The sequence below is a fragment of the Actinacidiphila acidipaludis genome, assembly GCF_019890725.1.
GTDB lineage: Bacteria > Actinomycetota > Actinomycetes > Streptomycetales > Streptomycetaceae > Actinacidiphila > Actinacidiphila acidipaludis.
The window spans coordinates 1-115,343 of the sequence record NZ_JAINZZ010000021.1 but is presented as its reverse complement, the minus strand read 5'-3'; the positions used below and the strand labels follow the sequence as shown (position 1 = coordinate 115,343).

The 115,343-nt window shown below is 70.4% G+C and carries 94 protein-coding genes, 1 tRNA gene and 2 pseudogenes (1 of these 97 running past the window's edge); 38 read left to right on the top strand and 59 right to left on the bottom strand.

The window, feature by feature from the left end:
• Positions 1 to 416, top strand: partial view of a cob(I)yrinic acid a,c-diamide adenosyltransferase gene (locus K7862_RS18570; protein WP_222963811.1) — the 3' portion only. 157 nt of this gene lie to the left of the window's left edge; the window shows 416 of its 573 coding nt (coding positions 158-573); its start codon lies off the left edge, out of view; its stop codon occupies positions 414 to 416.
• 69 nt (positions 417 to 485) lie between these two features.
• Here K7862_RS18570 and K7862_RS18565 read toward each other — a convergent pair whose 3' ends face one another.
• The 26 genes from K7862_RS18565 to K7862_RS18440 all read right to left on the bottom strand — a co-directional run bounded on the left by K7862_RS18565 (position 486) and on the right by K7862_RS18440 (position 28,961).
• On the bottom strand, positions 486 to 932 hold the full coding sequence (locus K7862_RS18565) for a DUF2550 domain-containing protein (protein WP_222963843.1): 447 nt from the start codon (positions 930 to 932) through the stop codon (positions 486 to 488).
• Between the two features lie 142 nt (positions 933 to 1,074).
• Complete coding sequence (locus K7862_RS18560) at positions 1,075 to 1,449, bottom strand: F0F1 ATP synthase subunit epsilon (protein ID WP_222963809.1); 375 nt, start codon at positions 1,447 to 1,449, stop codon at positions 1,075 to 1,077.
• 125 nt (positions 1,450 to 1,574) lie between these two features.
• Positions 1,575 to 3,023: a F0F1 ATP synthase subunit beta gene (gene atpD, locus K7862_RS18555; protein ID WP_222963807.1), complete on the bottom strand. Its 1,449-nt coding sequence runs from the start codon at positions 3,021 to 3,023 to the stop codon at positions 1,575 to 1,577.
• A gap of 5 nt (positions 3,024 to 3,028) precedes the next feature.
• On the bottom strand, positions 3,029 to 3,961 hold the full coding sequence (locus K7862_RS18550; protein WP_222963805.1) for a F0F1 ATP synthase subunit gamma: 933 nt from the start codon (positions 3,959 to 3,961) through the stop codon (positions 3,029 to 3,031).
• A 4-nt stretch (positions 3,962 to 3,965) separates the two neighbouring features.
• Entirely contained in the window at positions 3,966 to 5,537 is a 1,572-nt protein-coding gene (gene atpA / locus K7862_RS18545) for a F0F1 ATP synthase subunit alpha (RefSeq protein ID WP_222963803.1), read from the bottom strand.
• A gap of 116 nt (positions 5,538 to 5,653) precedes the next feature.
• Positions 5,654 to 6,469, bottom strand: coding sequence for a F0F1 ATP synthase subunit delta (locus tag K7862_RS18540; protein ID WP_222963801.1), 816 nt, complete (start codon positions 6,467 to 6,469; stop codon positions 5,654 to 5,656).
• Positions 6,466 to 7,011, bottom strand: coding sequence for a F0F1 ATP synthase subunit B (locus K7862_RS18535; RefSeq protein WP_222963841.1), 546 nt, complete (start codon positions 7,009 to 7,011; stop codon positions 6,466 to 6,468). Before K7862_RS18535 ends, K7862_RS18540 begins: the two co-directional genes overlap by 4 nt.
• Positions 7,012 to 7,055: 44 nt before the next feature.
• Complete coding sequence (gene atpE / locus K7862_RS18530; RefSeq protein ID WP_222963799.1) at positions 7,056 to 7,301, bottom strand: ATP synthase F0 subunit C; 246 nt, start codon at positions 7,299 to 7,301, stop codon at positions 7,056 to 7,058.
• Positions 7,302 to 7,380: 79 nt separating this feature from the next.
• A complete protein-coding gene (atpB, locus tag K7862_RS18525; RefSeq protein WP_222963797.1) occupies positions 7,381 to 8,187 on the bottom strand; it encodes a F0F1 ATP synthase subunit A in 807 nt (268 codons plus the stop codon).
• 285 nt (positions 8,188 to 8,472) lie between these two features.
• Positions 8,473 to 8,928 (bottom strand): Cg1360 family ATP-synthase-associated protein, encoded by a 456-nt coding sequence (locus tag K7862_RS18520; RefSeq protein ID WP_222963795.1) that lies wholly within the window; start codon positions 8,926 to 8,928, stop codon positions 8,473 to 8,475.
• A 302-nt stretch (positions 8,929 to 9,230) separates the two neighbouring features.
• Positions 9,231 to 10,538 (bottom strand): MraY family glycosyltransferase, encoded by a 1,308-nt coding sequence (locus K7862_RS18515; RefSeq protein WP_222963793.1) that lies wholly within the window; start codon positions 10,536 to 10,538, stop codon positions 9,231 to 9,233.
• 231 nt (positions 10,539 to 10,769) lie between these two features.
• Positions 10,770 to 12,101, bottom strand: coding sequence for a serine hydroxymethyltransferase (glyA, locus tag K7862_RS18510; protein WP_222963791.1), 1,332 nt, complete (start codon positions 12,099 to 12,101; stop codon positions 10,770 to 10,772).
• Between the two features lie 76 nt (positions 12,102 to 12,177).
• Entirely contained in the window at positions 12,178 to 12,852 is a 675-nt protein-coding gene (locus K7862_RS18505; protein ID WP_372461586.1) for an arsenate reductase/protein-tyrosine-phosphatase family protein, read from the bottom strand.
• Entirely contained in the window at positions 12,849 to 13,496 is a 648-nt protein-coding gene (locus K7862_RS18500; RefSeq protein WP_222963789.1) for an L-threonylcarbamoyladenylate synthase, read from the bottom strand. The genes K7862_RS18505 and K7862_RS18500 overlap by 4 nt, the downstream gene beginning before the upstream one ends.
• A gap of 40 nt (positions 13,497 to 13,536) precedes the next feature.
• The gene (gene prmC, locus K7862_RS18495) at positions 13,537 to 14,382 is read right to left on the bottom strand and encodes a peptide chain release factor N(5)-glutamine methyltransferase (RefSeq protein ID WP_222963787.1); all 846 of its coding nucleotides are present in this window, start codon (positions 14,380 to 14,382) and stop codon (positions 13,537 to 13,539) included.
• A 15-nt stretch (positions 14,383 to 14,397) separates the two neighbouring features.
• Positions 14,398 to 15,477 (bottom strand): peptide chain release factor 1, encoded by a 1,080-nt coding sequence (gene prfA, locus K7862_RS18490; RefSeq protein WP_222963837.1) that lies wholly within the window; start codon positions 15,475 to 15,477, stop codon positions 14,398 to 14,400.
• Positions 15,478 to 15,572: 95 nt separating this feature from the next.
• The gene (gene rpmE / locus K7862_RS18485) at positions 15,573 to 15,797 is read right to left on the bottom strand and encodes a 50S ribosomal protein L31 (RefSeq protein ID WP_069465604.1); all 225 of its coding nucleotides are present in this window, start codon (positions 15,795 to 15,797) and stop codon (positions 15,573 to 15,575) included.
• Between the two features lie 191 nt (positions 15,798 to 15,988).
• Positions 15,989 to 17,110, bottom strand: coding sequence for an LCP family protein (locus tag K7862_RS18480; protein WP_222963786.1), 1,122 nt, complete (start codon positions 17,108 to 17,110; stop codon positions 15,989 to 15,991).
• Positions 17,111 to 17,304: 194 nt separating this feature from the next.
• The gene (locus K7862_RS18475) at positions 17,305 to 19,125 is read right to left on the bottom strand and encodes a trypsin-like serine protease (protein WP_222963784.1); all 1,821 of its coding nucleotides are present in this window, start codon (positions 19,123 to 19,125) and stop codon (positions 17,305 to 17,307) included.
• A 332-nt stretch (positions 19,126 to 19,457) separates the two neighbouring features.
• Positions 19,458 to 21,452 (bottom strand): transcription termination factor Rho, encoded by a 1,995-nt coding sequence (gene rho, locus K7862_RS18470; RefSeq protein ID WP_308012054.1) that lies wholly within the window; start codon positions 21,450 to 21,452, stop codon positions 19,458 to 19,460.
• Positions 21,453 to 21,846: 394 nt separating this feature from the next.
• Positions 21,847 to 22,770 carry a homoserine kinase gene (gene thrB / locus K7862_RS18465; protein WP_222963780.1) on the bottom strand — a complete coding sequence of 308 codons (924 nt, stop codon included), beginning with the start codon at positions 22,768 to 22,770 and terminating at the stop codon, positions 21,847 to 21,849.
• Positions 22,771 to 23,033: 263 nt separating this feature from the next.
• On the bottom strand, positions 23,034 to 24,134 hold the full coding sequence (gene thrC, locus K7862_RS18460) for a threonine synthase (RefSeq protein ID WP_262413380.1): 1,101 nt from the start codon (positions 24,132 to 24,134) through the stop codon (positions 23,034 to 23,036).
• 7 nt (positions 24,135 to 24,141) lie between these two features.
• Positions 24,142 to 25,434, bottom strand: a complete 1,293-nt coding sequence (locus K7862_RS18455) for a homoserine dehydrogenase (protein ID WP_222963778.1) — start codon at positions 25,432 to 25,434, stop codon at positions 24,142 to 24,144.
• 242 nt (positions 25,435 to 25,676) lie between these two features.
• A complete protein-coding gene (gene lysA / locus K7862_RS18450; protein WP_222963776.1) occupies positions 25,677 to 27,068 on the bottom strand; it encodes a diaminopimelate decarboxylase in 1,392 nt (463 codons plus the stop codon).
• Between the two features lie 103 nt (positions 27,069 to 27,171).
• Positions 27,172 to 28,395, bottom strand: a complete 1,224-nt coding sequence (nrtL, locus tag K7862_RS18445; RefSeq protein ID WP_308012053.1) for an ArgS-related anticodon-binding protein NrtL — start codon at positions 28,393 to 28,395, stop codon at positions 27,172 to 27,174.
• A gap of 89 nt (positions 28,396 to 28,484) precedes the next feature.
• Positions 28,485 to 28,961 carry a response regulator gene (locus K7862_RS18440; protein ID WP_222963774.1) on the bottom strand — a complete coding sequence of 159 codons (477 nt, stop codon included), beginning with the start codon at positions 28,959 to 28,961 and terminating at the stop codon, positions 28,485 to 28,487.
• A 480-nt stretch (positions 28,962 to 29,441) separates the two neighbouring features.
• On the opposite strand from K7862_RS18440, the gene K7862_RS18435 reads away from it, so the two are divergent.
• Positions 29,442 to 29,513 (top strand) — tRNA-Arg (locus K7862_RS18435).
• A gap of 308 nt (positions 29,514 to 29,821) precedes the next feature.
• Positions 29,822 to 30,448, top strand: a complete 627-nt coding sequence (locus tag K7862_RS18430; RefSeq protein ID WP_308012052.1) for a hypothetical protein — start codon at positions 29,822 to 29,824, stop codon at positions 30,446 to 30,448.
• Positions 30,449 to 30,512: 64 nt separating this feature from the next.
• Here K7862_RS18430 and K7862_RS18425 read toward each other — a convergent pair whose 3' ends face one another.
• From K7862_RS18425 to K7862_RS18415, 3 genes and pseudogenes are all read right to left on the bottom strand, one after another.
• Complete coding sequence (locus tag K7862_RS18425) at positions 30,513 to 31,886, bottom strand: tyrosine-type recombinase/integrase (protein ID WP_222963770.1); 1,374 nt, start codon at positions 31,884 to 31,886, stop codon at positions 30,513 to 30,515.
• Positions 31,883 to 32,053 carry a helix-turn-helix transcriptional regulator gene (locus K7862_RS18420; RefSeq protein ID WP_222963831.1) on the bottom strand — a complete coding sequence of 57 codons (171 nt, stop codon included), beginning with the start codon at positions 32,051 to 32,053 and terminating at the stop codon, positions 31,883 to 31,885. The genes K7862_RS18425 and K7862_RS18420 overlap by 4 nt, the downstream gene beginning before the upstream one ends.
• Positions 32,053 to 32,391: pseudogene (locus tag K7862_RS18415) on the bottom strand (replication initiator); the annotation flags it as partial. The gene K7862_RS18420 and the pseudogene K7862_RS18415, both read right to left, overlap by 1 nt.
• A 226-nt stretch (positions 32,392 to 32,617) precedes the next feature.
• On the opposite strand from K7862_RS18415, the gene K7862_RS18410 reads away from it, so the two are divergent.
• The 9 genes from K7862_RS18410 to dpdD all read left to right on the top strand — a co-directional run bounded on the left by K7862_RS18410 (position 32,618) and on the right by dpdD (position 50,798).
• Positions 32,618 to 32,851 carry a hypothetical protein gene (locus tag K7862_RS18410; RefSeq protein ID WP_222963768.1) on the top strand — a complete coding sequence of 78 codons (234 nt, stop codon included), beginning with the start codon at positions 32,618 to 32,620 and terminating at the stop codon, positions 32,849 to 32,851.
• Between the two features lie 405 nt (positions 32,852 to 33,256).
• Positions 33,257 to 36,553: a protein DpdE gene (dpdE, locus tag K7862_RS18405; protein WP_262413393.1), complete on the top strand. Its 3,297-nt coding sequence runs from the start codon at positions 33,257 to 33,259 to the stop codon at positions 36,551 to 36,553.
• A complete protein-coding gene (gene dpdF, locus K7862_RS18400) occupies positions 36,553 to 39,147 on the top strand; it encodes a protein DpdF (RefSeq protein ID WP_222963764.1) in 2,595 nt (864 codons plus the stop codon). Before dpdE ends, dpdF begins: the two co-directional genes overlap by 1 nt.
• Complete coding sequence (dpdG, locus tag K7862_RS18395; protein ID WP_222963762.1) at positions 39,147 to 40,013, top strand: protein DpdG; 867 nt, start codon at positions 39,147 to 39,149, stop codon at positions 40,011 to 40,013. Before dpdF ends, dpdG begins: the two co-directional genes overlap by 1 nt.
• Positions 40,006 to 43,080, top strand: a complete 3,075-nt coding sequence (gene dpdH, locus K7862_RS18390; RefSeq protein ID WP_222963760.1) for a protein DpdH — start codon at positions 40,006 to 40,008, stop codon at positions 43,078 to 43,080. Before dpdG ends, dpdH begins: the two co-directional genes overlap by 8 nt.
• On the top strand, positions 43,077 to 43,760 hold the full coding sequence (locus K7862_RS18385; protein WP_222963758.1) for a hypothetical protein: 684 nt from the start codon (positions 43,077 to 43,079) through the stop codon (positions 43,758 to 43,760). Before dpdH ends, K7862_RS18385 begins: the two co-directional genes overlap by 4 nt.
• A 72-nt stretch (positions 43,761 to 43,832) precedes the next feature.
• Positions 43,833 to 48,248, top strand: a complete 4,416-nt coding sequence (gene dpdJ / locus K7862_RS18380) for a protein DpdJ (protein ID WP_262413379.1) — start codon at positions 43,833 to 43,835, stop codon at positions 48,246 to 48,248.
• Positions 48,245 to 48,772: a phospholipase D-like domain-containing protein DpdK gene (gene dpdK / locus K7862_RS18375; RefSeq protein ID WP_222963756.1), complete on the top strand. Its 528-nt coding sequence runs from the start codon at positions 48,245 to 48,247 to the stop codon at positions 48,770 to 48,772. The genes dpdJ and dpdK overlap by 4 nt, the downstream gene beginning before the upstream one ends.
• A complete protein-coding gene (gene dpdD / locus K7862_RS18370) occupies positions 48,762 to 50,798 on the top strand; it encodes a protein DpdD (RefSeq protein ID WP_222963754.1) in 2,037 nt (678 codons plus the stop codon). Before dpdK ends, dpdD begins: the two co-directional genes overlap by 11 nt.
• A gap of 389 nt (positions 50,799 to 51,187) precedes the next feature.
• Here dpdD and dbpB (K7862_RS18365) read toward each other — a convergent pair whose 3' ends face one another.
• From dbpB (K7862_RS18365) to K7862_RS18350, 4 genes are read right to left on the bottom strand one after another with little or no spacing between them, the layout of a single operon-like run.
• Positions 51,188 to 52,291 (bottom strand): DGQHR domain-containing protein DpdB, encoded by a 1,104-nt coding sequence (gene dbpB, locus K7862_RS18365; protein WP_222963752.1) that lies wholly within the window; start codon positions 52,289 to 52,291, stop codon positions 51,188 to 51,190.
• Between the two features lie 47 nt (positions 52,292 to 52,338).
• A complete protein-coding gene (gene dpdA, locus K7862_RS18360) occupies positions 52,339 to 53,559 on the bottom strand; it encodes a tRNA-guanine transglycosylase DpdA (protein WP_222963750.1) in 1,221 nt (406 codons plus the stop codon).
• A complete protein-coding gene (gene dbpB / locus K7862_RS18355) occupies positions 53,556 to 54,689 on the bottom strand; it encodes a DGQHR domain-containing protein DpdB (RefSeq protein ID WP_222963748.1) in 1,134 nt (377 codons plus the stop codon). Before dbpB (K7862_RS18355) ends, dpdA begins: the two co-directional genes overlap by 4 nt.
• The gene (locus tag K7862_RS18350) at positions 54,686 to 55,582 is read right to left on the bottom strand and encodes a hypothetical protein (protein ID WP_222963746.1); all 897 of its coding nucleotides are present in this window, start codon (positions 55,580 to 55,582) and stop codon (positions 54,686 to 54,688) included. The genes dbpB (K7862_RS18355) and K7862_RS18350 overlap by 4 nt, the downstream gene beginning before the upstream one ends.
• Before the next feature lie 123 nt (positions 55,583 to 55,705).
• Between K7862_RS18350 and queC the strand changes: the two genes are divergently transcribed.
• From queC to K7862_RS18325, 5 genes are all read left to right on the top strand, one after another.
• Positions 55,706 to 56,401, top strand: coding sequence for a 7-cyano-7-deazaguanine synthase QueC (gene queC, locus K7862_RS18345; protein WP_222963744.1), 696 nt, complete (start codon positions 55,706 to 55,708; stop codon positions 56,399 to 56,401).
• 2 nt (positions 56,402 to 56,403) lie between these two features.
• Positions 56,404 to 57,039: a 7-carboxy-7-deazaguanine synthase gene (queE, locus tag K7862_RS18340; RefSeq protein ID WP_222963742.1), complete on the top strand. Its 636-nt coding sequence runs from the start codon at positions 56,404 to 56,406 to the stop codon at positions 57,037 to 57,039.
• Positions 57,039 to 57,395, top strand: coding sequence for a 6-carboxytetrahydropterin synthase QueD (queD, locus tag K7862_RS18335; RefSeq protein ID WP_222963740.1), 357 nt, complete (start codon positions 57,039 to 57,041; stop codon positions 57,393 to 57,395). Before queE ends, queD begins: the two co-directional genes overlap by 1 nt.
• 4 nt (positions 57,396 to 57,399) lie before the next feature.
• Complete coding sequence (locus tag K7862_RS18330) at positions 57,400 to 58,173, top strand: GTP cyclohydrolase I FolE2 (RefSeq protein WP_222963738.1); 774 nt, start codon at positions 57,400 to 57,402, stop codon at positions 58,171 to 58,173.
• Positions 58,174 to 58,572: 399 nt separating this feature from the next.
• Positions 58,573 to 59,088 (top strand): VUT family protein, encoded by a 516-nt coding sequence (locus K7862_RS18325; protein ID WP_222963736.1) that lies wholly within the window; start codon positions 58,573 to 58,575, stop codon positions 59,086 to 59,088.
• Between the two features lie 564 nt (positions 59,089 to 59,652).
• On the opposite strand, the gene K7862_RS18320 is transcribed toward K7862_RS18325, so the two are convergent.
• The 3 genes from K7862_RS18320 to K7862_RS18310 form a co-directional block, all read right to left on the bottom strand.
• Positions 59,653 to 60,156 carry a DUF6197 family protein gene (locus K7862_RS18320; RefSeq protein ID WP_222963734.1) on the bottom strand — a complete coding sequence of 168 codons (504 nt, stop codon included), beginning with the start codon at positions 60,154 to 60,156 and terminating at the stop codon, positions 59,653 to 59,655.
• A gap of 126 nt (positions 60,157 to 60,282) precedes the next feature.
• Positions 60,283 to 60,537 carry a hypothetical protein gene (locus K7862_RS18315; RefSeq protein WP_222963732.1) on the bottom strand — a complete coding sequence of 85 codons (255 nt, stop codon included), beginning with the start codon at positions 60,535 to 60,537 and terminating at the stop codon, positions 60,283 to 60,285.
• Between the two features lie 84 nt (positions 60,538 to 60,621).
• Positions 60,622 to 60,837: a hypothetical protein gene (locus K7862_RS18310; RefSeq protein ID WP_222963730.1), complete on the bottom strand. Its 216-nt coding sequence runs from the start codon at positions 60,835 to 60,837 to the stop codon at positions 60,622 to 60,624.
• A gap of 360 nt (positions 60,838 to 61,197) precedes the next feature.
• Here K7862_RS18310 and K7862_RS18305 point away from each other — a divergent pair, with 360 nt between their 5' ends.
• Complete coding sequence (locus tag K7862_RS18305) at positions 61,198 to 61,713, top strand: hypothetical protein (protein WP_222963728.1); 516 nt, start codon at positions 61,198 to 61,200, stop codon at positions 61,711 to 61,713.
• 155 nt (positions 61,714 to 61,868) lie between these two features.
• On the opposite strand, the gene K7862_RS18300 is transcribed toward K7862_RS18305, so the two are convergent.
• The 3 genes from K7862_RS18300 to K7862_RS18290 all read right to left on the bottom strand — a co-directional run bounded on the left by K7862_RS18300 (position 61,869) and on the right by K7862_RS18290 (position 64,646).
• Entirely contained in the window at positions 61,869 to 62,258 is a 390-nt protein-coding gene (locus tag K7862_RS18300; RefSeq protein WP_222963726.1) for a RidA family protein, read from the bottom strand.
• 196 nt (positions 62,259 to 62,454) lie between these two features.
• Positions 62,455 to 63,708 carry a ThuA domain-containing protein gene (locus K7862_RS18295; protein ID WP_262413376.1) on the bottom strand — a complete coding sequence of 418 codons (1,254 nt, stop codon included), beginning with the start codon at positions 63,706 to 63,708 and terminating at the stop codon, positions 62,455 to 62,457.
• Between the two features lie 221 nt (positions 63,709 to 63,929).
• Entirely contained in the window at positions 63,930 to 64,646 is a 717-nt protein-coding gene (locus tag K7862_RS18290) for an SDR family NAD(P)-dependent oxidoreductase (protein WP_222963724.1), read from the bottom strand.
• Positions 64,647 to 64,972: 326 nt separating this feature from the next.
• Between K7862_RS18290 and K7862_RS18285 the strand changes: the two genes are divergently transcribed.
• Complete coding sequence (locus K7862_RS18285; RefSeq protein WP_308012051.1) at positions 64,973 to 66,067, top strand: sigma-70 family RNA polymerase sigma factor; 1,095 nt, start codon at positions 64,973 to 64,975, stop codon at positions 66,065 to 66,067.
• 127 nt (positions 66,068 to 66,194) lie between these two features.
• Here the strand turns inward: K7862_RS18285 and katG are convergent, their stop codons facing one another.
• Positions 66,195 to 68,426, bottom strand: a complete 2,232-nt coding sequence (katG, locus tag K7862_RS18280; protein WP_222963720.1) for a catalase/peroxidase HPI — start codon at positions 68,424 to 68,426, stop codon at positions 66,195 to 66,197.
• A gap of 278 nt (positions 68,427 to 68,704) precedes the next feature.
• On the opposite strand from katG, the gene K7862_RS18275 reads away from it, so the two are divergent.
• The gene (locus tag K7862_RS18275; RefSeq protein ID WP_222963718.1) at positions 68,705 to 69,115 is read left to right on the top strand and encodes a Fur family transcriptional regulator; all 411 of its coding nucleotides are present in this window, start codon (positions 68,705 to 68,707) and stop codon (positions 69,113 to 69,115) included.
• A gap of 109 nt (positions 69,116 to 69,224) precedes the next feature.
• Here the strand turns inward: K7862_RS18275 and K7862_RS18270 are convergent, their stop codons facing one another.
• The 3 genes from K7862_RS18270 to K7862_RS18260 all read right to left on the bottom strand — a co-directional run bounded on the left by K7862_RS18270 (position 69,225) and on the right by K7862_RS18260 (position 74,535).
• The gene (locus tag K7862_RS18270; protein WP_222963716.1) at positions 69,225 to 71,114 is read right to left on the bottom strand and encodes an arabinofuranosidase catalytic domain-containing protein; all 1,890 of its coding nucleotides are present in this window, start codon (positions 71,112 to 71,114) and stop codon (positions 69,225 to 69,227) included.
• Positions 71,115 to 72,721: 1,607 nt separating this feature from the next.
• Positions 72,722 to 74,038: an amidohydrolase family protein gene (locus tag K7862_RS18265; protein ID WP_222963714.1), complete on the bottom strand. Its 1,317-nt coding sequence runs from the start codon at positions 74,036 to 74,038 to the stop codon at positions 72,722 to 72,724.
• Between the two features lie 164 nt (positions 74,039 to 74,202).
• The gene (locus tag K7862_RS18260; RefSeq protein ID WP_222963712.1) at positions 74,203 to 74,535 is read right to left on the bottom strand and encodes a hypothetical protein; all 333 of its coding nucleotides are present in this window, start codon (positions 74,533 to 74,535) and stop codon (positions 74,203 to 74,205) included.
• A 363-nt stretch (positions 74,536 to 74,898) separates the two neighbouring features.
• Here K7862_RS18260 and K7862_RS18255 point away from each other — a divergent pair, with 363 nt between their 5' ends.
• The 6 genes from K7862_RS18255 (at position 74,899) to K7862_RS18225 (ending at position 82,741) form a co-directional block, all read left to right on the top strand.
• The gene (locus K7862_RS18255; protein WP_222963710.1) at positions 74,899 to 76,134 is read left to right on the top strand and encodes a glycoside hydrolase 5 family protein; all 1,236 of its coding nucleotides are present in this window, start codon (positions 74,899 to 74,901) and stop codon (positions 76,132 to 76,134) included.
• A gap of 65 nt (positions 76,135 to 76,199) precedes the next feature.
• On the top strand, positions 76,200 to 79,361 hold the full coding sequence (locus tag K7862_RS18250; RefSeq protein ID WP_262413375.1) for an alpha-mannosidase: 3,162 nt from the start codon (positions 76,200 to 76,202) through the stop codon (positions 79,359 to 79,361).
• Between the two features lie 215 nt (positions 79,362 to 79,576).
• Positions 79,577 to 80,836 carry a DUF4032 domain-containing protein gene (locus K7862_RS18240; protein ID WP_222963708.1) on the top strand — a complete coding sequence of 420 codons (1,260 nt, stop codon included), beginning with the start codon at positions 79,577 to 79,579 and terminating at the stop codon, positions 80,834 to 80,836.
• Positions 80,833 to 81,099: a hypothetical protein gene (locus K7862_RS18235; RefSeq protein ID WP_222963706.1), complete on the top strand. Its 267-nt coding sequence runs from the start codon at positions 80,833 to 80,835 to the stop codon at positions 81,097 to 81,099. Before K7862_RS18240 ends, K7862_RS18235 begins: the two co-directional genes overlap by 4 nt.
• Positions 81,100 to 81,186: 87 nt before the next feature.
• Positions 81,187 to 81,783: an ArsR/SmtB family transcription factor gene (locus tag K7862_RS18230; RefSeq protein ID WP_222963704.1), complete on the top strand. Its 597-nt coding sequence runs from the start codon at positions 81,187 to 81,189 to the stop codon at positions 81,781 to 81,783.
• Positions 81,784 to 81,808: 25 nt separating this feature from the next.
• Complete coding sequence (locus tag K7862_RS18225) at positions 81,809 to 82,741, top strand: MBL fold metallo-hydrolase (RefSeq protein ID WP_308012050.1); 933 nt, start codon at positions 81,809 to 81,811, stop codon at positions 82,739 to 82,741.
• 671 nt (positions 82,742 to 83,412) lie between these two features.
• Here K7862_RS18225 and K7862_RS18220 read toward each other — a convergent pair.
• Entirely contained in the window at positions 83,413 to 84,042 is a 630-nt protein-coding gene (locus K7862_RS18220) for a TetR family transcriptional regulator (protein ID WP_222963823.1), read from the bottom strand.
• Positions 84,043 to 84,146: 104 nt separating this feature from the next.
• On the opposite strand from K7862_RS18220, the gene K7862_RS18215 reads away from it, so the two are divergent.
• Positions 84,147 to 85,085: an oxidoreductase gene (locus tag K7862_RS18215; RefSeq protein WP_222963702.1), complete on the top strand. Its 939-nt coding sequence runs from the start codon at positions 84,147 to 84,149 to the stop codon at positions 85,083 to 85,085.
• A gap of 32 nt (positions 85,086 to 85,117) precedes the next feature.
• Here the strand turns inward: K7862_RS18215 and K7862_RS18210 are convergent, their stop codons facing one another.
• The 3 genes from K7862_RS18210 to K7862_RS18200 all read right to left on the bottom strand — a co-directional run bounded on the left by K7862_RS18210 (position 85,118) and on the right by K7862_RS18200 (position 88,954).
• On the bottom strand, positions 85,118 to 85,867 hold the full coding sequence (locus tag K7862_RS18210; protein WP_222963701.1) for an SDR family oxidoreductase: 750 nt from the start codon (positions 85,865 to 85,867) through the stop codon (positions 85,118 to 85,120).
• A gap of 179 nt (positions 85,868 to 86,046) precedes the next feature.
• Positions 86,047 to 88,470 carry a tetratricopeptide repeat protein gene (locus tag K7862_RS18205; RefSeq protein ID WP_222963699.1) on the bottom strand — a complete coding sequence of 808 codons (2,424 nt, stop codon included), beginning with the start codon at positions 88,468 to 88,470 and terminating at the stop codon, positions 86,047 to 86,049.
• Between the two features lie 4 nt (positions 88,471 to 88,474).
• Positions 88,475 to 88,954: a hypothetical protein gene (locus tag K7862_RS18200; protein ID WP_222963697.1), complete on the bottom strand. Its 480-nt coding sequence runs from the start codon at positions 88,952 to 88,954 to the stop codon at positions 88,475 to 88,477.
• 125 nt (positions 88,955 to 89,079) lie between these two features.
• On the opposite strand from K7862_RS18200, the gene K7862_RS18195 reads away from it, so the two are divergent.
• Positions 89,080 to 89,463 carry a VOC family protein gene (locus tag K7862_RS18195; RefSeq protein ID WP_222963695.1) on the top strand — a complete coding sequence of 128 codons (384 nt, stop codon included), beginning with the start codon at positions 89,080 to 89,082 and terminating at the stop codon, positions 89,461 to 89,463.
• Positions 89,464 to 89,541: 78 nt separating this feature from the next.
• Here K7862_RS18195 and K7862_RS18190 read toward each other — a convergent pair whose 3' ends face one another.
• A complete protein-coding gene (locus K7862_RS18190) occupies positions 89,542 to 89,994 on the bottom strand; it encodes an ATP-binding protein (protein ID WP_222963693.1) in 453 nt (150 codons plus the stop codon).
• 163 nt (positions 89,995 to 90,157) lie between these two features.
• Here K7862_RS18190 and K7862_RS18185 point away from each other — a divergent pair, with 163 nt between their 5' ends.
• The gene (locus K7862_RS18185; protein ID WP_222963692.1) at positions 90,158 to 91,024 is read left to right on the top strand and encodes a helix-turn-helix domain-containing protein; all 867 of its coding nucleotides are present in this window, start codon (positions 90,158 to 90,160) and stop codon (positions 91,022 to 91,024) included.
• Complete coding sequence (locus tag K7862_RS18180) at positions 91,021 to 91,212, top strand: DUF397 domain-containing protein (RefSeq protein ID WP_222963690.1); 192 nt, start codon at positions 91,021 to 91,023, stop codon at positions 91,210 to 91,212. Before K7862_RS18185 ends, K7862_RS18180 begins: the two co-directional genes overlap by 4 nt.
• Positions 91,213 to 91,440: 228 nt before the next feature.
• Here K7862_RS18180 and K7862_RS18175 read toward each other — a convergent pair whose 3' ends face one another.
• The 5 genes and pseudogenes from K7862_RS18175 to K7862_RS18155 all read right to left on the bottom strand — a co-directional run.
• A complete protein-coding gene (locus tag K7862_RS18175) occupies positions 91,441 to 92,997 on the bottom strand; it encodes an aromatic amino acid ammonia-lyase (protein ID WP_222963688.1) in 1,557 nt (518 codons plus the stop codon).
• Positions 92,998 to 93,010: 13 nt separating this feature from the next.
• Complete coding sequence (locus K7862_RS18170) at positions 93,011 to 93,973, bottom strand: ABC transporter substrate-binding protein (protein WP_222963686.1); 963 nt, start codon at positions 93,971 to 93,973, stop codon at positions 93,011 to 93,013.
• 136 nt (positions 93,974 to 94,109) lie between these two features.
• Complete coding sequence (locus tag K7862_RS18165; RefSeq protein ID WP_222963685.1) at positions 94,110 to 94,781, bottom strand: ABC transporter permease; 672 nt, start codon at positions 94,779 to 94,781, stop codon at positions 94,110 to 94,112.
• Positions 94,778 to 95,530: an ABC transporter permease gene (locus K7862_RS18160; RefSeq protein ID WP_222963684.1), complete on the bottom strand. Its 753-nt coding sequence runs from the start codon at positions 95,528 to 95,530 to the stop codon at positions 94,778 to 94,780. The genes K7862_RS18165 and K7862_RS18160 overlap by 4 nt, the downstream gene beginning before the upstream one ends.
• Positions 95,531 to 95,778: 248 nt before the next feature.
• Positions 95,779 to 96,891: pseudogene (locus tag K7862_RS18155) on the bottom strand (ABC transporter ATP-binding protein); the annotation flags it as partial.
• A 305-nt stretch (positions 96,892 to 97,196) separates the two neighbouring features.
• On the opposite strand from K7862_RS18155, the gene K7862_RS18150 reads away from it, so the two are divergent.
• The 3 genes from K7862_RS18150 (at position 97,197) to K7862_RS18140 (ending at position 99,845) form a co-directional block, all read left to right on the top strand.
• The gene (locus tag K7862_RS18150; RefSeq protein ID WP_222963682.1) at positions 97,197 to 98,018 is read left to right on the top strand and encodes a type 1 glutamine amidotransferase; all 822 of its coding nucleotides are present in this window, start codon (positions 97,197 to 97,199) and stop codon (positions 98,016 to 98,018) included.
• A 113-nt stretch (positions 98,019 to 98,131) separates the two neighbouring features.
• Positions 98,132 to 98,776 carry an RNA polymerase sigma factor gene (locus tag K7862_RS18145; protein ID WP_372461585.1) on the top strand — a complete coding sequence of 215 codons (645 nt, stop codon included), beginning with the start codon at positions 98,132 to 98,134 and terminating at the stop codon, positions 98,774 to 98,776.
• Positions 98,769 to 99,845: a CU044_5270 family protein gene (locus K7862_RS18140; RefSeq protein ID WP_222963681.1), complete on the top strand. Its 1,077-nt coding sequence runs from the start codon at positions 98,769 to 98,771 to the stop codon at positions 99,843 to 99,845. The genes K7862_RS18145 and K7862_RS18140 overlap by 8 nt, the downstream gene beginning before the upstream one ends.
• Before the next feature lie 154 nt (positions 99,846 to 99,999).
• Here K7862_RS18140 and K7862_RS18135 read toward each other — a convergent pair whose 3' ends face one another.
• Positions 100,000 to 100,521: an SRPBCC family protein gene (locus tag K7862_RS18135; protein ID WP_222963680.1), complete on the bottom strand. Its 522-nt coding sequence runs from the start codon at positions 100,519 to 100,521 to the stop codon at positions 100,000 to 100,002.
• Between the two features lie 241 nt (positions 100,522 to 100,762).
• Between K7862_RS18135 and K7862_RS18130 the strand changes: the two genes are divergently transcribed.
• A complete protein-coding gene (locus K7862_RS18130) occupies positions 100,763 to 102,250 on the top strand; it encodes a glycoside hydrolase family 76 protein (protein ID WP_222963679.1) in 1,488 nt (495 codons plus the stop codon).
• A 143-nt stretch (positions 102,251 to 102,393) separates the two neighbouring features.
• Here K7862_RS18130 and K7862_RS18125 read toward each other — a convergent pair whose 3' ends face one another.
• Positions 102,394 to 105,837: a beta-glucosidase family protein gene (locus K7862_RS18125; RefSeq protein WP_222963678.1), complete on the bottom strand. Its 3,444-nt coding sequence runs from the start codon at positions 105,835 to 105,837 to the stop codon at positions 102,394 to 102,396.
• Positions 105,838 to 106,231: 394 nt separating this feature from the next.
• Here K7862_RS18125 and K7862_RS18120 point away from each other — a divergent pair, with 394 nt between their 5' ends.
• Both K7862_RS18120 and K7862_RS38140 read left to right on the top strand, forming a co-directional pair.
• The gene (locus K7862_RS18120) at positions 106,232 to 108,121 is read left to right on the top strand and encodes a M1 family aminopeptidase (protein WP_222963677.1); all 1,890 of its coding nucleotides are present in this window, start codon (positions 106,232 to 106,234) and stop codon (positions 108,119 to 108,121) included.
• Positions 108,122 to 108,510: 389 nt separating this feature from the next.
• Entirely contained in the window at positions 108,511 to 110,292 is a 1,782-nt protein-coding gene (locus K7862_RS38140) for a helix-turn-helix transcriptional regulator (protein WP_222963676.1), read from the top strand.
• 121 nt (positions 110,293 to 110,413) lie between these two features.
• Here the strand turns inward: K7862_RS38140 and K7862_RS18110 are convergent, their stop codons facing one another.
• Positions 110,414 to 111,532 (bottom strand): Gfo/Idh/MocA family protein, encoded by a 1,119-nt coding sequence (locus K7862_RS18110; RefSeq protein ID WP_222963675.1) that lies wholly within the window; start codon positions 111,530 to 111,532, stop codon positions 110,414 to 110,416.
• A gap of 253 nt (positions 111,533 to 111,785) precedes the next feature.
• Between K7862_RS18110 and K7862_RS38255 the strand changes: the two genes are divergently transcribed.
• Positions 111,786 to 112,793: a helix-turn-helix transcriptional regulator gene (locus tag K7862_RS38255; RefSeq protein WP_222963674.1), complete on the top strand. Its 1,008-nt coding sequence runs from the start codon at positions 111,786 to 111,788 to the stop codon at positions 112,791 to 112,793.
• Between the two features lie 177 nt (positions 112,794 to 112,970).
• Positions 112,971 to 113,228, top strand: a complete 258-nt coding sequence (locus K7862_RS18100) for a hypothetical protein (RefSeq protein ID WP_222963673.1) — start codon at positions 112,971 to 112,973, stop codon at positions 113,226 to 113,228.
• Between the two features lie 150 nt (positions 113,229 to 113,378).
• Here the strand turns inward: K7862_RS18100 and K7862_RS18095 are convergent, their stop codons facing one another.
• The 3 genes from K7862_RS18095 to K7862_RS18085 form a co-directional block, all read right to left on the bottom strand.
• Positions 113,379 to 113,840 carry a hypothetical protein gene (locus K7862_RS18095; RefSeq protein ID WP_222963672.1) on the bottom strand — a complete coding sequence of 154 codons (462 nt, stop codon included), beginning with the start codon at positions 113,838 to 113,840 and terminating at the stop codon, positions 113,379 to 113,381.
• A gap of 169 nt (positions 113,841 to 114,009) precedes the next feature.
• A complete protein-coding gene (locus K7862_RS18090; RefSeq protein WP_222963671.1) occupies positions 114,010 to 114,501 on the bottom strand; it encodes a glutathione peroxidase in 492 nt (163 codons plus the stop codon).
• Between the two features lie 45 nt (positions 114,502 to 114,546).
• A complete protein-coding gene (locus tag K7862_RS18085; RefSeq protein WP_222963819.1) occupies positions 114,547 to 115,200 on the bottom strand; it encodes a pentapeptide repeat-containing protein in 654 nt (217 codons plus the stop codon).
• Positions 115,201 to 115,343: the final 143 nt, after the last annotated feature.

Sequence of the window (115,343 nt, the reverse complement as noted above, 5' to 3'; positions counted from 1 at the left end):
CGCTGCCGGACGACGTCGCGACGGTCCTGGTCCGCGTGCAGAACGACCTGTTCGACGTCGGCGCGGACCTGGCCACCCCCGTGGTGCCGGACCCCGCGCACCCGCCGCTGCGGGTCGAGCAGTCCTACGTGGACCGGCTGGAGGGCGACTGCGACCGCTTCCTGGCGGAGCTGGAGAAGCTGCGGAGCTTCATCCTCCCCGGCGGCACCCCGGGCGCCGCGCTGCTGCACCAGGCCTGCACGGTCGTCCGCCGGGCCGAGCGCTCGACGTGGGCGGCGCTGGAGGAGCACGGCGAGACGATGAACCCGCTGACGGCCACCTACCTCAACCGGCTGTCCGACCTGCTCTTCATCCTCGCCCGCACCGCGAACAAGGAGCGCGGCGACGTCCTGTGGGTGCCGGGCGAGAACCGCTGACGGAACAGCGGCACGCGGCCCTTCGCTCAGGGGTTGCGTAGGGGCACTCAGGGGTTGTGCAGGGGCGCGTCAGGCGACGTTGACGCGCTGACCGGGCGGGGCGGCCTCCAGCCAGGCCAGGAACCCGGTCAGGGCGTCGTCGCTCATGGCCAGCTCCAGGCGGACGCCCTTGTGCACACAGCAGAGCACCACGGCGTCGGACAGCAGCGCCAGCTCCTCCGAGCCCTGCGGCTGCCGGCGCCCCAGCACCTCGATGGCGGGACGTTCCAGCACCCGGCGCGGGCGCGGGGCGTACGAGAAGACGCGGAACCACTCCACGCGGTCACCGCTGTAGCGGGCGACGCCGTACACCCAGCCCTTGCCGCCGGGTTCGGCGTCCTCCGGCGGGGCCGGCCGCAGGCTGCAGTCGAAGGTGCCGCCGGGGCGCTGGATGAGCCGCCTGCGCAGCCCGAAGACGAACAGGCCCACGACGGCCGCCACGATCAGGGCGATCAGCACTTCCACGGAGACGATCACGTTCACCGACCTCCTCGCGTAGAAATGGCTGCTGCCCCGTGCCGCCGCCTGTTACTGCCTGGTACTACCGGTAGTGCCGGAACCGCGGACCACCCCAGAGGGCAGTCCGCGGCACCGTGATCCTGCGGTTGGGGCGGCGCTGTCAGCGCGCCCCGGCCGCCGCGGCCAGCCGCACCTCGGCGCGACGCTCGGCGCCCGCGTCGGCTTCGGACTTCGACCGCTGCAGAGCCCGCTCGGCCCGGTCGACGTCGATCTCGTCGGCCAGCTCCGCGATCTCCGCGAGGATGGAGAGCTTGTTGTCCGCGAAGGAGATGAACCCACCGTGCACGGCGGCGACGACCGTGCCGCCGTCGCTCGTGCGGATGGTCACCGGCCCGGAATGCAGCACCCCGAGCAGCGGCTCGTGGTTGGCCATGATGCCGATGTCACCCGACATGGTGCGGGCGACGACCAGGGTGGCCTCGCCGGACCAGACGTTGCGGTCCGCGGCGACCAGCTCGACGTGAAGTTCGGCCAAGACGGCTCCTCGGGTTGGCACCCACCGGCTGCGACGGGTGCGTAAGACACAGAATAAGGGGTGCGAGAGGGGGGCGGCGCCAATGGGCCGGGCCGCCCCCCGTCTCGCGTGCGCTCAGGCCGGGGTCAGCTGACGCCGAGCTTGGCAGCGTTGGCCTTGAGGTCGTCCAGGCCACCGCACATGAAGAACGCCTGCTCCGGGAAGTGGTCGAACTCACCGTCGGCGATCGCGTTGAACGCCGAGATGGACTCGTCCAGCGACACGTCCGAGCCGTCGACACCGGTGAACTGCTTCGCCGCGTGGGTGTTCTGCGACAGGAAGCGCTCGATGCGGCGGGCGCGGGAGACGGTGAGCTTGTCCTCCTCGCCCAGCTCGTCGATGCCGAGGATGGAGATGATGTCCTGCAGGTCCTTGTACTTCTGCAGGATCCCCTTCACGCGCGACGCGCAGTCGTAGTGCTCCTGCGTGATGTAGCGCGGGTCGAGGATGCGGGACGTGGAGTCCAGCGGGTCCACCGCGGGGTAGATGCCCTTCTCCGAGATCGGCCGCGAGAGAACGGTCGTCGCGTCGAGGTGCGCGAAGGTGGTCGCCGGGGCGGGGTCGGTCAGGTCGTCCGCGGGGACGTAGATCGCCTGCATGGAGGTGATCGAGTGACCACGCGTCGAGGTGATGCGCTCCTGGAGCAGACCCATCTCGTCCGCCAGGTTCGGCTGGTAACCCACCGCGGAGGGCATCCGCCCGAGCAGCGTGGAGACCTCGGAACCGGCCTGGGTGAAGCGGAAGATGTTGTCGATGAAGAACAGCACGTCCTGCTTCTGCACATCGCGGAAGTACTCCGCCATGGTCAGACCGGCAAGCGCGACCCGCAGACGGGTGCCCGGCGGCTCGTCCATCTGACCGAAGACCAGCGCGGTCTGCGGGAGAACGCCGGACTCGGCCATCTCCTCGATCAGGTCGTTGCCCTCACGGGTGCGCTCGCCGACACCGGCGAAGACGGAAACGCCCTCGTGCAGCTTCGCCACACGCATGATCATTTCCTGGATGAGGACGGTCTTGCCGACGCCGGCGCCGCCGAACAGGCCGATCTTGCCGCCCTTGACGTACGGGGTCAGCAGGTCGACGACCTTCAGGCCGGTCTCGAACATCTCGGTCTTGGACTCGAGCTGGTCGAAGTCGGGGGCCTTGCGGTGGATCGGCCAGCGCTCGGTGACCTCGGACTCGGCCTCGGGGTCGTTGAGGATGGCACCCAGCGTGTTGAACACGCGGCCCTTGGTGACGTCGCCGACCGGCACGGTGATGCCGGTACCGGTGTCGGTCACCGCGGCCTGGCGGACCAGGCCGTCGGTGGGCTGCATGGAGATGGCGCGGACCACGCCGTCGCCCAGGTGCTGCGCGACCTCGAGGGTCAGCGTCTTCACGGCGCCGTCGGCGGCCGGGTCCGCGACCTCGACGGTCAGCGCGTTGTAGATCTCCGGCATCGCGTCGACGGGGAACTCCACGTCGACGACCGGGCCGATGACCCGCGCCACCCGGCCGGTGGCGGTGGTCTCAACGGTGTCAATAGGGGCAGTCATAGTGGTCAGTCACTCCCCGCGTTCGCGTCGGCCAGGGCACTCGCGCCACCGACGATCTCGCTGATTTCCTGGGTGATGTCGGCCTGTCGGGCCGCGTTGGCAAGCCGCGTGAGCGACTTGATGAGGTCTTCCGCGTTGTCGGTGGCCGACTTCATCGCCCGGCGGCGGGCCGCGTGCTCGGAGGCAGCGGCCTGCAGCATGGCGTTGTAGATGCGGCTCTCGACGTAGCGCGGCAGCAGCGCGTCCAGCACGCCCTCCGCCGACGGCTCGAACTCGAACAGCGGCAGCGCCTCGCCCTTCTTGCGCTCGACGGCCGCCTCCTCGGCGACGGCGCCGGCGTCCTCCAGGCTCAGCGGCAGCAGCCGCCGCCCGACGGGCGTCTGCGTCATCATCGACACGAACTCCGTGAAGACGATGTGCAGCTCGTCCACGCCGCCCTCGGCCGTGTCCGTCTGCAGCGCCGAGATCAGCGGCGCCGCGACGTCCTTGGCGTGGGCGTACTGCGGGCTGTCGGAGAAGCCGGTCCACGAGTCGGCGACCGTGCGGTTCCGGAAGCTGTAGTACGCCAGGCCCTTGCGGCCGACGACGAACGCGTCGACCTCCTTGCCCTCAGCACGCAGCCGCTCGGTCAGCCGGTCGGCCGCCTTGATCGCGTTCGACGAGTAGCCGCCGGCCAGACCGCGGTCGCTCGTGATGAGCAGGACCGCGGCCCGCGTCGGGTTCTCCGCCTCCGTGGTCAGCGGGTGCTTGGTGTTCGAACCGGTCGCCACCGCCGTCACCGCTCGGGTGAGCTCGTCGGCGTACGGGGACGAGGCCGCCACCTGGCGCTGCGCCTTGACGATGCGCGAGGCGGCGATCATCTCCATCGCCTTGGTGATCTTCTTCGTGGCGGAGACGGACCTGATCCGGCGCTTGTAGACCCGAATCTGTGCGCCCATGCGATCAGCCCTCGACCAGCAGAGCGCCGGAGGACGTCTCGAACTGCTTCTTGAACGCGGCCACGGCCTCGGTCAGCGCGTCGACCGTGCCGTCCTCGAGCTTGCCGGTCTCCACGATGCCCGTGAGCAGCGACTTGCGCTCGCGGCGCAGGTAGTCGAGCAGCTCGCGCTCGAAGCGGCGGACGTCCTCGACCGGGACGTCGTCCAGCTTGCCGGTGGTGCCGGCCCAGATGGAGACGACCTGGTCCTCGATCGGGTACGGCGCGTACTGGCCCTGCTTGAGCAGCTCGACCATGCGCTGGCCGCGCTCGAGCTGGGCCTTGGACGCCGCGTCCAGGTCGGAACCGAAGGCGGCGAACGCCTCCAGCTCACGGAACTGGGCGAGGTCCACGCGGAGCCGGCCGGCGACGCTCTTCATGGCCTTGATCTGCGCGGAACCACCGACGCGGGAGACCGAGATACCGACGTTCAGCGCGGGCCGCTGGCCGGCGTTGAACAGGTCGGACTCCAGGAAGCACTGGCCGTCGGTGATGGAGATGACGTTGGTCGGGATGAACGCCGAGACGTCGTTGGCCTTGGTCTCGACGATCGGCAGACCGGTCATCGAGCCGGCGCCCAGGTCGTCGGAGAGCTTGGCGCAGCGCTCCAGGAGACGCGAGTGCAGGTAGAACACGTCGCCCGGGTAGGCCTCACGGCCCGGCGGGCGGCGCAGCAGCAGGGAGACCGCGCGGTAGGCGTCGGCCTGCTTGCTGAGGTCGTCGAAGACGATCAGCACGTGCTTGCCCTGGTACATCCAGTGCTGGCCGATGGCCGAGCCGGTGTACGGGGCGAGGTACTTGAAGCCGGCCGGGTCGGACGCGGGGGCGGCGACGATCGTCGTGTACTCCAGGGCGCCGGCCTCGTCCAGCGCGGCGCGCACGCCGGCGATGGTGGAGCCCTTCTGGCCGATGGCGACGTAGATGCAGCGGACCTGCTTCGTCGGGTCGCCGGACTGCCAGTTGTCACGCTGGTTGATGATCGTGTCGATCGCCAGGGCGGTCTTGCCGGTCTGGCGGTCACCGATGATCAGCTGGCGCTGGCCGCGGCCGATCGGGGTCATCGAGTCGACGGCCTTCAGGCCGGTCTGCATCGGCTCGTGCACCGACTTGCGCTGCATGACCGTGGGGGCCTGCAGCTCCAGGGCGCGGCGGCCCTCGGTCGCGATCTCGCCGAGACCGTCGATGGGGTTGCCCAGCGGGTCGACGACACGGCCCAGGTAGCCTTCGCCGACTGCCACCGAGAGCACCTCACCGGTGCGCTGCACCGGCTGGCCCTCCTCGATGCCGCTGAACTCGCCGAGGACGATGGCACCGATCTCGCGCTCCTCGAGGTTGAGGGCGAGGCCGAGGGTGCCGTCCTCGAACTTCAGCAGTTCGTTCGCCATCGCCGAGGGAAGACCCTCGACCTTCGCGATGCCGTCTCCGGCAACGCTGACCGTGCCGACCTCCTCGCGCGAGGCGGCGTCCGGCTGGTACGACTGGACAAAGGTCTCCAGCGCGTCCCGGATCTCCTCCGGCCGGATCGTGAGCTCCGCCATCTGGGTTCCCTGCTCTCCTTGTTGGGCCCGAAATTCTGGGGGGTCTGGGGGACTCCCCCAGTGGACACTGTCGGCCCAACTCGGGGCCGCGTTCATACCTGTTGAGTTGGTGGGTGTCAGCCGGCCATCCGCCGCGCCGCCTCCTCGAGGCGTTCCGCGATGGTGCCGTTGATGACCTCGTCGCCGATCCGCACCCGCACACCGCCGAGGACCGCGGGGTCCACGTCGACGTTCAGGTGCACCCGCCGGCCGTACATGCGGGCCAGCGCGGCACCGAGCCGCTCCTTCTGCTGGTCGGTCAGCGGCGTCGCCGAGACGACCTCGGCGACCATCCGGCCCCGCCGGGCGGCGGCCAGCCTGGACAGGGACTCGATCCCGCCATCAAGGCTACGTCCTCGCGGCGCGGTGACCAGCCGGATGACCAGGCGCTCGGTGACCGGGTGCACACGGCCGCCGAGCAGCGTGTGCAGCAGCGCGGACTTGGCGTCCTTGCCCGCGACGCGGTCGGTGAGGGCCGAGCGCAGCTCGGCGTTGCCGTTGATGATGCGACCGAAGCGGAACAGCTCGTCCTCGACGTCGTCGAGGCCGCCGGCACGCTCCGCGGCGATCAGGTCGGCGCCGTCGGCGAGCTCCTCGATGGAGTCCACCAGGTCGCGGGACTGCGACCAGCGCGCCCGCACCATCCCGGTGACCAGGTCGAGACTCTCCGTGCCGAGCTGCCCGCCGAGCAGCCGCTGCACCAGCGCGGCCTTGGCCTCGCCCGGCTGCGCCGGGTCGGTCAGGGCACGGCGCAGGGTGCTCTCACGGTCGAGCAGCGTGGTGACGGCGGCGAGCTCGTCCGCCAGCTTGGCCGCGTCCACCGACGTGCTGTCGGTCAGTGCGTCCAGCCGGTCCCGGGCTGCGCCCAGTGCCTCGCGGCTCGCTCCATTCATCGCGCCGCCTCAGCCTGCGAAGCCGAGTCCTCGAGGCCGTCCAGGAAACGGTCGATGGTGCGGCTCTGCCGGGCGTTGTCCTCCAGGGCCTCACCGACGAGCTTGCCGGCGAGGTCGGTGGCGATACGGCCGACTTCCTGGCGCAGCGTGACGGTGACCTGACGGCGGTCCGCCTCGATCTGGGCGTGGCCCGCGGCGATGATGGCATCGCGCTGGCGCTGCCCCTCCTCGCGCATCTCGGCGATGATCGACGCACCCTGCTCGCGGGCCTGCTCGGTGATCCGGGCCGCCTCGTGACGGGCCTCGGCGAGCTGCGCCTTGTACTCCTCCAGCGTGCGGTTGGCCTCTGCCTGAGCCTTCTCCGCGCGCTCCAGGCCACCCTCGATCGCGTCGTGGCGCTCCTCCAGGGTCTTCTGGATGTTCGGCAGGAGCTTCTTGCCGAGCATGCCGAAGACGATGAAGAAGCAGAGCAGGCCGACGATCAGTTCGGCAGTGTCGGGGATGAGCGGGTTCTGGGCCCCCTCAGCCGCCAGGAAGGTCATCATGTCTGAACCTTTCGTCGAGTATGGCTAACGGTGAGGTCAGCTCAACTCTGGAAGATGAAGGGCACGACCAGACCCAGCAGCGCGAGCACCTCGCAGAGCGCGAAGCCGAGGAACATGTTCGTGCGGATGATCGGCATGGCTTCGGGCTGGCGCGCCATGGCCTCGATGGAGTGACCGAAGACCAGACCGATACCAACGCCGGGGCCGATGGCGGCAAGACCGTAGGCGACGGCGCCCAGACGACCCGCGACGGAGGCGGCGGCGAGGTTAACGAGCTCGGCAGACATTGTCCTTGTCTTCCTTTGTGATGGGGTCCGTTGGGGGGTTCCCAGCGGAAGTCCGGTGGTTGGGGGTGGTGCGCGCGGGTCAGTGACCCTCTTCGAGCGCTCCGCTGATGTAGATCGAGGCGAGCAGCGTGAAGATGTACGCCTGGAGGAACTGGATCAGGACCTCCAGCGCGGTCAGCAGGATCGCGACGATGAAGGAACCGCCGGACACCGCCGCGAACCAGGCGGGAGTCAGCAGGTACCAGCTCGCGACGCTGAACATCACGATCAGCATGTGGCCGGCGAACATGTTGGCCCAGAGCCGCACCGCGAGGGTGAACGGCCGGAGGATGACGTTGGAGAAGAACTCCAGCACCACGATGAGGGGCACGAGCGGCTTGGGAAGACCGTCGAGCCAGACCAGGTTCTTGATGCCGCCGCGGAAGCCGTGCGTCTTGAACGTCAGGTACATGTACGTGATGTAGACGAGAGCGGCGAGCCCGACCGGGAACGCGAAGCGCGAGGTCGCGGGGAACTGCGCGAGCGGGATCACCGACATCACGTTCATGATCCACACGAAGAAGAACAGCGACGTGAGGAAGGGGACGTACTTGTCGCCCTTCTTGCCGATCACTTCGCGGGCGATGCTGCGGGAGACGAAGGTGTAGCCGATCTCACCGACCAGCTGCATCTTGCTCGGGACCAGCTTGGGCTTGCTGAACGCGGTCCAGAAGAACCCGACGACCAGCACCATGCAGATCAGTGCGAGCAGCATGGGCTTCGTGAAGTCGAAACTGCCGATGCTGAAGATCGGCTTGAAGTCGAACGAGTTGAGGCCCGGAGCGGGGAATGCGCAGTCGTGCTGGATGTGACATCCAGCCTCAGCGAGCAGCGTGTGGGCACTCACCCGTGACTCCTTCGTCGTGACGCATAAGAAACGGCAACCTTGTGTGTCAGCGCGGCTGGTGGGGCCGCTGGTCGGCACTGCGAACGAGGCGTGGCGAAGTCACCACGGTCCGCTGGGAGCCCGCATCGAAGACCGGTCACCCGGGCTCCGCGCCGCGTCCGCGGCCATGGGTCCGAGTACACCGATGGGCGCGGGGGCAGCACCTTCCTCATGCGCGAGGGGCCTCCACGTCCAGATGCGATTCCGGACGATAGCAGATCAGCTTGAACGTTCTTTACCCGCCCCTTAGGCACCATCGCGGGACCCCGATTTCACCGGGGCCGCCTCCTCCTGCGGAGGAACGGAGGGTTCGGGGTCGACGTAGAGCATCCGGCTTGTGAGGGTCTGGCGGATCTGTCCGCCGACCCAGGCCAGCGCGGTCACCAGCAGAGTGAGACCGAAGGCGCGGCCACTGAAGGCGGTGGTGCCCTTGAACGCGACGATGAAGACGCCGATGAGCAGGATCTGCACCACGTAGACCAGCATCCCCGCGCTCATGGCGAGTTGGGGGCGGTCCTGGGTGAGGCGCATCAGCGCCCATGAGCCGGCGGCGAAGAACACAGCGACGACAGCCATCGCCACCAGGCCACCGATCAGGCCCTTTTCGCCTGCGGCGATGGCACTGACCACGGTGGCGATCACACCGACGGGCGCGGCGACGATCGCCGAGCCGCGGAGAATCCGGGCGTCGTTCGGCTGCATAGGGACGGCTCCTCCGGCGGGAGTTGGGGCAAAGCGGGTGTCGTCGGAGACGAGCGTAGTCAGGGCGTGAGGATGTGCCTCACGCCGGTAGACCACTCTCTCGGTCTATCGGCGTGTTCCCTGCTTTCGTGAACGGTATCACAAAGTATTTGATGCGGTCTTTACCATGGAGATGTGCTGCCTGTCACATGAGTGTGACCGCGACACGCCGTCCAATTTAGGGTGTTCGGGTCTTTCGCGGGTCTTGTTCGCATGTGAGACATGCAACGTCCCCACCTCCGGGACCCATCGCACCGGGGACGTCAGCGGCGGGTGTCGACCGGACGCCGGCGCTCGGGGAACTGCGAACGGTCGCCGATCGCCGTCGATCCGTTCAGCGCGGGCCGGTCGGCGGAGCGCATCTCGCGCTCGGCCGCGGCGGCCGCGGCGGCGAGCCGGCGGCGGCGCCTGCGGTAGCGCGGCGGCACGATCGCCTCCGCCCAGCGCGGCGCCCGCGGCCGCACCCGCGGCAGCAGCAGCGCGACCAGGCCGATCGCGCTGAGGCCGACGATGACCAGCACGATGCCCAGGCTGGAGGACCGGACCGAGAACGCCACCGCGGAGAACGCGATCAGCGCGGCCCAGAAGTACATGATCCACACGGCCCGCGCGTGCGAGTGGCCGATCTCCAGCAGCCGGTGGTGCAGGTGCCCGCGGTCGGCCGCGAACGGCGACTGGCCCTTCCAGGTGCGGCGGACCACCGCGAGCACCAGGTCGGCGGCCGGGATGGCGATCATCGTCATCGGCAGCAGCAGCGGCATGTAGACGGGGACCATGAAGTGCACGGTCTCGCGGGTCGATCCGGTGAACCCGGTGATGGCGTCCGGGTCGACCTGCCCGGTGATGGAGATCGCCCCCGAGGACAGCACCAGGCCGATCAGCATCGAGCCGGAGTCGCCCATGAAGATCCGCGCGGGGTGGATGTTGTGCGGCAGGAAGCCCAGGCACATCCCGATCAGGATCGCGCTGAAGAGCGTGGCGGGCGCGGCCGCCTCGATGCCGTGGCCGTACCAGATGCGGTAGGCGTACATGAAGAACGCGATCGCCGCGATGCACACCATGCCGGCCGCGAGACCGTCCAGGCCGTCGACGAAGTTCACCGCGTTGATGGTGATGACGACGAGGGCGACGGTCAGCAGCGTCGACTGGATCGGGGTGAGGGCCACGGTGCCGATGCCGGGCACCGGCAGCCACAGGATGCTGAGGCCCTGCAGCACCATGACGCCCGCGGCGATCATCTGCACGCCGAGCTTGATCAGCGCGTCCACGCCCCACTTGTCGTCCAGCACGCCCAGCAGCCAGATCAGCGCGGCCCCGGACAGCAGCGCGCGCGGCTCTTTGGACAGGCTGAAGACGTCCCCGAGGTTGCTCAGGTGGGCGGCCACCAGCAGGCCGGCGCACAGGCCGCCGAACATGGCGATGCCGCCGAGCCGCGGCGTCGGCTCGCGGTGCACGTCACGGTCGCGGATCGGGGGCATGGCTCCGGCCGCGATGGCGAACTTCCGCACCGGCCCCGTCAGCAGATACGTGACAGCCGCCGTGACGAAGAGGGTCAGCAGATACTCGCGCACGAGCCGCCTCCGACGGTTTCGGGGGCGCAGCACACGTGCGCACACGTCCGGGGGTACCTCACAGCGTCACACCCTAGTGGTGGCCGGGCCGGGACGGCGAACACCTACCGAGACTCACAGGGAGCCGAGGGGGTTGCACACCGTGCGCAACGGGCAGGAAACAGGACTGTCCGTCGCTCGTTGCGGCCCGCCGGAGGGTGTCCCGCCGGGCCGGCCGCGGGCGGGACGGGCTCAGCGGCCGGGGTAGGCGTCGGGGTACGGCGGGAAGCGCCGCACCAGCTCGGCGACGTCCGCGCCGGTGTCCCGGTCCTCCCGCAGCGCGCGGCCGATCAGGCCCGCGACCTGCGGCATCTCCCGCTCCCCCAGGCCCTGGGTGGTGACCGCGGCGGTCCCCAGCCGGATGCCGGTGCAGCCGTCCGCGGGCCGCGGGTCGTAGGGGATCGGGCACTTGTCGACGAGGATCCCGGCCGCCGCGCACCGGCCGCGGGCGGTGCGGCCGTCGATGTCCAGCGGGCCGACGCCCGCGGTGATCAGATGGGTGTCGGTGCCGCCGGTGACCACATCGAGACCTTCCGCACACAGGGCCTCCGCAAGCAGCCGGGCGTTCGCGACGACCTGGTGGGCGTACTCGGAGAAGGCCGGGGTGGCCGCCTCGGCGAACGCGGCGGCCTTCGCGGCGATGGCGTGCATGTGCGGGCCGCCCTGCGAGAAGGGGTAGACCGCGCGGTCGACGCGCTGCGCCAGGGGCTCGCCGCACAGGATCAGCCCGCCGCGCGGCCCGCGCAGCGTCTTGTGGGTGGTGGCGCACACCACGTCCGCGTACGGCACCGGGCTGGGCGCGGCGCCGCCGGCGACCAGGCCGAGGGTGTGCGCGGCGTCGGCGATCAGATAGGCGCCGACGTCGTCGGCGATCTCCCGGAACGCCGCGTAGTCCAGGTGCCGCGGATAGGCGGTGGCGCCGCACACGATCGCCTTGGGGCGGTGCTTGCGGGCCAGGTCGCGCACCTGGTCGTAGTCGATCAGGCCGTCGCGGTCGGTGCCGTAGCCGACGAACTGGAACCAGCGGCCGGAGAAGTTCGCGCGCGAGCCGTGGGTGAGGTGGCCGCCGTGCGGCAGCGCGGTGGCCAGCACCGTGTCGCCGGGGACCAGCAGGGCGGCGTAGGAGGCCAGCACCGCGGAGGACCCGGAGTACGGCTGGACGTTGGCGTGGGCGGCGCCGAACAGGGCGGTGGCGCGTTCCACCGCCAGCCGCTCGGCGAGGTCCACCAGCTCGCAGCCGGCGTGGTGGCGGTGACCCGGATAGCCCTCGGCGTACTTGTTGGCCAGCGGGGAGCCGAGCGCGGCCAGCACGGCCGCGGAGGTGAAGTTCTCCCCCGCCAGGAGCTGCAGGCAGCTGCTCTGCCGGTCGAGTTCGGCGAGCAGGACGCCGGCAAGCTCGGGGTCCTGGCGGCGCAGCGCGGCGAAGTCCGCGGGCATCGGGGTGGCGGCGGACGGGCCGCCGGACGGGGCCGCGCGGCCCGTGCGGACGCGCGCGGAGGTCTGTGCTGTCTCGGCGACCGGCATGGTGCACTCCCTGCGGGAGAGGCGATCTCGCCTCCACTGTAGGGGCGGCGACCGCGGAACGCGCTGCGGATGCGGCCTAAACGGTGGCGGTGACTCCGGTCAGCGCGGTGACGACCGGGTCCAGGGCGCCCTGGATCTCCTCGCCGATGCTGCGGAAGTACCCCACGGGCGCGCCGTAGGGGTCGTGCACCTCGTCCGCCTCGGGGCTGGGGGCCAGCAGCCAGCCGCGCAGCGCGGCTGCGGCCTGCACCAGGGCCCGGGCGCGCTCGGTGACGCTGCCATCAGGCAGCGTGGCGGTGTCTATCGCCCGGACCAGGCGGGTGAACTCCTTGAGCGTGAAGGTCCGCAGGCCCGCCGCGTGGCCCATGGAGATGACCTGGGCGCGGTGGTCGCGGGTGGCGGTCAGCACCAGGTCCGCGTCGATGACGTGGTCGTCGAGCAGCTCGCGGCCGACGAAGCCGGCCGGGTCGGCGCCGAACTCGGTCAGCACCGCGGCGGCGTGCGCCTCCATGGGCGCGCCCTCGTGCCCCCAGGTGCCGGCGGACTCCACGACGATGCCGGCGCCGGCCGCCCCGACCCGCAGGGCCAGGCCGTGCCGCATCAGCCGCTCGGCCATCGGCGAGCGGCACACGTTCCCGGTGCAGACGTGGAGCACACGGAACACGTCGGATGGGCTGCCGGGGCCCCCGCCCGGTGCGGAGGCGGGCAGCCCGCCGTCGTACCCCCGTATGCCCCGTCCCTCGGGCGTCAACTGCGCTCCTGCAGGTCGGGTACGACCTTGCGCAGCTCGTCCGCGCTGATCGCCCCGGCCCGCAGCAGCAGCGGCACCTTCCCCGTGACGTCCACGATGGACGACGGCACGGCGGCGGGCGTGGGTCCGCCGTCGAGGTAGATCGCCACCGAGTCGCCGAGCATCTCCTGCGCGGCGTCGCAGTCCTGCGGCGACGGGTGCCCGGTCAGGTTGGCGCTGGAGACGGCCATCGGCCCGGTGGCGGTGAGCAGTTCGATGGCGACCGGGTGCAGCGGCATGCGCACCGCGACGGTGCCGCGGGTGTCCCCGAGGTCCCAGTTGAGCGACGGCTGGTGCTTGGTGACCAGGGTCAGCGCACCGGGCCAGAACGCGTCGACGAGCTCCCACGCCTGCTCGGAGAAGTCGGTGACGATGCCGTGCAGGGTGTTCGGCGAGCCGACCAGCACCGGCGAGGGCATGTTGCGGCCGCGGCCCTTGGCCTCCAGCAGATCGCCGACGGCCTCGGCGTCGAACGCGTCCGCGCCGATGCCGTAGACGGTGTCGGTGGGCAGCACGACGAGTTCGCCGCGCTTGATCGCCGAGGTGGCCTCGCGCAGGCCGGTGGCCCGGTCGGTCGCGTCGGAGCAGTCGTATCGCCGTGCCATTAGCTGACCTCCAGAAGCTGCTGCTGAGCCTGTGCCGTCTTCACGGCGTCGCCTTGCGGGCGGTGGTGAACCGCGGCCGGTTGTTGAGATCGGGGTGGTCGGCCGCGTCCGCCCAGCCCGCGTCCTCCTTGAAGATCCACGGCACCTGGCCACCCTGGGAGTCGGCGTGCTCGATCACGACGACTCCTCCGGGCCGGAGCAGCCGGTGCGCGGTGCGCTCGATGCCGCGGATGGTGTCCAGGCCGTCCTCGCCGGAGAACAGGGCGAGTTCGGGGTCGTGGTCGCGGGCCTCGGGCGCAACGTACTCCCATTCGCCGAGCGGGATGTACGGCGGGTTGGAGATGACCAGGTCCACCTGGCCGTCGAGGTCGCGGAAGGCGGTGAGGGCGTTGCCGTGCCGCAGGTCGACCTTGGACCCGGCGGTGTTCTTGCGGGCCCAGTCCAGGGCCTGCTCGGACAGTTCCACGGCGTGCACCCGGGAGCGGGGCACCTCCTGCGCGAGCGCCAGCGCGATGGCGCCGGAGCCGGTGCACAGGTCCACGATGCGCGGCTCGGCGACGTCCATCGCGCGCACGGCGTCTATGGCCCAGCCGACGACCGACTCGGTCTCCGGCCGCGGCACGAACACCCCTGGCCCGACCTGGAGTTCGAGGTAGCGGAAGAAGGCGCGGCCGGTGATGTGCTGCAGCGGCTCGCGGGCCTCGCGGCGGGCGACGGCCTCCCAGTAGCGGGCGTCGAACTCCCCGTCGGCCACCGTGTGCAGCTCACCGCGCTTGACGCCGTGGACGTACGCCGCGAGCTCCTCGGCGTCGAACCGGGGCGAGGGCACGCCGGCGTCGGCGAGCCGCTGGGCGGCCTGCGCCACTTCGGCGAGCAGCAGGTTCACGTGCCAGCCCCCCGATCAGGCCGCGTCGCCGGCCGCGGCCAGCTTGGCGGCCGAGTCGGCGTCCACGCAGGCCTGGATCATCGCGTCCAGATCGCCGTCGAGCACCTGGTCCAGGTTGTAGGCCTTGAAGCCGACCCGGTGGTCGGAGATGCGGTTCTCCGGGAAGTTGTAGGTGCGGATGCGCTCGGAGCGGTCGACGGTGCGGACCTGGCTGCGGCGGGCGTCGGACGCCTCGCGCTCGGCCTCCTCCTGCGCGGCGGCCAGCAGCCGGGACCGCAGGATGCGCATCGCCGACTCCTTGTTCTGGAGCTGGCTCTTCTCGTTCTGGCAGGAGACCACCAGACCGGACGGCAGGTGCGTGATGCGGACCGCGGAGTCGGTGGTGTTGACCGACTGGCCGCCGGGACCGGACGAGCGGTAGACGTCGATCCGCAGGTCGTTGGGGTTGATCTCGACCTCGACCTCCTCGGCCTCCGGCGTGACGAGCACACCGGCCGCCGAGGTGTGGATCCGGCCCTGCGACTCGGTGGCCGGCACCCGCTGCACGCGGTGCACGCCGCCCTCGTACTTCAGCCGCGCCCAGACGCCCTGCCCCGGTTCGTGGCTGCCGCGGGCCTTCACCGCGACCTGGACGTCCTTGTAGCCGCCGAGGTCGGACTCGTTGGCGTCGAGGATCTCGGTCTTCCAGCCGACCCGCTCGGCGTAGCGCAGGTACATCCGCAGCAGGTCGCCCGCGAACAGCGCGGACTCCTCGCCGCCCTCGCCGGCCTTGACCTCGAGGATGACGTCCTTGTCGTCGCTGGGGTCGCGGGGCACCAGCAGCAGCCGCAGCCGCTCGGTGAGCTCCGCGCGCTGCTTCTCCAGGTCCTTGACCTCGGCGGCGAAGTCGGGATCGTCCAGCGCGAGCTCGCGGGCCGTGCCGATGTCATCGCCGGTCTGCCGCCAGGAGCGGTAGGTGGCGACGATCGGGGTCAGCTCCGCGTAGCGCTTGTTGAGCTTGCGTGCGTTGGCCTGGTCCGCGTGCACCGCGGGGTCGGCCAGCTGCTTCTCGAGGTCGGCGTGCTCGCCGATCAGTTCCTCGACCGCCTCGAACATCATGGATCCCTGGGGGTTGGAGAAGAAGTGTGCGGGACGACAAAGCGCCGGTCCGGCCGTCCTGGGGACGGCCGTGGACCGGCGCTCGCGGGTCGCTACTTCTTGGCGGACCCAGCGGCCTTGCCGAAGCGGGCCTCGAAGCGGGCAACGCGGCCGCCGGTGTCGAGGATCTTCTGCTTGCCCGTGTAGAACGGGTGGCACTCGGAGCACACGTCGGCGCGGATCTGGCCGCTCGACTCGGTGCTGCGGGTGGTGAACGACGCGCCGCAGGTGCAGGTGACCTGGGTCTCGACGTACTCGGGGTGGATGTCGCGCTTCAAGGATGCTCCTAGGTTCGGGAGGGCGCCGGGTCGCACCCGCGGGCTGCGGGGGCGTGAACCGGGACCAGCGGACCAGTCTGCCAGCACTGACCGCATCTCCCCAAACCGGAGGGGCCCGCGAATCATTCCCGGGCGCCGCCGAGCGCCGCCGGCCGGCCCTCCGCGCACCTTCCGCAGACCGTCGCCGCAGGTCAGGGCCGTGTCGACGTCGGAGCCTGGCGGGCGGCGACGACCTTCTTGGCCTTGGCCTCGTCGGCGACCGACCCCTTGGTCGCCGAGGGCGGGATCGGCTTGTCGGCGCGCAGCGCGGCCCATACGACCGCGGCCTTCGACGCGATCGGCTCGACCCGGTTGCGGTCGGCCGCGTACTGCACCGGCAGCGTCACCATGTGCACATGGGAGGCGTCCAGGTGCTGCATGCTCTGGCCGAGGCCCATCAGCTTGTTCACCGAGCCGAGCCCGGTGTCGGTCGTGACGGCCTTGGTGGCGGTGTCGGCGACCGAGAAGAGCTTGCCGGGGCTGGTGGTCAGCCCGACGCCCGACATGCGGTCCAGCAGCGCCTTCATGAACGCCTGCTGGAGCTCTATGCGGCCCAGGTCGCTGCCGTCGCCCACGCCGTGCCGGGTGCGCACCAGGCCGAGCGCCTGCTCGCCGTCGAGCGTGTGGCTGCCCGCGGGCAGGTCGAGATGGCTCTTGGGGTCGTTGATCGCCTGCCGGGTGGTGAGCGGGACCCCGCCGAGGGCGTTGACGAGGTTCTTGAAGCCGGTGAAGTCGACCTCGACGTAGTGGTCCATGCGCAGCCCGGTGAGCTGCTCCACCGTCTTGACCGCGCAGGCGGGCCCGCCGGCCTCGTAGGCGCTGTTGAACATCACCTGCTGCGCCGGTGGCACGGTGCCGCCGTTGTCCTTCTTGCAGGCCGGGCGGGCGACGAGGGTGTCGCGCGGGATGCTGACGACGCTGGCCGAGCGGTGGCCGGCGGCCAGGTGCACGATCATCGCGGTGTCCGAGCGCGCTCCGCTGTCGTGCCCGTACACATGGTTGGCGCCGGAGCGCGAGTCCGAGCCGAGGACCAGGATGTCCATGGCGCCGTTGCCCAGCGGCGCGGGGCGGTGGTCCCCCAGCGCGTCGTTGATGTCGACGCTGTGGATGTTGCCGTTCAGCCGCTGGTAGAGGTACGCCGCCCCGGCGCCCCCGGCGAGCACCAGGCCCGCCGTCACACAGGCGACCACCTTGAGGCTGCGCCGACGGCGCCTGCGGCCGTCCCCGGCCCCGCTGGGGCTGGAGCCGGCCCGCGGCAGCTGATCGTCGAGCATGTGCGGCACCTCCGGCTCTGTGGTCTGATTTGCCGGACTCTTCATCGTGCGCCCGGTGTCCGGGTTCCGGCATCCGGGGGACAACCGCGAACTCCCGCATACCCCCTGGTCAGGGGGTATGCGGGAGTTCGCTGGCAACTTCGCTCAGTGACCGGGATCCGGGCGGATGTCACCCAGGGTGACCCCGGCCACGGTCAGCCGAGCAGGTTGTAGATGTTCCAGCCGGCACCGATCTTGACCCGGGCGGCGTAGGGGGCACTGGTGGAACCCGTGCCCTTGTACAGCCACAGCACGCCCGAGGTGTCCCGGGCGAGCAGGTCGGCCTTGCCGTCACCGGTCATGTCACCGGTGGAGGCGAAGGCGTTGTAACCGTTCCAGCCGGCGCCGATCTTGACCCGGGCCGCCCAAGGGGCACTGGCGGAACCCGTGCCCTTGTACAGCCACAGGACGCCGGAGCTGTCCCGGGCCACGATGTCGGCACGGCCGTCGTCGGTCAGGTCGCCCTTGCCGTAGATGACCGAGCCGTAGATGTTCCAGCCCGAACCGACCTTGACGCGGGCGCCGAACTTGCCCGCGCCGGTGCCCGGGTACACGTACGCCACACCGGTGCTGTCGGTCGCGAACAGGTCGGGCTTGCCGTCACCGGTGATGTCGCCGGGGAGCGTGATCGACTTCATCGCGTTCCAGCCGGCGCCGATGTCCGTGGCGTCCCCGGTCAGGGAGTCCAGGAACATCAGGTGACCGGCGGTCGTACGGACCACCAGGTCCTCGGACCAGTCACCGTTCAGGTCGGCCTGGCGCACCAGGTTGAGACCGCTGAAGTCTCCCTCGTCCGCACGCGCGGCGAAGCTGGTGCCCTTGGACTGGTACATGTACGCCTCGCCGGCAGGCGTCCGGGCGAACAGGTCCGCCAGGGTGTCCTCGTGGTCGAGGGGCAGCAGACTGCCGTCGTCCATGCGCTGGTTGATGGCGCCCGCGTACGTGCTCACCTTGGTGAACACGCTGTAGGCACCCTGCTCCACGCAGTCCTTGACACCCCAGGACACGATGCCGATGATCTTGCCGTTCTCGACCAGCGGCCCGCCGGAGTCACCGTTGCAGGTCGCGATGGTCCCGGTGTCCGACCCGGAGGCCGGGGTACCGGCGCAGACCATGTGGCCCGGCTTGAAGTCCGCCGCGTCCCACTGGGTGCAGGTCGCGTCGGAGTCGACCGGAAGGGTCGCCTGCAGCAGCGTCGGCGACTCGTCCTCGGAGGTGGACGAGGTACGTCCCCATCCGTAGACCACCGCGGTCTTGCCGGGCGTGTACGACGCCGTGTCGGTGCTGCTGGTGATCGGCAGCGCCTTGGCGGTCGATGCGAGGCCCTGGTACAGCGGGTCGACGGTCAGCACCGCGGCGTCGTTGTCCGTGGTCGTGTCGTTGTACGACGGGTGGTTCCACTGCGCGCCGGCGAGGCTGATCACGCCGCCGTGCAGGTTCGCCGACCCGTCGGCGTTGGTCGTCACGAGCTGGTCGGTTCCGCTGACGATGGCGCCGTAGTCGTACCAGTCGTACCCGTGGACGCAGTGCGCGGCCGTGAGGATCTTCGAGTGGCTGACGATCGTGCCGTCGCAGGCGAAGCCGACGTCGTCCGACGTGTCGGCGGTGCCCTTGTCGTCGTAGTAGTAGAGCTGCACCATGAACGGCGCGTTGGCGAACGTGGTGGTCGAGCCCCCGATGATCAGCGGGGTCGCCTTGCCGCCGGACGTGGAGCCGGACGTGGTGCTGCTGGACATCGTGGACCGTGCCGTCGTGCGGCCGGCCACGCGGATGGCTCCGGCGACACGGGCCTTCAACTCGGCCGTGCTCACCGTGCGGTGGGGTGCGGCCGCCTTGATCGCGGGCAGCTGCGAAGCACCGTCGGCGTGCGCGGGGGCCGAGAGGAACAGGCCCGCCGTGCCGACGGCGAGGGCGGCAACCGGGAGCGCCTTGAGGCTGCGCCGCCCGGTCCTGACGCCCTTGTGGGCAGAGGACACTCAGATCTCCTGATGGTCGGATGACGTGCCGCGGGCGCGCGAGAGGCGCGAGGCGGCACCGGAGGTGCGCACAGGAGTGAGCGGAACAAGAGAACAGACCCGCCGCGTCGCGGGCGGATCTGAGCCGCCGCCGCGGGCTGGGTCCGAAGATGGATTCCCCCCCACCTGCGGCTGGCCGATCATATGACCGCCGCACGGACTCACACCAGCCTCACAGGAGGCTCCCAGCACAACTTTCAGTAAAGAAAAGTGCTTTGGCGCGGAAAGCCGGACGCGCAAAGCCCCGCCCGCCGGGGACACCGGCGGGCGGGGCTCAGCGGGATCGCTGCGGGTCAGTCGTTGTTCTGTCCCGGAGTCGTCTTCGCGATCTGCATCAGGAACTCGGCGTTGGACTTCGTCTGCTTCATCTTGTCCAGCAGCAGCTCGATCGCCTGCTGCTGGTCCAGGGCGTGCAGCACCCGGCGCAGCTTCCAGACGATGCCCAGCTCCTCGCCGCCGAGCAGGATCTCCTCCTTGCGGGTGCCGGACGCGTCCACGTCCACCGCGGGGAAGATGCGCTTGTCGGCGAGCTTGCGGTCGAGCTTGAGCTCCATGTTGCCGGTGCCCTTGAACTCCTCGAAGATCACCTCGTCCATGCGCGAGCCGGTCTCGACCAGCGCGGTGGCCAGGATGGTCAGCGAGCCGCCGTCCTCGATGTTGCGCGCGGCGCCGAAGAAGCGCTTCGGCGGGTAGAGCGCGGTCGAGTCGACACCACCGGACAGGATGCGGCCGGAGGCGGGCGCCGCGAGGTTGTACGCGCGGCCCAGGCGGGTGATCGAGTCGAGCAGCACGACCACGTCGTGGCCCAGCTCCACCAGGCGCTTGGCGCGCTCGATGGCCAGCTCGGCGACCGTGGTGTGGTCCTCGGCCGGACGGTCGAAGGTCGAGGAGATGACCTCGCCCTTCACCGACCGCTGCATGTCGGTGACTTCCTCGGGCCGCTCGTCCACGAGCACGACCATCAGGTGGCACTCGGGGTTGTTGGTGGTGATCGCGTTGGCGATCGCCTGCATGATCATGGTCTTACCGGTCTTCGGCGGGGCCACGATCAGACCGCGCTGGCCCTTGCCGATCGGCGACACCAGGTCGATGATCCGGGTCGTCAGCACACCGGGGTCGGTCTCCAGGCGGAGCCGGTCCTGCGGGTACAGCGGGGTGAGCTTGTTGAACTCCGGACGGCCGCGGCCGGAGTCGGCGCCCATGCCGTTGGCGGAGTCCAGCCGGACCAGCGCGTTGAACTTCTCGCGGCGCTCGCCGTCCTTGGGCTGACGGACCGCACCGGTGACGTGGTCGCCCTTGCGCAGGCCGTTCTTGCGGACCTGGGCGAGCGAGACGTACACGTCGTTCGGGCCCGGCAGGTAGCCGGAGGTGCGGATGAACGCGTAGTTGTCGAGGATGTCGAGGATGCCCGCGACGGGGATCAGCACATCGTCGTCGGCGACCTGCGGCTCGCCGCCGCCGAAGTCGTCACGGCCACGGCCACGGCCGCGGCGGTCGCGGTAACGGCCGCGGCGCCGGCCCCGGCCCTCGCCGAAGTCCTCGTCGTCCTGCTGGCCGCCCTGACCGCCCTGGCCGCCCTGCTGGTTCTGGCCGCCGCCCTGGCCCTGCTGCTGACGGTCGCGCTGGCGGTTGCCGTCACCGTCGCCGCCGTCCCGGTTGCGGCGGTCACGCTGCCGCTCGCGGCGGTCGCCGCGCTGCCCGCGCTGGCGGTTGCCGTCACCGTCGCCGCCGCCCTGCTGCTGCTTGCCGTCGCCCTTGCCCTCGGCGGTGTCGGCGGCGGCCTCGGCCGCGCGCTCGGTCCGCCCGGCGGCCTGCTCGGTCTTCGCCTCACCCTTCGGCGCGGCCTTCTCGCCCTTGTCGCCGGCCGGCTGACCCGGGATCTCGATCTGCTGGGACTCGGCCGGAGCGGTGGCGGTCGCGGTGGCCGTGGCCTTCGCGGCGGGGGCGCCCTCGTCGGCCGCCTGCTCGAGACGGGTCCGGGACGTCGCGCGGCGCTTGGGCTTCTCGGCCGCGGGGGCGTCGGCCTGCGGAGCCGCGGCCCCGCCGCCGGCCTGGCGCTCCTTGATGGTCTCGATCAGCTGGCTCTTGCGCATCCGCGCGGTGCCCTTGATACCGAGTCCGGAGGCGAGCTGCTGGAGTTCGGCCAGGACCATGCCGTCCAGACCGGTACCGGACCGGCGTCGCCGTGAGGCACTGGCCGTGGCAGCACCGGCGGCAGGCGCGGCGGCGTCGGACGCGGCGACAGTGTTGTCTGCGCGCACGCCCATCAGATCGGTGGTGTCGCTCACGAAGGGTCCTTCCCTGGAGCGGACGTCGGCCTGAATGGCTCGGCGACCGGTCGTGCTGTCCGGGTCTGGGCGTTTCCGCTGCTCAGAACCGGGGCGGTGGTCCGCCTGACGGCGGCAGAAATACATACGAGCTCTCGGTACGGAGCAAACCGGTGAAACTGCGGAAACTCCTACCGATTCCGGAGCGTGCTCGACACTGCTAAGGCAGGCTGTCCGACTCCCCAGTCAGACTGCCCATGCTGTGTGGGAGGCTCCCGGAAGACGTGTCGTCCGCTGCCTGCGACGGCAGAGGCGGGGACACAGTGCATCGCGCCCATCGGGCTGCGAATGCTGACTTGAGATTAACACTACCGGATCCCCCACATATTCCCCCTCTCTACGACCGGCAATCGTGTCACTGCCCCCCTGCGAGGGGCAGAACACTGGCCCCGGCCTGGTCCAGTGCCAGCCGGTTGGCGGCCCAGCCCTCACCCGCGAGCCGGGAGACCTTGTCGGCGTCACCCTCGTCGCACAGGGCGAGCACCGTCGGGCCGGCACCCGACACGACAGCGGGGACGCCTTCGGCGCGCAGACGGTTGACCAGGGCGATGGTCTCGGGCATGGCGGGCGCCCGGTACTCCTGGTGCAACCGGTCCTCGGTGGCCGGCAGCAGCAGCTCGGGGCGCCTGGTCAGCGCCTCGACGAGCAGTGCGGCCCGGCCGGCGTTGGCCGCCGCGTCGACGTGCGGGACGCTGCGCGGCAGCAGGCCGCGCGCGGTCTCGGTGAGCAGCGGGGTGGCGGGGACGAAGACCACCGGAATCAGCGACGCCGCGGGGTCCATCCGGACCGCCCGGGCCGCGCCGCCCTCGGTCCAGGCCACGGTGAAGCCGCCGAGCAGACAGGCGGCGACGTTGTCGGGGTGCCCCTCGATCTCGGTGGCCAGTTCCAGCAGCGCGGTGTCGTCGAGCACGGCGGGGCCGCCTATGGTCACCGAGCGCGCGGCGATGATGCCCGCGCAGATGGCCGCGGAGGACGAGCCGAGGCCGCGGCCGTGCGGGATGCGGTTGGCGCACACCACTTCCAGGCCGCGCGGCTGGCCGCCGAGCAGGTCGAAGGCGGTCCGCAGGGACCGTACGACCAGGTGCTTCTCGTCGCGGGGCAGCGTGTCGGCGCCCTCGCCCGCGATGTCGACGTGCAGGCCCGAGTCGGCGACGCGGACGACCACGTCGTCGTACAGCCCCAAGGCCAGGCCGAAGGCGTCGAAACCGGGGCCCAGGTTGGCGCTGGTCGCGGGGACGCGCACCCGTACTGCGGCGGCGCGGAACGCGGGACCGGCCATCGTTCGACGAATCTCCTTGTGCGGTGCGCCCTGCGGGCGCGGCTCCATTGCCGGCGCGGCGGGGCGGGAATGGCGGTTTGGCATCCGCCGGATGCGGGGCACGCTGCGGTGCCGCCGCCCTAAGAGTATCGAAGGAAGGTTCTCCTGCGACATAGGGCGCACGCACCGCGCGCGATGCGTGTCGTTCGCGGTGTGTGCGCCCCCGGGTTGCCGGCGTTCGTCCGGTCCGTCGCGCGGACCGGCGGACTCCCCCGGCCGGGCCGTCAGCGCAGGCCGAGGTGGTCGGCGGCGGCGTCCGCGTCCACCGGCACGGTGGTCGGCTGCGGGGCGCCGGCGACGGCCCAGTCCGGGTCCTTGAGGCCGTTGCCGGTGACCGTGCAGACGATCCGCTGGCCCGGGTCGACCCTGCCCTCCTCGGCGGCCTTGAGCAGTCCGGCGACCGAGGCGGCCGACGCGGGCTCCACGAAGACACCCTCCCTGGCGGCCAGCAGCCGGTAGGCGGACAGGATCTGACGGTCCGTCACCGCTTCGATGAGGCCGCCCGAGTCGTCCCGGGCCTCCTCGGCGTACGTCCACGACGCGGGGTTGCCGATCCGGATCGCGGTGGCGATGGTCTGCGGCTGGCGCACCGGCGCCCCGTTGACGATCGGCGCCGAGCCGGACGCCTGGAAGCCCCACATCCGCGGCCGGCGGGTGGACACCCCGTCGGCCGCGTACTCGCGGTAGCCCTTCCAGTACGCGGTGATGTTGCCCGCGTTGCCCACCGGCAGCACATGGATGTCGGGCGCGTCGCCGAGCGCGTCCACGATCTCGAACGCGGCCGTCTTCTGCCCCTCGATGCGGACCGGGTTCACCGAATTGACCAGCGCCACCGGGTACTTCTCGCTCAGGCCGCGGGCGAGGTCCAGGCAGTCGTCGAAGTTGCCGTCGACCTGGAGGATGCGGCTGCCGTGCACCAGCGCCTGGCCCATCTTGCCGAGCGCGATCTTGCCCTGCGGCACGAGCACCGCGCACACCATGCCGGCGCGCACCGCGTAGGCGGCGGCCGAGGCCGAGGTGTTGCCGGTGGAGGCGCAGATGACGGCCTTGGCGCCCTCCTCCTTGGCCTTGGAGATGGCCATGGTCATCCCGCGGTCCTTGAAGGACCCCGTCGGGTTGGCGCCCTCGACCTTCAGGAAGACGTCGCAGCCCGTCCGCTCGGACAGCAGCTGGGCCGGGACGAGCGGCGTTCCGCCCTCCAGCAGGGTGACGACCGGAGTCTGCGCGGTGACCGGCAGCCGGTCCCGGTACTCCTCGATGACGCCGCGCCACTGGTGGGTGCCGGACATCCGGGGCTGGTCGATGGTTCCGTTGTTGCTGCTCATGGCGGCCTTACTCCCCTTCCACACGCATGATGCTGGCGACTCCGCGTACGGTGTCGAGTTTCCGCAGGCTGGAGACCGTCGCGGAGAGCGCGGCGTCCGGCGCGCGATGGGTGACGACGACGAGGGAGGCCTCGCCGTCCTTTCCCTGCTGGCGCACCGTGTCGATGGACACGTCGTGCTCGGCGAACACCGTGGCGACCTGAGCCAGGACACCCGGTTTGTCCGCCACGTCAAGGCTGATGTGGTAGCGGGTGACCACATCCCCCATCGGGCTGACCGGCAGTTGCGTGTACGCGGACTCGCCGGCACCGGTGGTCGCCGCGAGCTTGTTGCGGCAGGCGGCCACCAGGTCGCCGAGGACGGCGGAGGCGGTGGGTGCACCGCCCGCGCCGGGACCGTAGAACATCAGCCGCCCGGCCGCCTCCGCCTCGACGAAGACGGCGTTGTACGCCTCGCGGACCGAGGCGAGCGGGTGGCTGAGCGGGATCATCGCGGGGTGCACCCGGGCGGTGACCGACCGGCCGTCGGCGCTGCGCTCGCAGATCGCGAGCATCTTGACCAAGCAGCCCATCTTCCGCGCGGACGCGATGTCCGCGGCCGTCACCTCGGTGATCCCCTCGCGGTGCACGTCGTCGATGGTGACCCGGGTGTGGAAGGCGATGCCGGCCAGGATCGCGGCCTTGGCCGCGGCGTCGAAGCCCTCCACGTCGGCCGTCGGGTCGGCCTCGGCGTACCCCAGGGCGGTGGCCTCGTCGAGCGCCTCGCTGTAGCCGGCGCCGGTCGAGTCCATCTTGTCGAGGATGAAGTTGGTGGTGCCGTTCACGATGCCCAGCACCCGGTTGACCTTGTCGCCGGCCAGCGACTCGCGCAGCGGCCGGATCAGCGGGATCGCGCCGGCGACGGCGGCCTCGTAGTACAGGTCGACGCCGTGCTCGACGGCCTTGGCGTGCAGGCTGGCGCCGTCGGCGGCCAGCAGCGCCTTGTTCGCCGAGACGACCGAGGCGCCGTGCTCGAACGCGGTGGTGATCAGCGTGCGGACCGGCTCGATCCCGCCGATGACCTCGACGACGACGTCGAGGTCGCCGCGTTTGACCAGCGCCATGGCGTCCGTGGTGAGCAGGTCCGCCGGGACGCCCTCGCGCACCCGGTTCGGCCGCCGCACCGCGATCCCGGCGAGCTCGATCGGGGCCCCGATGCGCGCGGCGAGGTCGTCGGCCTGCGTCGTGATGATGCGCGTGACCTCGGAGCCGACCACACCGCAGCCCAGCAGCGCCACTTTCAGCGGACGCGTACGCATCATCCGACCTCGTTTCTCGTACTGCTCTCGTCATCGGTTCGCGTGGCCGGGCCGGCGGGCCGCCGGCCCGCGGGCGGTGATCCGGCCCCGGCCCGCAGGGCCGGACCGGACGCGGGAATCCCACCACGCGGAGGTCACCAGTCTCACGCACCGGACGGGAGAAACCACGCCCTGTCCGGATCGCGAGACCCGCTGATCACCGGACGATATTGCGTCCGTCCGGTGATCTTGCAGTGTTTTTCCGGTCAGCCCACGTCCAGCCGGAGCAGATCGTCCTCCGTCTCGCGCCGCACGATCACCCGCGCGGCGCCGTCCGCGACCGCGACGACCGGCGGACGCAGCGCGTGGTTGTAGTTGCTCGCCATCGCCCGGCAGTACGCGCCGGTGGCCGGCACCGCCAGCAGGTCGCCCGGAGCCAGGTCGGACGGCAGGAAGGCGTCCTTGACCACGATGTCCCCGCTCTCGCAGTGCTTGCCCACCACCCGGCTGAGCATCGGCGCCGCGTCGCTCTTCCGCGACACCAGCGCCACGCTGTACTCGGCGTCGTAGAGCGCGGTGCGGATGTTGTCCGACATCCCGCCGTCCACGCTGACGTACGTGCGCAGGCCCTCCAGCGGCTTGACCGTGCCGACCTCGTAGAGCGTGAACGCGGTCGGGCCGACGATGGCCCGGCCCGGCTCGACGGACAGCCGCGGCACCCGCAGCCCCGCCGACTCGCACTCCCGGGTGACGATGTCGCCCAGCGCCTTGGCGATGTCCTGCGGCTCCCGCGGGTCGTCGTCCGGGGTGTAGGCGATGCCGAGACCGCCGCCGAGGTCGATCTCCGGCAGCTCCACACCGTGCTCGTCGCGGACGTCCGCGAGCAGCGAGACCACCCGGCGGGCGGCCACCTCGAACCCGGCCATGTCGAAGATCTGCGAGCCGATGTGGCTGTGGATGCCGACCAGCTCCAGGCTCTCCAGCCTCAGCACCCGGCGCACCGCCTCGGCCGCCATGCCGTCGGCGAGCGCCAGGCCGAACTTCTGGTCCTCGTGCGCGGTCGCGATGAACTCGTGGGTGTGCGCCTCGACGCCCACCGTCACCCGGATCTGCACCCGCTGCCGGACGCCGCGCTCCTGCGCGACGGCGGCGACCTTCACGATCTCCTGGAAGGAGTCGAGGACGATCCGGCCCACCCCCGCGTCGACGGCCCGCTCGATCTCGGCGGTGCTCTTGTTGTTGCCGTGCAGCGCGATCCGGTCGGCGGGCATGCCCGCGTCCAGGGCCACCGCCAGCTCGGTGCCGGAGCAGACGTCGAGGTTCAGCCCCTCCTCGGTCAGCCACCGCACGACCGCGCGGGAGAGGAAGGCCTTGCCCGCGTAGAAGACGTCGGCGTCCTGGCCGAAAGCGGCGCGCCAGGCGCGGCAGCGGGCCCGGAAGTCGGCCTCGTCCAGGAAGTAGGCGGGGGTGCCGAACTCCTCGGCGAGGGCGCGGACGTCGAGACCGCCGACCTCGGCGGCGCCGTCGTCGTTGCGGGTGACGGTCCGCGCCCAGATGCGCGGGTCGAGACGGTTCAGGTCGCTGGGCGGCGCCTGGTAGTGGCCCTCGGGGAGGACGTCGGCGTGGCGGGGACCTGCGGGGTGTGCGGAGCGGCTCACTTCTCTGCGGCTTTCTGTTCAGAGGGTGTCAGAGGTGGTCGGGGGCGCGGGGTCCCCCAGGCGGCTTCTGGTGGTGGTCGCGTCGCCGGGGTGGGGCGCGGCGTCACAGGTGGTCGGGGGCGCTGATGCCGAGCAGGTGCAGGCCGTCGGCGAGCACGATGCCCGTGGCGTCGGCGAGGCGGACACGGGCGGCGTGGACGGCCGAGGGTTTCTCGTCGCCCTTCGGCAGCGGCGGACACTCGTCGTGGAAGCGGAGGAAGGCGTCCGCGAGCCGCTCCAGGTGCCGGGCCACCCGGTCGGGGGCGCGGCGGCGGGCCGCCGTCTCGACCACGCGGGGGAAGTCGGCGAGGAGGCCGAGGAGTTCGGTCTCGGCGGGGTGGTGGGTCGCTGGGGCGCTCGCGCCGGGGGCGGGGGTGGGGGCCGGCTGGCTTGGGCGAGGGGGGGCCGGGGGGGTGAGGGTGCCGGGGGTGCCCGTCGAGCCCGGGGAGCCCGGGGCCGGGAGGACGGTGACGGGGGCGGGCGCTTCGGGGCCGCCGTCGGGGTCGCCGTCGACGTCGACGCCCAGGTCGTGGGCGTTGCGGAGCAGGGCCCGGGTGCGGGCGTGGGCGTAGCGGACGCGGAACAGCGGGTTGGACTCGTGCTGGCGGAGGAGGTCCGCGGAGAGGCGCGGGGCGTCCTCGGCGGGGGGCCGGAGGAGGGCCCAGCGGGTGGCGTCGGGGCCGAGGGACTCGGAGCCGAGGACGTGGGGGCCGAAGGCGTCGGGGCGGGGTGCGGGCCCGGGCTCTGGCTCTTGTGATTGCTCCGGCGCTTGTGCTGGCTCCGGCTCCGGCTCTCGCTCCGGCTCGGTGACGCGGACGGGCTCGGGGGGCCCGGGTTCTGCGCCGGCGGCGCGGAGGAGGCGGTTGACGGTCTCGGCGACGACGGGGGCCCGGAGGCGGTGCGGGTCGGCCGTCAGGGTGACCGCCTCGCCGGCCAGGCCGTCACCGCGGCCGTAGGCGTCGCGCTGGAGACGGATCTGGCGGACGACGTCACCGAAGGCGTGAGGGCTGAGGGTGATGTTGAGGAAGCCGGGGCCGGCGATCTCGACCAGGGCGACGCCGGGCTCCTTCTCCAGGCGGCGGGCGAGGATCGCGGCGACCTCCAGGGGCCTGCGGCCGGTGGGCCCGGCGAGCTGGAGGGCGACGTTGGTGGCGTAGTCGCCGCAGCCGGGGCGGGCGGGCCGCTGGACCGCGACCTTCGCCGGGAGGGCCTCGACCTGCAGTTCCTCGGCCATGACAGCGCGCCGGACCGTCGCCAGGACGGTGCGGGAGAGCTCGGCGGGTGTCACGCGAGCAAGCGTAGGCGAGGGGTGGGGTGGGACGGCGAGGGGGTTTCACGGGCTGGGACGGGGGGACGCCGTGCCGGGGTGCCGGGACCTCAGGCGCCCGGGTGGGCGGGGGTGCGGCCGCTGGGGTGGTCTTCCGGGGGCGGCCCGGGGGTGGCGGCGGTGCCGGTGGTCCCAGTGGTGCCGGTGCCGGTGCCGGTGCATGTGCCGGCGGCTCGGTGGACGAGGCGGCGTACCGTCTCGACGAGCTCGGCGGGCTCGAACGGCTTGGCCAGGTAGGCGTCGGCCACGCCCTCGGGGAGGGGCCCGGCGCTGACCATGACGATGCCGAGGCCGCGGGTGCGGGGGTCGGACCGGAGGCGCGCCGCGGTGCGGGCGCCGTCGAGGCGGGGCATGACGACGTCGAGGGTGATGACGTCAGGGCGGACGCTGTGCACGATCTCCAGGCATTCGGCACCGTCGGCCGCGGTCACGACCTCGAAGCCCTCCAGCTCAAGGTTGACCCTGATCAGCTGCCGGATCACCTTGTTGTCATCGACCACAAGGACCCGGCCGGACGCGCCCGCCACACAAGAAAGCGTAGGCGGACCGCCGGGGAGCCGCCCGCGTTTTCCGTTTTCTTCCCCACCAAGGGGTGAACCCCCCTCGCCTCGTTGCCACGCTGGGCCGTGACGAACGCGCAGCTCAGGGGCGGGGGCCCGCGCGGGCGGGGCCGGACCGTCAACTTGCCGCGGGCTGTGGGGCCGCGGGGCGGGATCGAGGGAAGGGGTACGCGGCCGGCGCCGGGCCGGACCGGGCCGGGGGAAGTTGTGCGGGGCGGGCGTCGGGCCGGGCCGGGGGGAAGCTGTGCGGGGCAGGCGTCGGGCCGGGCCGGGGTAAGGGGTGGGGCTGGCGCCGGGCCGGACCGAGATAGGGGGTGCGGGGCTGGCACCGGGCCGGACCGAGATAGGGGGTGCGGGCCGACGCCGCCCACCCCGAAGCCCGGCCTCCGCAGGCGCCGAAAACCCTGTCCGGCCCACCCCCGGCGAGCTGGTAGTGTTCTTCCCGTCGCCCCCGTAGCTCAGGGGATAGAGCAACGGCCTCCGGAGCCGTGTGCGCAGGTTCGAATCCTGCCGGGGGCACCTCGCAGTAGGTGCCAAAAGACCCCGCCACCAGCCGAAACGCTGACGGCGGGGTTTTTGCATGTGCGCAGGCATGTGCGGCCCGAAGCGGCCGTATGTAGGGCTCCGTGGACGAGGCGTGGACGGGATCTTGGGGCATTTCCGCAGGTGATGACGCCCCCTTGAAGCCCAGCCGACCTGCTCGTCATTATCGTCGTCCCGGTGTAGAACAGCGCCGCGGTCAGTGCCCTTGGGGCTGCTGGGGGCCTGTCTTCTTCGGCCGGCGCCCGCGGGCAGATGAAGCGGACGAGTTGGGGGATCTCGTGGATGTGACCACACTTGCCGCCACGCTCATCGGCGTCGGAGGAACGCTGGGGGGGACTCTGGGCGGAGCAGTGCTCAGCCAGCGCGTCACGCGGGAGCAGAACAGGCGTGCCGATCGTGAACGGGCAGAGGACCGCCACGACCGTACTCAGGAGACCAGACGGGATCTCTATGCCCGTCTGAACACCGCGGCTCGCGCTTACCGGGCCGCCGCCCGAGACGCAGTCTGGGCGGCAGAGCGCGGTGAAAGCGTCGAACCAATAATCCTCGACACCGCCAAGGAAGCCTGGTCAGAGCAATACTCCTTGGCGCAGATGGCCCTCCCAAAGGATGTCCATCAGATCGTCGCAACCCTCAACCTGGCGCTCGGAGTCGGATACTCGGTCGTAAAGCAGTTGCCCGGCAGTCCTGACCCAGACGATTCGCGCAGGCGGGCCAAAAATTGGTTCAGCGGCCCACTGTCCGACGGGGTGTATCTGTTGGAGGTCGCCCTACGTCACGACCTCGGCGTCGAGGTGGAGCCCGACTTTGAACACACCCGAACCCGGATGCTCGCTGCTCTCGACAACGACCGGAGGAGCCTTGAGCGTCTGCTCGCCTCCGAACGTGCCCGGCCCATCAGGTCTATTTGACCGGCGAGACACTTGAAGAGGCCCCTGGCATTGCGCCAGGGGCCTCGGGCACGGTCAGGTGTACTCACTCGTACTCGCGCAACAAATCCTCGATGCGCCGATTGGCGACGTCCTGCCGTCCGTCGAGGCACTTCGCGTACCGGGTCAGCAGGACCTCAACGCTGTTGCCGGCGCGTTCGGCGACCTCCGTGGGGTCCACTCCTGCATTGAGCCACGTCGACAGTGCCGAGTGCCGAAGGTCGTACGGCCTACTCGCCAGCGGCGAGGCTGCGGCAGCCGGCGGGAGCGCCAGGAGACGGGCCTCTTGCCAGACCCGATAGTAGGTCGACGACGGAACGACCGAGCCCTTCTCGCTGAAGAAGAGCCGCCCGTCCTCCGCCGTGCCGAATGTGGCCAGGTGTTCGCTGAGCACCGCAACCAGGTGAGGCGGGATGGGCACGCGCCGGACGTCCTCGGTCGGCCGGTTCTTCAGCCCGCGGTCGTCGTGGGTCTCCCCCGAGTCGGTCCAGCGCTTGCCCACCGAAGGACGGGTCCGGTGGAGCACAGCCGAGCCCCAGCCCTGCCCGGGCAGGACGAGATCGGTCTCCACCAGGCCGACAGCCTCTGCAGGGCGGAGGCCACCGAAGTACATCGCCGCGAACAGCCCAACGAGACGTCGGCCGCGGGCACGACGGAAGCCGCCCACATACGAGACGGCCGCCAGGAGGGTCCGAGCCTGCTCCGGATTGGCGACAACCCGCGGATCGACCTGGTTCGAGACCTTGGGCTTCTGCCAGCGAACCGCCGTGATCGGGTTCTCCCGCAGCTCCCCCAGGTCCACCGCGTAGTTCGCGGCGTTGACGAGGGTCCGCCGTTTCCGCCGCACCGTCTCAGCAGCAGCCGCGGTCCCGTCGAGCTTGAGCTTCAGCCCGTCCAGCACCGCGCGAGCGGTCGCCGGCTCCGTGAGGTCCGCGAGCGGTCGAGACGCCTTCGACACCCACTGCAGAACGTTCAGGACCTCGTCCGGAACCTCCCGATCGCCCGGTCCAGGCAGCACGAAGGCCCAGTTACGCAGCGCCTTCCGGATTTCGAGGTCGGACGGCCGTCCCGCACGTTCCGCGAGCAGTTCCATGGTCACGCTGGTGAGGGATTCGTTGATGCCGTCTCGGGTGTTCGGCGCAGCGTGAGGCCACTTCATCGCGAGATACCGGAGGGCGAAGGCGTACCACGACAGCGGGGACTTCTTCTGCTCCATCGAGGCCGGCAGACCGGACTCCGCATCGAACTCCTCGCCGCCCCGCATGGCACTCATGAGTTTGGTCCGGTAGTGATCAGCGAGCGCTTTGGTACGGAACGAGTCCGAGAAGACGGTCCCGGCAACCGACCAGCGGACCCCGTACGAGGGCGTCTTGGTGTCCCGCTTGCGCACGCCCCAGACCTTGACGTCGAGAGACTTCACGCTGCCGCCTCCAATTCCCGCAGCCACGAGGTGAAATCACTGCGCCAGACCCGGAGCTCACCGTTGGGCAGCTTGAACGCGGCAGGCCCCTCCCCCAGTTCTCGCCAGCGGTAGAACGTTCGCCGAGAGACGCCACCCAGCTCGTTCAGGACCTGGCGTACGGTCATCAGCTCGTCGCGACGGGCATCCACGTCGGTTCTCCTTCCGTTCCAGGGGCGGGCTCGAGGGTCGCGGCGAGCCAGGCCTCGCCAGGGGTCAGGCCGGTGCCGGCGAAAACCCAGTGCGACAGCACGAGGACGGTTTCCTCGGCCTGCTCCTCCGAATCGAGTCCGAGGGCGGTGAGCGCTTCGGCTCGCCGCCATTCGGCGCGGGCGGTGCGGAGAGCGCCGAGGGTGGTGGAGTAGCGGCGAGACTTCGTGGAGAAGTGGCCGCGGAAGCCGAGCACGTGGGCCCAGGCTCGCAGCCTCAGGCCCTCCAGGTCCTTGCGGGCGCCGACCCCGACCGCAGCAGGTCAGCCCAGCAACTACCGCCGGAGCACCCAAGGCTCCCCAGCCGAGAGCGCGGAAAGCTCCATAGCCGATCGCTACCCCGAGGAACGCCGGCCGAGGAAGCGACGAGGGCCGCGGCGACAGGAGGTGGGCGACCACCCTCGGCTCGGCAGCCAGAACTGCCACTGCATCGCACAACTCTTGGCCGCATGCCGTGACTGGCTGGCTGGCTGACTGGCTGCCATGACCGATGACGTTGTTTGCCGCCTGGATCGTGCCAGCGCCGAGGACGTGTACGAGGTGCTGCGACTGTTGAGTGAGCACAACGCTGCTGGCGCGCCCATCCCGGAATCGCCGGCGGACGCGGAGGAGTGGCTGAGCCGCGTATCAGGTTCCCGGATGACTCGCTCGGCAGGAGGGCAGGGCGATCTGTCGGCAGCCGCTGCGTCGTCCGAAGTCAGCCACGACGACAGATGACGACTGTCGGCGACGCCTCTGCCCCTGTTCAGCGGTGCCGAGGACGGACTGCTTGGGCGCAGAGCGAGCACAGTCAGGGATGACCCCCTGGAGTGCAGGCAGGCTGCCCCACCTGGCCAGTGGAGGGGAGTGCCCACTTTGGCATCCGACCTGCGGAAACGATGACGAGAGGCATCGCCGCCCCCTATCATCCGTTGCACGTTACATCTGTGGGGTGGTACAGCATCCCAGACGACACATGCTCCAGGGTTCAATAACCCGGACAGCTTGTGATCAAATGGTGAAGGATATGCAGCTACGGCGTCGGGGGGGCGCCGCGCCCTGGGGAGGGCAACCTGCACAACAGGTGGGGGCAAGATCGTGAAACAGAGCCACGTGAGCAGCGCAAGACAACTCGGTACCTTTATGCGCATACCGGGTGGTCCGGGGATCGGCAAAGTCGGGGAAGTAGACGCGGGGCGCATCCGCGTTGACTACTTCGAGTCGCCGGCCGCAACGATCGCACTGTCACAATGGGTGGCGGACCACCTGGGCCAACGGGTCCTCCTGGAGCGCGAGGAGCGAATCTGGTGGCGGAGTCCGGACGGCCTATGGAACGCGGGTCGAGTGATACAGGCAGAGCCCGCACAACGCTCCTACATCGTGCGGTTCCCCAATGTGGACTACGACCTACCTGTTCGTGAGGAACATCTCTACGTGCGGTGGGATCGCCCTGTGTTGGACCCCGCAGCGGATCTGACGGTCCGCGGCGGCAGTACGACGCCGTACAGGGACGCAAGGCTCCCGATCCTTAAGAACCTCGTCCGGCAGCGTGGCGCCTGTGCTGACATGAGCACGTTTCTCTCGTCGACGGTGGAGATTTTCCCGCACCAGGTGAACGCCGCGCTCACGGTCCTCTCCGACCCTGTCCAGCGCTATCTCCTGGCTGATGAGGTCGGCCTCGGGAAGACGATCGAGGCCGGGTACGTCGTGCGTCAGATCCTCATCGACAACCCCGCTGCATGCGTGGTAGTCGTCTCGCCAGCCGCTCTTCGCCGACAGTGGCTATCCGAACTCAAGGACAAGTTCCACATTGGTGACTTCCCTGATGCGACGATCGTCGTCACCAGCCACGAGACGCCCAAAAAGTGGGCTGGCTACACGCATGCCGACCTCGTTGTGGTGGATGAGGCTCACGCACTGGTGCAGGCAGGGCCGGATGAGACGCCTTACAAGGACTTGTGCGAACTTGCGCACGCGGCCGAGCGGCTGCTGCTGCTGTCCGCCACTCCCGTGACGGCGGGCTACCTGACGAACCTCAGCCTGCTTCACTTGCTCGACCCGGAGCTCTACTCATGGGACAGACGCCATGACTTCGAGAATCGCTACCGCATGCGCGAGGAGTTGGCCAACTCGGTCTACTCCCTGGACCCGGAGTACACGTACGTCATCCGGGACAGCATCGACGAGATTCGAGCGCAGGTTCCCTCGAGTGACATCCGCCTGGCTCAACTTGCGGACGAGGTCCTCGCCCTCCTCGACGAGGACGACGAGTTGAGCAATCCCGATCAGCAGGATGAGTTCGCCCGTCGGATCACCGAGTTGCGCGCTCACATCAGTGAGACGTACCGGATCCACCGCCGAGTGATTCGCAACCGGCGTGAGGCGGTGCTACAAGAAGCCGGTGGCCCGGACGCCGAGGCACTCCCCTATGAGGTGCGCGGCCGCCAACGTCCCGAGGCCATCTACTCTCCCTCCTCAACGGTCGTAGAAGCCGGCGGCGAGTTCGTGATGTGCTGGTGGAACTCGGTGCGGGAGTATCTGGAGAACGAGGGGTTGAGCGATCGGCTCTCTCAGTACGCCATGCCCTTGGCGGTTCTCACATCGCGGGCACCCGCGCTTCCGTACGACGCCATCGACGCGCTGCGGTGGCGGGTGACGGCCAACGCCGATGCTGCCGAACGTGCGGGACTCTCACCGCGGGAGCAGGAACTGCTCTCCGGTGTGCCGGTGCTCGACTGTGAGCAGACCGTGCTCGCCGAGGCCGAGGTGGATTGGCCTGCGGGGGGCGAGCCGAGCGAGGAGAACCTGAAGCACGTTATCCGGGCGTTTCTTCCTGTGATGCGGAAGGCAAGGCGCACCGTCGTTTTCTGTGGACCCGGCCGGCTGGCTGGCGCGCTCGCAGGTCGGTTGCGCACCGACTTCCCGAAGGTAGTGATCACTGAGCACACGCGTGTCCTGGGCGCGGCCCAGGCGGCGACCGAAGTCTCTCGTTGGGCAGAGCAAACGTCCGGGCAGGCGGTACTCCTCGTCGACGACACGGCCGAAGACGGCCTGAACCTGCAGGCGGCCGACTGTGCCGTCCATCTGAGGCTTCCTTGGTCGCCCAACCAACTGGAACAGCGTCTGGGCCGCGTTGACCGCTATCCGGGGCCGGCTCTGTCTGCGGCGATGGGGCCCGCGCTTCAGTTCCGACTTGCCGACGAGAACGGCCCGGACGGCTCTTTCACAGAAGCATGGGCCGCCCTCCTCGGTGAGGGCTATGGGGTTTTCGACCGTTCTGTTTCCACCCTGCAGGACGCCATAGCCCAGTCGGTCACCAGCGTATGGACTGGTGCAGTTGAGGGCGGGCCGGAAGGGCTTGTGGCACAGCAGGGGGCCGTGGGTGCCCGGCTTGCCAAGGAACGCGACGGGATCCGCAAGATGGACCTCTTGGAGTCCATCCACGTTTCCACGCAGCGCCTGCGCAGCATTCCGGCCGCGCTGACGGAAGTCGAGCTTGACTGGCCCGAAACGCAAAAGGCACTTCTCGACTACACAGACGGCACCGGAGGAGGCATCAGGCTCCCTTCCCTCGATCGTTCCATCCAGGGATCCCCGGCTTGGCGCTTCCAGATCAACAACAGTTCCACCCATCCGCTTCTTGCTCCCCGTCATTGGAAGCGGATCAAGGATCGAATCCCGGACGACGAGATCGCTCACGCCATGTTCAACCGGTCGCGCGCATTGCGCAGCCGCGACGCACGACTGTTCCGCGTGGGCAACCCTCTGGTGGACATGCTGTCCGACGCCGTCCTCAGCGACAGCCTTGGGCAGAGTGCCGCCTTCAGGCGGATCGACCGCGGGATGCCGCCGGGGCAGGAGCCGCAACCGTACTTCGGTTTCGATTTCCTCATCGAGGCGGACACCTCTGCCGCACTGGGGCACGTCAAAGAGAGCGCGGACGCCGCAAGGGCCCTACGCCGCCAGGCGGATCGGATCTTTCCTCCTGTCATCAGACGCGTTTGGATCGAATCGGGCACGAACCGGCCCATAACGAAGGACGCTCAGGTGGCCTTCCTGAATCGTCCGTACGACAAGAGCAAGGGTGACTGCAACTACAACAGTCAGCGTGCCGCAGAGTTGTTCGAGGTGTTCGGAGGCCAGGAGCACGCGGCCACGTACGTGCGTGACGCGCAGCAAGCGGCGCTGGAGTTTCTGCACGCGCAGACGGATCTCGCGGCAGTCTGTCAGGATGCCCAGCACAGGGCGCTGGAGGTTTCCGCGGTGCTGCACTCACAGGCCCAGGCTCGGCAAGCGGCCGGCCGGTTTCTTCGCGACACCGAGAGCCTGGTCACCGACGCGGAAGTGCTGACTTCTCTCGCTGAGGGGTTGTCGCAACCCGTTGTCCGGGTCGTTGCGGCTGCCTGCCTGGTACGCCGCGGATTGGAACTGACCTACTGATGTCTGAAGACGCATGGGTGAGTGCTCAACGCCTGCTCCACGAGTGGCCCGAGGTGAAACCAGATGTGCTGGCCAAGGGCGTTCTTCGCCGTTTGGGAGACGCCCTGGCCGGGCTGCAGGACGGCGCTAGCGGCTGGCTGGACATTGTCTCGCTGACCCGGCAGCTCCTGTTGCACCACCATGCGCTCGGGCGGACGGGCCAGTTGTCCGTGCCGTTAAGAGAGGGCCTGCCCACCGCTGATCAGTGGCGACAGGGCGGTTGCAACGTGCTGGTCGACGGAAGCCGCGTCCTTCTACGAGGTATGGAATGGGCCCCGGTTGAGGGTGACGGACCGGCGCACGCAGCAGGGCTTGCACAGGTACGTGAAGCAGTCCTGGGCAAGGACTCCACTTTGCGTCGCGCCCTGGAAGCCTCGCCGGCCGACCCGTTTTGGAAGGACATCCTCGGATACGACCGCTACCTTTCCAAAGGACAGCGCCAAGCGGCCCGCTCGGTCGCCCTGATGCCGCCAGGTGAGACCCTTCTAATCTGCCTTCCTACTGGCCACGGCAAGACTCCGGTGGCACTGGCCGGTGCCATGCTGGCCGGCCGGAACAGCGGCGTGTCCTTAATGGTCGTGCCCACCGTGGTCCTGGCCATCGACATGGAACGACGTGTCCGTGAACTGCTGAGCAGGCGTGATCCTGGCGCTGTGCACAAGCGGTACGCGTATTTCGGGGAGCTGAACGAGGCCGACAAGGAGCAGATGCGATCGGACATTGCCGCAGGACGGCAAGCACTAGTCATCGCTTCTCCGGAAGCTGTGGTCGCCGGGCTCAGTAAAGCTCTTCGCGACGCCGCCCAGGACGGGCACCTCAACTACGTGATCCTGGACGAGGCACACCTCGTCGAACAGTGGGGCAACGAGTTCCGTTCAGAGTTTCAAAGTCTGGCTGCCCCACACCGGGCCTGGCGAGAGATCGCTCTCAAGGGACGTGCGCCCAGGACAGTCGCGATGAGTGCCACGCTCACCGAACAGCAGGTGACGACGCTACGAGATCTTTTCGGTTCCGGTGAGCACACCAAAGTGGTCTGGGCCTCCGAACTGCGTAGCGAGCCTGCCTACTTCTTGAACGCCTTCGACTCGGAAGAGGAGCGCTCCGCAGCGGTTCTGGAGGCTGTGGTACGCCTGCCAAAACCGATGGTGCTGTATACAACCCAGAAGAAGCACGCCACCGAGTGGGCCGAAACACTGCGCGCTGCAGGGATGCACCGGGTCGCCGTCGTACACGGAGACGTCAACGACGCTGGGCGTCGTCGCGCGCTCGAGGGCTGGTCAGGCCGCACGAGTCATGGTGCTGTCGCAACCGAGTACGACGTCGTCGTCGGCACCTCAGCCTTCGGGTTGGGCGTCGACCTCGACGATGTACGCAGTGTCGTGCACGCTTGTGTGCCCGAGACCGTGGACCGCTACTACCAGGAGGTCGGACGTGGTGGCCGCGACGGCAGTCCTTCTATTGCCTACCTGGCGTCGGCGCCTGGCGACCATGGCACAGCCCAGTCACTGAACTCGCAGAAGATCCTCATGGCAGACACCGCTTGGGGACGGTGGCGGGCGATGTTTACCAAAGGACAGCACCTCCATGCAAACAGGTACTTGCTCGACTTGACCCTGCGACCACCGCGAATGCCAGTTGGGTACGCCACGCACAAAGACTGGAACGTGCGCTTGCTCAACCTGATGGATCGCATGGGGATGATCAAGATCTTCCCTCCCACGCCTCCGGTTCGCCAGTCCGAGGAGGATCCCTCGGACTGGCAGAAGCAGATGACGGCGTTCTACGAAACTGCCCGAGACCGGATCGAGATCGAACTGGTGGAGGGGCAAACCAACGATGAGGCGTACTTCCACGACGCCTACAACCGCATCCGATCGGGTATCAAGGAGGCCCAGCAGAACTCTCTGCAGAGGATGTTGAACGTCCTGCGCAACGAGCGGTGCATTGCGGACACTTTGGCCGAGTACTACTCGATCACAGGAGCCAACGGGGGGCGTCACTACACCATGGCAGCCTGTCGCGGATGTCCTCACTGCCGGCGTCAGGGACTTGCGCCGGGAGGGGTGGCGTCCCTTTACCGCAAGCCGCTCTCGCCGGACCCAGCCGCTGTTGAGTGGCCACCACCCGCCAGTCCTTTGGCCCACCTGCACCCGCAGACCTCGCACTTCAGCATGTACTGGCAAAGCCCAGCAGAGCGCAAGGACAACGTGTTGCCCGTGCTGGTGAAACTGGCACGATCGGGTCTCTCGCACTTCGCCGGTCCTGGTGTTCGCGACGAAGTGGCCCAGCAGATACAGCAACAGGCACCCGGTCATCCGGTGCTCGTGGATCACGACGGCGGCCTTGTGGGCAGTGGCAGCACCTCCACGATCGTCTGGGTTGCTGATGACGCGGCACGGCACCTCGATGAGGATCTCCAGTACCGGGTTGAGGACGGGGAGCCTGTGTACCTTCTCCTTCCTCGGCAGATCGAGGACCCGACCAGGCCCGGGGTGCCCTTCGTGATGACGCACCCGTCGTTGAACATCCAGCAAGTGAGAAGCGAGTTCCGCTAATGGCATTGCTCAACACGCCCATGCCGTACCCCGGCGAGATCTGGGCCGTCGTACGCTTCCTGGCCTCGCAGTCCGGACCTGTGGCGTCTGAGACGCTGCGCGCCTTCCTCGAACCGCACAATCGCGATGAGAAGAAGACCACCACCGTCCATTACGCGCTTACCACACTGCGGTCACTGGGGCTCGCTGAAGAAAGCGGCGAGGGCGAGGACTGGATGTTGGCTGGCGCCCTTGCCGACCTGCGTTCGGACGACTATGCCGCCTTCCAGCGCGCACTGCGCGCCGCCGTGCTGGGCCTTCAGGGGCACCAACCGGCCGAGACCGCCGATGACCTACGGCGGGCTCTGGTGTGGAGCCTCAGCCGGGATCCGTTCTCGGAGTCCTTCAGTTGGGCCCTCGTGGACAGCCGGCACCAAAGGGACGCACCCGATGGAGACCTGGTCTTCGTGAACCCCACGCGGTGGCCACCGTTCGTGGCTTGGGCGGGAACTCTTGGGTTGGGCGCCTCGGCTCCGCACATCGCCCAACGCTATGTTCCAGACTGCACTTGCGCCGTTCGGCAGGTGCTGGAAGAGCACCTGCCGGCAGGCACTCCTACGGATGCTCTGGAAGTCTTGCGCCTACTGCGTGAACACCTTCCGGTCCTTCCAGGTGGAATTATCTCGGAAAGTTCTGGCTACGGACTGCCCGACGACCGGACTGTCGGCACGGCACTCTCTTTCGCCCTGATGCGAGGCGAACACGAGAAGTGGCTCGTCATGAGCAGCGATTCAGACGCCAAGCAGCCGATCAAGTTGCAGGACCCCGAGCGTCTGTCCATGCGTCTTTGTTCCTCCATCACCCGGCAGGAGGCCACCAATGTCTGACTTCAAGCGGTACGTCTGCTGGGACGTGGAAAACGTCATATCCACGATCCAGACGGAGGCAGTCGTCGCCTCGCCTGCCGTCTTTCTCTCCACGCACACCCCGTTGAGCATCCAGCGTTCCCGGATTACTGGCCGGTCGTTCAACAGCACCGGCGAGAACGTCACGGAAGAAGACGTTCTCGAAGATTTCCTGAACCGACGGACGAACACCAGAACGTTGCTCCTGCCAGTAGTCGGTGAGTCAGGATCTGGAAAGTCCCATCTGGTCCGCTGGGTCAGGGAGAACATCGAGCCCTCCGACGACCGCAAGATCATCTACCTCGAAAAGTCTAAGACGAGTCTGCGCCATGTGATCAACTCTCTCCTCGACGGTGTCGAGGACGAAGAGATCGAACAGATCCGCAAGGACATCCGGCACGCTACCGGAACCTTCACCGCTGCCTCGCTGGCGCGCCGCCTCATCACCCAGTTGAGCGTCGCCCTGGCGGACCTCGGCAAGGACGCTGTCGCCGGAAAGAAGCGTCAACTCGTTGGACCGCGAGGCATCTCGCTGCTTCTGCAAGATCCGCTTCTGCAGGAGCAGATGCTTGAGCCCGGCAAGTTCATTCCCCAATTCGCCCAGCACTTCTTGAACGATCGGGAGTCCGGCGAGGAGCGTCGCCCTCGCTTCTCCCTGGAAGACCTCCCCTTGAGCCCCGACGCCATCGCTGGCGACATGGCAGCCCCAACGCGGCAGATCTTCGGCATCCTCATGTCCAGGGATGAACTGCAAGTACTGGCCGTAGAGTTGCTCAACGAGCAGTGGGACAAGGCCGTTCAAGAACTCTCGGCACTGGGAGGCGGTCGTCTACTTGGTGCGATGCAGAAGGTGCGCGAGATCTACGCCCGCCAGGGTAAGGAGATCGTTCTCCTAGTGGAGGACTTCGCTCTGATCCAAGGTGTCCAGGGTGACCTGCTCGACGCGATCACTGAGACGTCTGAGCGGGAAGGGCGTGCCGTCCTCGCACCCATGCGGACTCTCATGGCGATCACCAGTGGTTATTTTCACGACCTTCCGGAAACGGCAGCCACCAGGATCGCCACCTCCACGGGAGGATTCGTCTACAACCTGGACATCGTCCTGGGAGAAGGCACGACAGGGCCAGAGGACATCGCCACATTCGTCGCGAGGTACCTCAATGCCGCTCGAGTTGGGCGTGGCGCATTGGAGAGCGCAGGCAGTGGTTCGGTTCCCAATAAGTGTGACGATTGCATGGTAAAGAGCCTTTGTCATGATTCTTTCGGTGTTTCCGCGGACGGATTCGGCCTCTACCCGTTCAACCGTCCGTCCCTGACGCGTGTCGTTCACAGCCTGGCCCCGCAGGAGAACCCGTACGCCTTCGTACCGCGCAACGTTCTGGGCAGCGGAGTCATCCCGATCCTGACCGACGCGTACGGCACCATCAGGAAGGGTGAGTTCCCCAGCACCTTCTTCCAGGAGAACTACAAATCCGTCAGAGGCATCGACCAGGCATTGCCCAACGGCGTCAGCGAAGATATTGATACGCACGATCCCTTGAACGCCAAGCGCCGACGGACGGCGCTGGAGTTCTGGGCCGACGCGCCGACTGAGTTGGTGAATCTGCGGCAGGGCATCAGTGAGGCGTTTTCCCTGCCCGACCTGGCTATTGACGGCCTGCACGAAAAGCAGCACATTTCTCCAACGAAATCCGATCGCCCCATCCCGCAGAAGGAGCGGAGCACTCCTACGTCGCCACCTCAAAAGGAGCCATCCTCCGCTCTGCAGAGAAGGCTTCAAGTGGTGGAAGACTGGGCCGCCACTGGTTCTCGCCTCACCACGGACGAGGCAAAAATAATTCGCACCATCATTTCGAAATCGGTCACTTACCGGGAGGATTGGCTGACGCCTCCGGTCAAGCCGGTTAGCCTCGCTGACACCGAAAAGGCCGGATGGTATACGAAGAACGTCAAATCCAACCAAGTCTCAATCGAGGATGCGAGCTCAGAGGCGATGAGTGCGGGGGCGCCCATCGTCCTCAAGCGCAACCCTGCCACTGGCGAGTTCTTTAAGAGCCTCTTGCGCCTGTCCGCGGACGCGGTAGATGAGGTGCGCGGGAAGGACATCGTTCGTCTCGCTAGCATCGCTGACGCGGCCAGGCCCGCTATGCGAGAGCGCGTTGCGCACAGCCTGGAACGCACCGACAAGGACTTGATCGCTGGGCTGCGTGCTTCTCTGCTCGGCGCTGCGCTGGCCGGACGTGTCGTTCCCGGTATGCCGATCGGCACGTTGTACGCGGCAGTGTTCGACGTCGGGAACGAGTGGGTGCGGCCGGACGTGTCGTCGCGCACTGAGGCCTGGAAGGAGCGACTCGATGCGCACATGCAGCATCGCAGCAGTCTGGTGGAGTCGTTGCTGAGTTCCCTGGGCATTGGACAGGGCACGGGAGCGGTCCACGTCGTCGATGCTGCCCGTGCTCTTCCTCTCGTGAAGGAGGCAGCGGCGGAGTGGGACTTGTCGGCCGTGGAGCTTCCGCAATGGGTCAAGGCCGCGGGCCAGCCTCTGCGTGCAGGGTGGCAATCCGTAGTGCGCGGTCAACTCCAGGCACTGCGTACGCTCTTCGGCGAGATCCGAGAGCGCTTCCCCAAAACGAGCGGCTCCGGTGAGCGCCTCGTCCAGCAGGTGTCCACGGCCCTACAGATGGCAAAGGCAGAGGGCATCACGGGCCCTCTGGAGCGTGAGTTGGAGAGTCGGGCTGCAGCGGTCGCGGAAGCCGACTGGAACACGCTGTCCATGCTGGAGAAAGACCTGTCTCGGGTCGACGACAACCTCCAGGATTCCTCAGCCGAAAGCCTCCTGGCTGTGGCGGCCTCGATTCGGTCACCGCACCTGCGGGAGATGTGCGACTACCTCACGGTTGCCGACTCCTTGCTGGACACGGCTCTGACTGCGGCGCGGATGCAGACCCAGAACGCGGTCAGCGACGCCGCGGAGCAGTTGGCGGGCCTGTTGGGAGAATGGAAGCAGGCCGTGGATAACGCCAGTACGCACGCGGAGGCAGGCAAGTGAGCAGCGTTACGGTTCTGGAGAAGGCTCAGGAATTGCAGAACACGGTCCGCAGCATCTCCGAAAGCCAAAAGGAGCGGGACGACCAGGAGCGGGTGCTGCGGCGTATCAATGAGGTGCGTGTAGCGTTGCAGGCTGCGATGGTCCAGCAGCAGACCGCTGTTGTGCTGCGTGAGCGCACCGGTCAGGTTCTGGATGTCTGGGGGTTCGAGGCTGCACGGGCCAAGCTTGAGTCGAAGTCGCGCGGTGGTCTGCCCAGCGACCCGACTTTCGTCAATGCCAGGCGCGCCTTGGAGGTATTCGCCAACGAGCTGAGTACGTCACTCAGGCAACTCTGGAAGGCATGGGCCATCGCGCAGATCCAAGAGGTCTCTTCGGCTCGGTTCGTCACCCTTGGCCCCGACGAGCGGCTGGAAGCAAACGAACTCTACGAGTCGATGAAGACCAAGGCGAATCGCGCGAAGGTCGATAGTGCCAGCATCCTCACATTCTGTAGCGATCGCGACGCACTGCTGAGGCTCCTTGAGCACGCACCAGACGATGCCCCAGAAGAGCTCCTCGAGCTCATCAACCGGCTCGACGCAGGCGGGGTCACCCTTCGAGAGCTCACCGACACGGACATCGTGCTGCTGCGAAACTATGATCAGGACCGCTGGTTCACCGTCACTCGGAAGGCGGACTGACGGCCTGTGGCATCAACGACACTGCGCCGCGCTGTTTTGGGGAAGGCACTCACTGCCCTGGAGGAGCGAGAGTTGCCCCTTCTTGAATGGGGCGTCACCGACGGCGCGCTCTCCGGGGAAGAGGTGGAGGATGCTCTGTGGTCGGTACTCGACAAGAACGAGGACGCGGCGTCACTGTTCTCTGACGCCGACCAGTTGAAGACGGCGCTGATCAATCAGCAGCTTCTCTTCTACGTCCCCTTCGGCGGAGCCGAGCGGTATCGGACACGGTTCGCCGAAGGGGTTCGGCTAACTGCCTCTCTGCGGCAGATCTTCGGCCCCTGGCCTGGTAATCCGCTGCAGACTGACTGGTGGGAGAGAGGCAAGCCCCTGGTCGCCGACTACCGACTGCACGTCTCCGAGCGCCACTACCCCAAGCGTGAGGTCTCGGTCGCGCAGGCGATCGCCGAGATGGAGGCGACGACAGGGTGGACCGGGATGCATTCCACGGTCGCCGGGGTGCTGATCGGCTCGTATGCCCTATCACGTTTCCAGGTCGACGCCACCAAAGCCGTCACCAACTCCCTGGCTAGCAGGGATTCGCGTGGCGTCGTGGTCGGCGCCGGCACGGGTAGCGGCAAGACCCTCGCGTTCTACCTTCCGGCCTTCGCGGCGATGGCCAACCACAAGGGCACGGGGGTGCACACCCTCGCGCTGTATCCGCGCATCGAACTGCTGCGTGACCAGTTGCGTGAAGCACTCAGGAATGCCCTTGAACTGCAGCAGCGAGGTCTGCCCAGTCCCACGATCGGCGTGCTCTACGGGCGTACACCGCCCTACAGCGATGACGTGACGCACGGAACCTATGAGTGGGCCGAACAGGGAGGGGCCCGCGTCTGTCCCTATCTGACGTGTCCGACCGGGGACGGCGGCGCCATGCTCTGGTCCGACCAGGACAGAGTCCGCAACATTGAAGTGCTGCGGTGCTCCGTGTGCAAGGAGGGGGAGATACCTGCCGGGGTCATGGCCCTCACCCGAGAGTCGATCAACAAGGTTCCGCCCAAGCTGCTCTTCACCACGACGGAGATGCTCAACCGCAACAGCGCTGGGTCGAAGTTGAGCAGGACTCTCGGCTGGACGGGGTACGGTCCCCGTGTCGTCCTGCTCGACGAAGTGCACACCTACTCCGATTCCACAGGTGCCCAAACAGCCCTGCTGCTGCGGCGCTGGCGTCACGCACGCCGCGGCCCCGTCACCTTCGTCGGGCTGAGCGCCACCCTGCGTCAGGCTGACCGCTTCATGGCGGAACTCGTCGGGCTCCCTGCGCAAAGCGTCACCCTGATCGAGCCGCACAGCAGGGACATGGAGTCGGAGGGCCGCGAGTATCACCTCGCGCTGCGCGGCGACCCCTTGTCGGGCACGAGCCTTTTGTCCACCACTATCCAGACGGCGATGCTCCACGGACGCCTGCTCGACAGGAATCGGCCGGCAGGCACGACGCTGCACGGGACCAAGGGCTTCCTCTTCACCGACGACCTGGATGTCACCAACCGCCTCTATGACGACCTGCGGGACGCAGAGGGCGGGCAGTACGGAAAAAACCGCCGACGGTGGGGGGCTGCAGTCCTGGCGGCCCTGCGTTCCACGGACCTGCCAGCCGAAGAGGAGCGTTACCTCGCGGGCCAGTCCTGGAACCTTCCGGAGAGGATCGGGCACAACCTCAGTGCCGACCTGAGCCAGCGTCCGTTGAGGATCGGCCGGACCTCCTCCCAGGATTCGGGCGTCGACACCGACGCCGATCTTGTCGTCGCGACAGCCTCGCTCGAAGTCGGTTTCAACGATCCCAACGTCGGACTGGTGGTCCAGCACAAAGCGCCTCGCGATCCGGCTTCCTTCCTGCAGCGCCGGGGCCGGGCCGGACGTGAGCGGGGCACGCGCCCGCTCACGATCGTCGCCCTGTCCGACTTCGGCCGAGACCGGCTGGCCTACCAGGACTACGTGTCCCTGTTCGCTCCCGAGGTAACCCCTCGCACCCTGCCGGTGCACAACCGCCACATCATCAAGATCCAAGGCGCTCAGGCCTTCATCGACTGGCTCGGCAGCCGGCTGCGTAACCGCAGCCTGTGGGTCAGCGCCCGAACGCTGGCAACAGGAAACACCTGCCCCGACTATGACCACGAGCAGCTGCCCGCCGCCCGCAACGCGCTCATTGACGATCTTCAGAGACTCCTCGACGGGGACGACACCCTCCTGCGCTCCCTGGCAAGCCATCTGCGAGCCGCGCTGCGCCTGAGCCCCGACGAAGTGCAGGCCCTGCTGTGGGAGCAGCCCCGGTCGTTGCTGCTGGCAGTCGCTCCGACTCTCTTGCGCCGTCTGACCGTCGGCGCAACGCCGATCCATCAGGATCCTGGCACGGTCGACCGGAAGGCTTTTCTGCCCGAGTTCGTCACGGCCTCGCTCTTTGCTCCGCTGAATCTTCCGGAGGTGAGCTTTGATCTCCCCTTCGCCACGTCCGACGACGAGGACAGGCTGCCCGTAGGTCGCGCGCTGCGGGAAGCGGTGCCCGGCCGTGTCAGCCGCCGCTTCGGGTATCGCGATGACCGTCACCGCACGTGGCTGGAGGTTCCCACCGGGGTCGGTGATGCCGTGATCGATCTGGGGAGCATTCTCGACGCGCCGGAGCGGCAGGGCCGTTGGGACACCGGCCGCACGGATGTGCAAACGGTCGAGGTCACGCGTCCGCGGCGGATCAGACTTGCGCAGCCGGACGACGAGATCGGGACCGCCTCGCAGGGCATCCCCTTGTGGGCCACCCAATTCGTGGACAACCCTGCGGGTCCGCCGGTTGCCGCAGACGTACCCAAGGTGCCCGAGTGGCGGGATCAGGTGCTGTCCATCGGGTTCGCCACGCACGCCTCCAGCAACCCCACCGAGGTGCGCCGCATGACCTATGGCGCTGTGGCGGATGTGATCAAGGGCAAGCCGGGCAAGCGGCACAAGGTGCAGGTCAGCTACGTCCTCGAGGGAGCGAGGGCAGCCATGGGCTTCACCTCGTCCGTCGACGCCGTCCGGATTCAGATCAAGGCCCTGGATCTTTCTGTGCCGGGCGTGGTGGAGCATTTGAACTCTCCCCAGTGGCGTTCGAAGGCGTTTGTGAACACCGTTCTGGAGGACCAGCGGATCGCTGCGGTCGCCAACTCGTTCCAGCGTGGATGGTTGACCCTGGTCTACCTCTCCGCGTTCGCGCTCGAGGGGTTGGAGGGCGCCAAGCCCGAAGCGATTCACGCGGGACTGTCGCAGGGCGCCTGGCGGGACAGCATCACGAAGGTCATCCCGCTGCTGTACAGGCAGGATCCCTCTGCCTCGCCTGCGGACGTCGGCAGTCCTGCCGACCGTGTCATCAGCGATCTGCAGGAACTCAGTCAGAACCCCGATGTCGTGGCTGTGCTGGACGACGCCGGCGCACTGCTGTTCGGCGAGAACCTCCATATCCGTACAGCTGACCTGGCCCGCCGCGCCTACCGGGACACCTTGGCCGCCGCGATCCTGGAGGCTGTGACCCGAGCCTGTCCCGACGCACGCGACCAGGACCTCACGCTCGATGTGGTGCCGGGTACCGGTGCGGCACCGGACCACATCTGGATCAGCGAGACGTCCGAGGGCGGGCTCGGCGTGGTGGAGAAGTTGGCGGAGACCTACGGGCGTGATCCTGCCCGCTTCTGGAGCCTGGTGAGCACGGCTCTGCGTCCCAACAGCTTCGAGCAGACCGATGTACGGCTGACGAATCTGCTCCGTCATGTGGTGGAGGGCGAATCCCATGGCGAGTTGGCCCAGGCGATGAGCGAGATGCGCACTGCGGCGTCGGCTCAGGACAGCAAGGACGCACTGCAGCGCATCCGGTCCGCCTGGAGCGAACTGGATGGTGCGCCGCGGCACGGTGATGTCGCCTCGCTTGCGATGCGCTTGCTTCGCCGCGGCTCCGACAGCCTGACCGACGCGACGGCCCTTGCCCTGGTGCAGGCATGGGATCAGTTGGAAGAAGCAACCGGGATCGAGGTCGACTCCCGGGTCATCGCCTACGCCGTAGGGGCGTCCAAGATCCAGTTGCCTCACAAGATTAGCCCGGACCAGGCCTTCAGCATCCTGTGGCCCCGGGGTGACCAGGCACGGAACTACCATCTGGACTCCTACCAGCCTTACCGTGCGGTGGACAACCCGCAGATCCTGGACCGGCTTCTGGCGGCTGCTGTGCACGCGCAGGCATGGCCGCGCTTGGATGCCACATCGCCGGATTGGCCCACCCGGTATGCCCAGGTGCTCACATCGCATCCCGCCGCCGAAGTGGTCGTTCCCCTGGACCGGCCCGGACTGCTGCGCCGTGTACTGCTGAACATCCCTGCCCTGCGGGTGGACCGTGGAAGTCTCAAGCTGTACGGCGAGGTGACCCAGGTGTACCGGGACAGCCGCGAGGTCGTCGTGAAGGCCGTCATCAAGGAGTCCGAGCAGTGACTGTCCCTTCTCGTACGCTGCGCACCAATGCGCGCAGCGCCCTGCGCGCGGACTCACTGATCCGGACGGCGCTGCTGGCTCAACTGTCGGCGCCCGGCGGTGAGGTCTGGCTGGTGTCTGCCTGGGTCAGTGATGTGGATCTGGTCGACAACGCGGACGGCTCCTTCGACTACCTTCTGGGCGAAAATCCCTCACTGCAGTGCCGGCTGTCCGACCTGCTGCTGATGCTGGCGAACAGCGGTACCGCCGTGCGCGTGGTGACCCAGGACGCTCCTGCGAACGCACTCTTCCTCGAGCGCCTCGCCTTGGGCCGTGACGAGAGTACGGATCTGGAGGTGTTCCTGGACGAGGTGATTCACGAGAAGAGCCTGGTGGGCCCGGGCTGGATGTTCGAGGGCTCCATGAACTTCACGCGCAACGGCCTTGCCCGGAACAAGGAAAAGATCACCTATTCGCTGGACGAATCGGATGCGGCGCAGGCAATAGTGGACTACCAGCATGAATGGACGGCACGTGGCGTCTGAGGAAGAGGCAGCAAAGCAGGCGGCCGGTATACAGCAGTTCGTGGACCACTTCCTTCATCGGGACCGCAACGATGCTGGTAAGTACCCGCGGGGCATCACGCGGCTTCGGGATGCGGCCGTCAAGTACCGCAAGTCGCCGATGGTGCTGCCGTGGCTGAACGAGAAGACGCAGCGCATGGCCTACTACGTGATTCCTCGCCGGCGCGAGGAACTCACCGCTGTTCGCGACCTCCTGGTGGCGTTCGTCGGCCCCTCGTTTGCGAAGTACGGCTACGACGCCCCTGCGGCGCTCGACAAGCCGCATGAGGCTGCGCTCCTTCAGCGCTACGGGGCAGGGAGCACCTTCATCGTCCAGGCGACCGCCGACACGGACGAGAGGAAGCGACTGAGGACTGCGCTGGAACGCATGGTGGAGGGGGTGGAGCGGGCCCCCGCGCGGTCCTGGTCCGCACCGAAGCCGCTGGGGCGTCTGCTGGCAGATTTCGAAGCAGCCCTCCTCAGCGGTGCACCACAGACGGCCCAGGCTCTCCTCCAGCAGATCGACCGCCAGGGCGGCCTCTCACCGGCCAACGTCAAACACCTGGAGATCAGGCTGTGGGCCGCCCAGGGAAGGGCGCGCGAGGTGCTGGCACTGCGCGGACTGCGCGAAGTACTGCTTCAGGACCCGCCGGTCTTGGTCAAGGACATGGTGCTGTCGGCTCTGTTCACAGCGCACATCGAACCCGGGCTTGCTGAAGGGGACCTGGCCCGCGCCGTAGACGCATTGAAGGCGCCGGGCAGCCATCTCTCGCTGCTGGCGGATACAAGCCTGCTGGCTCTGAGCGAGCAGGCCGTCACGGTGCTGCTGGTTGGCATGCACGCGCGGGGTGAAGAGGAGGAACTTTCGCGCAGCATCGCTCTGCTCGATGCCGAAGGCCGTGGGGACGCCGTGCCCGAGGCACTCGCGTTCTACCGCCGTCAAGCCCCTGCATTCGGCACCAAGGAACCGGACTGGGCGCAGCCGGATGCGGCATCTGCGGCAGAGCCCGAGGGTGAAGAAGTGCCGGCGCAGACAGCCCTGAGCACGTGGTCAGATGTGGTCGCGGCTGTCGCCCAGGGCGACAAGGCTGCCTTCGACCTCTGTCGCAGGATGGACATCCAGCGAGGCGGCACCTCGGTGCCGCCTGATTCGGTATCCGACGGTGAGATGGCCGAGGTGTTCGGCAGTCTCACCGATGCCGAGTACGAGGTCGTATGGCAGTACGCGCTCGGACCGTTCCTTCAGGAACTCTCCCGCTCAGACCTCACGTTCCCGCACACGCTGACCACGATCATGCGGAGCATTGTCAACCAACGCTGTGACCCGGCGAACCTCGCAGTCCTGGACCTGCTCCTGGAACTGTTCCTTCGCTCCGCCCCACAGGCAGCGGAGTACGAAGAGTTCCTGGAACAGCTGAGCCTGCGGTTCGACGAATGGGTCGCACCCGAGACTGCCGGGCAGGCCCTCGACTTTGTCGACCGCCTGGTGGCATGGGCCGCGCCGGCACCCGCAGCCCGCGTGCAGACAGCACAACTCCTGTTCGCGCCGTTGCATCTCCACATGCGCCGACTCGATGGGGCATACCTGTCAACGGCGCGGTCGCTCAGTGATGAGCTAGGGCTCGGGTTGGACTGGCCTGAGCAAACCCCCTCGCAGACCGAGGAGAGCGAGCCGGTTGTCGAAACGGCGCAGATCCTCGTCTACGGCATGGACGAGGGTGTGCTCCAGCGTGTCCACGACCGCGTCACCCGCCAGTTCCCCCGAGTGAAGGTGGTGCTCTCGGCACAAAAGGTCGCATCCAAGCATCTGAAGGAGACGGCCCGCAACTCGGATTTCAGTGTGGTTATCACGCAATGCGCTGCGCATGCGGCGACCAACTGCATCGGTCAGTACGCCAAGGAAGTCGTCTACCCCCGAGGAGCCGGCTCGGCCTCCGTCACACACGCGGCCATCACCGCCTTGTACGAGCATGCCGCCAGGCAGGACCCGTCTGCTCAACTGCGGTGATACGCCTTGTGCCGCGCCCGTCGGGCGCGGCACAAACCTGCCCGCCCTCCGGTGCGGACCGTACAGGTGAAGGGGGCTACCCGACTGGTCCCCCACAATCTGACGGGCGGTTGGGGCGCTGTATCCATGCCCCTGCATTCCCTTGCCCGCTTGAACACCGCGTGGCACCGGCCTGTCGTCGCTGCCCTCGTGCCGACGGCCCGGACGAGAGGGCCCGCGCCCATTGACGGTGGATGGGGAGGACGAGGGAAGACGCCCTCCCCGAGGGGACACCTCGCATGCCGTCACAAACATCGTGAACCAGCATGCGCACGCGGCGGTGCATCGAAGCGGCCCGCATCGGTGTCGGTGTGCGTTACCTCGTAGATGTGGTGCACACCACCGTTGGGTCAGCCCCGTACAGTGCGGCTCAGTAGATCGGTGAGCAGGCGGATGTCGTTGGGGGTGTTCTGCAGGCCATTCCAGCGGCGCTGTTCGCCGTCAGGAAAGCGCCACATGCCCGAGGTCCAGGCGGTGACCGGCATAAGAGACAGAACCGCGTTGCGCACCGCGTCGCAGTCGACCTCTTCGGCAGACATGCCTTCGGTGAGGCTATCCATGACGAAACCCATGGCCTGGATGCCAGCACCGTGAGTGAGGCGGGACTGGCGAGGCGGGAGTTTCCAAGCGTCGCTGAATGTCTCCTTGACAATGGCCCAGAAGGAGCGCAGATGCAGCAGCATGCGGTCGACGTCACCGGAGCCGTCTTCGGGGTTGCGGTACTGGTAGAGGGCGCCCTCGAAGAGGCTGTGCTCCAGCATGCGGAGAACGGCAGTGTCTTTGATGTTGCCGTCGGGTGAGGTGGGGCTGGCGATGCGGCCGTAGAAGGGGCCCTGGCCGTCGGTGTTGAGGCGGGTCATCAACTGGGCCGGCAGGCGCTTGCGCGCGTAGGTGGGCGGGAGATGACCACTGGTCTCGGGCAGGAGCTCGTGGATGAGGCCCTTGGGCAGCGGCTTAGTGGAATTGACCAGAATGAACTGCGAGCGCTGGTCTTGCTGGTCGTCGGCGATAAAGCCAACGGCGGCGACGGGGAATTCGGCAAGGTTGGCGTCGCGGATCGCAGCGCTGCGCTGCTGGCCGTCGACGATCAGGGCGGGCTTGTCCTCGTCGGACAGGGACTCGTCGACGGGGATGACCAACTCGCCGGGGACGGAGTAGTCGACGCCGTCCTTGCGTCGTGCTCCGCTCTCGAAACGGACGGAACCGTCGAAGGCCAGGACCAGGGCGTTGGGGAGCATGGCCTTGTCGGACTCGAGGTAGCGGCGGATGCCGCGGATGTGGCTGAGGACCTCGGGGCGCTGGTAGCCCTGGAGGGCGCTGTCGTCGTCGCGGCGGACGCGGGAGACGGCAGCAAAACTGTGGATCTTCTTACCGTCGACAGCGAAGCAGTAGATTTTTCGGTCTCCTTGGCGCACCTCGAGTGCAGGGAGCCTGAGTTCGTAGCGGTCAGCCATCGCATCTCCTGACTGGTTTAAAAAGTTAAAAGAATTAGGGGCGCATGTTACCCGAAGGTGAGCGATCGCATTTTCGCCTCAAGCACCGTCAGATTATGGAATCCGCGACGCTTGTTGCGTTCACTTCCGCGGAATATAGCGATCTCGATGCCGTGTTTCTTACACAGAGCGCAGAGGCAGGCACGCCATGGAGCGTCACTCAGCGTGCGCTCATAGAATTCGAGATAGCTTTTCTTTTTCGGTCCCAGCACCAGGGACTCGTACGTCTGAAGCGCGGTCAGCACGCCCTCAAGGGAGTTTTCCCCGCGGTCGAATTCCCGCAGTGCGCGCAGGCAGGCCCGCTCTGCGGTGATGGCCTGAGCCTGGGAGACACTTCCGGACAGGATGAGACGTTTGAGTGCGGGGTTGCCGTCAACTTGGGGGACCCTGATGGCGGTATAGGCACCGGTAGCGGTGTGGTAGTTGTTGCGGTCGTCCATGAAGGCCTGACGGAAGGCGGAGGTGCTGTCGAAGCTGGTCACGCCGTGGCGGGCGAACTGCTCCATGCTGTCGACGCGATTGATGCCGAGCAGGTGTAGTTCGGTGTCGTGGTTGCGTACTTCGTCGATGGCTCGCAGGCAGGCCAGGATCTCGTGGGACTTGAGGGGAACCATGCCGCCGAGGGCGATACGCCGGTATCCCATTTTCTGCAGTTGCGCGACGGAGTGGGCGTAACTGTCGGGCCCCCACCCCTGGGCGGCGCCGACGGGTTCGAAGTGGGCGCCGTGCTTTTTGGTCGCGGCGAGAAAGTTCTCAGCGAGTTCCAGGGAGATCTGTTGGCGTTCCACCCACGCCGCTTCTGGTTCCGTGTCTGATTCTTGAGGGATGTAGCCGAAGATGATGTGGTCGATGCTGATGCCGGCGTCGAATCCGCATCGGCCGTAGAAGTCAAGGACTTCGTCGACTTCGTAGGGTGGGCGCTCTTCGTCGATATAGTTGAAGGCGCCGCAGTCTCCGATGGTGGAGCATTCGTCGGGAAGACGGAAGAAGTTTCTCACGCCCAGGCGGTAAAAGCGCTCACGCTGGGGGGCAGAGTATTTACCTGCACCCTTCATGGATCCGTCGACAACCGCCTTGCTGACAAGGATCCCGTCGTAGGGGATCGGTGTCACGGCCTGGTGGGCGTAGACGTCATCGCGCTGACGGACTCGGTAGGGCGAGTACTCATCGTTGATGAAGTCGTACGTGGGGCTCACCAGGTCCTGGCTGTCAGGGAAATAGAATTTCACGCGGCCTTTGCCTTTTCCTGCACATAGATACGGAGGAGGTAGTTCGACAGGGTGCTGATGTGGCGGGGGTTGTTCTGGAGTTCGTTCCAGGGGGTGTTCAGGTCGGGCCAGCGTCCCTGGGTCCAGCGGCAGTGCGGTGCGATCAAGGCGAGTTCGTCCCGCGCCAACTCCACGGCATGGGGTGAGGCGGGGTCGATGGCCATCATGACGCGATCCATCAAGCGTCCCATGGAGCGGATGCCGACGCCGTGCATCAGCCGACTCTTGGTCGCCGGCAGCCCCCACGCGTCGGGGAAGGTGTCGCGCACCGCGGTCCAGTAGACGACGAGGATCTGGCGGATGGTGGCCGTGTCGACCGTGCCATTGGACAGATTTTTGTAGGGAAAAAAGGCGCCTGACGGGGAGTTGAGGGATTCCTGGATGGCCGTGGTGAGGCTGTTGTCCGTGACGACAGCGTCCGTCTTCTGCTCGGCCGTGGTGGACGGGCGGCGCACCAGGCCCCGAAAGGGTGAGTCCTTGTCGTGATTGAGGGCCTCGACCAGCACGGCGGGGAGTTTGCGGGCGGAGAGCTTGGTCGGCAGCAGGGTGCCGACTTCCGGGAGGAGTTCGGTCACGAGATTGGTGGGCAGCGGGGACACCGTGTTCACGCGCAAGAACTGGTCGCGCTGGGTTTCCAGGTCTTCGGCAACGAAGCCGGCGATGGTCACAGCCAGGCGGGTGTTGCGGGTGCGAGCCAGGGCGAGGCTGCGCTGCTGACCGTCGACGATCCAGGCGGGCCGGGGGGCGTCGGGGGCATCGGGCAGGGTGATCTCCAGCGTGCCCGAGGTGCACAGGCCGTCGCTGCTGCCCGGGCCCGGGCTGGACTTGAACCGCACGCTGGAGGGCAGCGCCATGATCAGCCCGTTGGGAAACAGCACCTCCTCGCCATCGAGGTACTCGAGGATCTGCTTCACGTGCTGCTTCTTCTCGGGGCGTTGGTAGCCGATCAGTTTGCCGGCCTCATCCCTCGAGATGCGTGCCACGTCGGCGACCTGGTGGACCTCTTCTGCCGCCAGGGTGAACACGTACAGGGGGATCGTGGGGTGCTGCTCGATCCGCAGGGCCCGACGCTTAAGCACAAGGGAGGTCATCGAGGGCCAATCGTCGCTGTGTACAGGTTGGCGAAGCGCTTTTGTTCACAGGCCATCCCCTGGTCTCGCAGCAGGCGCAGCAGGCGGGTGCGGGAGGAGCCGGGGTGGCTGTCCTTCGACTGTTCGATGAAGTCGATCACGGCTTCGTCCGTCATCGGCCGGCGCTCGTAGCGTTCGGGGCGGGCGACCTGCTCGACCCAGTCGCTCCAACGCTTGCGTGCGCTGGGGGTGATGAGGTGGCCGGGCGTGCAGTGCTCCAGCCAGGAAGCCGCCATACGGACGTTCAAGCTGGTGCGGGTGCCGCCCAGGGCGTGGCGCAGGGCGGCGTTGGCCGGCACGCGCACGATGCCGTCCAGCTCACAGGCGCCCCCTATGAGTACCGTCTCGGTTCCCGTGGCCGCCAGCGCGGCAAGGTCGCGGTGCATGGCTGCTGCGTAGGTCTCGGACAGCACCACCAGCGCCCGGCCGGCGGCGGCTGCGATCTGGGGCAGCTGGCAGTTGGCGTCCATGCGTTGCAGGTGATCCCACCAGCCGGTGGCCTGCGCGCTGGAGGAAGCCACGGAATCTGCGTGTCGGGGCAGGAAAGTCGCCGCGTAGGAGGGTGCGAGGCTGGAGACTGGCCGCAGGCCCAGACCGGCCGAGGCCACGTAGAGCCGGGGAACAAAACCGGCCTGAGATGCGGCTTTTGTGAGGGCTTGGGCGCGCCGCCACTGGTCGCCCTGATAGAGGTCCTCCAGCGCGATGCGCGGCCCTGGCGCGGCGTGCAGGCGGCGGGCCCATTCCGCGGCCCGCTCCGCCAGGCCCGTCCCGGGCAGGGCACGGGCCTGCAGCGTGGCCTCGGGGGGCGAGGTCTTCCGGTCCGTGCACGTGACCACGATGGGCAACTCGTTCACTGCGGTTCGACCTCTGGCTTCCGTAACTCGATTCTGATTGTGATTACTGTAGCCGGTAGTTAAGACGGTAGGCTGCCACTGCCTCAACGGAGGCAACTGGACTTCAGACAAGGGAGTGACAGCATGGACCGTCCCGCGATCGTGTTGCTGAGCGGCGGCCTGGACTCGACCACGGTGCTGGCCATCGCCAAGGACCAGGGATTCACTCCATACGCGCTCAGCTTCCGCTACGGGCAGCGGCACTCCATCGAGTTGGAGGCGGCACAGCGGGTCGCCCAGACCCAGGGCGTGGCCCGGCACGTCATCGCCGACATCGATCTGCGGGTCTTCGGCGGCTCTGCTCTGACGGCCGACATCGAGGTACCCAAGCATGAGTCGCTCGCGGACGTGCAAGAGGCGGGGGTGCCGATCACCTACGTGCCGGCCCGCAACACGATCTTTTTGTCCTTCGCGCTCGCGTTTGCAGAGACCGTCGGCGCCAGCGACATCTTCACCGGGGTCACGGCCGTGGACTACAGCGGCTACCCCGACTGCCGCCCCGAGTACATGGAGGCGTTCGCCACCATGGCCAACCTGGCGACCAAGGCCGGCGTCGAGGGTACCTCCAAGATCACGCTGCACTCCCCCCTGATCGCACTCTCCAAGGCCGACATCGTCCGCGCGGGCCTGCGCCTGGGCGTGGACTACTCCCTGACCTCCTCCTGCTACGACCCCGACGAGCAGGGCCGGGCCTGCGGCAAGTGCGACACCTGCCTGCTGCGCCTGAAGGGCTTCGCCGAAGCCGGCGTCAGCGACCCCGTCCAGTACCAGAGCGCCTGAGCATGACCTACCTGATCAAGGAAATCTTCTACACGCTGCAAGGCGAAGGCGGCCACGCCGGCCGCCCGGCGGTGTTTTGCCGGTTTTCCCGCTGCAACCTGTGGACCGGCCGCGAACAGGATCGCGCCCGCGCGATCTGCCAGTTCTGCGACACCGATTTCGTGGGCACCGACGGCGAAGGCGGCGGCCGCTTTCGCACCGCCAAGGAACTGGCCGACGCCGTCGAGGCCGCCTGGCCCACCACCGACCAAGCGCACCGGTTCGTGGTGTGCACCGGCGGAGAACCCCTGCTGCAGTTGGACGAGGCCGCCATCGAGGCCCTGCATGGCCGCGGTTTTGAGATTGCGGTGGAAACCAACGGCACCCGGCCCGCTCCCCGCGGTATCGACTGGCTGTGTGTGAGCCCGAAGATCGGCTCCACCCTAGTCCTCACCAGCGGTGACGAACTCAAACTGGTCTACCCCCAGGCCGGCGGCGACCCCACCCAGTTCGAACACCTCGACTTTCGCCACTTCCGCCTGCAGCCCCTGGATGACGCCGACCGCGAGGCCCACACTCGTGCCACCGTCGAGTACTGCATGAAGAACCCGCGCTGGACGCTCTCCCTCCAGACGCACAAGTATCTGGGAATTCAGTAATGGAAATCTTCCGCGAGTTCACCTTCGAAGCGGCCCACCGCCTGCCGCGCGTCCCCGAGGGCCACAAGTGCGCCCGCCTGCACGGCCACTCCTACAAGGTCACCGTGCACGTGGAGGCACCCGTCGATCCGGAGGCGGGCTGGGTGATGGACTTCGGCGACATCAAAGAGGCTTTTAAGCCCATTGATGCACAACTCGACCATTACTACCTGAATGACATCGAAGGCCTCGACAACCCCACCAGCGAGAACCTGGCCCGCTGGATCTGGGACCGGATGATCGTCGAACTCCCCGCCCTGTCGGCAATCACCGTGCGCGAGACCTGTACCTCCGGTTGCACCTACCGAGGCGAGTAGTGGCATGCATGACATCCAAAACGAGGACGACTCCCGCGGCATCGCCATCGACCAAGTAGGGATTAGCGGCTTGCGCTATCCCGTCACGTTCGATGACGGTCACACGCGCCAGCATGGCGTCGCCGACATCAGCGTCACCGTCGGCCTGCAGGCCGAGCGACGTGGCACCCACATGAGCCGCATGATCGCCCTGGTCCATGAGGAAGTGGCCACCCTCGCCCCGCAGGACTTGCCCATCGCGCTCAAACGAGGGCTCGCCCTGCTTGAAGCCCCCAGCCTGGCTGTGACGTTGTCCATGCCCATCGCCACGAGCGTGACCGCGCCAGCCAGTAAGCGGCAGTCGTGGCAAACCCACGACGTCACCATCACCGGTTGCATCACCCCCGACACCTGCACCGTCGCCACCACTGTGACCACCGACGTCACCAGTCTGTGCCCGTGCTCCAAAGCCATCTCCGACTACGGCGCCCACAACCAGCGCAGCGAGGTCACCCTCACTGTCACCGGGACCGCCGACGCGCCCTACCCCCTGGCGGTCCACGAAATCGTTGACCTACTGCGCAGCGTCGGCTCCGCCCCTGTCCTCCCCCTCATCAAGCGGCCCGACGAACGCGTCGTCACCATGCAGGCCTACGACCATCCCGTCTTCGTCGAAGACATCATCCGGGATATAAGCCTTGCATGCCGTGAAAAGGGGCTGAAACACGCGATCCGGGCGAAGAATCTGGAAAGTATTCACAGCCACGACGCCATCGCCAGCCTGACCTACACCGGTTGAAGCCCCTCACGCGCCCTGGGGCGGAACGGAAAGGGGGCCAACCCCTTCCCTACGCCGTGCCTGCGGCGGCCACGTGCGCGGCTTTACCCGAGCCCGCGGGGAGCGTCCACTGGCGGCTATGCCCGCGCCACGTGGGCCCGTACAGCGGGCCGGCGCCGGCGCCGCTGACTAGCGCGTTCGCCATCCAGGAGCCCACCCGAGTCCCTCAGGGCGGCATCGCCTAACCCCACCGGGACCTTACTCACCTCCCGGCAGCAGGCACTTCTCTCAGCACTGCAGCGCGGACCGACGCCTTAAGGATGTCAGTGTCCTGCGCTGTACTGTCTGCACGTTCGTCCCACCGTCCGTCCGCCGCTGGCGCCGAGCGCAGCAACCCACCACCGAGACAGAAAGTAGATCGTGAAGGCCCCCGCTCCTGCCGGTATTGCCACAGTCATCGCGTACATCGCCACCATCCCGGCCGCCAACTTGGCCGTCGCCCACTTCGGCGCGGTACCCGTCGGCCTCGGTTACGTGGCGCCCGCCGGCGTCTACTTCGTCGGCCTGGCGCTCGTCCTGCGCGACCTTGCACGCGAGGCGACCGGCCGTGGCGCCATCCTCGCCGCCATAGCCATCGGCACCGTCCTCTCCTACCTTCTCGCGGACCCCAGCCTCGCCACTGCCTCAGCGGTTGCCTTCGCCGTCGCCGAAACCATGGACTTCGTCGTCTACGAACCCCTGCGCCGCCGAGGACTTCTGGTTGCGATACTCGCCTCGAACGCCGTCGGGCTTCTCGTCGACAGCCTCCTGTTCCTCCACCTCGCCTTCGGCTCCCTCAATTACCTGCCTGGACAAATCCTCGGCAAAACGTGGATGACCGTCGTGGCCGTCATAGTCCTGGCGCTACTGCGCCGCCGTTACCGCGTTATCGCCTGAACGTCCCAGCCTGCCATCCACGCATGGCAGGAAACCTCACCGCAATGCCTTCGCTCAAGACTTGAGCAGGTTCGAAGCGGCCGCTCGCCGGTGTACGCCTCAGCGCCCCATTCGGCAGCGGACCACTCACCTGGCCGCCCCTCGCGCTGGACCGCGGTCTCACCGCCTCGCATGCGTGCATTATGGCGCCATCTTCATGCCCTGGAGCGACACGGGATCTGCTTGCACGCCTCCACCCCGGCACACTGGGTGGAAGCCCAGACGGACCCTTTGAAGCCCAGCCATGGTCCTTGGCCGCCGACCACCTTCGGTAGGCGGCGGCCGGGATGCGGAAGGCGGTGGACGGTGTCCAGCAACGGTCACCGTTCGCGCCAGGCGGGTCCGGGACGTACCCGATACGGACGTAGGCTCTACCTCACAGCCTCTTGCACCGTCCGTGGACTACCTGTGGACGGATCGCGCTCCAGCGGCCGATCATCAACTCGTGACCTGCGTAAACGTAGGAGCATGAAGCGCCCTCCGGAGCCGTGTGCTGGCTTCGGGTGGGGGCGGGCACACCTTCCGCTACGCCCGGGTCGCCTCCGTTGCGGCGGTGCGGAGCAGGGTCAGGGCATGGGTGGGGGTGACGTGAGGGTGTTCGTTCCAGCGGGGGTAGGGGTCCGGGATGCCGTGGGCGCGTAGGACGGCGTTGATGTAGGTGCCCGCGGTGGTGGCGGTGTCCTCGGTGCCGTAGCCGAGGTGGAAGACGACCCGTTGGGCCCCGAGGATGCAGCGGCGGCCCCCGACCGTGCGGAGACGGGTGCCGGTCTGCGCCCAGCCCCACTGCTCCAGCACCGCCGCGGTAAGCGCCAGGTGGTCGGCCGGCGTGATGCGCAGCCTCGCCACGGCCTCCCCGCGCCGGGCGGGGTGCAGCGACAGCAGCCGGTCCGGCAGCACCCGCCACAGCCCTCGCGGCAGACGCGCCTGCGCCGGCTCCGAGCTCTGGGCGGCCAGGTAGCGCTCGGTGGCGCGGACCAGGTCGGCTCCGGCGATGTCGAGGTCGGGGCTCGTGGTGATCGTGTCGTCCATGTGCGGCCTCCGTGCGGCGGTCCCCTTGATCCGCACTTGCCATCAACGCATCGGGCGGCCCGTCGGCCCCGCTGCCACCGCGCAGGCCCGGCCCGGAAGCACCGCAATGGCGGCCATGCACGAGCCCTACCGCCCGCCGTCAGACCCGTCCTCCATGATCCCGTCGTGCTGATCGCAACCGACGAGCGTGGACACACCCTCAGACGTCCGTCCGAGCGGCCCGTCGCGACGATGCTCGACAGCCTGCGCCCGGGCGACTGGTACATCCAGGTCCTGCTCCGCGACGACAACGTCTTCCAGCTCGAGCACCGCGACGGTGTCGTCTCCGAGCACTACCAGACGTTCACGATCTCCCAGGAGAAGGTCCTGGCTGCGCTCCATGTGGGTCAACTTCGCGGACCAGCTCGAGGCCCCGTTCAAGGAGGGCGTCAGGGGCTCGTCCGCTTGAGCCGCTCGCCGGCCCCCCTACTCGACGGTGGCGACCCCGTTCAGGACGTCGCTCGCCGCGCGATGCGTCTCGCACGCGGCCCACCAGCTCTCGCCGCCCTTGGACGTGACGTGCACGCTCCACTCCGCCTCGCGGTCGCACGGCGCACCCCACGTGCACTGCTGCGCATGCGACTTGGTGCCGGGCGCATGGTTCCGCTGGTCCCACTTCACGGGCGGTTCGATGAGTTCCACGCCCTCAGTGAAGCGGACTCCCGCACGCCCGCGCAGGCGAACCCCGGACCCCGAACCCGGACCCCCGTGGGCGCCCTCACCCCGCTCCCTCGACCAGCCGCCTTGCGTGGCTTCACCGGGAGGGGTGCTGCGGCCTGCGACAACGGCGCGCGCCTACTGACATTGAGGCCGTGGCCTGACATGCCGGAAGCGTAGGAAATATCCCGGCATTCTGTGATGGGTGGTGACGGATCGGCGCCCCTATCGTGGGGGCCTGTCCTGAACCGGGCGTGAGGTCCGGATCCGGGGGTTCCAGCGCGACGAGAGGGGCGGGCGTTGAAACGGAGGGCAGGGCGCCGGACCAGGTGGCCGGCGGCTTCCGTGCTCCTTGTGCTGCTCTGTGCGTGCGGGGTCAACTCCCGTGGTGCGGAGAGGAGTCCGACGGACGGCGCGTCGTCCGGCGCGGTGGGCGGCACGCCGGTCGACGGCGGGTCCGGGGTGCCGAGCGAGGTGCGTGCGGGGGGCCTGACGCAGTTCGACCTGGTCCAGGGCCAGGCGTCCTGGCAGGCCGCGGCGCGGAACCGGGCCGCCAACAGCGTCCTCGACCTCTACGCGAACGGCACGTTCAGGTTCACCACGGTCGACACCGTCGGGGTTCCGCTCAGCGGGACCTACACCGTCTCCGGCGGCACGGTCGACTTCGAGGGGCAGTCCGTCACCCCCGGGCCGGCCGGGAGTTCGACGCTGGAGATCCAGGGCGACGTGGATCTCCCGCGGCGGTCGATGACGCTGCGCTGGGTCGCTTCCAGCGGCATGGGCGCGGTCGTCGACGGCCAGAACTTCGCCTCCGCGAGCACGGTGGCGTGGAACGCGCAGGTGCCCGTCAGCTTCGGGTGACCGGCGGAGAGTGCGGGAACAAGGGTGGAGCGGGGAACGGGGAACGGGGGACCATGCAGGCCCGCTCGCCTGGAACGCCTGACGGCGCACGCCGGGTGGCCTCCGACCCGCGGCTCGCCCTGCCCAGCCATGGGGGAAAACCCCAGCCCCCGCGGTCAGTTGCGGAGGATCGCCAGTGCTTCGACTTCGAGGAGGAGGTCGGGGCGGAAGAGGGCGGCGACCTGGACGGCGGTGCTGGCCGGCGGGCGGGACGTGTCGATGTGGGCGTCGCGGGCCTCGCGCACGGCGGGGAGGACGGCGACGTCGGTGACGAAGAAGGTGAGCTTGACGACGTCGGCGAAGGTGGCGTCCGCGGCGGCCAGGCAGCGGCGGAGGTTCTCGAAGACCTGGCGGGCCTGGGCCGCCGGATCGTCCGCGCCGACGAGGTTCCCCTGTTCGTCCAGCGCGATCTGGCCGGAGACGGCGACGAGCCGGCCCTCGCCGAGGACGACGTGGCTGTAGCCGTTCGCCGGGGCGACTCCGTCGGGAGAGATGTGGGTGATCATGGGCTCACCTTAGGCGGGTCCGGCCGGCCGGCGAACCACATATTCGATCGAGGGCCTGGGGACGTGCCGAGGGGGCGCGGAGAACCGCTCGTGCTCCCGGCCGAGGCTGGGCGGCGGTTCCCCGCGCCCCCGATCACGGTGTGGGGCCGGCCGTGGATGGCGGGCGGGCGGCCCCGGGATCAACGCACCGGCGGGATCAGGCAGGCAGGTGCCAGAGCTGCCAGGCGTTGCTGTTGCGGTCCCAGATCTGCAGGCGCGTGCCGTTGGCCGAGGTGCCGTTGGTGACGTCGACATAGCGGCCGGAGCTGGGGTTCTTCAGGTGCCCGTCGGACTCGGCGACCCACTGCTGCGCCCCGGTGCCGTTGCAGTCCCAGAGCTGGAGCTTGGTGCCGTTGGCGGTGCCGGCGCTGGTGACGTCGAGGCATTTGCCCAGCGCGCGGAGGGTGCCGTCGGAACCGACCGTCCAGTTCTGGGCGTTGGTGCCGTTGCAGTCGTAGAGCTGGACGGCCGTGCCGTTGGCGCTGCCGGCCCCGGCGACGTCCATGCACTTGCCGGCGTAGCCGGTGACGGGTCCGGTGTGCTGCGTCGGCGGTGTGACCGGACCGGCCTGGCCGGCCGCCCACTTGATCTCCTGCAGCAGCAGCTTGTTCTGGTCGGCGCTGGCGAAGGTCGACGACAGGGTCGTGTTCGTCGAGTAGTCCATCGCGTTGTGCCCGAAGTTGTTGTAGACCATGTGGTAGTTCCGGTTCGACCAGACGATCGGGTAGTAGCCGCTGTACCAGGTCTGGTTGGGGTCGGTGCCGACCGGAAACGTTGACGGGTCCAGCGACGCCAGGATGTCGATCGCCGGGTTCTGCCGCAGGTCGTTCTGCCAGCTGTACCACTCGCTGACGGACGAGGTGATGGTGGCCGGCAGGCCCGCGGTCGCCGGGTGGTTCGGGTCCTCGATCTTCAGCGTCTCGGACGTCGGGCCCCAGGAGTTGGACGCGAACAGGCCCGTGCCGAGGAAGGTCTGGTGGTACCAGGACCAGCCGTTGGACGAGGTGTCGTTGTACGCGGCGACGTGGAAGCCGATCCAGCCGCCGCCGTTGTTCATGTAGGTCTGGAACGCGCTCTGTTCGGCGGCGGTCTGCGGGTAGTTGTCCAGGAACATCACCACCTGGTAGTGCGACAGCTCACTGGCGTTGAGCCGGGACCAGTCGTTGGTGGCGGTGTACGTGAAGCCGTTGGCGGCCGCCTGCTGCGGGAACCAGGCATTGGCCTCGTGCACGAAGCTGATGTGCGCCGCGTCGTAGGTGCCGTCGTAGAAGGCGATGACGTTGAACGGCGTGTCGGCCCGCGCGTGGTGGGCCGGGGCCACCTCGACGCCGAGGAGCAGCAGGAGCGCGGCGAGCAGTTGCAGCGCGGTGCGCCGGGGGCGCGCCATCCCGGCGGCTAACCATCTGGTCATGGGGTCTCCTTCGTCGAGGGGTTGATCAGCCCTGGTAGGGAGGGTTGTTCAACCCTGGTACGGACCAACGGAATTCGTCGGCCGCCGATGAAGGTACCCACCCTGCGGGGTCTCCGGCACCCCATGGGACACCTCTTCCCCGTGCACCTCACGAAGTGGCCGGGCCCGCAGGGGACGAAGCGCGACAAAGGGGGCGCGGGGACGTGCCCGCGCCCTCGCGCTCAGCCGGAGGTCGGCATCTCGGCGAGCCGCCGGGCCAGGGTCTTGACCATGCCGGTGCGCCAGCCCTCGGCGAGGGGAGCGGACAGCGGATCGGGGAAGATCTCCTCCTCGTCCTTCTCCACCCCGTCGAGGACGGCCCGCGCCACGGACGCGGGGGACGCCTTGGGGACGTGGATCTCCCGGGTCATGTCCGTGTCCACCGGCCCGGTCATCACCGCGAGGACCCGCACGCCCCGCGCCGCGAGCAGCACGCGCAGCGACTGCGTGAGGGAGAAGGCGGCGGCCTTGGAGGCGGAGTAGGCGGGCAGCAGCGGCAGCGGCGCGAAGCCGTTCACCGAGAGGTTGTTGACGATGGCGCCCTGCGCCGCCTCCAGGTGCGGCAGGAACGCCTGCGTCACCTCGTAGGTGCCGTAGAGGTTGACGGCGAGGTGGCGTTCGAGGGCGCCCCGGTCGTCGAGGACGTCGGGGAGGGCGACTCCGGCGTTGTTGACGAGGATGTCCAGCGTGCCGACCTGTTCGGCGGCCTCCCGCACCTGCGCCGGGTCGGTCACGTCCAGGGTGAGGGGCGTGACACGCGGGTCGGGATGCGCCAGGGGCTGCCGCGTTCCGGCGTAGACCCTGACCGCGCCCCTGGTCAGGGCCTCCTCGACGAGGGCCCGGCCGATGCCGCGGTTCCCCCCGGTGATCAGTACCGCGCTGCCCGTGATGGTGGTCATGGCGACGTTCTCCTTGGCTGTCGTTCGTGCCGGCCGCCCGCGGGACGGCCTCGTGGTGCGGTCGTTGGTTGAGACACGGCCGCCGGCACGAAGTCACCGATGACTTTCCGGGCCGGGCGGTGTCCTCACGACAGGAGGCCGGAGGAGGCGCAGCGATGACGCACGGCGCGAGGGCGACGACGGGCGCGGGCGCGAGGGCGACGACGGGCGCGGGCGCGAGGGCGACGACGGGCGCGGGCGCGAGGGCGACGACTGGCGCGGGCGCGGTGGCGACCGCGAGGACGACCGCGAGGACGACCACGGTGAGGACCGCGAGGACGGCAGTGGTGACGACAACGGTGACGGCAAATGTGACGGTGAGCGGATCGGCGCTGGAGCGGGCCCGGGCGGGCGACGGGGACGCGTTCCGGGACCTCACCGAGCCGTACCGGCGCGAGTTGCACCTGCACTGCTACCGCATGCTCGGCTCGGTGCAGGACGCGGAGGACGCCGTCCAGGAGACGCTGCTGGCGGCGTGGCGCGGGCTCGAGGGGTTCCAGGAGCGGTCGTCGGTGCGCGCCTGGCTGTACCGGATCGCGACCAACCGCTGCCTGAACGTGCTGCGTGCCGCCGGGCGCCGCCCGCGGACGGCGTCCACGGAACCCGGCGCCCGGGCGCCGTCGGATCTGGGGCTGTCGGATCTGCGACCGTCGGACCTGCCCCCGGTGCTGCCGGAACCGACCCGGCGCTCGGAGCCGCCGCGGTACGAGCCGTACCCGGACGCGCTGCTGGCGGAGCTGCCGGACGCCGCGCCCGGGCCGGAGGCTCGCTACGAGACGCGGGAGTCGCTGGCGCTGGCGTTCGTGGCCGGGTTGCAGCGGCTGCCGGCGCGGCAGCGCGCGGTGCTGGTGCTGCGGGACGTGCTGGGGTTCCGCGCGGCCGAGGTCGCGGACCTGCTGGACGTCTCCGGTGTGTCGGTGAACAGCGCGCTGCAGCGGGCCCGCGCCACGCTGGACGGGAACCTGCCGCCGCGCGGCCGGGACGCGCTGCCGCTGCCGCGGTCGGCGCGGGAACGGGAGATCGCCGAGCGGTTCGCGGCGGCCGTGGAGGGCTCCGACATCGACGGGCTGCTCGCGCTGCTGACCGGCGACGCGTGGCTGACGATGCCGCCGGAGCCGCTGGCATACCAGGGCCGCGCGGCCATCGCGCGGTTCTACCAGGCGCTGCCGTGGTGGGGCGGCCGGTCGTTGCGGCTGCTGCCGACCCGGGCGAACGGCAGTCCTGCGTTCGGCTGTTACCTGCGCGCGGCGGGCAGCTCCGGCGCGGACCCGTACGGCCTGGTGGTGCTGACGCTGACGGGCGATGGGATCAGCGCGGTCACCCGTTTCGGCGACCCCGCCCTGCTCCCCCGCTTCGGCCTGCCCGACCGGCTGCCCGGCTGAGAAGGGACCCTCCCCGGCGGGCTTCCCCGCGCGGACAGACCTTCGGCACCGATGTCCGGACAGACCTCCGGACAGACGTCCGGGCCGGCCCCCGCGCAGGGGCCGGCCCGGAGTCAGACGGTCATGCTCAGACCAGGTCGAACCGGTCGAGGTTCATCGTCTTGTCCCACGCGGCGACGAAGTCGCGGACGAACTTCTCCTTCGCGTCGTCGCTCGCGTAGACCTCGGCGACCGCCCGCAGCTCGGAGTTCGAGCCGAAGACCAGGTCGGCACGCGTGCCGGTCCACTTGACCTCGCCGGTGGCCAGGTCGCGGCCCTCGAAGACGGCCTGGTCCTCGGAGACCGAGGTCCAGGCGGTGCCCAGGTCGAGCAGGTTGACGAAGAAGTCGTTCGTCAGCACGCCCGGGGTCGCGGTGAGGACGCCGTGCTTGGACTGCTGGTAGTTGGCGCCCAGCACGCGCAGGCCGCCGACCAGGACGGTCATCTCGGGGGCGCTCAGCGTCAGCAGGTTCGCCCGGTCGACGAGCAGGTACTCGGCCGGGAGCCGGGTGCCCTTGCCGACGTAGTTGCGGAAGCCGTCCCACAGGGGCTCCAGCGCGGCGAACGACTCGACGTCGGTCTGGTCCTGCGCGGCGTCGGTGCGGCCCGCGGTGAACGGCACCTCGACCTCGACACCGGCGTCCTTGGCGGCCTTCTCCACACCGGCGGCACCGGCCAGCACGATCAGGTCGGCCAGCGAGATCCGCTTGCCGCCGGACTGCGCGGAGTTGAAGGTCTCCTGGATGCCCTCCAGGGTGCGCAGCACGACCGCGAGCTGGTCGGGCTCGTTGACCTCCCAGCCGATCTGCGGCTGCAGGCGGATGCGGGCGCCGTTGGCACCGCCGCGCTTGTCGCTGCCGCGGAAGGAGGACGCGGAGGCCCAGGCGGTGGAGACGAGCTGGGACACCGACAGGCCGGAGGCGAGCACCTGCTCCTTGAGGGCGGCCACGTCCGCGGCGTCGACCAGCGCGTGGTCGACGGCCGGCAGCGGGTCCTGCCAGATCAGCGTCTCGGCGGGGACCTCGGGGCCGAGGTAGCGGGCGACCGGGCCCATGTCGCGGTGGGTCAGCTTGAACCAGGCGCGGGCGAAGGCGTCCGCGAACTCGGCCGGGTTCTCCTTGAAGCGCCGCGAGATCTGCTCGTACGCCGGGTCGAAGCGCAGCGACAGGTCGGTGGTCAGCATGGTCGGCTGGTGGGTCCTGGACGGGTCGTGCGCGTCCGGGACGGTGCCGGCGCCGGCGCCGTCCTTCGGCCGCCACTGGTGGGCGCCTGCCGGGCTCTGGAAGAGCTCCCACTCGTAGCCGAAGAGGATCTCGAAGAAGCTGTTGTCCCAGGTGGTGGGCGTGTCCGTCCAGATGCCCTCGAGGCCGGAGGTGATGGTGTCGCCGCCCTTGCCGGTGCCGTGGGCGTTCTTCCAGCCCAGGCCCTGCTGCTCGATCGGGGCGCCCTCGGGCTCGACGCCGACCTGGTCGGCGGGGCCGGCTCCGTGGGTCTTGCCGAAGGTGTGGCCGCCGGCGATCAGCGCGACGGTCTCCTCGTCGTTCATCGCCATGCGGCGGAACGTCTCACGGATGTCGCGGGCCGCGGCGATCGGGTCCGGGTTGCCGTTGGGGCCTTCGGGGTTGACGTAGATCAGGCCCATCTGGACGGCGCCGAGCGGGTTCTCCAGCTCGCGGTCGCCGCTGTAGCGCTCGTCACCGAGCCAGGTGGTCTCCGGGCCCCAGTAGACGTCGTCCTCGGGCTCCCACACGTCGGCGCGGCCGCCGGCGAAGCCGAAGGTCTCGAAGCCCATGGATTCCAGGGCCACGTTGCCGGCCAGGATCATCAGGTCGGCCCAGGACAGCGCGTTGCCGTACTTCTTCTTGACCGGCCACAGCAGACGGCGGGCCTTGTCGAGGTTGCCGTTGTCCGGCCAGCTGTTGAGGGGCGCGAACCGCTGCTGGCCGGCCCCGGCGCCGCCGCGGCCGTCGCTGATGCGGTAGGTGCCGGCGCTGTGCCAGGCCATCCGGATGATCAGCGGGCCGTAGTGGCCGAAGTCCGCGGGCCACCAGTCCTGCGAGGTGGTGAGCACCCCGGCGATGTCCTGCTTGACCGCGGGGAGGTCGAGGGTCTGGAACGCGGCGGCGTAGTCGAAGTCCTCACCGAGCGGGTTGGCCACGGCGGGGTTCTTCGCGAGGATCCTCAGGTTGAGCCGCTCCGGCCACCATCCGCGGTTCCCGCCTCCCTGCGTGGGGTGCGGCGCGCGACCGTGCGCGACCGGGCAACGGCTGCCCTCGTCGGTCGTCACGGGTGCGACGTGGTTGTCGTTGTTCTCGGACATCGGGAATCCTTCCGGACCTGGCGGATGACGTGCTCAGGAATGCGGGTGGCGGCCTGCTCCCGCCGTCCCCGCCGCGTCGCCGCCCCCGCCGCGCCGTACGCGGGGGCCGGACCGCGGCCGGGGGCGGCCGGAGTTCCTTCTGTCTCTTGGCTACCACCAGAAGCGATCCTACGATGGACGGAGTCCAAGTCAAGAAGGACGCCAAACGCATAACCTGTCGGGTTCCGGACCAGCACTGATACTGTTCCGGTGTCCCACCAAGCCGAAGGTGAACCGATATGAGCGACCTGCTGGAACGACTGCGCGGGCGCGGCTGGCGGATGACCTCCCAGCGGCGTGTCGTGGCCGAGGTCCTCGACGGCGACCACGTGCACCTGACCGCGGACGAGGTGCACGCCCGCGCGGCCGCTCGGCTGCCCGAGATCTCCCGGGCCACCGTCTACAACACGCTCGGCGAACTGGTCGTGCTCGGCGAGGTCAGCGAGGTCGCCACGGACGGGCGCGCCAAGCGGTACGACCCGAACGGGCACACGCCGCACCAGCACCTGGTGTGCTCGGGGTGCGGCAGCATCCGCGACGTCCGGCCGACCGGGAACCTGCTGGCCGGCCTGCCGCAGGAGGAACGGTTCGGTTTCACGCTCTCGGCGGTCGAGGTGACGTACCGGGGGCTGTGCCCCGACTGCGCCTGAGGCGCGGGACAGGGGCCTGGCGCAGCCGGAGAGAGAAACGCAACAGGGCCGGCCCTCCGCGAAGGGCCGGCCCTGTCCGTCCGTGCCTGGCTCAGCGTTCCGGCCGTGACTAGCTCAGCGCGAACTTCTGCGCCGCGCTGCCGTTGCAGTCCCAGATCTGCAGCCGGGTGCCGTTGGCGGTCGCGCCGTTCGGCGAGTCCAGGCAGCGGCCCGACTGCGGGTTGACCAGCGAACCGTCCGACTGCTGGTTCCAGACCTGGCCGCCCGCGCCGTCGCAGTCCCACAGCTCGACCTGCGTGCCGTTCGCGGTGCCGTTGCCGTTGATGTCCAGGCACCTGCCGAGCGTGGCCAGCGTGCCGTTGCCGTTGTGGAACCAGTGCTGGTCCACAGCGTAGGACTGGCAGTCCCAGAGCTGGACGGCCTTGCCGTTGCCGCCGACGTCGTCACCGTCCACGTCGAGGCACTTGGCGCCGGGCCCGGCGACGGGAGCGCCGCCGTTCACGCTGAACTTCTGCGCGCCGCTGCCGTTGCAGTCCCAGATCTGCAGCCGCGTGCCGTTGGCCGTCGCGCCGCTCGGCGAGTCCAGGCAGCGGCCCGACTGCGGGTTGAAGAGCGAACCGTCGGAACGCTGCACCCACTTCTGCCCGCCGACGCCGTTGCAGTCCCACAGCTCGACCTGCGTGCCGTTCGCGGTGCCGTTGCCGTTGATGTCCAGGCACCTGCCGATGGTGCTCAGCGAGCTGTTGGCGTTGTGCTGCCAGTGCTGGTCCTCGGCGTAGGACTGGCAGTTCCAGAGCTGGACGGCGGTGCCGTTGGTGCCGGTGTCGTCGGCGGCGACGTCCACGCACTGGCCTCCGGGGCCGGTGACGGTGCCCTGCGGGCCGTTGGGGACGTTCGTCTCACCGGCGTAGCCCACCGAGACGACGTTGGCCTGGACGGCGTTGTCCGCGGCGTCGGTCGGGTAGCCCGCGACCATCACGCCCTCGAAGAAGGTGCCCATGTTGCGGTTGCTGTTGTCGCCGCCAGTGCCCAGGATGATGCCGCCCTCCTGCTGCATCGGCCGGTAGCCGCCGCGGGTCGGCAGCCCGCCACTCCACCAGGTGGACAGCCCGCCCGACTGGGAGTTGCCGCCCTTGATGGCGTACGTCGTCTGGCCGTTGTTCTTCAGCATCGCGGTCACATACGGGCTGTTGTTCCCCTGGTTCGCGGTGTTGGAGCCGTTGTCGCCCTGGAACATGCCGTTCTCCATGTCCGCCTCGACCCACGGGCCGGAGCCGGTGCACGGCGCGAAGTAGCAGGTCGTGGCGATGGAGACGGCATCCATGTGGCCGTTGCCGGTGTCGGAGGGGGTGCGCTCGGCGTTGCCGTAGTCGAAGCAGCAGTCCGAGCCGACGTGGGTGCCGCTGGCCACCATGTAGGCGCCCTCCGGCTGGCCGTTGACGGCGACGCCGGAGGCCACACCGGTGTAGCGGTAACCCACACCCGGCGAGATCCAGATGCCGTACACCTTGTGGCCGCCCGCGGAGACGGCGATCTCGCTCGCGTCGGCGCCGCGGTCCACGCCGCCGGCGGTGCCGGCCGGGCCCGGGAGCAGGTCGTTGTGCCGCGAGGTCTGGTCGTAGACCTTGCTGATGCGGCACGTGGTGTTCTGACAGAAGCCGTCCTGCTGACCGGCGTTGGCATACCCGCCGGCGGAGAGCAGGCCGATGTCGGACGTCGCGCCGTCCGAGGCGCGGGTGACCTGGTACAGGGGTCCGTTGTACGAGGAGAAGAGCGCGCGGGTGGTGCTGTGCGCGGCGACGCACGGGGTGCCGGCGGCGCCGTAGATGTCGCACGGGAGCGAGCCGGCCGCCTGCGAGGCGGCAGGCAGGCTGATGAACACTCCGAGGACGAGGGTGAGGGCCGCCAGGGCCGACAGCAGGACGCTCCGGATCCGGAGGGCCGGTGCCACGGGGCCGCCCGGCTGGGCGGGCACGGCGGCACGTCTCGTTCTGCGCATGGTGTGCTCCTGAGAAGGTGGGGGAAGGGAGCTTCGACTCATCGATGCGGCAGCTGAGTTCAGGCTGGTGGGCGACCGGCTCGGAAATTACGCGTGCGGTCGGCGCGCGTCAATATTTGTTGCTTTATTTTGCTGAGAGCGGGGCCAAGGGTGTCTGGTTCCGTGGGTTTTCGTTGTGGTGGGGCCTGGTGCTGCCTTCCCCTGGTGTGTGGGTCCCCCCGGCTTGGGCCTGCTCCGGCTCCCGGGCTGCCCCCGGGTGCGCATTCCCGCCCCTCCGCCCGGTGGTGGGTTGCTCGCGCTGGGGGCACCTCCCGGACGAAGTCTTGGGGACCTCGCGCCCCTGGCGGGGCTTGCTCGGTTTCTGGTGGCGGGGCCAGTCCGGGAGCACCTCCTCGGACTTGTGCGTGCGCCGTTCTTCCGTCTGGCTATGCGGGCGGATGCACAAGTCCTGCGGGGGCATTCCCTCCCCGTCCCCTCCGGCCGGACCCCGGCTGCCGGGGATGTTGTGGGCGGGGCTGGACCGAGGTCAGTAGTGCCAGTGGGGGCGGCCGGATTCGATGCCGCAGGTGATGCGGCGGCCCTGGGCGTCGGTCGTGGAGCTGCCGAGATCGCTGTTCCGGCAGAACTGGCCCGCGCGGTAGCAGTTCCCCGCGTTCGAGCGGATGCTGCACAGCGTGGTCCGGGCGGGGGCTGTGGTGCGAGGTGCGGCCGGCCGCGTGGTCCTGTGTGTGGGCGCGGGAGTGGTTGGCGCGTGCGTGACCGGGCGGTGCGTGGGCGGTGTGGTCCGCGGGGCGTGGGTCGCGGTCGGTGAGGTAGCCGCGGGGGCGGACGTCGTCGCGGAGTGCGCGGGCGACGGCGTCGTGGTGCTGGGGCTCGGGCTCGTCGTAATGCTCGTGGGTGTACTGGACGCCGCATCCTGCGTCTGGCCTGTTCCACAGGCTCCGAGGGCGAGGGTGGCGGCGGTTGCGACGAGTGCCGCGGCTATTCGACTGCGCATCATGCGCGCACGCTATCCGCCCGACCGGGCGGGCATGACGGAAGGACCCGAGTTACGCATCGTGTTGGACACCCTGTCCGGCAACTGCCTGATATGCGGCTCCGCCACGGAGTGCGCTATGGGTCCGGAGTGCCCCCCGAGTGCGCATCGCCGTCCTCCGCCCGGTGGTGGGCTACTCGCGCAGTTCCCCGCGCGCCCCTTCGGGCTCCGGGGTGCCCCCTGGGGTTCTTTGCCGTCTCACGGTTCGCCCTGGCTGTTCGCGCCGCTCTTCGCGCCCCTGACGGGGCTTGCCCTGGAACGAGGTGGACAGGGGTACCCCTGTACGGCCCCTGCGGCACTCGTTACTGCCAGGGGGTGGGGAGGAAGTGCTCCCCGCAAGGACTTGTGCATCCGCCCGCCCAGCCCCTTCGTCACAAGGGTCACGCACAAGTCCGAGGAGACGCTTCCGGACTGCCCCCAACGTGTGGACGAACGGCAAGCGATAACAGGGGCGCGGGGTCCCCCAGACTTCGTCCGGGCGGTGCCCCCAGCGCGAGCAACCCACCACCGGGCGGAGAGTCGGCAACGCACCGCAAGGGGCAGGACAAGCCCCGTCAGGGGTGCCGGGCGTTCAGCCCCGGGTGCGGGCCGCCGGCCGGTCGTACCGCCGCCCCCGCTTGACGACAAGCACCACACTGTCGAGGTGCCCGATCTCCTCCATCGGGTCACGGGCCAGCACCACCAGATTCGCCAGCTTCCCCTCCTCCACCGACCCCGTCTCCCCCTCCACCCCCAAACTCCGCGCCCCCACCAACGTCGCACTGTGCAGCGCCTGTTCGACGGAGAACCCGCACCTGCGGACGAGGAACGCGATCTCCTCGTGCAGCGGCGGCCACGGCTGCCCGGGGTCCGGGTCGCAGTCGGTGCCGGCACTCACCTGCACCCCCGCCCGGCGCGCCTGCGCCGTCAACGCGGCGGCCAGCTCACCGTTCTCCCGCGCCCGCCGCTCCCCCTCCGCGTCACCCCGCCCCGCGGCCTCCCCCGCGATCCGCCCCCACATGCTCGCCGTCGCGTCGAGAATCGTGCCCTGCCGGACCATCGCGCGCAGCAGCGCCTCGATGCGCGGCTCGTCCCCCGCGAGGAAGCGCGTGTGGTCGACCGGCGGCTTGTCGCCGTACGTCGTCAGGGCGCGACCGGCGGCCTCGTGCACCAGCAGGTTGACGTGCGAGACGCTGTCGACGCCCGCCGCCACGACCTCGCCGGGCGACGCGGGGAAGACCGCCGCGTGCGCCCACACCATCGCGCCCTGCCGGTGCGCCTCGCCGGTGATGGCGGCGACGCGTTCGCCGGACAGGTCGGCGTACACCTTGATCGCGGTCGCCGAGGTGCCGAGCGCCCGGGCGACGGCCAGCGGGAGGTCGGTGTCCGCGGTGACGGCCTGCATCCACGGCGTGTGGCCGGGCGTGGCTCCCTGGCACACCTGCCAGGTGCGCGGGTCGTCGAAGAAGCCGGGTCCGGCGGTCAGGGCCGCGTACCGGATGTCGGGCGCCGCGATCTCGCCGACCAGCGCGGCCCGGGCGAGGTCGCCGACCTGCCGCAGGTCGTCCGCCATGTCGCGGACCGCGGTGACGCCGCCGAGCAGGTCGCGCCGCAGGGTGGCCTCGGCGACCGGGCGGTTGGGCGGGGTGGCCATGTGCTGGTGGGAGTCGATCAGTCCGGGGAGGAGGACGTGGCCGGTCAGGTCCACGACGTCGGCGCCGGGATGGTCCCCGGGGCCGACCTCCGCGTCGGGGGCCACCCGCAGGATCCGTTCGCCGTCCACGACGACCGTGGTGGCCGGGCGCGGCGGGGCGCCCGTGCCGTCGATCAGCGTGGCGCCGCGGAGGACGGCGAGCGTGCCGGGGGCCGGCGGCGCGAACGGCGCCGGGGCGGGGACGGGTTCGGTCACCGGGCCTGCCTCTTCCTGCACGAGGTGCTGGACGTTCCTGCACGGGTTCTCGAGCGCGCCGCGACGATCACCGGGCGGTGGGCCCGCGCCCCACGACCAGGAGCCGGGACACCGGGAGCCGGTCACCCGAACCCCGAACCCGACCCCGAACCCGCATCCGGAATCTACCGCGAGCCCGCGGCCGCCAGGAGCGCGGCTCGTCTGTCCGGGGTGAGCACATCGACGGGGAGGGCGGGGTCGCTCAGCAGACCGTGGATCACCCGCGCCTGCTCGGCGAACACGGCCCGGCACCGGGCGCGTTCGGGATGGTCGGCCTCCCTCCCCCGCATCAGCACGGCGATGTCGCTGTCCTCGTCCACCGGGTGCGTCAACTCCGCGGCCAGCCAGAGGAGTTCGATCAGGTCGGCGCGAACGGTGACGTCGGGCGTGGCCGCGAGCCGGATCAGGAAGGGCAGGGCGAGCGGCAGCACCGCAGCGGCGTTGAAGAGGTCGTCCATCAGCACGTTCTCCAGGACGCGCAGCGCCTCGGCGGCGGCGGTCTCGTCGAGGAGGGCGCTCAGCAGCTCGGGAACGCCGGTTCAGCCGACATCGCCCCACGGCACGTCGGCGCACCCGCGCAGGGCGGGATGCCCGCCCCCGTCCGGCCGCACGGCCGGGCGGCTACGCACGAACTCCGTCACGGCCGCCTGCCGGACAGCCCCGTCGATACGGCACATCTCTTCCCCCTCCGCGGCGGCGTCCCCGCCACCGGCCCCGATCGCGGGCCGCGACGTTCTCTCGCGCCCGGTCAAGACTCTCGCGCCCGGTCAAGACCGGCCCCCGGCGTCGCATGCGGTCAGGGCGCGGTTCATGCTGGGCGCATGAGCTCGTCAGGTCTGCGCTTCGGCGCCAATTACACCCCCAGCCAGGGCTGGTTCCATCACTGGCTGGACTTTGACATCGATGCCATCCGCGCCGATCTCGACTCGATCGCCGCGCTGGGACTCGACCACGTTCGGGTGTTCCCGCTGTGGCCGCTGTTCCAGCCGAACCGCACGCTGATCCGGCCGCGCGCCGTCGAGCAGCTCGTGGAACTGGCCGACGCCGCGGCCGAACGCGGCCTGGACGTCAACGTGGACGGCCTCCAGGGCCACCTGTCCAGCTTCGACTTCCTGCCCGCCTGGACCGGCACCTGGCACCGCCGCAACATCTTCACCGACCCGGACGTCGTCGAGGCCCAGGCCACCTACCTGCGCACGCTCGCGGCCGCCCTCGCCGACCGGCCCAACTTCCTGGGCATGACGATCGGCAACGAGATCAACCAGTTCTCCGGCCCGCCGCACCCCGACCCGGACCCGATCACCGAGGACCAGGCCGCCGCCTGGCTGCGCCGGCTGCTCGCCGCGTGCGAGGAGGGCGCCCCGGGGCGCCCGCACCTGCACGCCGAGTACGACGCCGCCTGGTACCAGGACGGCCACGCCTTCACGCCCGCGCACTCGGCGACCCTCGGCGCGGTGACCGCCGTGCACAGCTGGGTGTTCAACGGCACCGCGCAGCGGCACGGCCGCACCGGCACCGCGACCGAGCACCACGCCGCGTACATGATCGAGCTGTCGAAGGCGTGGGCGGACGACCCGCACCGCCCGGTGTGGCTGCAGGAGGTCGGCGCGCCGGCCCCGCTGATCCCCGCGGAGCACGCCGCGGCCTTCACCGAGGCGACCGTCGCGAACGCCCTGGACTGCCAGGACGTCTGGGGTGTCACCTGGTGGTGCTCGCACGACGTCTCGCGGTCGCTCGCTGACTTCCCCGAGCTGGAGTACTCCCTCGGCCTGCTCACCAACGACCGCCAGGTGAAGCCCGCGGGCGAGTCGATCCGGCGGATCGTCGCGGAGTGGCGCGACCGCCCGTACCGCCCGGCCGTGCGCACCACCGCGCTGGTCGTGGACGACCCCGACCGTACGGCGTGCGCGCCGGGCGGCGCCTTCTTCGAGGCGTTCGCGCGGCTCACCGCGGACGGCGCCCGGCCCACCGCGGTGCTCGCCGCCCGCGCCGAGGACGAGGAGCACCTCGCCGCCCGCGGCATCACGGAGGTCGTCCGCCCGGCGGACGTCGGATAGGCCCCCCGGCAACCGCATCAGGTACCACCCCCGCCCGCTCACCCTCCAGCCCCGGGAGCGCCCTCATGCATGACGACCGCCGCCTGGTCGAAGCCCGTCTCAAGCGTGTTCTGGACGAACGGATCCGGCCCGCCGTCCACCCCGCGTCGGTGCCGCTGGACGTCGCGGTGTGGACCGCGCCGGGTGAGCCGGTGCCCGTCGCGGAGGGGCTGGCGCGGCCGGTCGTGCCGGTGGCGGCCGGCGACCGCTGGGGCGCGCCGTGGGGCACGAGCTGGTTCCGGGTGTCGGGCACGGTCCCGGCGTCCTGGGCGGGCCGGACCGTGGAGGCCGTCCTGGACCTGGGGTTCGACCCGAACATGACCGGGTTCCAGTGCGAGGGCCTGGTGTACCGGCCGGACGGCACGCCGGTGAAGGGCCTCAACCCGCGTAACCAGTGGGTGCCCGTGGCGTCGCCCGCGGCGGGCGGCGAGGAGGTGCTGCTGCACATCGAGGCGGCGTCGAACCCGGTGCTGCTGGACTACCACCCGTTCCTGCCGACCCGGCTCGGCGACAAGGAGACGGCGGGCGGCGAACCGCAGTACCGGCTGGGCCGGACGGACCTGGTGGTCGTCGACGAGACGGTCTGGGAACTGGTCCAGGACCTGGAGGTGCTGGGCGAGTTGATGGCCGAGCTTCCGGTGGACGGCGCGCGGCGGCACGAGATCCTGCGGGCCGTCGGCCGCGCGCTGGACGCGGTCGACCTGCAGGACGTCAACGCCACGGCGGCGGCCGCCCGCGCCGAACTGGCCGGCGTGCTGGCCGCGCCCGCCGCCGCGACGGTCCACCGGATCAGCGCGGTCGGCCACGCGCACATCGACTCGGCGTGGCTGTGGCCGCTGCGCGAGACCGTCCGCAAGGTGGCAAGGACCACGGCCAGCATGACCGCGTTGCTGGCCGACCACCCGGAGTTCGTGTTCGCGATGTCGCAGGCGCAGCAGTTCGCCTGGATCAAGGAGCACCGGCCGGAGGTGTACGCGCGGGTCAAGGAGGCGGTCGCGGAGGGCCGGTTCGTGCCGGCCGGCGGCATGTGGGTCGAGTCGGACACCAACATGCCGGGCTCGGAGGCGATGGCCCGGCAGTTCGTGCACGGCAAGCGCTTCTTCCTCGACGAGTTCGGCGTGGAGAACGAGGAGGCGTGGCTGCCCGACACCTTCGGCTTCGCCGCGGGCCTGCCGCAGATCATCAAGGCGGCAGGGTCGAAGTGGCTGCTGACGCAGAAGATCTCGTGGAGCGCGGTCAACTCCTTCCCGCACCACACCTTCCGCTGGGAGGGCATCGACGGCACGCGGATCTTCACGCACTTCCCGCCGGTCGACACCTACAACTGCGCGATGCAGGGCAGCGAGATCGCCCACGCGGCGCGCAACTTCAAGGAGAAGGGCGCCGCCCGGCACTCGCTCGCCCCGACCGGGTACGGCGACGGCGGCGGTGGCACGACCCGCGAGATCGTGGCGAAGGCGGCGCGGCTGCGGAACCTGGAGGGCTCGGCCACCGTCCACTGGGAGTCGCCGGCCGAGTTCTTCACCCGCGCCGAGGCGGAGTACCCGCAACCGCCGGTGTGGGTGGGCGAGTTGTATCTGGAGCTGCACCGGGCCACGCTGACCAGCCAGGCGCAGACCAAGCAGGGCAACCGGCGCAGTGAACACCTGTTGTACGAGGCCGAGTTGTGGGCGGCCACGGCGGCGGTGCGGACGGGCGCCGCGTACCCGTACGAGCGGCTGGACCGGATCTGGAAGACGGTGCTGCTGCACCAGTTCCACGACATCCTGCCGGGGTCGTCGATCGCCTGGGTGCACCGCGAGGCGCGCCGCACCTACGCGGCGGTCGCCGAGGAGCTGACGGAGATCATCACCGAGGCGCAGCGGGCGCTGGCCGGGGACCCGTCGGGCGGGCTGGCGCTGGTGTTCAACGCGGCGCCGCACGCTCGTGACGGCGTCGCGGCGGGTGCGGCGGCGGCGGTGGATGCCGCGGCCGCCGCGGAACCCGCCGTGCTCACGCCCCGCGAGGGCGGCGGGTTCGTCCTGGCCAACGGGCTGCTGCGGGTCGAGGTGGACGGCCGCGGTCTGGTGGTCTCCGCGTACGACGTCGCGGCCGACCGTGAGACCGTCGCCCCCGGCCTCGCCGCCAACCTGCTCCAGCTCCACCCGGACTTCCCCAACATGTGGGACGCCTGGGACGTCGACGCCTTCTACCGCAACACCGTCACCGACCTGACCGGGCTCGACGAACTGGCGCCCGTGGACGGGGAGGAGGCCGCCGGCGCCCCCGCGGCCGTCCGCGTGGTCCGCGGCTTCGGATCCTCCCGCGTGACCCAGGTGCTGTCGCTGCGGCCGGGCGCCAAGCGGCTGGACATCGCCACCGAGGTGGACTGGCACGAGACGGAGAAGTTCCTGAAGCTGGCCTTCCCGCTGGACGTGCACGCCGAACGGTACGCGTCCGAGACGCAGTTCGGGCACGTGCACCGTCCCACGCACACCAACACTTCATGGGAGGCGGCCAAGTTCGAGGCATGCAACCACCGGTTCGTGTACGTCGAGGAGCCGGGATGGGGCGTCGCGCTGGTCAACGACTCGACGTACGGGCACGACGTGACGCGGACGGTCAGGGACGGCAACGACGGCCGCCCGGGTTCCGGGTACGGTGCCGGCGCCGAGGCCGACCGGGCGGTTCGGGCCGACCGGGCCGCCCAGGCCGACCAGGCCGACCGGGCGGTCCGCGCCGACGGGGGGACGACGACCACCGTGCGGGCGTCGCTGCTGCGGGCCCCGCGCTTCCCCGACCCCGAGACCGACCAGGGCGTCCACCGCTTCCGGCACGCACTGGTGCCCGGCGCCGGGATCGGCGACGCGGTGGCCGAGGGATACCGCGTCAACCTGCCCGAGCGCCACGTGCGGGGCTCGCGCGAGGTGGCGCCGCTGGTGGCCGTGGACGACGACGCGGTCGTGGTCAGCGCGGTCAAGCTGGCGGACGACGCGAGCGGGGACGTCGTCGTGCGGCTGTACGAGTCGCGCGGCGGCCGGGCGCGGGCCCGGGTGTCGCTGGGCTTCCCGGCGGCCGGCGTGGAGGTCACCGACCTGCTGGAGCGCGCCCTGGCCGACGCGCCCCGGCGTCCCGAGATCGAGGACGGCACCGTCCAACTGGCCCTGCGGCCGTTCCAGTTGGTGACGCTGCGGTTCCGCCGCGGCTGAGGCAGGACCCGGGTCCCCTCGCCCGGGGCGGGCCCGGGCCCGAACCGCGGTGCCGGGGCCGGAGGTCCCGGCGCCCTGCGGTCAGCCGTGCGGTGCCGTCCGCCCTGTGAACCCGCAGGCCGGGCGGGGCCGCGGGCATGGCACCATCGGGCTGCCCGAACACACGTCCCGGCGCTGCGACCCGGCCGTGCCACCCAGGAGAGGACGTCAGCGCGATGCCCCTGCAGATCACGGCGACCGAAGCCGAGCACCCGTCCGCCCTGCTCGACCTGGCCTGGAACGTCCCGCTGGAGCAGTGGCCGGACGAGTCGCTGGTGGCGCTGCCCCGGGGCATCTCCCGGCACGTGGTGCGGTTCGCCCGCGCGGGCGACGAGGTGGTGGCCATCAAGGAGGTCAGCCAGTGGGCGGCGGAGCGCGAGTACGAGCTGCTGCGCGACCTCGACCGCCTCGCGATACCCGCCGTGGACGCGATCGCGGTGGTGACCGGGCGGGAGGCCCCGGACGGCACCCCGCTGGAGCCGGCGCTGATCACCCGGCACCTCGGCGGTTCGCTGCCGTACCGGGCGATGTTCGAGACGACGATGCGGCCGGGGACGGTGAACCGGCTCCTCGACGCGCTGGCCGTGCTGCTGGTGCGGCTGCACCTGGTGGGCTTCGCGTGGGGTGACTGCTCGCTGTCCAACACGCTGTTCCGCCGGGACGCCGGCGCGTACGCCGCCTACCTGGTGGACGCCGAGACCGGGCAGCTGCAGCACGACCACGGACTCAGCCCCGGGCAGCGGGAGTACGACATCGAGCTGGCCCGGGTGAACATCGCCGGCGAGCTGATGGACCTGGAGGCCGGCGGCTCGCTGCACCCGTCGGTGGACCCGATCACCTTCGGCGAGGCGATCGCCGCGCGGTACGGCGACCTGTGGCACGAGCTGACCCGGGAGTCGGTGTACCCGGCGAGCAAGCGGCACTACATCGACCGGCGCATACGGCGGCTGAACGACCTCGGCTTCGACGTCGCGGAGATGCGGATCCAGAAGTCGCCGGAGGGCGACACCGTGACGTTCCTGCCGAAGGTGGTGGACGCCGGACACCACCAGCGGCAACTGCTGCGGCTGACGGGCATGGACACCGAGGAGAACCAGGCGCGCAGCCTGCTCAACGACCTGGAGAGCTGGATGGCGACCCAGGACGACTACGCGCCGCCCGGCCGGCTCACCGCCGACGGCTTCCCCGGCGCCCGGCCCGAGGTGCTGGCCCACCGGTGGGTGCGCGAGGTGTTCCGCCCCGCCGTGCGGGCCGTGCCCGTCGAGCTCCGCCGCGGCATGGACCCCGCCCAGCTCTACCACGAGCTGCTGGAACACCGCTGGTACCTCTCCGAGCAGGCCCAGCACGACGTCGGCGTCGACGCCACCGTCACGTCCTACCTCGCCGACGTCCTCCCCCACGTGCCCGACCCGACGGCCCTGGTGGAGGAGGAATGACGGGCGCCCCGCGGCGCGCGGCGTCGGGCGTCGCGGACTTCCTGATCGGGTGGGCACTGGCCACGGCGCTGCTGGTGCTGGCGCCGTGGCTGTGGTCGCACGGCGGGTGGGCCGACCTGGGACATCGGGTCGCGCACCGGGGGGCGTTCCTCGCGTTCGTGATCGCGGGTTCGATGACGGGGCGCGGTGTGCGGGCCCGGCTGCTCCGGCGCAGGCGGGCGCGCGCGGGTACCGCGATGCCACCGGGAAGCGCCGGGGTCTGAGACGCCCGGTGCCGGGCGGCGGCCGCACTCCGCACAAAAGCCAAAGGAAGCGTTGACATCTCCGGATGCCAAAGTATTCTTTGGGACATGGAGATCAGCGACCCCAAGGCGATCAGGGCTCTGGCGCATCCGCTGCGGCTGGACCTGATGGAGCTGCTGACGGCGATCGGGCCGGCCACGGCGGCGCACTGCGGACGCGTGCTGGACGTCCCGCAGGCCAACTGCTCCTTCCATCTGCGGCAGTTGGCCAAGTACGGGTTCGTCGAGGACGCCGGGCCGGGGCAGGACCGGCGCGAGCGGAAGTGGCGGGTGCCGGCCGACCGGCCGAGCCTGCGGGTGGACAGCGGCGGTGGTGCGGCCGTGGTCGGGCGGGAGCTGGAACGGCTCGTGGTCGAGCGGGAGTTGCAGGCGGTCCTGGACTACGGCGCGCGGCGCGGCCAGGAGAGCGCCGCGTGGCGCGGCAAGGCCGGGGTCGTCTCCGCGATCGCGCTCGTCTCACCCGAGGAGGCGGCCGAGATCGAGGCCCGGTGGCTGGCCCTCCTGGAGCCGTACATCGCCAGGAGCGAGGCGGCCGGTGCACAGCACGACGCCGGACACCGCCATGTCCGGTACTTCATGGCGGCGACGCCGCTTTCCTCACACGAGACGTCGGGGGATGACGATGATGCGGCAGACGGCAACTGAGGGCGGCCACGGGCCGGTGGACTTCGTGAGCGACGCGCCCCGGCCCGGTTCGCCGGACGTGGTCTGGCGGCACGGCGTGGGCTCCGCCCGGCGGCGCAGGAACGGCGGCGAGCCGCCGATCCAGGTCCACCACTACGACGAGCACACCGTGATCCTGCGGCAGAGCAAGTCGCTCAGCTACGAAGCACCGTTCCTCTACCTGCTGTTCGGCAACGAGCGGGCGTTGCTGCTGGACACCGGCGCCACCGCCGAGCCCGAGCGGTTCCCGTTGCGCGCGACGGTCGACGGCCTCGTCGAGGAGTGGCTGCGGGCGCATCCGCGCGAGGGGTACGAGCTGGTGGTCGCCCACTCCCACGGGCACGGGGACCACGTCGCCGCGGACCCGCAGTTCGAGGGGCGGGCGGGCACCACGGTGGTGCCGCGGGAGGCCGCCGCGGTACGGGAGTTCTTCGGCCTGGGCGCCGAACGGCCCGACGACGCGCTCCCGTTCGACCTCGGCGGCCGGGTGCTGGAGGTTCTGTGGACACCGGGCCACCACGAGGCGGCCGTCACCCTCTACGACCCGTGGACGGGTGTGCTGCTGACCGGTGACACGGTGCTGCCGGGGCGGCTCTTCGCTTTCGACGCGGAGGCCTTCCTTGCGTCCATGGACAGGTTGGTGGATTTTGCGGCGGCCCGGCCCGTCAGCCATGTGCTGGGGTGCCATGTCGAGATGACCCGCCGCCCGGGGCGGGACTACCCGATCGGGGCGGACTACCAGCCGCGGGAGCGGGGGCTTTCGCTGGGGGCGGGGCATCTCACCGCGGTGCGGGACGCCGTGGCTGCGGCTGCCGGTTCGCCCGGTGTGCACCGGCACCCCGACTTCGTCCTCTACCTGCAGCCCGGTGAGCGGGAGTTCGGGCGTCTTCTGCGGCGGGGCCGCACCCACAAGGCTCTGCGCAAGCTTCTGGGCCGCTGAACCCGCACCCCCTATCTCTGCGTCGGGCCTGCCGCTGGGCTCGGGGGTTCGGGGCATGCCCTGCCCCTTGCGGTACGTTCCCGGCTCTCCGCCGGTGGGTGGTTGCTCGCGCAGTTCCTCGCGCCCCTGGTATCGCTTGCCGTTCGTCCACGTGTCGGGGGCAGTCCGGAAGCGTCTCCTCGGACTGTGCATGACGGGTGCTTCCTTTCAGCTGGTCGGGCGGATGCACATTCCTGCGGGGAGCGCTTCCTCCCCACCCCCCGGCAGCAACGAGTGCCGCAGGGGGTGTTACCGGGGTACCCCGGTCCTGCCCAGGCGGCCCCATGGACGACCAGGGGGTGGGGAGGAAGCGCTCCCCGCAAGGACTTGTGCACACGCCCGACCAGCCCCTTCGGGAGAACGGTCACGCACAAGTCCGAGGAGACGCTTCCGGACTGCCCCCAACGTGCGGACAAACGGCACGTGATCAGGGGCGCGGGGAACTGCGCGACAAGCCACGACGGCGCAGCGGTCGGCAACGCACCGCAAGGGGCAGGACAAGCCCCGAAAGGGGCGCGGGGAACGGCGCGACAAGCCCACCACCGCGCGGAGGACGGGAACGGCGCCCCGGGGGCACCCCGGAAGCCGTACCCCACTACCGGGCCGGAGGCCCATGCGCACCCGGGCGCGACCTAGGCCGGGGAGGCCGGCACGGAGTCCAGTGCGGGCGCCAGCAGGGCAAAAGCCTGATTCGTGAGCGCGACCGGGTCCGCCACGCCCCCACCCGCACTCCACCTCCTCAGCACCGCGTCAAACGCGTTCACCGCCATCCCCGCGGCGAGCAGCGGATACAGCTCGGCGGCCGGGTCGAGCCCGAGGCGCCGCCCCAGCTCCGCCGCGAGCTCGTCTCGCCACTGCGCCTGCCGCTCCACGAAACGCGCGCGCAACGCCGGAGTCCCCAGGATCAACTGGACGACCCGCAGCACACGTTCGGCGTGATCCGGAGAGCCGGCAGACCCCGCGGACCCCCCTTCCGCGCACACCTCCATCGCCGACCGGACGGCGTGCCCCAGCGCCAGCGACGGCAGCTCGCCCGCAGGGCGCCCCGCCAGCTCCGCCCGGATGCCGCCGCCGAGGTCCGCCAGGAACTGGACGACCACGTCCTCCTTGGAGGCGAAATAGCGGAAGAACGTCCGCTTCGACACACCCGCGGTGACCGCGATCTCGTCGACGGTGACCGCCTCGAACCCCTTCAGCGCCAGCAACTGCAGAGCCGCTTCGCTCAGTTCGTTCGCCACGAGCCGGCGTTTGCGCTGGGCCATGGTGACGTCGGGAACGGATTTCACCTGGTCATAGTACCGCGATGCCAAGCATGTCACTCGGTGACACCTTGACACCGGGTGACAGCAGCGGCATCGTGAGACGTATGACGAAGCGCATGCGCTGGACCACCGAGGACATCCCGGACCTGTCCGGGCGGGTGTTCGTCGTCACGGGGGCGAACAGCGGGCTCGGTCTGGAGACCACCCGCGCACTGGCACGCAGCGGCGGCCGGGTGGTCATGGCGGTGCGCGACGAGGCGAAGGGGCGTCGGGCGGCCGCGGCGATCACCGCCGGGCAGCCCGACGCCGACCTGGAGGTACGCCGCCTCGACCTGGCGGATCTGGACGCGGTCCGGATGTTCGCCGACCGGCTGACCGCGGACCGCGGAAGGCCCGACGTCCTCGTCAACAACGCGGGGGTGATGGCCCCGCCGCGTTCGCTCAGCCCGCAGGGCCACGAGCTGCAGTTCGCCGGCAACCACCTCGGCCACTTCGCGCTCACCGGTCTGCTGCTCGGCCGTCTCACCGACGGCTCCGACCCTCGCGTGGTCACCGTGACCTCGGCCAACCACCGTTTCGGCCGCCTCCACTTCGACGACCTGGACGGCGAACGCGGCTACGCGCCCATGCGGTTCTACAACCAGTCCAAGTTCGCCAACGCCGTCTTCGGCCGCGAACTCCACCGGCGGCTGGCCGCGGCGGGCAGCCCGGTGCGCAGCGTCCTCGCACACCCGGGCTACGCGGCCACCCATCTGCAGACCAGCGGGCCGGTCGGCCTGACGAAGGTCCTGTTCGGCCGGCTCCTCGCGCCGCTGGCCCAGTCGCCGGCGCAGGGCGCCCTCCCGCAGCTCTACGCGGCCACCGCGCCGGACGCCGAGGGCGGCGCGCTCATCGGTCCGGACGGCCCCGGCGAGTTGCGTGGCGGCCCGCGCACGGTCCAGTTGTCCAGGGCGGCGGCCGACCCCGAGACCGGCCGCCGCCTGTGGGACCTCTCCGAGGAACTGACCGGCGTGCACTACGGGTTGGCGCCCGCCTCCTCCTGACCCCGCGCGGTCCGCACCCGTTCAGCCGCGGCTCACGCGGTGAACCCCCCGTCGACGGCGAGGGCGGCGCCGGTGACGTACCGCCCGTCGGGGCCCGCCAGATGCGCCACCGTCCCCGCGATCTCCGCACCGTCGGCGTACCGGCCGAGCGCGGTGAACCCCGCGACGGCCGCGGCGCTCGGGCCGTCCGCCGGGTTGGCGTCCGTGTCGGTCGGGCCGGGGTGCACGAGGTTGACGGTGATGCCGCGCGGGCCGAGCTCGCGGGCCAGGCCCCTGGTCATTCCGGTGAGCGCCGTCTTGCTCATCGCGTACAGGGCGAGCCCCGGGAACACCGCGCGCTCGCCGACGTTGCTGCCGATGCTGATGATCCGCCCGCCCCGGCCACCGCCGTCCATGTGGCGGACCGCCGCCTGGGAGGCGACGAACGCGGCGCGCACGTTCACCGCGAGCGTGCGGTCGACCTCGGCGAGGCCGAACTCCTCGAACGGGCCGGTCAGGAAGAGCGCCGCGTTGTTGACCAGGATGTCGAGCGCGCCGAACGTCCCGGCGGTCTCGTCCACCGCCGCGGTCAGCGCCGCCGGCTCCGCGCTGTCGGCCCGGACAGCCAGGGCGCGCCGCCCGGTCGCCTTGACCCGCTCGACCACCTCGGCGGCCCGCTCCTCGTCCGCCCGGTACGTCAGGGCGACGTCCGCGCCCTCCTCCGCCAGCCGCACCGCGATGGCCGCGCCGATCCCCCGGCTTCCCCCGGTGACCAGGGCCACGTGTCCTTCAAGTCGCTTCATGCCGTCGAGCATCGCGCTCCCGCGCCCCCGGACTCTGGCGGTATCGCGCCGTCGCGTTCCCGGGGGACTCGGAACCTCGCTCAGGGCCGCGGCGAGCGACGCCGTGGGGTCGCCGTCCACGCGGCGAGCGGACGGCACCCGGAAGGACCGGGACAGGCGGCCGCTCAGGTCAGGTCAGGTCAGGCAGGTCCCGTCCTGGGGGCGCGTTGCCGCAGGGAGACGACGGCGTCGCGGAGGGCCGGCGCGTCCGGGTGGCCGGGTGCCAGGTCGCGCAACCGATCGGCCAGCACCTCGGCCAACGCTTCCGCGACCCCTCGCGTGTCCCCTGCCTCCGCTCGCCAGTGAGCCAGGTGCCCCAGGGTGGAGACGGTGTCGGGGTGGTCCGGGCCCAGCACGCGCAGCCGGTCGGCCAGCAACGCGGCGAACGCCGCCGCCGCGCCCCCCGCGTCCCCCGCCTGCCCGCGGTGGCCGGCCAGGGTGCTGCGGGTGGTGAGGGTGTCGGGGTGGTCGGGACCGAGCACCCGCGTCTGGTCGGCCAGCACCTCGGCGAAGGCCTCGTCCGCGCCCGCCTCGTCGCCCGCCTTCTCCCGCCAGCCGGCGAGGTTGCCGCGGGTGATGAGGGTGTCGCGGTGGTCCGGGCCCAGCACGCGCAGCCGGTCGGCCAGCAACGCGGCGAACGCCGCCGCCGCGCCCGCCGCGTCCCCCGCCTGCCCGCGCCAGAAGGCCAGGTTGTGGCGGGCGTTCAGCGTGAACGGGTGGTCGGGTCCCCGCAACCGCACTACGTCCCGCAGCAGTTCGGTGGAGGCCGCCACCGCGCCGGCCACGTCTCCCGCCTCACCGCGCCAGAAGGCGAGGTTGCTCCTGGCGGCCGACACCTCCGGATGGCCGGGGCCGAGGACGCGCGCCATGTCGTCCAGCAGCTCCCCGTACGCTGCCACGGCTCCGGCCACGTCCCCGGTCTCCCCGCGCCACTGGGCGCAGTGTCCGCGAGCCAGCAGGGTGTCCGGGTGGTCGGCGCCGAACCGCCGCTCGGCCAGCGTGGTGAGCTGACGGAAGTACCGAAGGGCCGCGGCGACCTGCCCGGACTCGCCCACGCTCCTGCCCAGGCGGTACAGCACGGGGTGGAGCCGCCCCCGGTACAGGCTGCCCGCGCGCCCCCCGCTCGCGTCGCGTTCCCAGTGCTGCCCGCTCCCGTCGCGCCCTCCGCTACCCCGATGCGCGTCGCGCTCCCGGCACTCGTCCGCGCAGGAGATCAGCGCGGCGGCACAGGCCCGCAGTGCGTCGGCGAGGCCGGTGTCGCGTTCGACCTCCGGCCAGACCTCCACCAGCGCGTACGCGACCGCCGTCACGGCCCGCTCGAAGCGCTCGGACGGCAGCCGGTCCCGGGTCGCACGCTGGACGATCTGGTGCACGCGGACCATCCGGCCCTCCGCAGCGACGCCACCGGGTCCCGCCGCCCCCTCGTCGGCGGCGCCGGGCGCGGTGACAAGGCTCAGCCGGTGCAGCGCCCGCAACGCCGCGGCGGCGTCGTCGGCCGGGACCGCCACGGGTGCCCGGGCCGTACCGTGCTCCTCCGCGCCGGCGTGTGGGGACGTGCGGTGTCCGGCCAGGAAAAGGCCGGCGAACGTGCTGGTCAGGACGGAGGCGGGGATACCGTTGGGGGCCAGGAAGGCGGTCAGCTCCAGCATCGGGCGGGCCAGTCCGCAGGGCCGCAGGCGGTCGGCGTAGTCCACCGACAGCTCCCAGGAAGCGGCCATGGTGTGCATCTGGTCGTCGGGCAGGACGTCCGGGCTGACGTCCGCCAGTGTGCGGGCCCGCCGGGCGAGGAGTTCGCGGTAGGCGGCCACCCGGATGCCGGCGTCCACGAGGTACGCCGCGGCCTGCGACAGGGCCAGCGGAAGGTGCCCCAAGTCCATGGCCAGGGAGCCGAGTTCGGCCGCGGGTTCGGCGCGGCCGCGGGTCGCCAGCACCGAGGTCAGGTAGGTGACCGCCTCGTCGGGCGTGAACACCCCCACCTCGACGATCCGCCGGCCGCCCCCGGCCAGGGCGGCGTCCCGGCGGCGGGTGGTCGCCACCGTCCGTCCGTGCGGGACGGCCGGGGGCCACAGGCCGGCCAGGTCCTTGGGGTCGGCGATGTCGTCGAGGACGACCAGCCAGCGCCGCCGGCCGGTCCGCAGCCACGCCAGGAACGTCTCGCACGCCCGCTGCGGAGATGCCGGATCCGCGCCGCAGACGTCGGCTCCGGCCCGGGCGAACGCCGTCTCGACGGCGTCACGGCTGGTCGCGGTGACCCACACCAGCAGGTCCACGGCGCCGGTGTCCCACACCTCCTCGGCGTAGTCCGCGGCCAGTTGGGTCTTGCCGACCCCGCCCATCCCGCTGAGCACCTGGGCGAGCACGGCCGTCCCGCCGTCGGTCGTGCCGGCGCGCAGCCGCGACCGTTCCCCGCGGTCCTGGAACGCCTCCGCCCGCTGCGGGATCACCCCGACCTGATGCGGCCAGGAGATCGCCGGCCGCGGGGCGCCACCCTGGTAGTTGATCTGGACGTTGTGGTGCCCGCCGGACTGGACCGCGGCCGGACCGTGGAAGGTGTCGCCGGGCACGTCGTCAGGATCCGAAGTGGTTGGTCTGCGTGTTGTGGTGCCCGCCCGACTGGAACGCGGCCGGACCGTGGAAGACGTTCCCCGTCACCACGGAGTCGGCGCCGCCGCCCGCAGCCGACTCCGCCGCCCGCAACGCGGCGACGGCCTCGCCGAGCCGGCCGGCCAGGCCGGGGTCGGACTCCATCGCTTCCTCCAGGGCGCCCGCCAGGCGCCGCCGGGTCCGCTCCGAGACCTCCCCGTCGGCGTGGTCGTCGCCCTCGGCCTGCCGACGCGCCAGGGCCAGCGCCGCGTCGTCGCCGAGCGCCCGTGCCACCAGGCCGTGCACCCGCTCCAGCCCCGCGTCGACGGCACGGTCGACCTCCGTGTCCAACGCCCCGCCCGCACGCCGCGCCTTCCGCACGAGGTACGCGCACAGGTACCCGACCGCCACCTCGGCACCGAACACCGCGACCCCCTGCGACTCGTGGCTCTCCCGTGTCCGCACGGTAACCCCGCGGAACTCCGTGCCGGAAGCCGCCGACGCGATCGGGCGGGGGGGGTGGCCCGCGTGCCGCCGGGGGCTGGGCGGCACGCGGGGGTACGTTGCCCGGAGGCGCGTGAGGAGACGGCATGGGCGAGACGGTGCTGGTGCGGTACATCGTGGACGACGTCGACGCGGCGCTGGCCTTCTACACCGCGCACCTCGGCTTCGACGAGGTCATGCACCCGGCGCCCGCCTTCGCGATGCTCGCGCGCGGTCCCCTGCGGCTCGCGCTCTCGGCCCCCGGCGGACCCGGTGGCGGCGGGCAGACGATGCCCGACGGACGCGTGCCCGAGCCGGGCGGCTGGAACCGGATCTCCCTCCAGGTCGACGACCTCGACGCCGAGGTCCTGCGGCTGCGCGCCGCCGGCACCCACTTCCGCAACGACGTCGTCGAGGGCGTGGGCGGCCGGCAGATCCTGGTCGAGGACCCGGCGGGCAACCTCGTCGAGCTCTTCGAGCCCCGGCGCTGACCGTCCGGGCACGCGGGCACCCGACGACCAACGCACGGCCGCACGGCCGGACCCGCGGGCACGTTCCGCCACGCCGCGTCATCCCTGCGGCGACCGTGACAGTTCGGCCCGCACCGTCTTGCCGACCTCCGGCCGGTCCACCACGGTCCAGCGCTCGGCCAGCGCCTCCACCAGCAGCAGGCCGCGGCCGGACTCCGCGAGCGGGCCGGGTTCCGTGGCCTCCCCCGGCACCGGCGGCCGCCGCTCGGTCCGCGTGTCCGTCACGTCGATCCGCAGCATGTCGGCCGTGAGCCCCATACGCAGCTCGAAGTCCCGGCCGGACACCCGCCCGTGGGTCACCGCGTTCGCGGCCAGCTCGGCCACGATCAGCCCGGCCGCCTCCGCGAGGCCGGTCTCGGGCGGATGACCCCACCGGTGCAACTGGTAGAGGGCGAGATGGCGGGCGAGCCGCGCCCCGAGCGGCGTGGAACTGAAACGCTGCGTGAACTCATGCTCGAACACCGGCAGTTGACGAGTGGATGGCGCTGTCATGGCGCCCACTGTGGCCTGCGCCGATACCCCGGGCCAGGGTCCCACCGCGTACGCTGCGCGAGCGTACGCGCACCAACGGTGGACGGTACGAGTCACCGTCTGTGAGCATGACCCCGATTGCCGGTGATCGGCGGGGCGCGCACACGCGGGAGGTGGCCGGAGTATGGCCGGGACAGCGGAGAACACGGAAGGGCCGGCGACGGGCACCGGCGGCGAGCCCGAATCGTCCGACAGTCTGCGGACGTTCGGCGCGTTCCTGCAAGCCCTCCGCGAGCACGCGGGCTACTCCCGCGAGGAGTTCGGGGCGCTCGTCCGCTTCTCGAAGCACACGGTCGCATCCGTCGAACAGGGCCGGCGCATCCCCGACGTGGACTTCGTCGAGCGGGCCGAGGGCGTCCTCGGCAACACCGGCGCCTTACGGAAGGCGGTGCGCCACATCGCCCGCCAACCGGGGCTGGCCAGTTGGTTCCGCACCTGGGCTCGCCTTGAAGCGACGGCGATCACGCTGGAGACGTACGAGTGCCGCGTGGTCCCGGGCCTGTTGCAGACCGAGGCGTACGCGCGAGCCGTGTCGCTCAGCGTGCCCCCGCTGCCGGATGCCGCCGAACTTGAGGCTCGCGTCGGAGCCCGCCTCGATCGGCAGGGGTTGCTGTCTATGGAACGCCAGCCACCCACGGCGTTCAGCTTCATCGTCGAACAGGCGGTGCTGGAACGTCACACGGGTGGCGTGGTCATCACGCGGGAACTCTTCGACCACCTCTTGGATGTGGAGCAGCGGCACTGGAACGTTGAGCTCCAGATCATGCCCCTTCGCCAGCCCAATCACCCCGGGTTGGACGGCCCGCTGCAACTGCTGGAGACGCCTGAGAACCGCTGGTTCGGATACTCCGAGGGTCAGGAGAACGGGCGGTTGATCACTGACCCGAAATCGATCAGCCTCCTCACCCAGCGGTATGCAAAACTGCGCTCACAGGCCCTCACCCCCGAGGACTCCAGGCGTCTGCTGGAGCGAATGCGAGGAGCGCTATGAGCACGTCCGAACTGTCCTGGTTCAAGAGCAGCTACAGCAGCGGCAGTCAGGGCGATTGCGTCGAGGTCGCAGCCTGCCCCGGCACCGTCCATGTGCGGGACTCCAAGGACAAGGAGGGCCCCCAACTGGCCTTCTCCCCCACCGCGTGGGCCCACTTCGTCGCGTTCGCGCGGGCCGCGGAGGTCTAGGAGCCCGGCTGCGTCGAGCGGCGCCGTCCTACGGCCCGGACAGCATTCCGGCGATCACGATGAGCACGGCCACGCTCACGACGACGATCCCGATGCGCTGCGGAGCGCTGAGCCTGTTCCACCAGGACGACATGTCCGTACCCCTACCCGCCTGCGCGCGGCACCGAGCGCCGTCTCATTCCGGACGGTACAGGGAGCCGGGGAACAGCGGAGCAAAAGCGGTCCACCTCAGAGCTCGGCCAGCGCGGGCAGCAGTGCCGAGGCCGCGGCGACGTCCGCGGTGAGGGGGCGGTCCTCGCCGCCCTCGGGGAGCCCCGCATCGAGCGCGGCCAGCACGGGGGCGGTCGGGACCGCCGCCGGCACTCCGCGCTGCTGCTGGCGCAACGCCCTTACGGCGGCGACCAGTTCGCAGGCCAGCACCAGCCGATAGGCGTCGACCGCGCGCTCGGCCTGGCGTGCGCCCTGGGAGGCGAAGCTCGCGGCCTCCTCCAGGCCGCGGGACAGCACGGCGTGTCCGGCGGAGGCGGGGGCCGCGCAGGCGCGGAGTTCGGCGAGGGCCGCGTTCGCGCTGTACTCCAGGATCATGACGCCGGAGCTGGCGGCCGGTCCCTCGGCGAGGAAGGACCGCAGGCCGGTGAGCTCGGGGTCGGCGTAGGAGGAGAGCCGGGCCGCGGAGAGCTGGCCGGTCTGCAGCAGGGCCAGGCAGAGGCGGTCGAGGGACAGGCCGAGCGGCGTCGCGAAGAACCCTCCGTGGTGGTAGGCGGCCGGGCCGCCGTCGGGTCCGCCGTTCTCGGTGATCAGCGGGTTCTCGGACGGTGAGTTGAGCTCCACGCCGAGGATGCCGCGCAGTTCGCCGGCCGCTTCCAGGGCCGGGCCGTGGACCTGCGGGAAGACCCGGAAGCCGTAGGGGTCCTGGATGCGCAGGCCGGTCGAGCGCGGCCGGTCGGGCACGCCGAGCAGGCGCCGCACCTCGGACGCGGCGTGGACCGCGCCGGGGTAGGGGCGCAGGGCGTGCACTGGGGCGGCGTAGGCCTCCAGGGAGCCGGAGACGGCGGCGAGCGACAGGGCGGCGACGGCGTGCCCGGCGCGGAGCAGGACGTCGACGTCGTGGCAGACCAGCGCGGCCTGGCCGAGCGTGAGAGCACTGCTGCTCATCAGCGCGAGGGCGTCGCCCAGTTCGAGGGTGACCGGCGCGGGCACGGTGGTCGGCAGGGAACGCGCCGCGTCGGTCTCGCCGGGCGCCAGGTCCCCGCTGAGCCAGGGGCGTTCGCCGATCAGGGTGAGGCCGGTCTGGGCGAGGGCCGTGAGGTCGCCGGTGCCGACGGCTCCGTACTCGTTGACGGCCGGGTGCACGCCGAGCCGCAGCGCCTCCACCATGGCCTGGACGACGGCGGGTTGGAGACCGGAGCCGCCCGCGAGCACCTGGTTGGCGCGGATGGCGAGCATCGCCCGGGTCTGGCGGGCGGGCAGCAGGACGCCGATGCCGCCGGCGTGGCTGCGCAGCAGGCGCAGGTCCTGGCCGGCCTGCTCCTCGGCGGCGACGAACACCATGCGGTTGGCCCCGACCCCGGTGTGCCGCCCGTACAGCCGGCCGGATGTGGCGAGGTCGCGGGCGGTGCGCCAGCAGCGTTCGGCGCGGGCCAGCGCCTGGGGCGGGACGGCCGGTTCGGCCTCGCGGCCGGCGAGCGCGGCGACCGCGGCGGGGTCGAGGCTCGATCCGTCGAGCACCACGAAGGCACCCTCCCCGGGGGAGGGTGCCTTGGTGGGCGGTGACACAGGGTCCATGGCGGCCAGGGTGTCAGCCGAGACCGGCCGAGGACAGCCAGGCCTTGGCGACGGCCAGCGGGTCCTTCTTGTCGTTCTGCACCTGGGCGTTCATGTCGAGCAGCGCCTGGGTGGTCAGCTTGGCCGAGACGGCGTTGAGGGCGTCCACGCCGTTCTGCGGCAGACCGGTCTTGGAGACCAGCGGGACGACGTTCTCGAAACCGAAGAGGTTCTTCGGGTCCTTGAGCGTGACCATCTTCGCCTGGGCGATGGTGACGTCGGTGCTGAAGATGTCCGCGGCCTGGACGTTGTCGTTCTTCAGCGCCGCCTCGGTGAGCGGGCCGCCGACGTCCAGCGCCTTGTAGGACTTGGGCGTCAGACCGTACTCGGACTTGAGGCCGACCAGGCCCTGCTGTCGCTTCTGGAACTCCGGGGAGCCGCCGAAGGTGATCTGGCCGCCGTACTTGGCCAGGTCGGCGATCGTGGAGTCCGCGGTGAGGTGGTACTTCGCGGCGGTGGACGCGTTGACCGTCACGGAATCCTTGTCCTCGGCCGGCGCCGGGTTGAGCAGCGTCAGCTTGGGGTCGAGCTTCGCGGTGATCGCGCTGGCCGTCGCGTCCGCGGTGGTGGGCGCGGCCTTGGGGTCGAGGTAGGCCAGCAGCGCGCCGTTGTACTCGGGGAGCACGGTCACCGAGCCGTTCTTGAGCATGCCGTACGTGGTCTCTCGGGTGCCGATGTTGGGCTTGTACGAGACCTTGATCCCCTTGGCCTTGAGGGCCTCGCCGTAGATGTCGCCGATGAGGATCGACTCGGGGAAGTTGTTGGAGCCGACGACGACCGTGCCGGCCTTGGCCTTGGGCGCGGCCAGGGGGTCCTTGGAGCCGGAGGAGGAGGAACAGCTCGCCAGCAGGGGGGCTGCGGTGACGGCGGCGACGACGACCGCGGCCAGTCTGACGTTCCTCGGGCTGGACCAGGTGTTCTTCCGTTGAGAGTTCACGACTACCGCTTCCGGACGAAATGGGCTTCGGACATGGAGCGTTTGTTCGATCAGGACCCGCGGTTACCCCGAAATCCAGCCATGGGGCACCGGGGCAGTCAAGCGAATAAGGTCACCGGACGGCATCGGTACGGACTCAACAGCCGCGCCGTACGCCCGGCGACACCACGAGCCGCCCGATCGCCCAGAAAAGCCCGATCGTCGCGAGCGCGAGCCCGGCGACGAGGACCGCTCCGCCGACCACGTCCGCGTAGGTGTGCGAGGCGAGTCCGTCGATGATGTAGCGGCCGAAGCCGCCGAGGCTGATGTACGCGGCGATGGTGGCCGTCGACACGACCTGGATCGCCGCCGAGCGCAGGCCGCCGAGAATCAGCGGCAGCGCGACCGGGACCTCGACCTGGAACAGGACGCTCAGCGAGGTCATCCCCATGCCCCGGGCGGCGTCGACCGGCGCCGGGTCGACGCTGCGGATCGCCTCGTGCGTGGTGACGAGGATGGGCGCCACGGCCAGCGCCACCAGCGGGATCATCGCGGGGGTGGTGCCCAGTTCGCCCAGCCAGACCGTCATCAGCACGAGCAGGCCGAAGCTGGGGAGCGCGCGGGCGCCGGTGGCGAACGCGGACAGCGCGTAGCCGCCGCGGCCGGTGTGCCCGCTGAACAGGCCGATCGGCAGCCCGATGGCGGCGGCGATGGCGAGCGCGATCGCGCTGTACTGGAGGTGCTCCAGCAGGCGGTGCGGAATGCCGTTCTGGCCGTGCCAGTTGGCGCCGTCCGAGAAGAAGGTGTTCAGGAAGTGCAGGATGTTCATCGGGCTGCGTCCTCCAGAACCGGCGCGTCGGCTTCCTGGCCGGGCCGCAACTCCGCCTCGGTGGCGGGCTCGACGGCCGCCGCGGTACGGGCCCGCCGCGCCGCCCGCCTGCCGTGCGGCTGCCACGGCGTGAGCAGCACCTGCAGCCCCACGAGCAGGCCGTCGACGACGATGGCCAGCAGCGCGGTGGTGACGACGGACGTGACGATCAGCGGATTGCGGTGGTAGATCTGGCCGTCGTGCAGCAGGTTGCCGAGCGCGCCCTCGTTGCCGATGATCGCGCCGACGCTGACGAGGCTGATGCTGGACACCGCGGCCAGCCGCAGGCCGGCCATGATCGCCGGCACGGCGATGGGCAGTTCCACCTGTACGAACCGCCGCAGCGAGCCGAATCCCATGGCGGTGGCGGCGGCCACGGTGTCGGGTGACACCGCGCGGGTGCCCTCGACGATGGCGGGCACGAGCAGCACGAGGCTGTAGACGGTCAGCGGTATCTCGACGGTCGTCGTCGAGTCCCCGGTGTAGTCCAGCAGCACCACGAAGAAGGCGAGCGACGGGATCGCGTACAGGACGGTGGTGACCCACAGCACCGGCGGGTACAGCCAGCCGAAGCGGGCGCAGACCAGGGCGATCGGCAGCGCGATCAGCAGCCCGAAAAGCACGGGCAGCAGGGCCTCCTGGAGGTGCAGGGCGATCAGGCCCAGGTAGGAGTGCTGGAGGTCGCTGGGGATGTCGAAGTAGGCGCTCATCGGGTGGCCCTCACCGGGTGACCGGCGTCCCCGTCGGGGGTGTCGGGGCCGGGGGCGTCGGGGCCGGGGGCCGCCGGGGTGTCGGCGGGGGTCTCGGTAGCGGCGGTGTCGGCGGGGGCCTCGGCGTCGGCGGCGTCCGCGGGGTTGACCGGGTCCTCGGCGGCGGCGGGGTTCGCCGGGTCCGCGGCTTCCGCGGGGTTGACCGGGTCCTCGGCGGCGGCGGGGTTCGCCGGGTCCGCGGCGGCCGAACCCGGCTCGGCGGGCTTGGTCTTGCGGGCGGCGTGGGCCTCGCGGATCGCGGTGGCGATGGTCTCCTGCGAGGTGACGCCGGCGACGCGGCCGGTGCCGTCCACCGCGACCGCCCAGCCGGTCGGCGAGAGCACCGCGCAGTCCAGCGCGTCCCGCAGCGACTCCCGGCCCAGCACGAACGGCCGCCCGTGCGGCAGCAGGTCGGCGTAGTCCGGCTGTTCGCCCTGCTCGGCCCGCGCCCAGCCCAGCGGTTTGCCGTCGGCGTCGGTGACCAGCAGGAACGGCAGTTCGGGGAGCACGTGGCCGGCGGCGTCCGCGCCGGTCGTGACGACGGGCTCCGTCGTCACGTCGAGGCCGGCGGACGTGAAGAAGGACAGGCGGCGGATACCGCGGTCGGTGCCGAGGAAGTCCTCGACGAACGCGTCCGCCGGCGCGGACAGCAGCTCGTCCGGCGGCGCGAACTGGGCGAGGTGCCCGCCCGTGCGCATGACCGCGATCATGTTGCCGAGCTTGATGGCCTCGTCGATGTCGTGGGTGACGAAGACGATGGTCTTGCCGAGTTCGGCCTGGATCCGCAGCAGTTCGGCCTGCAGGCCCTTGCGGACGATCGGGTCGACCGCGGAGAACGGCTCGTCCATCAGCAGTACGGGCGGGTCGGCGGCCAGGGCGCGGGCCACGCCGACGCGCTGCTGCTGGCCGCCGGAGAGCTGGTACGGGTAGCGCTTGGCCAGTCCCGCGTCCAGACCGACCCGCTCCATCAGCTCCATCGCGCGCTTGCGGGCGCGCCCGCGGTCCCAGCCCAGCATGCGCGGCACGGTCGCGATGTTGTCCACGATCGTGCGGTGCTGGAACAGGCCGGCGTTCTGGATGACGTAGCCCATGGAACGGCGCAGGGCGTTCACCGGCTGCTGGTGGATGTCCTGGCCGTCGAGGAGGATGCGGCCGCCGGTCGGCTCGATCATGCGGTTGATCATCCGCAGGGTGGTCGTCTTGCCACAGCCCGAAGGGCCGACGAGGACAGTGATGGACCCGTCGGGGATGTCCAGGGTGAGGTCGTCGACCGCGACGGTGCCGTCGGCATACCGCTTGGTGACTGACTCGATGCGTATCAACGTGGGGCCCCTTCGGGGGGTGGACAGGTCGTTCCGCGCGAGCTTAGCCCGCGGGGACGACAAGGCATGGGCATCCGGATTCCCCGCCACGCGCCCTTCACACCTCGGCAACACCCGGGGTGACCCTTGTCACCCCGGGTGCCTTCCGCCCGCCCGAAACCCCGCCGGGAGGGGTCGCCCTCTGCCCGGAGAGATGGAGCCCCCGACCGGGGAGGGCGTACCGGATGGCGGACGGGGAGAGCCGCGGAACGCGAAAGGTGCAGCATGGGGGCGACGACCCGGAGGGGACGAGTTCGAGGAGCGGGATGACGCACGCCACGGGAACAGGCACGGGCACGGGCACAGGCACGGGCACGGGCACGGGCACGGAGGCGGAGACGGCGGAGGGCAGAGCGCCCGGCGCGACCGCCCTGGTGATCCAGAACACGCCGAACGGCGGCCCCGGCCGCTGGGAGACCTGGCTGCGGGAGGGCGGCCTCGCCCTGGACGTGGTCGCGGCGTACGACGGCGCCCCCGTCCCCGATTCGCTGACGGACCATCAGGCGCTGGTCGTGCTGGGCGGCGGCTACCTGCCGGACGACGACGCCCGCGCCCCCTGGCTGGCGGCCACCCGCGCGCTGGTGCGGGAGGCGGTGGACCGCGGCGTGCCCGTGTTCGGCATCTGCCTGGGCGGCCAGATGCTGGCGCACGTCGCCGGCGGCTCCGTCGCGGGGAACCACGGCCGCCCCGAGTTCGGCAGCACCGCGCTGCGCCTGCGCACCCCCGCCGCCGAGGACCCCCTCTTCCAGGGCCTGCCCGAAGCCCCCACCGCGATCGAGAACCACGTGGACGCGATCACCGCGCTGCCGCCCGGCGCGCACTGGCTGGTGGAGTCCGAGAACTGCCCCTTCCAGGCTTTCCGGCTCGGCGACGCGCCCGCGTGGGGCGTCCAGTTCCACCCCGAGACCACCGCGGACCGCATCCGCCACTGGGACCCGGCCCGCGTCGAACCGCACGGCTTCGACCGGGACGAACTCCACCGCGCCGCCATGGCCGACGAACCCGCCGCCGCCGCGGTCTGGCACACCGTCGCCGTCCGTTTCGCCGCCCAGGCGACCGGGCGGGCGGCCGCCCGCGCCGCCGCGTAGGGGGTGGCCGGCGAGGGCTCGCGGCCGAGGCGTGAACCCGAACGGCCCCTGCGGACAAGGAGAGGTGGGCACGCCGTCCGGGCGTCCTCCCCTCAGCGCAGGAACGGAGCTTCGTGATCGCCTCCATCCGCCCCTCGCCGGCCGACCCGCCCGCCCCGCACGCGGCGCCCGAGACCCTCGACGACGCCCAGCTCATCGGCCGCTCGCTGGACGAGCCCGAGGTGTTCGCCGAGCTCTACCACCGGCACGCGGGCGAACTGCTGCGCTACGTCGCCCGGCGGCTGGGCCCCGCCCTGGCCGACGACGTGGTCGGTGAGACCTTCCTCATCGCGTTCCGCCGGCGCACACGGTACGACCGCACACGCACCAAGGCGCTGCCGTGGCTGTACGGCATCGCCGCCAACGTCATGAGCCAGCACCGCCGGAGCGAACTGCGCGCCTACCGCGCCCTCGCCAGGACGGGCGTCGACCCCGTCGCCCAGTCCACCGGCTCCGACGCGGACTCCGTCGACGGCAAGGTCACCGCGCAGGCCTCCGCCCCCGCCATCGCGGCGGCGCTGCGTTCGCTGTCCGAGGGCGACCGCCATGTGCTGCTGCTGTTCGCCTGGGCGGACCTGTCCTACGAGGAAGTGGCCGAGGCCCTGGGCATACCGCTGGGAACCGTGCGGTCCCGGCTCAACCGCGCCCGGCGCAAGATGCGCGCCGCGCTCCCCGACCTCGACCCGATCCCCACTCCGGAGACGTCCCGCCATGGATGAGCTGACGAAGCTGCGCGAGTTCCGCGCCGACACCTCGCCGCCCGACGACGAACACCTCACCGCGGGCGCCGGCCGTCTCGTCACGCAGATCCGCGGTGACGGCCGCGCCGGCCGCCGGCTCGCGGGCGGCCGCCTGCTGCGGATGACGGTGGCCACGGGTGCGCGCAGGGCCGTCCTGGCCGGGCTGACGGCGGCCGCCGTCACCGCGGGCGTCGTGGTGGCGGTGCCGGGCGGCGACTCGGCCGGGCGCCCGCACGCCCTCACCGTCGCCGAGATCCTCGACGCCGCGGCCACGAACGCGGCCGCCGCGCCCGGCAAGGAACCGGGCGCGCACCAGTGGCTGTACACGCGGGACTACGGGTGCTGGGCGAGCTGTCGCACGACCGAGGACTGGTTCCGCTACGACGGCAACCAGGACGCGTTCCTGGACCCCGAGGCAAAGGGGGTCCATGTGCTGATCAACGACTTCGGAGCGCTGAACGAACCCGGCGCGAACCGGTACGTCGAGGGTCCCGGCGCCCGGCCTCAGGAGACCCGGCGGAGGATGGCCGAACTGCCCATGGAGCCGCATGCCTTGCTGAAGGCGCTTCGTGACGACCCCTACTTCGCGGACGTCCGCACGAAGTTCGGTTCGCTTCCCGCGTCGTCACCCATGGCGGCGTTCGACCGGGTCGTCGCGCTGCTGTCACTGACTGTCCCGGCCCCTCCGAAGCTCACCGCGGCGCTCTACCGCTCGCTCGCCTACATCCCGGGGGTCCACCTACTCGCCAAGCCCATGAAGGACATCGCGGGACGGCCCGGGCTCGCTGTCGAGGCTGTCTCCGTTCAGGGCAAGCCCACCACCACCGCGCACTCGTACCTGATCCTCGATCCGAAGACGTACGCCTACCGAGGTAAGCGTCTGGAAGTACGGGAAAGCGACACCCGCATTCCGAAGCAGAACCGATCATGGTCCGTCTCGTCGGCGCAACTGGCCTACGTCGTCGTCGACCACCCGGGTCAGCGCCCCGGGGGGCCCGTGCCGCCGCCGTCGTCGATCACCGTGCGGGACTTCGCGCACGACGGCTAGGCCGCCACCAGCCGGAGGCCCATCCGGGACGGTGCCTCGGCCAGCCCCGGACCACCGGGCCCGGCTCAGGGGGCCGGGCCCGGTTCAGGGGGCCGGGCCCGGTTCAGCACGTCGCCCGGGAGGCCGGAGGGGGCCTCCCGGTCGACGGGCTCCGCTACTCCGCCGCCGACTTGATGCCCCGCAGGGTGGCCTCCATCCCCGCGCGGAGTTCGTTCAGCCGGAAGGCGACGATCTCCTCCTCCCGGTCGGGCCGGTGGTCGAGGGCGAGGGAGACCCCGCTGCGGCCCGGGCCGATGCGGACGGACAGGCGCAGACGGGTGCCGCCGGCCTCGGGCTCGAGTTCGAACCGCCAGGACGCCATGCACCGCGCGGGATCCAGTGTCGGTTCGCCGTACCGGCCGTCCGCGTCCGTGACGGCCCAGGCGAACACCCGGGGTTCGTCCAGCTCGACGACGTGGGAGACCGTTCGCCACTCACCCAGTTGCGGGTGGTGGTTCCAGCCCTCGAAGCGCGCACCGACCAGGGGCCGGTCCGCCTCGCCCATCCAGGCGACACGCCGCAACTCGGGGCTGAGCCGGGCCGGCAGACGGATGTCGGTCACCAGCTCCCAGACCCGCGCCACGTCCGCCTCGACGTGAACCGCGCAGCCCACGCCCGGACCCTCGGCCAGTCTCATGTCGCCCCCTTCGAGGTCGGATCCCGTGATCATTCACGGCCGAGATCCGCTTCCGCAACAGGGCGCGAACGCCTCCCGGGCGGCCGGGTCACGGAAAGCGCAACGCGACTCCCCAGCACCACTGTTGACATGTGCACAGCGCACCCGGTGTGCTGAGGGGGACCGACCGGTCCGCCCACACCCCCACCGTCGCGCATGGCGGCCCCCACGCCGCCGGGAAGCGGAGCCCATGGTCCACCTGATGCCACGTCACCAGCACCGCCCGCGAGGAACCCGCGAACGCGGGACCCGTACCCTCCTCGCCGCGCTCGCCTGCCTCCTGCTGAGCCTCGTTCCCGGCCTCGTCCGGGCCGACCAGGCCCACGCGGCGACCGCCGTCTGCAACACCTACTGCGACGGCCGCGACCCGGCCGCCGCCCCGGCCGACCGTGTCCCGGTCAGCACCTCGATCTACTCCCGCACCATCCAGCTGCACATCGATGACAACGATGCCATGGGCTGGGCCTCCATCGGCAACGGCAACGCGGGCGACGAGGTCTGGCTGGACCGCTCGTTCGACGGGGGCGCCACCTGGGCCTCCGGCAGCAAACTCGGCGACACCACCACGCCGTCGGGGTCCCGCGGCTGGCGGACCCTGATGTACAACGTCGACGACTGGAACAACACCGGCGTCGGCGCCCTGCGCGCCTGCGGCAAGGCCGGCGACCGGCCGGAGATCGCCTGCACGGCCTGGGCCCGGTCCAACTGGAACGCCTGGAGCCCGAGCACCGCCGCCGCCACCACGCTGATGATGAGCTGGGACCGCGGCACCGGCCTGTTCGGCGGCAACGGCTGGTGGACCGCCGCCAACGCCCTGACGTCGATCATCGACAACGTCCGTACGAGCGGCATGCCCAGCTACACGTACGCCGTCTCACGCACGTACGATCTCAACGTCAACGCGCGCGAGGGGCAGTTCCGCAACGACTACCTCGACGACACCGCCTGGTGGGGCCTGGCCTGGGTCGACGCCTACGACCTGACCGGTGACAGCCGCTACCTCAACACCGCCCGCGCCGACGCCGACCACATGTTCTCCTACTGGAACGGCACCTGCGGCGGTGGCGTGCAGTGGAACGAGACCAACGGGTACAAGAACGCCATCACCAACGAGCTCTACCTGGAGCTCAACGCGGCCCTGCACAACCGCATCTCCGGCGACTCGGTGTACCTCGGCCGCGCGCGGAGCGAGTGGTCGTGGTTCCAGGCGAGCGGCATGATCAACGGCTCGCACCTGATCAACGACGGCCTGAGCAGCGCGTGCGTCAACAACGGCCAGCCCACGTACACCTACAACCAGGGGGTGGTCCTGGGCGGGCTGACCGAGCTGTACAAGGCGACCGGCGACAGCACCCTGCTGACGACCGCCCGCACCCTGGCGAACGCCTCGACGTCCGCGACCTCCCTCAACTCCGGTGGTGTGCTGCACGAGCCGGGTGAGTCCGACGCCTGCGACAACGACGGCGCGTCCTTCAAGGGCGCATACGTCCGCGGACTGCGGGACCTGGACAAGCAGCTGTCCGACCACCCCTACAACGGATACCTGGACACCCAGGCCAACGCGGCGCACGCCGGCGACCGCAACGCCCTGGACGCTTACGGCCCGCACTGGAACGGCCCGCTGACCGGTACCGGCTACGGCTGCCAGCAGAGCGCACTCGACGCGCTGACGGCTTCCGAGGCCACCTGATCCCCGGACGAACCTCCCGGCACGCCGCCGCCCGCCCCGGAAGTCCGGGGCGGGCGGCGGAGCCGTGCGAGACGCGCCGGGCCGTGCGAGTCGCGCCGGCCGTGCGTTCAAGCGGTGGGTCGGCCGGCGGCCGCCTCAGCGCCTCAGCCGATGGCGACCGCGAACACGTGGATGCCGCTGTCGTCGGGCAGCGTCACCAGGGCCACGGTCTTGGACGGATCGAGCGCGCCGCCCGTGGTGTAGAGGCTGACGGCGTGGTTGCCCAGGGTGTCGCCGGGCGGGCGGTTCCAGTTGGCGGTGGTGACCGCCAACTGGCTGTTGCCGCTGGCCTTGTTGCTGTACCAGTCCGGGAAGTCCACGGCGATGTCGGCCGCCGTCCCGTCGGTGTAGGTGACCTTGACCGTCCCGGAGTGCGCCGAGCTGATGCCGGTGCCGAGCAGCCCGATCCGGCCGCCCTGCCCGGAGACGCGGATGGCCTGGCCGGCGGCGGCGACGTTGTCGGGCCGGCCGGGCTGGGTGTCGGGCCAGGCGTACGTCAGGCCGTTGGCCGTGACCTGGGCGCCGGGGGTGTAGCCGACCGCCGCGAGCTGGGTGGCGGACAGGCTGTAACCGCCCGGGTCGAGCTTGCCGGTGCCGGGGTCGCTGTCGGCGCTGATGCCCGCGTTGTCGAAGGCGGCGGCGACCGAGGCGTACGGCACGGTGGTGGCCGCCTTGGTGCTGCGGTTCTGGAGACCGCCCAGGTCGAACGCCGCGGTGCCGGTGAGCGTCGCCGCGCCCGGGGTGGCGGCCGCCGGGGCGGTCACCTTCCAGGTGGTGGTGGCGGTGCCGTGCGGGCGCACGACGGGGATCGCCGCGGAGGAGCCGGCCGCGGGCGCGGCGGTCCAGCCGCCGGGCACGGTGAGCCCGAGGCGCAGCCCGGCGACGGGGAAGTCACCGGAGTTGGTGAACGTGGTGGTCACCGTCTGCGTGGTGCCCGCGTCGGTGGTGGCGGGCGCGGCCACGGCCACGGACTGAGCGCCGGTGGTCTTGTGCACGGTGACCGCGGTGCTCAGCGGGGTGGCGGCGGAGGACTCGCCGACGTACAGCGGGTAGCGGCCGTCGAGCACCGTCCAGTCGTGGGCGCCGCTGTCCCACACCCGCAGGTCGTCGGCGGTCAGCGTGAGCCGGACCGTCTTGGTCTGACCGGGCTCCAGCGAGACCTTGGCGAAGGTGGCCAGGGTCTTCGGCGGCTCGCCGGAGCCGGCCGGGTGGCCGAGGTAGAGCTGCACCACGTCGGTGCCGGCGCGGTGGCCGGTGTTGGTGACGTCCACGGAGACGTTCACCGGGGCGCTGCCGTCGGGGGCGACGGTGAGGACGCCCGGTGCGCCGCGCAGACCGGACAGGCGGAAGGTGGTGTACGTCAGGCCGTAGCCGAAGGGGAACAGCGGGGTCTGGTTCTCCTGCTGGTACCAGCGGTAGCCGACCTCGAGGCCCTCGCTGTAGGTGTAGACGCCGTTCACCGCCGGGTAGCGGCCGGGCGCGGCGGCGGTGGGCGTCTGGGTGTCGGAGGCGGGGAAGCTGACCGGGAGCCGGCCGCCGGGGGCGGCGTCGCCGGTGAGCAGCGCGGCCAGCGCGTTGCCGTCCTCCTGGCCCGGGTACCACATGTCGAGGACCGCGGGGACCTCGGACAGCCACGGCATCAGCACGGGGGCGCCGGCCCGCAGCACCACGATGGTGCGGGGGTTGGCGGCGGCGACGGCGCGGATCAGGTCGTCCTCGTTGCCGGGCAGCGCGAGCGTCTTGCGGTCGGAGCCCTCGCTGGAGGAGTCGCCGACCACGACGACCGCGGCGTCGGCCTTGGCGGCGGCGTCCGCGGCGGCCTGCAGGCTCGGGTCGGGCAGGCCGGGCGCGCTCCAGCCGATGGAGACCGAGGCGCCGCCGGCGTTCTCGTAGTACTCCACCTTCAGGCTGTGCGGCTCGCCCGCGGTGAGCTGCACCGGGGTGCTCTTGACGGTGCTGACGCCGTGGTCGCCCCAGTTGTCCGCGATGAGCTTGCCGTCGAGGTAGACGCGGCTGCCGTCGTCGCTGGTGGCGCCGAAGGTGTAGGCGCCGGTGGCGGGCGCGGTGAGGGTGCCGGTCCAGCGGGCGGAGAACCCGTCGGCGGGCAGCGACGGGTCGGGCGAGCCGGTGCCCCAGTCGAAGTCGATGGTGCTGTCGCTGCGGGTCAGCACCGGCGTGCCGGACAGCGTCGGGTTGGCGAAGTACTGGCCCTGCAGGCCGCTGAGGGCGGACGCCGGGATCGGCGGGACGCCGCTGCCCTGGCCCGCCTTGACGGAGGTGACGGCCACGCCGTCACCGAGCCGGGCGCGCAGCCCGCTCAGCGGGTCGACCTTCTTGTAAGGGGTGACCGCCGAGCTGCCGCCGCCTCCGGTGACCGCGGTGTCGGCGTTGGGGCCGATGACGGCGAGCGAGGTCAGCCGGGAGGTGTCCAGCGGCAGGGTGTTCCCGCTGTTCTTCAGCAGGACGCTGCCGTCCTCGGCCGCCTGGCGGGCGAAGGCGCTGTCCTTGTCGTAGTCGACGGCGGGCGGGGGCGAGGCGGGGTCGAACTGCCCGGTGCGGAACTCCAGGCGCAGGATGCGCCGGGCCGCGTCGTCGAGCACGGACTGCGGGACGTGGCCGGCCGCGACGGCCGCGGGGAGCTGCTGGAAGTAGGTGGTGCCGCTGAACTCCTGGTCGAGCCCGGCCAGCGCGGAGGCGACGGTGCTGTGGTTCGCCGGGTAGTCGGTGTCGATGGCGCCGTCGAACTTCCAGGTGTCGATGAGGATGTCGCGCAGGATCGTGGCGTTCTCGCACGCGTAGGTGCCGTTGACCTTGTTGTACGCGCACATCACGGACCAGACGTTCGCGTCCTTGACCGCCTTCTCGAAGGCGGGCAGGTAGATCTCGTGCAGCGTCCGCTCGTCGATGTTCGAGCTGGAGGTGGTCCGGGCGTTCTCCTGGTTGTTGCCCGCGTAGTGCTTGACCTGTGCGGCGACGCCCTGGGCCTGGATGCCCTCGATCTCCGACGCGGCGATGCCGCCGGCGAGTTGCGGGTCCTCGCCGAGCGTCTCGAAGTCGCGGCCGCCGAGCGGGGTCCGCACGATGTTGACCATCGGGCCGTAGATCACCTGGTAGCCGCGGGACTTGGCCTCGGACCCCATCACCGTGCCGTACCGGCGCGCGAGTTCGGTGTCGAAGGAGGCGGCGAGGGAGACCGGGGAGGGCAGCGCGGTGGCCGGCTGGCCGTCGCGGACGCCGCCGGGCCCGTCGGTGAAGCTCAGACCCGGGATGCCGAGGCGGTCGATGCCGGGGATGTAGCCGGTGGCGTGCGAGCCGGCCGGCTTCCCGACGGCCGTCATCAGGGTCGCCTTCTCGGCGTTGGTCATCTGCTGCAGCAGCAGGTCGATCCGCTTCTCCATCGGGAGGCGGGTGTCGAGCCAGGGCCGTGCGGCGGCTGCACCGCCCGCGGCGTCGGAACCGGAAACGCTTCCGGCGACGGCGGGCACTGCCAGGGGTACGGCCATCGCGGCGGCTGCTGCTGCCGCGACGGCGAGGCGGGCCATGCGCATGCGACTCTCCAAACGGACGTCCGTGGGCGCGGATTCACAGGATGAACGCAAACGAGTCGCAGTTTGCGCGTGCGTTCGACACTGCGTCAAGAACTTGAACGCAATTCCTGGGGCTGAACGTTGGCCGATGCACCGATGCCCGGCGGGGACCTCACGCCGCCGATTCCCGGCCGCGGCGGAGGTCCTCACACGTCCCCACACGTCCCCGGGGCGGGCGTAGGGAAATCCCTAGAGCTGGCCGGGTGGGGTTACCGGGGGCAGCACTGAGCCCCAGACTTCCGGGCGTCCCTGTGTCACCCCTCCCCACCGTCACCCTCCCCCCACCACCGGCACGCCGACCGGCCACCCGCCGGTCCCGGGCCGTCGTGCCTCCACGAGAGGATCCGATGAGACGATGAGACGACGCAGACTGCTCTCCCTCGCCGCGGCCGCCGGCGCCGCGGGACTGGTCGTGACCGCGGCCGTCGCCGGCGCCGCGCAGGCCGGGACGGGCGGCGCCCGCCCGTCGGCCGCGACCTGTACTCCCACGCAGGTCGTGGCCAACGGCGGCTTCGAGAACGGCACGACGCCCTGGTCGAGTTCGAGCGGCGTGATCACCAGCGGCGGCGGCCAGAGCGCCCACACCGGCACCCGGTTCGCCTGGCTCGACGGCTACGGCTCCACCCACACCGACACCCTGTCGCAGGCCCTGGCGATCCCGGCCGGGTGCGGCACGGCCACCCTGACCGTCTGGCTGCACGTCGACACCGCCGAGACGACCACCTCGGCGAAGTACGACACCCTCACCGCCAAGCTCGGCGGCACCACGCTGGCCGGCTGGTCCAACCTCGACGCGGGCGGCGGCTACGTCCAGCGCACCTTCGACGTCTCGTCGTTCATCGGGCAGAACGCCACGCTCGCCTTCACCGGCACCGAGGACTCCGGCCTGCAGACCAGCTTCGTGGTCGACGACGTCGCGCTGAGCACCTCGGGCGACGGCGGCACCACCCCGCCGACCACTCCCCCGACCACGCCGCCGCCCGCCGACAGCACGCGCACCCCCGCGTCCCCGGCGTACACGGTCAGCCTGTCGAGCGACACCGCCGGCACCACCTGGACCGGCCACGAGAGCGTCACCTTCACCAACGCCTCGGCCTCGCCGCTGAACGACGTCTACCTGCGACTGTGGGACAACTACCACGGCAGCTGCCCGACGACGCCGATCACCGTGTCCAACGTCTCCGGCGGCACCCCCTCGGCCCTGTCGGTCGGCTGCACCGCCCTCGACGTGACCCTGCCGACCCCACTGCAGCAGGGCCAGAGCGGAACGATCGGCTTCGACCTGAGAATCGTGGTGCCCAGCGGCGCCGACCGGTTCGGGCACGACGGCGCGTTCGCGTTCGTCGGCAACGCGCTGCCGGTGCTGGCGATCCGGGACGCCGCCGGCTGGCACCTCGACCCGTACACCAACAACGGTGAGTCCTTCTACTCGCTGGCCGCCGACTTCCACGTCACGCTCGACCACCCGTCGAACCTGCTGGTGCCGGCCACCGGCACCTCCGTGGACACCCCCGGCACGTCGGGCCGCACCGTGACGACGGCGACCGCGACGAAGGTGCGGGACTTCGCCTGGGCCGCCGGCGCGTTCAGCAAGGTCTCGGGCACCTCGCCGGGCGGGGTGAAGGTCAACGTGTACGCGGTGAGCGGCATTTCGAGCTCCAGCGCGCAGTCGATGCTCAGCACCTCGGAGTCGGCGATCGACGCGCACGCCGCGCGATTCGGCGCGTACCCGTACGGCGAGGTCGACGCGGTGCTCGACAACAACTTCTGGTTCGGCGGGATGGAGTACCCGGGCTTCGTGCTCGACCTCGTCGACAGCAACGCGCTCACCCATGAACTGGGACACCAGTGGTTCTACGGGATCGTCGGCGACGACGAGTACAACAGCCCGTGGCTGGACGAGGCGTTCACCGACTACGCCACCGACCTGGCCGAGGGCAAGACCGGCTCCGGCTGCTGGAACAGCGTCGCCTGGCAGTCCTCCGCGGAGAAGATCACCAACTCGATGGCGTACTGGGACGCGCACTCCTCCCGCTACTCGACGGTGGTCTACGGATACGGCAAGTGCGCCTTGCACGACCTGCAACGGCTGATCGGCGACAGCGCGATGAGCACGCTGCTGCGCGGCTACGCCCAGTCCCACTGGTACGGGGTCTCGACCACGGCGGAGTTCAAGGCCGCGGCGCAGGCGGCGACCACGACGGACCTGACGTCGTTCTGGACCCAGCACCGGATCGACGGATAGGCCTGCGGCCCGCTCGGGGGCCCGGCCCGGCGGTCCTGGCTCATCGGGCCCCGGGCTCGGCCCCGGGGCCGGAACCGGAGCGGGCTCACGGCTCGCACCCGGTTCGCCCCGCGCGGGCGAGCCGCCTCGGGGGGCGCGGATCTCTGCGTCCCCGGCGGCCGCCCCACAGGCCGCCCCGCCCGGCATGGACACCCACGCTGCCGGGCGGGGCGCTCCACTTCCCGCACCCTCGCCCGCATTGCCGCGCGTTTCCCGGGCCTTGGCGTTTCCTTGGGCACCATTGACCCGGTGCCCGCTCCTTCCGACACTGGGGTCACCCGCCCCATTTGTCAGGAGCACGATCGGTTGGTCAGCGACCGCCGAACGGGCCGGATCCGGAAGGCCCCGGAATGACCGAAGCGACGGGCCCCGCCGAGGACGGTGGTGCCGCCCCTCGGGACCGGCATGGGGATTCCGCTGAGAAGTCGGCCGGGAAGCCGTTCGAGAAGTCGGTCGAGGCGTCCGTCGCGGTCGCGCTGGCGGACGCCGCGTCGGCCGCCCGCCGGCGGGGAGCCCCGGCGGTCGCCGCACGCCTGGCCCAACTCGCCGCGGAGCACGCCCCGTCGGACGGCCGCGTCCCCGACGTCGACCTGCGGCTCGCGGCCGCGGAGGACGCGGTGGCCGCGGGCGACTACCCGCTGGCCCGCCGCATCGCCCACCAGGTCCTCGCCGAGTCGGAGCGGCCGGCCGACCGCGTACGGGCCTGGATCGTCGTCGTCGACTCCTGCGGGCAGGCCATGGCGGAGATCGCCGACGTCTTCCCCCAGGCGCTCCAGGACGCCCGGGACGACCCGGAGTTGCTGGCCCGGCTGCACTACCGGCTGGCGTGGCGCGCCTGGATGGTGTCGGGCTCGGCCGCCCGGGCCCTGGACCACGCGGCGCGGTCCGCCGTCCTCGCCCGCCAGGCCGGCGACCGGCGTACCGAGGCGCTGGCGCTGACCCAGCAGTCGGCGCTGGAGTTCTACCTCGGGCGTCCGCGGGCCGAACGCACCCTGACGGACGCGCTGGCCGCCGCACAGGACCCGCGCGTGCTCTTCGACCACAACGGCCCGGTCTTCCTCAAGCACCGCCGGCACCTGCTGCACGACCGCGCCGACGAGGCCCGCACCGAGCTGCGCGCCCTCATCTACACCGTGCGGTACCGGGGTTCGGCCGAGAGCCTGTGCCAGTGCCTGTCCGGGCTGGCGCAGGTGGAGATCCTGCGCGGGCGGTGCGCGCGAGCGCTGGACCTCGCCCAGCAGTGCCTGCGGGTCACCGAGGAGGCCGACCTCAGCCAGGGCCCCGCCTGGTACGCGGTGGCACTCGCCGAGGCGGCGGGCGGCAGTACGGAACGGGCGCTGGCCGCGGCGGAACGGGCGCGGCGGCACAGCGAGGACGACGACGACCAGCTGTTCCTGCCGCGCGCGCTGCACGCCGAGGGGCACGTCCGGCTGCTGCGGGGCGAGACCGCGGCCGCGGTGGAGGCCCTGCGCCGGGCCCGGCGGCTCGAACTCGGCCAGGGCCAGGGCGACCCCGCGGTGCGGCGCTGGCAGGGCGACCTCGTGGAGGCGCTGGTGGCCGAGGGCCGGGTCGAGGAGGCGGCCGGGATCGTCGCCGAGACGCGGGTGCCGGCGGTGCGGCTCGGGCGGCGCGGGGTGCTGGCCGTACTGGACCGCTGCGCGGCGCTGGTCAGTGCCGCGCGGGGTGATCCGGAGCTGGCCGCCGCGCAGCTGGGCCGGGCGCTGGAGGGGCTGGCGGGGTTGCCGTACCCGCTGGAGGAGGCACGGACGCGGCTCGCGCTGGGACGGGTGCGGGCGCGGCTCGGTGACGTGGGGTCGGCACGGGGGGCGTTCACGGAGGCGGCGCGGCTGTTCGGGCGGTGCGGGGCGGATCCGTGGCTGGCGCTGGTGACCGCGGAGCTGGACGGGCTGGCGGTTCCGGGCGCGCGCGGGGACGGGCGGCACCTGGCCGCTCTGACGCCGGGTGAGCGGAGGATCGCGCTGCTCGTGGCGCGGGGGGCCACGAACCGGGAGACGGCGGAGGCGCTTTCGGTGAGCGTCAAGACGGTGGAGGCCGGGCTGACCCGGATCTATCGCAAGCTGGGGCTGCGCTCACGGGTTGCCCTCACCCGAACCTTCCTGGCTCCTCCCTGAGGGCCCGCCCTCCCCTGTCCTGCCTTCCGCCCTCCCCCCGGGGGGCCGCCTCGCGGCGTGCGGCACGCCCCGCACCCTTCGGGGCCCGGGGCCGGACGGAACCCGGGGCACTTCGCGGGACTCAGCCCAAGCGGGAGGCGGCCTCGTGGAGGGTGAGGGTGTCGCGGCGGACGTCGGCGAGGCCGGGGAGGGGCGGGGCCGCGTCGGAGTGGAGGGTGCGGGCCCAGGCGACGAGCTGGCGGCGGAAGCCGGTGTTGCCGGGCTCGGCGGTGTGGGTGTGCCGGGTGCCCAGCCCCGTCGCGGCGTCCCACGTCTCGACGTGCAGCGTGGCCGCCTCGTCCCGCGCGTACGGCGACGGCAGCGTGAGCGTCGCCACCGAGTCCTCCGCGGTGAACTCCAGGATCTCCCGGTAGCGCCGGTGCTCCGGGAGCCGCGCGTGGGTGGCGTCGACCACCAGACCGTCCGCCGGCCGCCACCGGCAGCTCACCGTGTCGCCGCCGGCCCACCGGTCCGCGTGCAGCAGGGTCCCGTACAGGCCGGGGCCGTCGTCCAGCACGGCGTGGACGAGGTTGACCTGGTGGATCAGGGAGCCGCCGAGCCCGCGCGCGTACGCCTCGCGCTGCCCGGCGTCCGCGGCCGGTCCCAGCGCCCGCGCCAGCGCCTCCTCGGCGGGCGGCGGCTGCGGCCCGAACGGCGGCGGGTCGAACGGCAGCAGGTGCGCCACCTGGTGCGGGGCGTTGGGGTCGTGGATGTCCACGACGAGCCGCCGCCCGCGGGCCAGCCGCTTCCGGCAGTGCTCGACGAACAGTCCCACGACCGGGTCGTGCCGCTTCATGTACGCCGCGGCCACCGGGACACCGGCCGCCCGCTCGGCCGCGGCCAGTTCCTCGATCTCGGCCGGATCCAGGCTCACCGGCTTCTCGCACAGCACGGGCAGGCCGCGGGCCAGGCAGGCGAGCACCACGTCCCGGTGGGTCCACCACGGGGTGCAGACCAGGACGGCACGGGCGCCCGCCGCCACCGCCTCGTCCAGGTCGGCGCAGGCGGCCACGCCCGGAAATCCCCGCACGGCCGCGATCCGATCCGGATCGGCCTCCACCACCGCCGCCAGCCGGATGATGTGACGGAGATCACGTAGCTCTCGCAGGTGGGCGGCGTGGGCCACCCTCCCGGCACCGACGAGGGCCACCGGTACCGGAACCCCCGGCCCCGGCTCGGCATTGAACTCCGGCCCGCTCATCGCGGTGCCGCCACCCTGTATCCGTCCACCCGCTCAGGCTAACCACCACCGTTGCGACCGGTGAAAATCCCCCGGTATGGGAGCGGTAAAGAAGACCTTGTTTGCACGGCCAAGGGGCCTTGCCGCCGCCCGTAGCGGAACCGCTCCACCTCACCTGCTGGCAGGCGGCCGATCAGTTGCTAGAGTCGCTTCGGGTCCAGGAAGCGAGCGCGGACCCGAACAGCAGGACGCATGGTGGCGAAAGGGGGAACTCGTGGCCAATTCTGCTCGGAACAACGGTCCGGACGCCGGAGACATCGGACTCGCCCTGTATCAGGTTTTGCGCAGTCATGGATCCTCCGTGCCGGCGAAGGCCACGGCCGCCGCCGGGCTGACCGAGGAGGAGGCCGCGCCCGGCTGGGCGGAGCTGGAGAGCCTGGGTCTGATACGCCCGGGGCGGATGCCGGACGAGGTCGACCCCATCGAGCCCGACACCGCACTGCTGGGCTTGCTGGCCAGGCAGCGCGAGCAACTGCGCACCCAGCAGACGGCGCTGTCCGAAGTCCTCACCTCCGCCGAGTCGTTGATGGAGCGGTACCGTCCCACGGTCCAGCGCGAGTCCGCCGAGATCGAGGTCGAACTCGTCATCAGCGACGAACGGAAGCGGCAGACACTCGCCGAATTCAATGCGTCCATCACGACGTCGACCGGTTCCATGCACCCCGGCCCGCTGCCCGCGTCCGACATTCTCGCGCAGTCGATCAAAGCCGACGAAGAACTCGTCCGACGCGGCATCAAAGTAAGGGCCATCTACAGCCAGAGTGTGGATTCCGCACCGCGTCAAAGGAAATATCTCGCGCAGCTTTCCGCAACAGGGGTGGAAGTCCGGCTGGCGCCGCAAATTCCGTTCGATCTGCTGATCGCCGACACGCACACGGCTTTCATGGTGGCGAATCCGGAGAATCCCTCCGAGGCGGCGATCGTGGTCCGCGGTTCCGCCCTGATCCGCACGTACGTGGCCCTCTTCGAGGACTGCTGGCTACGGTCCGTCCCGTACTCGGCACAGGCCGCAGGCACCTTCGATCCGGACGGCGAGCTGACCGAACAGCACCGCACGACGATGCGACTGTTGGCGAACGGGCTGACAGATGAGCGGATCGCACGCAAACTAGGAGTGTCACTGCGCACTGTGAGTCGCCTGGTGTCGGAGATCATGAGATACCTCCAGGCGGACAGTCGTTTTCAGGCCGGGGTCCTCGCTGTGACCCACGGGCTGGTTTGAGCTGCGCATTCCCGCCATTGCGTATTTACGCACAAGCGGAAGATGGTCGTCAGCTCTGGGCCTTTGCCATCCTTGGTCCGAGTACGACCGTCACCTTGAGGCACCTCCGAGTCTCTTAACCGAAGGACCACAATGTCGCGTTCCCGGCGCAAGATTGAGATAGCTGCCGTTGCAGCCTTGGTCCTCGGCCTGTCGACGACCGGCGCTGTTGCCGCCATCGCCGAAAGCGAGCCGGCCGCGCCGGCCGCCACAGCCGCAGACCCCACCCCGGACAACTGGATCCCGAACGCCACCCCGGACAACTGGATCCCCAACGCCACTCCGGACAACTGGATCCCGAATGCCCAGCCGGCCAACTGGATCCCCAACGCCGAGCCGTCGGCGTCTCCCGACAACTGGATTCCGAACGCCGCCCCGGCCAACTGGATCCCGTAGCCGGACCCTCTCTCTGTCAGCTGTACGGCCCGTGATGATTCGCGGGCCGTACAGCTTTTCTGTGGGGGGTTGTGGGGGGTTCGGTGGTTCTTCGGCGTGCGCTGGGCGGACGGGCCGGAGGACGGGGGTACGACGAGGTGGCGGCCGCGCTCAGGCGGCGTCGCGACGGCCCGCGGGTAGGGGCTCGGGGAGCGGGCGCGCGATCGGGAGCGTCCGCTGGAGGAGGGTGTCGATCTCCGTCGCCGCCTCGTCCGCGGCCGGGTGAACGGCCAGCCAGCCGAGGTGGCGCCGGAGGAAGGCTGCGAGGGCCGGCACCGTCCGTAGGGGGAGACGGACGGTGCGGCCCTCGACTATCAGATCGGCCCAGGAGGCGAGAGTGCCTCGAATTGCGGCGCGCGCCTCGACAGCCGGCCCGTTCAGGGGGATGCCGGGCCGGTCGATGCCGGTCACTCGGTCGCCGGAGTCCGGCGCCGGTACGAGCGCAACCTCCAACTCGCCGTATACCCGGGGAAGCAAGGCGAGTTGCCGATCCAACCGCTCCTGGCAAGGAACGCACAGGGCAGGGTCCGTGTCGACACACAGGTGTCCGCTACGGAACTCGATCTCCTGCACTGCCCTGTCCCTTCCTCGCTGAGGCGGTAAGCAGAGCTTTCCAGGAAGCGGGTGATCCGGACAATGTCCACCGACGGGCCGGATTCTGCCATGGCGCGTTCGCGCATCTAGGGCATCCCCGGAGCCGACGAACCCCTGGTCACAGGGGATCACCGGTGCCCCGCGACGGTCACTTGGACAGCTCAGCCTCGATCGCCTCGGTGATCTCCGTGGCCTCGGGTTCGGTCCGCGGACGGAACCGGCCGACGACCTCGCCGTCCGTCCCGACGAGGAACTTCTCGAAGTTCCAGGTGATGTCGCCGGCCTCGCCCGCGGCGTCCGGCACCTGGGTCAGCGCGGCGTACAGCGGGTGCCGGCCGGCGCCGTTGACCTCGATCTTCTCCAGCATCGGGAAGGTGACCCCGTAGGTCGCGGAGCAGAAGGTCTGGATCTCCTCGGCGGAGCCGGGCTCCTGGCCGCCGAACTGGTTGCAGGGCACGCCGAGGACGGTGAAGCCGCGGTCGGCGAAGCGCTTGTGCAGCCGCTCCAGGCCCTCGTACTGCGGGGTGAGGCCGCACTTCGAGGCGACGTTCACCACCAGCACGGCCTTGCCGCGGTGGTCGGCGAGGGAGGTGGCGGCGCCGTCCAGGGTGCGCAGCGGGATGTCGTACAGAGTGCTCACGGGGTTCTCCTGAGGGTGGGAACAGCGGGTGGGGCGGAATGGGGGTCAGGCGTCCTGGACGGTGATGCCGAGCGTGGCCGCCAGGGCCGGCGCCAGGTCGAGGAGCTGGCCGGGGCTGATGACGGCGCCGCGCAGGCTGTCGTACCCGTCCGCGAGGTCGATGCTCACCGCGCCGCGCAGGTCGGCCCGGGTCATCGTGGCCCGGCCGAGGCGGGCGCGCTCGATCCGGCTGCCGGGGAACGTCACGCCGTCCAGCACGGCCTCGGCGAGGTCGACGTCCCGCAGAACGCAGTCCTCGAAGACGACGTCGTGCAGGGCGGCGCCGCGCAGGTTCACCGAGTCGAGCTTGCAGCGCCGCAGCACGACGCGGCGCAGCACCGCGCCGAAGAACTCGACGCCGGCCAGGGAGCAGCCGGTGAAGGAGGAGTCGAGCCACTCGGTCTCGGCGAGGGAGACGCCGGTGAACCGCGTTCCGGTGGCCCAGAGCTCGTTGAACCGGCTGCGCCGCAGGTCGGTGCCGGCGAAGACGCAGTCGGTGACGGCGGACTCCAGGAAGCGTGAGCCGCCGGCCGCCCCGTCGTCCTCGAAGCCGAGCCGGTCGAAGTGGACCGTGTCGTAGTCGCCTTCGACCGACAACGGGCCGGTGTGCGGCCGCAGCAGTTCCGCGTACGGCAGATCGGCGAGTTCGTCGGGCACCATCACACCGGTCACCCTACGTCCGGTGTGACGCCGACCGGGGGGACGCCGGGGCCCGCATGCCGCACCTAACGGACATATGGGTCACCGGTTGCTAGCGTGGCCGCTCATGAGCGCCCCGTCGGCGACCGCCCCCACCGTTCCTG

Excerpts from the sequence above, each read along its gene's own strand:
- K7862_RS18500 (WP_222963789.1), bottom strand. The coding sequence starts at position 13,496 with ATGGCACGGCGATACGACTGCTCCGACGCGACCGACCGGGCCACCGGC.
- K7862_RS18330 (WP_222963738.1), top strand. The coding sequence starts at position 57,400 with ATGCATGACATCCAAAACGAGGACGACTCCCGCGGCATCGCCATCGAC.
- katG (WP_222963720.1), bottom strand. The coding sequence starts at position 68,426 with ATGTCCGAGAACAACGACAACCACGTCGCACCCGTGACGACCGACGAG.
- thrB (WP_222963780.1), bottom strand. The coding sequence starts at position 22,770 with ATGGCCGGTCCCGCGTTCCGCGCCGCCGCAGTACGGGTGCGCGTCCCC.
- K7862_RS18195 (WP_222963695.1), top strand. The coding sequence starts at position 89,080 with ATGGGCGAGACGGTGCTGGTGCGGTACATCGTGGACGACGTCGACGCG.
- K7862_RS18260 (WP_222963712.1), bottom strand. The coding sequence starts at position 74,535 with ATGGACGACCTCTTCAACGCCGCTGCGGTGCTGCCGCTCGCCCTGCCC.
- dpdG (WP_222963762.1), top strand. The coding sequence starts at position 39,147 with ATGGCATTGCTCAACACGCCCATGCCGTACCCCGGCGAGATCTGGGCC.
- K7862_RS18160 (WP_222963684.1), bottom strand. The coding sequence starts at position 95,530 with ATGAGCGCCTACTTCGACATCCCCAGCGACCTCCAGCACTCCTACCTG.
- K7862_RS18255 (WP_222963710.1), top strand. The coding sequence starts at position 74,899 with ATGAGCTCGTCAGGTCTGCGCTTCGGCGCCAATTACACCCCCAGCCAG.
- prfA (WP_222963837.1), bottom strand. The coding sequence starts at position 15,477 with ATGTTCGAGGCGGTCGAGGAACTGATCGGCGAGCACGCCGACCTCGAG.
- K7862_RS18480 (WP_222963786.1), bottom strand. The coding sequence starts at position 17,110 with ATGCTCGACGATCAGCTGCCGCGGGCCGGCTCCAGCCCCAGCGGGGCC.
- K7862_RS18455 (WP_222963778.1), bottom strand. The coding sequence starts at position 25,434 with ATGATGCGTACGCGTCCGCTGAAAGTGGCGCTGCTGGGCTGCGGTGTG.
- K7862_RS18240 (WP_222963708.1), top strand. The coding sequence starts at position 79,577 with ATGCCCCTGCAGATCACGGCGACCGAAGCCGAGCACCCGTCCGCCCTG.
- K7862_RS18120 (WP_222963677.1), top strand. The coding sequence starts at position 106,232 with ATGAGACGACGCAGACTGCTCTCCCTCGCCGCGGCCGCCGGCGCCGCG.
- K7862_RS18270 (WP_222963716.1), bottom strand. The coding sequence starts at position 71,114 with ATGCGCAGAACGAGACGTGCCGCCGTGCCCGCCCAGCCGGGCGGCCCC.
- K7862_RS18300 (WP_222963726.1), bottom strand. The coding sequence starts at position 62,258 with ATGATCACCCACATCTCTCCCGACGGAGTCGCCCCGGCGAACGGCTAC.
- K7862_RS18540 (WP_222963801.1), bottom strand. The coding sequence starts at position 6,469 with ATGAATGGAGCGAGCCGCGAGGCACTGGGCGCAGCCCGGGACCGGCTG.
- glyA (WP_222963791.1), bottom strand. The coding sequence starts at position 12,101 with ATGCCGGTCGCCGAGACAGCACAGACCTCCGCGCGCGTCCGCACGGGC.
- K7862_RS18235 (WP_222963706.1), top strand. The coding sequence starts at position 80,833 with ATGACGGGCGCCCCGCGGCGCGCGGCGTCGGGCGTCGCGGACTTCCTG.
- queD (WP_222963740.1), top strand. The coding sequence starts at position 57,039 with ATGGAAATCTTCCGCGAGTTCACCTTCGAAGCGGCCCACCGCCTGCCG.
- K7862_RS18125 (WP_222963678.1), bottom strand. The coding sequence starts at position 105,837 with ATGCGCATGGCCCGCCTCGCCGTCGCGGCAGCAGCAGCCGCCGCGATG.
- K7862_RS18520 (WP_222963795.1), bottom strand. The coding sequence starts at position 8,928 with ATGCAGCCGAACGACGCCCGGATTCTCCGCGGCTCGGCGATCGTCGCC.
- K7862_RS18085 (WP_222963819.1), bottom strand. The coding sequence starts at position 115,200 with ATGGTGCCCGACGAACTCGCCGATCTGCCGTACGCGGAACTGCTGCGG.
- K7862_RS18535 (WP_222963841.1), bottom strand. The coding sequence starts at position 7,011 with ATGACCTTCCTGGCGGCTGAGGGGGCCCAGAACCCGCTCATCCCCGAC.
- queC (WP_222963744.1), top strand. The coding sequence starts at position 55,706 with ATGGACCGTCCCGCGATCGTGTTGCTGAGCGGCGGCCTGGACTCGACC.
- K7862_RS38140 (WP_222963676.1), top strand. The coding sequence starts at position 108,511 with ATGACCGAAGCGACGGGCCCCGCCGAGGACGGTGGTGCCGCCCCTCGG.
- dpdH (WP_222963760.1), top strand. The coding sequence starts at position 40,006 with ATGTCTGACTTCAAGCGGTACGTCTGCTGGGACGTGGAAAACGTCATA.
- K7862_RS18215 (WP_222963702.1), top strand. The coding sequence starts at position 84,147 with ATGACGAAGCGCATGCGCTGGACCACCGAGGACATCCCGGACCTGTCC.
- atpE (WP_222963799.1), bottom strand. The coding sequence starts at position 7,301 with ATGTCTGCCGAGCTCGTTAACCTCGCCGCCGCCTCCGTCGCGGGTCGT.
- K7862_RS18130 (WP_222963679.1), top strand. The coding sequence starts at position 100,763 with ATGCCACGTCACCAGCACCGCCCGCGAGGAACCCGCGAACGCGGGACC.
- K7862_RS18250 (WP_262413375.1), top strand. The coding sequence starts at position 76,200 with ATGCATGACGACCGCCGCCTGGTCGAAGCCCGTCTCAAGCGTGTTCTG.
- K7862_RS18190 (WP_222963693.1), bottom strand. The coding sequence starts at position 89,994 with ATGACAGCGCCATCCACTCGTCAACTGCCGGTGTTCGAGCATGAGTTC.
- dbpB (WP_222963752.1), bottom strand. The coding sequence starts at position 52,291 with ATGGCTGACCGCTACGAACTCAGGCTCCCTGCACTCGAGGTGCGCCAA.
- K7862_RS18550 (WP_222963805.1), bottom strand. The coding sequence starts at position 3,961 with ATGGGCGCACAGATTCGGGTCTACAAGCGCCGGATCAGGTCCGTCTCC.
- K7862_RS18320 (WP_222963734.1), bottom strand. The coding sequence starts at position 60,156 with ATGGACGACACGATCACCACGAGCCCCGACCTCGACATCGCCGGAGCC.
- K7862_RS18420 (WP_222963831.1), bottom strand. The coding sequence starts at position 32,053 with ATGACCGTACGCCAGGTCCTGAACGAGCTGGGTGGCGTCTCTCGGCGA.
- dbpB (WP_222963748.1), bottom strand. The coding sequence starts at position 54,689 with ATGACCTCCCTTGTGCTTAAGCGTCGGGCCCTGCGGATCGAGCAGCAC.
- K7862_RS18275 (WP_222963718.1), top strand. The coding sequence starts at position 68,705 with ATGAGCGACCTGCTGGAACGACTGCGCGGGCGCGGCTGGCGGATGACC.
- queE (WP_222963742.1), top strand. The coding sequence starts at position 56,404 with ATGACCTACCTGATCAAGGAAATCTTCTACACGCTGCAAGGCGAAGGC.
- atpD (WP_222963807.1), bottom strand. The coding sequence starts at position 3,023 with ATGACTGCCCCTATTGACACCGTTGAGACCACCGCCACCGGCCGGGTG.
- dpdE (WP_262413393.1), top strand. The coding sequence starts at position 33,257 with ATGCGCATACCGGGTGGTCCGGGGATCGGCAAAGTCGGGGAAGTAGAC.
- K7862_RS18135 (WP_222963680.1), bottom strand. The coding sequence starts at position 100,521 with ATGAGACTGGCCGAGGGTCCGGGCGTGGGCTGCGCGGTTCACGTCGAG.
- K7862_RS18150 (WP_222963682.1), top strand. The coding sequence starts at position 97,197 with ATGACGCACGCCACGGGAACAGGCACGGGCACGGGCACAGGCACGGGC.
- K7862_RS18220 (WP_222963823.1), bottom strand. The coding sequence starts at position 84,042 with ATGGCCCAGCGCAAACGCCGGCTCGTGGCGAACGAACTGAGCGAAGCG.
- K7862_RS18180 (WP_222963690.1), top strand. The coding sequence starts at position 91,021 with ATGAGCACGTCCGAACTGTCCTGGTTCAAGAGCAGCTACAGCAGCGGC.
- K7862_RS18165 (WP_222963685.1), bottom strand. The coding sequence starts at position 94,781 with ATGAACATCCTGCACTTCCTGAACACCTTCTTCTCGGACGGCGCCAAC.
- dpdF (WP_222963764.1), top strand. The coding sequence starts at position 36,553 with ATGTCTGAAGACGCATGGGTGAGTGCTCAACGCCTGCTCCACGAGTGG.
- K7862_RS18295 (WP_262413376.1), bottom strand. The coding sequence starts at position 63,708 with ATGACCAGATGGTTAGCCGCCGGGATGGCGCGCCCCCGGCGCACCGCG.
- K7862_RS18175 (WP_222963688.1), bottom strand. The coding sequence starts at position 92,997 with ATGGACCCTGTGTCACCGCCCACCAAGGCACCCTCCCCCGGGGAGGGT.
- K7862_RS18185 (WP_222963692.1), top strand. The coding sequence starts at position 90,158 with ATGGCCGGGACAGCGGAGAACACGGAAGGGCCGGCGACGGGCACCGGC.
- atpA (WP_222963803.1), bottom strand. The coding sequence starts at position 5,537 with ATGGCGGAGCTCACGATCCGGCCGGAGGAGATCCGGGACGCGCTGGAG.
- K7862_RS18410 (WP_222963768.1), top strand. The coding sequence starts at position 32,618 with ATGACCGATGACGTTGTTTGCCGCCTGGATCGTGCCAGCGCCGAGGAC.
- K7862_RS18290 (WP_222963724.1), bottom strand. The coding sequence starts at position 64,646 with ATGACCACCATCACGGGCAGCGCGGTACTGATCACCGGGGGGAACCGC.
- thrC (WP_262413380.1), bottom strand. The coding sequence starts at position 24,134 with ATGAGCAGCAACAACGGAACCATCGACCAGCCCCGGATGTCCGGCACC.
- K7862_RS18230 (WP_222963704.1), top strand. The coding sequence starts at position 81,187 with ATGGAGATCAGCGACCCCAAGGCGATCAGGGCTCTGGCGCATCCGCTG.
- K7862_RS18210 (WP_222963701.1), bottom strand. The coding sequence starts at position 85,867 with ATGAAGCGACTTGAAGGACACGTGGCCCTGGTCACCGGGGGAAGCCGG.
- K7862_RS18315 (WP_222963732.1), bottom strand. The coding sequence starts at position 60,537 with ATGGAGCGCAGCCAGGACCTTCTCCTGGGAGATCGTGAACGTCTGGTA.
- K7862_RS18140 (WP_222963681.1), top strand. The coding sequence starts at position 98,769 with ATGGATGAGCTGACGAAGCTGCGCGAGTTCCGCGCCGACACCTCGCCG.
- K7862_RS18110 (WP_222963675.1), bottom strand. The coding sequence starts at position 111,532 with ATGAGCGGGCCGGAGTTCAATGCCGAGCCGGGGCCGGGGGTTCCGGTA.